Origin of the sequence: Methylobacterium sp. Leaf112 (genome assembly GCF_001423295.1) — a bacterium.
GTDB lineage: Bacteria > Pseudomonadota > Alphaproteobacteria > Rhizobiales > Beijerinckiaceae > Methylobacterium.
On the sequence record NZ_LMNG01000023.1, the window covers coordinates 283,904 to 393,679 of the forward strand.

107 protein-coding genes, 1 tRNA gene, 1 pseudogene and 2 riboswitches are annotated in these 109,776 nt (G+C 67.8%); of the genes and pseudogenes, 54 read left to right on the forward strand and 55 right to left on the reverse strand.

All coding sequences use genetic code 11. The features are described from left to right. Positions 1-264: 264 nt before the first annotated feature. The 11 genes from ASF52_RS11705 (at position 265) to ASF52_RS11755 (ending at position 10,879) form a co-directional block, all read left to right on the forward strand. Entirely contained in the window at positions 265-1,098 is an 834-nt protein-coding gene (locus tag ASF52_RS11705; protein ID WP_244473796.1) for a DUF3108 domain-containing protein, read from the forward strand. Between the two features lie 8 nt (positions 1,099-1,106). Continuing rightward, positions 1,107-1,478 carry a hypothetical protein gene (locus ASF52_RS11710; RefSeq protein ID WP_082515290.1) on the forward strand — a complete coding sequence of 124 codons (372 nt, stop codon included), beginning with the start codon at positions 1,107-1,109 and terminating at the stop codon, positions 1,476-1,478. 68 nt (positions 1,479-1,546) lie between these two features. Beyond that, on the forward strand, positions 1,547-4,957 hold the full coding sequence (locus ASF52_RS11715) for a helicase-related protein (protein ID WP_056171958.1): 3,411 nt from the start codon (positions 1,547-1,549) through the stop codon (positions 4,955-4,957). Between the two features lie 15 nt (positions 4,958-4,972). Continuing rightward, a complete protein-coding gene (locus ASF52_RS11720) occupies positions 4,973-5,278 on the forward strand; it encodes an RNA-binding S4 domain-containing protein (RefSeq protein ID WP_056171960.1) in 306 nt (101 codons plus the stop codon). Positions 5,279-5,492: 214 nt separating this feature from the next. Next, positions 5,493-5,831 (forward strand): ferredoxin FdxA, encoded by a 339-nt coding sequence (gene fdxA, locus ASF52_RS11725; protein WP_056171963.1) that lies wholly within the window; start codon positions 5,493-5,495, stop codon positions 5,829-5,831. A 550-nt stretch (positions 5,832-6,381) separates the two neighbouring features. Further along, positions 6,382-6,975, forward strand: coding sequence for a CarD family transcriptional regulator (locus ASF52_RS11730; RefSeq protein ID WP_056171965.1), 594 nt, complete (start codon positions 6,382-6,384; stop codon positions 6,973-6,975). Between the two features lie 238 nt (positions 6,976-7,213). After that, complete coding sequence (locus ASF52_RS11735; RefSeq protein WP_056171967.1) at positions 7,214-8,086, forward strand: RNA polymerase factor sigma-32; 873 nt, start codon at positions 7,214-7,216, stop codon at positions 8,084-8,086. Positions 8,087-8,326: 240 nt separating this feature from the next. Beyond that, positions 8,327-8,524: a hypothetical protein gene (locus tag ASF52_RS11740; protein WP_156368810.1), complete on the forward strand. Its 198-nt coding sequence runs from the start codon at positions 8,327-8,329 to the stop codon at positions 8,522-8,524. After that, a complete protein-coding gene (locus ASF52_RS11745; RefSeq protein ID WP_056171971.1) occupies positions 8,521-9,294 on the forward strand; it encodes a 4'-phosphopantetheinyl transferase family protein in 774 nt (257 codons plus the stop codon). The genes ASF52_RS11740 and ASF52_RS11745 overlap by 4 nt, the downstream gene beginning before the upstream one ends. A 102-nt stretch (positions 9,295-9,396) precedes the next feature. After that, a tRNA-Pro gene (locus ASF52_RS11750) sits at positions 9,397-9,473 on the forward strand. A 125-nt stretch (positions 9,474-9,598) separates the two neighbouring features. Continuing rightward, positions 9,599-10,879: a HEPN domain-containing protein gene (locus ASF52_RS11755; RefSeq protein WP_056171973.1), complete on the forward strand. Its 1,281-nt coding sequence runs from the start codon at positions 9,599-9,601 to the stop codon at positions 10,877-10,879. Here ASF52_RS11755 and ASF52_RS11760 read toward each other — a convergent pair. Continuing rightward, a complete protein-coding gene (locus tag ASF52_RS11760) occupies positions 10,876-12,348 on the reverse strand; it encodes a hypothetical protein (RefSeq protein ID WP_056171975.1) in 1,473 nt (490 codons plus the stop codon). The genes ASF52_RS11755 and ASF52_RS11760 overlap by 4 nt on opposite strands. A 545-nt stretch (positions 12,349-12,893) precedes the next feature. Here ASF52_RS11760 and ASF52_RS11765 point away from each other — a divergent pair. Both ASF52_RS11765 and ASF52_RS11770 read left to right on the forward strand, forming a co-directional pair. Continuing rightward, complete coding sequence (locus tag ASF52_RS11765) at positions 12,894-13,472, forward strand: metallophosphoesterase (RefSeq protein WP_056171977.1); 579 nt, start codon at positions 12,894-12,896, stop codon at positions 13,470-13,472. A 122-nt stretch (positions 13,473-13,594) separates the two neighbouring features. Next, complete coding sequence (locus ASF52_RS11770) at positions 13,595-14,152, forward strand: hypothetical protein (RefSeq protein WP_156630102.1); 558 nt, start codon at positions 13,595-13,597, stop codon at positions 14,150-14,152. Here ASF52_RS11770 and ASF52_RS11775 read toward each other — a convergent pair. The 8 genes from ASF52_RS11775 to ASF52_RS11810 form a co-directional block, all read right to left on the reverse strand. Further along, positions 14,149-14,562 carry a hypothetical protein gene (locus ASF52_RS11775; RefSeq protein WP_056171983.1) on the reverse strand — a complete coding sequence of 138 codons (414 nt, stop codon included), beginning with the start codon at positions 14,560-14,562 and terminating at the stop codon, positions 14,149-14,151. The genes ASF52_RS11770 and ASF52_RS11775 overlap by 4 nt on opposite strands. Positions 14,563-14,564: 2 nt before the next feature. After that, positions 14,565-14,876 (reverse strand): hypothetical protein, encoded by a 312-nt coding sequence (locus ASF52_RS11780; protein WP_056171985.1) that lies wholly within the window; start codon positions 14,874-14,876, stop codon positions 14,565-14,567. Next, the gene (locus tag ASF52_RS11785) at positions 14,873-15,439 is read right to left on the reverse strand and encodes a hypothetical protein (RefSeq protein ID WP_056171987.1); all 567 of its coding nucleotides are present in this window, start codon (positions 15,437-15,439) and stop codon (positions 14,873-14,875) included. The genes ASF52_RS11780 and ASF52_RS11785 overlap by 4 nt, the downstream gene beginning before the upstream one ends. A 94-nt stretch (positions 15,440-15,533) precedes the next feature. Further along, a complete protein-coding gene (locus ASF52_RS11790) occupies positions 15,534-17,675 on the reverse strand; it encodes a ParB/RepB/Spo0J family partition protein (protein ID WP_056171989.1) in 2,142 nt (713 codons plus the stop codon). 83 nt (positions 17,676-17,758) lie between these two features. Further along, positions 17,759-18,679: a hypothetical protein gene (locus ASF52_RS11795; RefSeq protein WP_056171991.1), complete on the reverse strand. Its 921-nt coding sequence runs from the start codon at positions 18,677-18,679 to the stop codon at positions 17,759-17,761. An 11-nt stretch (positions 18,680-18,690) separates the two neighbouring features. Further along, the gene (locus ASF52_RS11800; RefSeq protein WP_056171993.1) at positions 18,691-19,008 is read right to left on the reverse strand and encodes a hypothetical protein; all 318 of its coding nucleotides are present in this window, start codon (positions 19,006-19,008) and stop codon (positions 18,691-18,693) included. Continuing rightward, positions 19,005-19,580 carry a GcrA family cell cycle regulator gene (locus ASF52_RS11805; RefSeq protein ID WP_056171995.1) on the reverse strand — a complete coding sequence of 192 codons (576 nt, stop codon included), beginning with the start codon at positions 19,578-19,580 and terminating at the stop codon, positions 19,005-19,007. Before ASF52_RS11805 ends, ASF52_RS11800 begins: the two co-directional genes overlap by 4 nt. Next, positions 19,577-19,795, reverse strand: coding sequence for a hypothetical protein (locus ASF52_RS11810; protein WP_056171997.1), 219 nt, complete (start codon positions 19,793-19,795; stop codon positions 19,577-19,579). The genes ASF52_RS11805 and ASF52_RS11810 overlap by 4 nt, the downstream gene beginning before the upstream one ends. 379 nt (positions 19,796-20,174) lie before the next feature. Between ASF52_RS11810 and ASF52_RS11815 the strand changes: the two genes are divergently transcribed. The 5 genes from ASF52_RS11815 (at position 20,175) to ASF52_RS11835 (ending at position 23,840) form a co-directional block, all read left to right on the forward strand. Then, positions 20,175-20,711 carry a hypothetical protein gene (locus ASF52_RS11815; protein ID WP_056171999.1) on the forward strand — a complete coding sequence of 179 codons (537 nt, stop codon included), beginning with the start codon at positions 20,175-20,177 and terminating at the stop codon, positions 20,709-20,711. Positions 20,712-20,829: 118 nt separating this feature from the next. Beyond that, positions 20,830-21,054 carry a hypothetical protein gene (locus ASF52_RS11820; RefSeq protein WP_056172001.1) on the forward strand — a complete coding sequence of 75 codons (225 nt, stop codon included), beginning with the start codon at positions 20,830-20,832 and terminating at the stop codon, positions 21,052-21,054. Beyond that, complete coding sequence (locus ASF52_RS11825; RefSeq protein ID WP_056172003.1) at positions 21,051-21,893, forward strand: phage portal protein; 843 nt, start codon at positions 21,051-21,053, stop codon at positions 21,891-21,893. The genes ASF52_RS11820 and ASF52_RS11825 overlap by 4 nt, the downstream gene beginning before the upstream one ends. Then, complete coding sequence (locus tag ASF52_RS11830; protein WP_056172005.1) at positions 21,842-22,450, forward strand: hypothetical protein; 609 nt, start codon at positions 21,842-21,844, stop codon at positions 22,448-22,450. Before ASF52_RS11825 ends, ASF52_RS11830 begins: the two co-directional genes overlap by 52 nt. Before the next feature lie 25 nt (positions 22,451-22,475). After that, positions 22,476-23,840 (forward strand): hypothetical protein, encoded by a 1,365-nt coding sequence (locus ASF52_RS11835; protein WP_056172007.1) that lies wholly within the window; start codon positions 22,476-22,478, stop codon positions 23,838-23,840. Here ASF52_RS11835 and ASF52_RS11840 read toward each other — a convergent pair. Next, positions 23,837-24,454, reverse strand: coding sequence for a hypothetical protein (locus ASF52_RS11840; RefSeq protein WP_056172009.1), 618 nt, complete (start codon positions 24,452-24,454; stop codon positions 23,837-23,839). The genes ASF52_RS11835 and ASF52_RS11840 overlap by 4 nt on opposite strands. 176 nt (positions 24,455-24,630) lie before the next feature. Here ASF52_RS11840 and ASF52_RS11845 point away from each other — a divergent pair, with 176 nt between their 5' ends. Both ASF52_RS11845 and ASF52_RS11850 read left to right on the forward strand, forming a co-directional pair. Beyond that, a complete protein-coding gene (locus ASF52_RS11845) occupies positions 24,631-25,032 on the forward strand; it encodes a hypothetical protein (RefSeq protein ID WP_056172012.1) in 402 nt (133 codons plus the stop codon). Positions 25,033-25,197: 165 nt separating this feature from the next. Further along, complete coding sequence (locus ASF52_RS11850) at positions 25,198-25,563, forward strand: hypothetical protein (RefSeq protein WP_156630106.1); 366 nt, start codon at positions 25,198-25,200, stop codon at positions 25,561-25,563. Here the strand turns inward: ASF52_RS11850 and ASF52_RS11855 are convergent. The 6 genes from ASF52_RS11855 to ASF52_RS11880 all read right to left on the reverse strand — a co-directional run bounded on the left by ASF52_RS11855 (position 25,536) and on the right by ASF52_RS11880 (position 32,291). Beyond that, on the reverse strand, positions 25,536-26,063 hold the full coding sequence (locus ASF52_RS11855) for a hypothetical protein (RefSeq protein ID WP_156630108.1): 528 nt from the start codon (positions 26,061-26,063) through the stop codon (positions 25,536-25,538). The genes ASF52_RS11850 and ASF52_RS11855 overlap by 28 nt on opposite strands. Before the next feature lie 5 nt (positions 26,064-26,068). Beyond that, positions 26,069-28,300: a phage terminase large subunit family protein gene (locus ASF52_RS11860; RefSeq protein ID WP_056172018.1), complete on the reverse strand. Its 2,232-nt coding sequence runs from the start codon at positions 28,298-28,300 to the stop codon at positions 26,069-26,071. Further along, complete coding sequence (locus tag ASF52_RS22965) at positions 28,297-28,842, reverse strand: hypothetical protein (protein ID WP_056172019.1); 546 nt, start codon at positions 28,840-28,842, stop codon at positions 28,297-28,299. The genes ASF52_RS11860 and ASF52_RS22965 overlap by 4 nt, the downstream gene beginning before the upstream one ends. Before the next feature lie 2 nt (positions 28,843-28,844). Beyond that, on the reverse strand, positions 28,845-29,582 hold the full coding sequence (locus ASF52_RS11870) for a ParB/Srx family N-terminal domain-containing protein (protein ID WP_056172022.1): 738 nt from the start codon (positions 29,580-29,582) through the stop codon (positions 28,845-28,847). Positions 29,583-29,801: 219 nt separating this feature from the next. Then, the gene (locus ASF52_RS11875) at positions 29,802-29,999 is read right to left on the reverse strand and encodes a hypothetical protein (protein ID WP_056172024.1); all 198 of its coding nucleotides are present in this window, start codon (positions 29,997-29,999) and stop codon (positions 29,802-29,804) included. 270 nt (positions 30,000-30,269) lie between these two features. Then, positions 30,270-32,291: a hypothetical protein gene (locus ASF52_RS11880; RefSeq protein WP_156630110.1), complete on the reverse strand. Its 2,022-nt coding sequence runs from the start codon at positions 32,289-32,291 to the stop codon at positions 30,270-30,272. Positions 32,292-32,544: 253 nt separating this feature from the next. Between ASF52_RS11880 and ASF52_RS11885 the strand changes: the two genes are divergently transcribed. The 10 genes from ASF52_RS11885 to ASF52_RS22640 all read left to right on the forward strand — a co-directional run bounded on the left by ASF52_RS11885 (position 32,545) and on the right by ASF52_RS22640 (position 36,903). Then, positions 32,545-33,366: a hypothetical protein gene (locus ASF52_RS11885; RefSeq protein WP_056172027.1), complete on the forward strand. Its 822-nt coding sequence runs from the start codon at positions 32,545-32,547 to the stop codon at positions 33,364-33,366. Between the two features lie 165 nt (positions 33,367-33,531). Beyond that, positions 33,532-33,921, forward strand: coding sequence for a hypothetical protein (locus tag ASF52_RS11890; RefSeq protein ID WP_056172029.1), 390 nt, complete (start codon positions 33,532-33,534; stop codon positions 33,919-33,921). A 148-nt stretch (positions 33,922-34,069) separates the two neighbouring features. Continuing rightward, positions 34,070-34,312 carry a DUF7940 domain-containing protein gene (locus tag ASF52_RS11895; protein WP_156630112.1) on the forward strand — a complete coding sequence of 81 codons (243 nt, stop codon included), beginning with the start codon at positions 34,070-34,072 and terminating at the stop codon, positions 34,310-34,312. Next, a complete protein-coding gene (locus ASF52_RS11900; protein ID WP_244473781.1) occupies positions 34,309-34,914 on the forward strand; it encodes a lysozyme in 606 nt (201 codons plus the stop codon). The genes ASF52_RS11895 and ASF52_RS11900 overlap by 4 nt, the downstream gene beginning before the upstream one ends. 3 nt (positions 34,915-34,917) lie before the next feature. Beyond that, positions 34,918-35,064, forward strand: coding sequence for a hypothetical protein (locus tag ASF52_RS22635; RefSeq protein WP_156630114.1), 147 nt, complete (start codon positions 34,918-34,920; stop codon positions 35,062-35,064). Continuing rightward, entirely contained in the window at positions 35,064-35,609 is a 546-nt protein-coding gene (locus ASF52_RS11905; RefSeq protein ID WP_056172032.1) for a hypothetical protein, read from the forward strand. The genes ASF52_RS22635 and ASF52_RS11905 overlap by 1 nt, the downstream gene beginning before the upstream one ends. Then, positions 35,606-35,890: a hypothetical protein gene (locus ASF52_RS11910; RefSeq protein ID WP_056172034.1), complete on the forward strand. Its 285-nt coding sequence runs from the start codon at positions 35,606-35,608 to the stop codon at positions 35,888-35,890. Before ASF52_RS11905 ends, ASF52_RS11910 begins: the two co-directional genes overlap by 4 nt. Further along, positions 35,887-36,369, forward strand: a complete 483-nt coding sequence (locus ASF52_RS11915; RefSeq protein ID WP_056172036.1) for a hypothetical protein — start codon at positions 35,887-35,889, stop codon at positions 36,367-36,369. The genes ASF52_RS11910 and ASF52_RS11915 overlap by 4 nt, the downstream gene beginning before the upstream one ends. Next, positions 36,366-36,710 carry a hypothetical protein gene (locus tag ASF52_RS11920; protein WP_056172038.1) on the forward strand — a complete coding sequence of 115 codons (345 nt, stop codon included), beginning with the start codon at positions 36,366-36,368 and terminating at the stop codon, positions 36,708-36,710. Before ASF52_RS11915 ends, ASF52_RS11920 begins: the two co-directional genes overlap by 4 nt. 40 nt (positions 36,711-36,750) lie before the next feature. Beyond that, the gene (locus ASF52_RS22640) at positions 36,751-36,903 is read left to right on the forward strand and encodes a hypothetical protein (RefSeq protein ID WP_156630116.1); all 153 of its coding nucleotides are present in this window, start codon (positions 36,751-36,753) and stop codon (positions 36,901-36,903) included. A gap of 221 nt (positions 36,904-37,124) precedes the next feature. On the opposite strand, the gene ASF52_RS11925 is transcribed toward ASF52_RS22640, so the two are convergent. After that, positions 37,125-37,370, reverse strand: coding sequence for a helix-turn-helix transcriptional regulator (locus ASF52_RS11925; RefSeq protein ID WP_056172039.1), 246 nt, complete (start codon positions 37,368-37,370; stop codon positions 37,125-37,127). Between the two features lie 166 nt (positions 37,371-37,536). Here ASF52_RS11925 and ASF52_RS11930 point away from each other — a divergent pair, with 166 nt between their 5' ends. Together ASF52_RS11930 and ASF52_RS11935 are read left to right on the forward strand one after the other, a co-directional pair. Then, on the forward strand, positions 37,537-38,187 hold the full coding sequence (locus tag ASF52_RS11930; protein ID WP_156630118.1) for a hypothetical protein: 651 nt from the start codon (positions 37,537-37,539) through the stop codon (positions 38,185-38,187). Next, on the forward strand, positions 38,187-39,008 hold the full coding sequence (locus ASF52_RS11935; RefSeq protein ID WP_056172043.1) for a phage regulatory protein/antirepressor Ant: 822 nt from the start codon (positions 38,187-38,189) through the stop codon (positions 39,006-39,008). The genes ASF52_RS11930 and ASF52_RS11935 overlap by 1 nt, the downstream gene beginning before the upstream one ends. Positions 39,009-39,141: 133 nt before the next feature. Here the strand turns inward: ASF52_RS11935 and ASF52_RS11940 are convergent, their stop codons facing one another. The 5 genes from ASF52_RS11940 to ASF52_RS11960 are packed head-to-tail and all read right to left on the reverse strand — an operon-like array spanning position 39,142 to position 42,495. After that, on the reverse strand, positions 39,142-39,549 hold the full coding sequence (locus ASF52_RS11940; RefSeq protein WP_056172045.1) for a hypothetical protein: 408 nt from the start codon (positions 39,547-39,549) through the stop codon (positions 39,142-39,144). A 52-nt stretch (positions 39,550-39,601) separates the two neighbouring features. Beyond that, complete coding sequence (locus tag ASF52_RS11945; RefSeq protein WP_056172047.1) at positions 39,602-39,991, reverse strand: hypothetical protein; 390 nt, start codon at positions 39,989-39,991, stop codon at positions 39,602-39,604. Next, on the reverse strand, positions 39,991-40,644 hold the full coding sequence (locus ASF52_RS11950) for a hypothetical protein (protein ID WP_056172051.1): 654 nt from the start codon (positions 40,642-40,644) through the stop codon (positions 39,991-39,993). The genes ASF52_RS11945 and ASF52_RS11950 overlap by 1 nt, the downstream gene beginning before the upstream one ends. Further along, positions 40,641-40,880 carry a hypothetical protein gene (locus ASF52_RS11955; protein WP_056172053.1) on the reverse strand — a complete coding sequence of 80 codons (240 nt, stop codon included), beginning with the start codon at positions 40,878-40,880 and terminating at the stop codon, positions 40,641-40,643. Before ASF52_RS11955 ends, ASF52_RS11950 begins: the two co-directional genes overlap by 4 nt. Before the next feature lie 10 nt (positions 40,881-40,890). Next, the gene (locus ASF52_RS11960) at positions 40,891-42,495 is read right to left on the reverse strand and encodes an AAA family ATPase (protein ID WP_056172055.1); all 1,605 of its coding nucleotides are present in this window, start codon (positions 42,493-42,495) and stop codon (positions 40,891-40,893) included. A gap of 339 nt (positions 42,496-42,834) precedes the next feature. Between ASF52_RS11960 and ASF52_RS11965 the strand changes: the two genes are divergently transcribed. Beyond that, positions 42,835-43,470, forward strand: a complete 636-nt coding sequence (locus tag ASF52_RS11965) for an SDR family NAD(P)-dependent oxidoreductase (RefSeq protein WP_082515293.1) — start codon at positions 42,835-42,837, stop codon at positions 43,468-43,470. A gap of 243 nt (positions 43,471-43,713) precedes the next feature. Here ASF52_RS11965 and ASF52_RS11970 read toward each other — a convergent pair whose 3' ends face one another. The 9 genes from ASF52_RS11970 to ASF52_RS12010 form a co-directional block, all read right to left on the reverse strand. Next, entirely contained in the window at positions 43,714-44,805 is a 1,092-nt protein-coding gene (locus tag ASF52_RS11970) for a HoxN/HupN/NixA family nickel/cobalt transporter (protein ID WP_244473783.1), read from the reverse strand. A gap of 157 nt (positions 44,806-44,962) precedes the next feature. Then, the gene (locus tag ASF52_RS11975) at positions 44,963-45,295 is read right to left on the reverse strand and encodes a nitrile hydratase accessory protein (RefSeq protein ID WP_056172056.1); all 333 of its coding nucleotides are present in this window, start codon (positions 45,293-45,295) and stop codon (positions 44,963-44,965) included. A 10-nt stretch (positions 45,296-45,305) separates the two neighbouring features. Beyond that, positions 45,306-45,929 (reverse strand): nitrile hydratase subunit alpha, encoded by a 624-nt coding sequence (nthA, locus tag ASF52_RS11980; RefSeq protein WP_056172058.1) that lies wholly within the window; start codon positions 45,927-45,929, stop codon positions 45,306-45,308. A 128-nt stretch (positions 45,930-46,057) separates the two neighbouring features. Continuing rightward, complete coding sequence (gene nthB, locus ASF52_RS11985) at positions 46,058-46,792, reverse strand: nitrile hydratase subunit beta (protein ID WP_056172059.1); 735 nt, start codon at positions 46,790-46,792, stop codon at positions 46,058-46,060. An 11-nt stretch (positions 46,793-46,803) separates the two neighbouring features. Further along, positions 46,804-47,313, reverse strand: coding sequence for a DUF1097 domain-containing protein (locus tag ASF52_RS11990; protein ID WP_056172061.1), 510 nt, complete (start codon positions 47,311-47,313; stop codon positions 46,804-46,806). Positions 47,314-47,350: 37 nt separating this feature from the next. Continuing rightward, complete coding sequence (locus ASF52_RS11995; RefSeq protein WP_056172063.1) at positions 47,351-48,361, reverse strand: CobW family GTP-binding protein; 1,011 nt, start codon at positions 48,359-48,361, stop codon at positions 47,351-47,353. A gap of 151 nt (positions 48,362-48,512) precedes the next feature. Next, the gene (locus tag ASF52_RS12000; RefSeq protein ID WP_156630120.1) at positions 48,513-49,541 is read right to left on the reverse strand and encodes a GlxA family transcriptional regulator; all 1,029 of its coding nucleotides are present in this window, start codon (positions 49,539-49,541) and stop codon (positions 48,513-48,515) included. A gap of 116 nt (positions 49,542-49,657) precedes the next feature. Then, positions 49,658-51,295 (reverse strand): MFS transporter, encoded by a 1,638-nt coding sequence (locus ASF52_RS12005; RefSeq protein WP_082515294.1) that lies wholly within the window; start codon positions 51,293-51,295, stop codon positions 49,658-49,660. Positions 51,296-51,362: 67 nt separating this feature from the next. Beyond that, a complete protein-coding gene (locus tag ASF52_RS12010) occupies positions 51,363-52,151 on the reverse strand; it encodes an alpha/beta fold hydrolase (RefSeq protein WP_056172066.1) in 789 nt (262 codons plus the stop codon). A 248-nt stretch (positions 52,152-52,399) separates the two neighbouring features. On the opposite strand from ASF52_RS12010, the gene ASF52_RS12015 reads away from it, so the two are divergent. Then, positions 52,400-53,713 carry a sigma-54 interaction domain-containing protein gene (locus ASF52_RS12015; protein WP_244473784.1) on the forward strand — a complete coding sequence of 438 codons (1,314 nt, stop codon included), beginning with the start codon at positions 52,400-52,402 and terminating at the stop codon, positions 53,711-53,713. Positions 53,714-54,135: 422 nt separating this feature from the next. On the opposite strand, the gene ASF52_RS12020 is transcribed toward ASF52_RS12015, so the two are convergent. From ASF52_RS12020 to ASF52_RS12040, 6 genes are all read right to left on the reverse strand, one after another. Continuing rightward, on the reverse strand, positions 54,136-56,637 hold the full coding sequence (locus ASF52_RS12020) for a CheR family methyltransferase (RefSeq protein ID WP_056172069.1): 2,502 nt from the start codon (positions 56,635-56,637) through the stop codon (positions 54,136-54,138). Beyond that, positions 56,634-56,978: a hypothetical protein gene (locus ASF52_RS12025; RefSeq protein ID WP_244473785.1), complete on the reverse strand. Its 345-nt coding sequence runs from the start codon at positions 56,976-56,978 to the stop codon at positions 56,634-56,636. The genes ASF52_RS12020 and ASF52_RS12025 overlap by 4 nt, the downstream gene beginning before the upstream one ends. A 33-nt stretch (positions 56,979-57,011) precedes the next feature. After that, positions 57,012-57,155, reverse strand: a complete 144-nt coding sequence (locus ASF52_RS22645; protein ID WP_156630122.1) for a hypothetical protein — start codon at positions 57,153-57,155, stop codon at positions 57,012-57,014. Between the two features lie 731 nt (positions 57,156-57,886). Beyond that, entirely contained in the window at positions 57,887-58,744 is an 858-nt protein-coding gene (locus tag ASF52_RS12030) for an EamA family transporter (protein WP_244473786.1), read from the reverse strand. Positions 58,745-58,860: 116 nt separating this feature from the next. After that, positions 58,861-59,676, reverse strand: a complete 816-nt coding sequence (locus ASF52_RS12035; protein WP_056172072.1) for a DeoR/GlpR family DNA-binding transcription regulator — start codon at positions 59,674-59,676, stop codon at positions 58,861-58,863. Then, positions 59,673-60,554 carry a LysR substrate-binding domain-containing protein gene (locus tag ASF52_RS12040; RefSeq protein WP_056172074.1) on the reverse strand — a complete coding sequence of 294 codons (882 nt, stop codon included), beginning with the start codon at positions 60,552-60,554 and terminating at the stop codon, positions 59,673-59,675. The genes ASF52_RS12035 and ASF52_RS12040 overlap by 4 nt, the downstream gene beginning before the upstream one ends. Before the next feature lie 139 nt (positions 60,555-60,693). Between ASF52_RS12040 and ASF52_RS12045 the strand changes: the two genes are divergently transcribed. The 8 genes from ASF52_RS12045 (at position 60,694) to ASF52_RS12080 (ending at position 70,955) form a co-directional block, all read left to right on the forward strand. Further along, complete coding sequence (locus tag ASF52_RS12045; RefSeq protein ID WP_056172075.1) at positions 60,694-61,803, forward strand: 2-aminoethylphosphonate--pyruvate transaminase; 1,110 nt, start codon at positions 60,694-60,696, stop codon at positions 61,801-61,803. A gap of 20 nt (positions 61,804-61,823) precedes the next feature. Continuing rightward, the gene (gene phnX, locus ASF52_RS12050; protein ID WP_056172077.1) at positions 61,824-62,651 is read left to right on the forward strand and encodes a phosphonoacetaldehyde hydrolase; all 828 of its coding nucleotides are present in this window, start codon (positions 61,824-61,826) and stop codon (positions 62,649-62,651) included. Between the two features lie 246 nt (positions 62,652-62,897). Further along, positions 62,898-63,929, forward strand: a complete 1,032-nt coding sequence (locus ASF52_RS12055) for a putative 2-aminoethylphosphonate ABC transporter substrate-binding protein (protein ID WP_082515295.1) — start codon at positions 62,898-62,900, stop codon at positions 63,927-63,929. Between the two features lie 41 nt (positions 63,930-63,970). Continuing rightward, a complete protein-coding gene (locus ASF52_RS12060) occupies positions 63,971-65,068 on the forward strand; it encodes a putative 2-aminoethylphosphonate ABC transporter ATP-binding protein (protein WP_056172079.1) in 1,098 nt (365 codons plus the stop codon). A gap of 8 nt (positions 65,069-65,076) precedes the next feature. Beyond that, the gene (locus tag ASF52_RS12065; protein WP_056172081.1) at positions 65,077-66,801 is read left to right on the forward strand and encodes a putative 2-aminoethylphosphonate ABC transporter permease subunit; all 1,725 of its coding nucleotides are present in this window, start codon (positions 65,077-65,079) and stop codon (positions 66,799-66,801) included. Further along, positions 66,798-68,504, forward strand: a complete 1,707-nt coding sequence (locus tag ASF52_RS12070) for a Na/Pi cotransporter family protein (RefSeq protein WP_082515296.1) — start codon at positions 66,798-66,800, stop codon at positions 68,502-68,504. Before ASF52_RS12065 ends, ASF52_RS12070 begins: the two co-directional genes overlap by 4 nt. Beyond that, positions 68,504-69,685 (forward strand): alanine racemase, encoded by a 1,182-nt coding sequence (alr, locus tag ASF52_RS12075; protein ID WP_082515297.1) that lies wholly within the window; start codon positions 68,504-68,506, stop codon positions 69,683-69,685. The genes ASF52_RS12070 and alr overlap by 1 nt, the downstream gene beginning before the upstream one ends. Before the next feature lie 13 nt (positions 69,686-69,698). Then, positions 69,699-70,955, forward strand: a complete 1,257-nt coding sequence (locus ASF52_RS12080) for a D-amino acid dehydrogenase (protein ID WP_056172083.1) — start codon at positions 69,699-69,701, stop codon at positions 70,953-70,955. A 294-nt stretch (positions 70,956-71,249) separates the two neighbouring features. Here the strand turns inward: ASF52_RS12080 and ASF52_RS12085 are convergent, their stop codons facing one another. Together ASF52_RS12085 and ASF52_RS12090 are read right to left on the reverse strand one after the other, a co-directional pair. Continuing rightward, positions 71,250-75,113: a CHASE domain-containing protein gene (locus ASF52_RS12085; RefSeq protein WP_056172085.1), complete on the reverse strand. Its 3,864-nt coding sequence runs from the start codon at positions 75,111-75,113 to the stop codon at positions 71,250-71,252. A gap of 116 nt (positions 75,114-75,229) precedes the next feature. Beyond that, positions 75,230-76,099 carry a response regulator gene (locus tag ASF52_RS12090; protein WP_056172087.1) on the reverse strand — a complete coding sequence of 290 codons (870 nt, stop codon included), beginning with the start codon at positions 76,097-76,099 and terminating at the stop codon, positions 75,230-75,232. Positions 76,100-76,296: 197 nt separating this feature from the next. On the opposite strand from ASF52_RS12090, the gene ASF52_RS12095 reads away from it, so the two are divergent. From ASF52_RS12095 to ASF52_RS12115, 5 genes are all read left to right on the forward strand, one after another. Further along, positions 76,297-77,007, forward strand: coding sequence for a response regulator (locus ASF52_RS12095; RefSeq protein WP_443136675.1), 711 nt, complete (start codon positions 76,297-76,299; stop codon positions 77,005-77,007). 128 nt (positions 77,008-77,135) lie between these two features. After that, on the forward strand, positions 77,136-77,534 hold the full coding sequence (locus ASF52_RS12100) for a hypothetical protein (protein ID WP_156630124.1): 399 nt from the start codon (positions 77,136-77,138) through the stop codon (positions 77,532-77,534). 32 nt (positions 77,535-77,566) lie between these two features. After that, positions 77,567-79,573 carry a GAF domain-containing protein gene (locus tag ASF52_RS12105; RefSeq protein ID WP_056172091.1) on the forward strand — a complete coding sequence of 669 codons (2,007 nt, stop codon included), beginning with the start codon at positions 77,567-77,569 and terminating at the stop codon, positions 79,571-79,573. 533 nt (positions 79,574-80,106) lie between these two features. Beyond that, complete coding sequence (locus ASF52_RS12110; RefSeq protein ID WP_056172094.1) at positions 80,107-82,299, forward strand: TonB-dependent siderophore receptor; 2,193 nt, start codon at positions 80,107-80,109, stop codon at positions 82,297-82,299. A gap of 97 nt (positions 82,300-82,396) precedes the next feature. Then, positions 82,397-83,329 (forward strand): alpha/beta hydrolase, encoded by a 933-nt coding sequence (locus ASF52_RS12115; RefSeq protein WP_082515299.1) that lies wholly within the window; start codon positions 82,397-82,399, stop codon positions 83,327-83,329. 366 nt (positions 83,330-83,695) lie between these two features. On the opposite strand, the gene ASF52_RS12120 is transcribed toward ASF52_RS12115, so the two are convergent. The 11 genes from ASF52_RS12120 to ASF52_RS12170 all read right to left on the reverse strand — a co-directional run bounded on the left by ASF52_RS12120 (position 83,696) and on the right by ASF52_RS12170 (position 96,070). Beyond that, entirely contained in the window at positions 83,696-84,877 is a 1,182-nt protein-coding gene (locus ASF52_RS12120; RefSeq protein WP_056172095.1) for a DUF1624 domain-containing protein, read from the reverse strand. Beyond that, on the reverse strand, positions 84,877-86,985 hold the full coding sequence (locus ASF52_RS12125) for a TonB-dependent siderophore receptor (RefSeq protein ID WP_244473787.1): 2,109 nt from the start codon (positions 86,983-86,985) through the stop codon (positions 84,877-84,879). Before ASF52_RS12125 ends, ASF52_RS12120 begins: the two co-directional genes overlap by 1 nt. 110 nt (positions 86,986-87,095) lie before the next feature. Beyond that, positions 87,096-87,294, reverse strand: a riboswitch (cobalamin riboswitch). A 96-nt stretch (positions 87,295-87,390) separates the two neighbouring features. Further along, positions 87,391-87,885, reverse strand: coding sequence for an AAA family ATPase (locus tag ASF52_RS12130; protein ID WP_056172097.1), 495 nt, complete (start codon positions 87,883-87,885; stop codon positions 87,391-87,393). A gap of 50 nt (positions 87,886-87,935) precedes the next feature. Then, positions 87,936-88,898: a DUF6925 family protein gene (locus tag ASF52_RS12135; protein ID WP_056172099.1), complete on the reverse strand. Its 963-nt coding sequence runs from the start codon at positions 88,896-88,898 to the stop codon at positions 87,936-87,938. After that, entirely contained in the window at positions 88,873-89,691 is an 819-nt protein-coding gene (locus ASF52_RS12140; RefSeq protein WP_056172100.1) for an ABC transporter ATP-binding protein, read from the reverse strand. The genes ASF52_RS12135 and ASF52_RS12140 overlap by 26 nt, the downstream gene beginning before the upstream one ends. Then, positions 89,688-90,722 carry a FecCD family ABC transporter permease gene (locus ASF52_RS12145; protein ID WP_056172102.1) on the reverse strand — a complete coding sequence of 345 codons (1,035 nt, stop codon included), beginning with the start codon at positions 90,720-90,722 and terminating at the stop codon, positions 89,688-89,690. Before ASF52_RS12145 ends, ASF52_RS12140 begins: the two co-directional genes overlap by 4 nt. Beyond that, positions 90,719-91,504 (reverse strand): ABC transporter substrate-binding protein, encoded by a 786-nt coding sequence (locus tag ASF52_RS12150; RefSeq protein ID WP_056172104.1) that lies wholly within the window; start codon positions 91,502-91,504, stop codon positions 90,719-90,721. The genes ASF52_RS12145 and ASF52_RS12150 overlap by 4 nt, the downstream gene beginning before the upstream one ends. 83 nt (positions 91,505-91,587) lie before the next feature. After that, positions 91,588-93,567 carry a TonB-dependent receptor plug domain-containing protein gene (locus ASF52_RS12155; protein WP_056172106.1) on the reverse strand — a complete coding sequence of 660 codons (1,980 nt, stop codon included), beginning with the start codon at positions 93,565-93,567 and terminating at the stop codon, positions 91,588-91,590. A 121-nt stretch (positions 93,568-93,688) separates the two neighbouring features. Continuing rightward, positions 93,689-93,902: riboswitch (cobalamin riboswitch) on the reverse strand. A gap of 245 nt (positions 93,903-94,147) precedes the next feature. Then, the gene (locus ASF52_RS12160) at positions 94,148-94,624 is read right to left on the reverse strand and encodes a BLUF domain-containing protein (protein ID WP_056172109.1); all 477 of its coding nucleotides are present in this window, start codon (positions 94,622-94,624) and stop codon (positions 94,148-94,150) included. A gap of 130 nt (positions 94,625-94,754) precedes the next feature. Beyond that, positions 94,755-95,177 (reverse strand): BLUF domain-containing protein, encoded by a 423-nt coding sequence (locus tag ASF52_RS12165; RefSeq protein WP_056172111.1) that lies wholly within the window; start codon positions 95,175-95,177, stop codon positions 94,755-94,757. A gap of 101 nt (positions 95,178-95,278) precedes the next feature. Beyond that, positions 95,279-96,070: a cobalamin B12-binding domain-containing protein gene (locus tag ASF52_RS12170; protein WP_244473788.1), complete on the reverse strand. Its 792-nt coding sequence runs from the start codon at positions 96,068-96,070 to the stop codon at positions 95,279-95,281. A 763-nt stretch (positions 96,071-96,833) separates the two neighbouring features. On the opposite strand from ASF52_RS12170, the gene ASF52_RS12175 reads away from it, so the two are divergent. From ASF52_RS12175 to ASF52_RS12190, 4 genes are all read left to right on the forward strand, one after another. Continuing rightward, positions 96,834-97,856 (forward strand): zinc-binding alcohol dehydrogenase family protein, encoded by a 1,023-nt coding sequence (locus tag ASF52_RS12175; protein ID WP_056172114.1) that lies wholly within the window; start codon positions 96,834-96,836, stop codon positions 97,854-97,856. Positions 97,857-98,411: 555 nt separating this feature from the next. Further along, complete coding sequence (locus ASF52_RS12180) at positions 98,412-98,849, forward strand: hypothetical protein (protein WP_056172117.1); 438 nt, start codon at positions 98,412-98,414, stop codon at positions 98,847-98,849. Between the two features lie 200 nt (positions 98,850-99,049). Then, complete coding sequence (locus ASF52_RS12185; protein WP_156630125.1) at positions 99,050-99,571, forward strand: hypothetical protein; 522 nt, start codon at positions 99,050-99,052, stop codon at positions 99,569-99,571. A 2-nt stretch (positions 99,572-99,573) separates the two neighbouring features. Beyond that, positions 99,574-100,014, forward strand: a complete 441-nt coding sequence (locus tag ASF52_RS12190) for a DUF421 domain-containing protein (protein WP_056172121.1) — start codon at positions 99,574-99,576, stop codon at positions 100,012-100,014. A 169-nt stretch (positions 100,015-100,183) separates the two neighbouring features. Here the strand turns inward: ASF52_RS12190 and ASF52_RS12195 are convergent, their stop codons facing one another. Both ASF52_RS12195 and ASF52_RS12200 read right to left on the reverse strand, forming a co-directional pair. Next, a complete protein-coding gene (locus ASF52_RS12195) occupies positions 100,184-100,654 on the reverse strand; it encodes a hypothetical protein (protein ID WP_056172124.1) in 471 nt (156 codons plus the stop codon). Between the two features lie 184 nt (positions 100,655-100,838). Continuing rightward, positions 100,839-101,561, reverse strand: a complete 723-nt coding sequence (locus tag ASF52_RS12200) for a type 1 glutamine amidotransferase (protein ID WP_244473789.1) — start codon at positions 101,559-101,561, stop codon at positions 100,839-100,841. A 331-nt stretch (positions 101,562-101,892) separates the two neighbouring features. Between ASF52_RS12200 and ASF52_RS12205 the strand changes: the two genes are divergently transcribed. Both ASF52_RS12205 and ASF52_RS12210 read left to right on the forward strand, forming a co-directional pair. After that, complete coding sequence (locus tag ASF52_RS12205; protein WP_056172128.1) at positions 101,893-102,855, forward strand: TIGR03885 family FMN-dependent LLM class oxidoreductase; 963 nt, start codon at positions 101,893-101,895, stop codon at positions 102,853-102,855. Positions 102,856-102,894: 39 nt separating this feature from the next. After that, the gene (locus ASF52_RS12210; RefSeq protein WP_274533792.1) at positions 102,895-104,697 is read left to right on the forward strand and encodes a glycoside hydrolase family 15 protein; all 1,803 of its coding nucleotides are present in this window, start codon (positions 102,895-102,897) and stop codon (positions 104,695-104,697) included. Between the two features lie 138 nt (positions 104,698-104,835). On the opposite strand, the gene ASF52_RS12215 is transcribed toward ASF52_RS12210, so the two are convergent. The 3 genes from ASF52_RS12215 to ASF52_RS12225 form a co-directional block, all read right to left on the reverse strand. After that, positions 104,836-105,210, reverse strand: a complete 375-nt coding sequence (locus ASF52_RS12215) for a response regulator (RefSeq protein ID WP_056172133.1) — start codon at positions 105,208-105,210, stop codon at positions 104,836-104,838. 64 nt (positions 105,211-105,274) lie between these two features. Beyond that, positions 105,275-108,463 (reverse strand): PAS domain S-box protein, encoded by a 3,189-nt coding sequence (locus tag ASF52_RS12220; protein ID WP_162241026.1) that lies wholly within the window; start codon positions 108,461-108,463, stop codon positions 105,275-105,277. Positions 108,464-108,599: 136 nt separating this feature from the next. Beyond that, positions 108,600-108,797, reverse strand: coding sequence for a type II toxin-antitoxin system ParD family antitoxin (locus tag ASF52_RS12225; protein WP_056172137.1), 198 nt, complete (start codon positions 108,795-108,797; stop codon positions 108,600-108,602). A 267-nt stretch (positions 108,798-109,064) separates the two neighbouring features. On the opposite strand from ASF52_RS12225, the pseudogene ASF52_RS22070 reads away from it, so the two are divergent. Further along, a pseudogene (locus ASF52_RS22070) lies at positions 109,065-109,776 on the forward strand (IS3 family transposase); the annotation flags it as partial.

Genomic DNA, 109,776 nt, shown 5'->3' on the forward strand with positions numbered 1-109,776 from the left:
GCCCGGTGGAGCGGCGTTCTCATTGAAGGCGCGAGCCTATAGGGGAAGGGTGCCCCAGGCGTCAAGGCATCGCGGCCTTTTTCAGCCTCGGCACGGTCAAGCTGGCACGGGTCCAACGATGTGTTAACCATGGGAGCGGACGATGCGGGACTACGGACCCGGCCGCGTCTCGACCGGGCATCCTCGCAGCACCCCGAGTTCCCAGCCATGTGCGCCCAGCGTTTCCCCAGCGCCAGCCTTTCCCTCGCGGTTCTCGCCGCCCTCATGGTCGCGACGGCGCCGGTTCAGGCGCGCCCCAAGGCGTCCGCCGCCACCCCCGCCAACGTCACCGTCGATTACGGCATCGCGCTCGCCGGCATCCCCATCGGCACCGCCCAGGTGACGGGGGCCTTCGAGAGCACGCGCTACCGCATGGACGTGTCGGCCCGGCTCACGGGCCTCGTCGGCGCGGTGACGGGCGGCATGGGCTCGGCCCGCGCCAGCGGCCTCATCGCCACCGGCCCGCAGCCGAGCGCCTTCGCCATCTCCACCAAGACCTCGAATTCGGGCATCGCCGTGCGGATGGCACTGGCGCGCGGCACCGTCACCCAGGCCGAAATCACCCCGCCGCTGGTCGACATGGGCGACCGCGTGCCGATCACGCCCGAGAACAAGCGCGGCGTCATCGATCCGGCGAGCGCCCTGATGATGCCCGCCGTGGCCCGGGGCGAGCTCATCGACCCGGCCAATTGCAACCGCACCCTGCCGGTCTTCGACGGCGCCACCCGCTTCGACGTGGTGCTGAGCTACGGCGAGACCCGCACGGTGGAGAAGCCGGGTTATTCGGGGCCGATCCTCGTCTGCAACGCCCGCTACCAGGCCATCGCGGGTCACCGGCCCGACCGGCCGGGGGTGAAGTTCATGGAGGACAACCGCGACATGTCCGTGTGGCTCGCGCCCGTGGAGGGCACCCGCGTGCTCCTGCCGATCCGCATCTCCGTGCGCACCACCATCGGCACCAACATCATCGAGGCGACGCGCTGGAACCGCAGCGGCGGCACGACGACGGCCGGGGCGCCCACGACCGGCACCCTCGCGAGCCTCGGCGAGCAGCGCTGACCCTGCGGATGCGACGCTTCCGTCCCGTCCTCGCCCTCCTGCTCGCCGCCGGCCCCGCCGCGGCGGCCCCCTTGAACACCGACGATTCCGGGTGCGGCGGCGACGCCTATTCCTCGGCCGAGGTGGTGGAGGGGCGCCGCCCCCGGGGCAGGCCGCTCACGGCCATGCCCGACACCCTTTGCGCCGACCTCGCGGCGCCGCCGTCCCGGACCCGGATCGAGATCTACGGCTTGCCGGGCCTCGGCGGTGCGGGTCCGGGGGGATACGACCCGGGCGGCGGTTACGACGCGGGCCGACCTGGCCCCGATGGCCTTGGCGGAACCGGGGCCGGCGCCCCATATGAGCGTGGACCGCCACGTCGCCCACGCCGGGGCGACTGATCGGGCCTTTCCCGCGCGACACGTTCACCGTCGCCGGCCTGTCTCGCCGAAGGGACCGCCCCGCGCCCATGCTCCGCCCCTCCCTCCCCCCGCAGGCCCGCGCACGCGGCGTCACGGCGGTGCTCGGGCCGACCAACACCGGCAAGACCCACCTCGCCATCGAGCGGATGCTCGCCCACCCGACGGGTATGATCGGCCTGCCCCTGCGGCTGCTGGCGCGCGAGGTCTACCTGCGGGTGGTGGCCAAGGTCGGGGTCGACAAGGTCGCCCTCGTCACGGGTGAGGAAAAAATAAAACCCGACCGGCCGCGCTACTGGATCTCCACCATCGAGGCGATGCCGCGCGACCTCGACGTCGCCTACGTGGCCATCGACGAGATCCAGCTCGCCGCCGACATGGACCGGGGCCACGTCTTCACCGACCGCCTGCTGCACCAGCGCGGGCGCGAGGAGACCCTGCTGATCGGCTCCTCGACCATGCTGCCCCTGGTGCAGTCGCTGATCCCCGGCGTCCACACTACCACGCGGCCCCGGCTGTCGCAGCTGACCTTCGCGGGCGAGAAGAAGCTCGGGCGCCTGCCCCGGCGCACGGCCATCGTGGCGTTCTCGGCCGAGGAGGTCTACGCCATCGCCGAACTGATCCGGCGCCAGCGCGGCGGCGCGGCGGTGGTGCTCGGCGCCCTGTCGCCCCGCACCCGCAACGCCCAGGTCGAGCTCTACCAGTCCGGCGAGGTCGATTATCTCATCGCCACCGACGCGGTGGGCATGGGCCTCAACCTCGACGTCGACCACGTCGCCTTCGCGGCGAACTGGAAGTACGACGGCACCCGCTTCCGCAAGCTGACGCCCCCCGAGATGGGGCAGATCGCGGGGCGGGCCGGGCGCCACCTCTCGGACGGGACCTTCGGCTCCACGGGGCGCTGCGCCCCCTTCGAGCCCGAGATGATCGAGGCCCTGGAGACCCACGATTTCGAGCCCCTGCGGGTGCTGCAATGGCGCAACCCGGACCTCGACTTCTCCTCCCTCAAGGCCCTGCAGGCGAGCCTCGACGAGCACCCGCGCGAACGCGGCCTCACCCGTGCTCCCATGGGCGAGGACCAGTCGGCGCTGGAAATCCTCATGCGCGAGGACGACATCCGCGACATGGCCTCCACACCCGCCACGGTGAAGCGGCTGTGGGACGTGTGCGGCGTGCCGGACTACCGCAAGGTCCATCCCCAGACCCATGCCGACCTCGTCGCCCAGCTGTTCCGCTTCCTCATGCGAGGCATGGCCGGGCGCATTCCCAACGACTGGTTCGCCAAGCACGTGGCGATGATCGACCGCACCGACGGCGACATCGACGCGCTCTCCCAGCGCATCGCGCAGGGGCGGACCTGGACCTTCGTGGCGAACCGGCCGGATTGGCTCATCGATCCGGTGCATTGGCAGGGCGAGACGCGTCGGGTAGAGGACAGGCTGTCCGACGCCCTGCACGAACGCCTTGCAAGTCGTTTCGTCGACCGGCGTACCAGCGTCCTGATGCGGCGCTTGAGAGAGAATACGATGTTGGAAGCTGAGATCACCGCCGGCGGGGACGTTACCGTCGAGGGACAGCATGTCGGCCATCTGCATGGCTTCCAGTTCGTCCCGGACCCCGGCGCGGAGGGGCATGAGGCCAAGACCCTGCGCAGCGCGGCCGAGAAGGCGCTCGCCGGCGAGATCGAGGCCCGCGCCGAGCGGTTCTCGGCCGCCGCCGACGCGTCCCTGGTGCTGAGCCACGACGGCGTCGTGCGCTGGACCGGCGACCCGGTGGCCAAGCTGACGCCCGGCGACAAGCTGTTCGAGCCGCACGTGCGCCTGCTGGCCGACGAGCAGCTCACGGGCCCCGCCCGCGACAAGGTCGAGGGCCGGCTGACCGCCTGGCTCAAGGCCCACGTGGTGCGGCTCCTCGGGCCGCTCATGGAGATCGAGACGGCGGCCGACCTCACGGGCCTCGCCAAGGGCATCGGCTATCAGGTGGTCGAGTCGCTGGGCGTCCTGGAACGGTCCAAGGTGATGCACGAGATGCGCACCCTGGATCAGGAGGGCCGCGGGGCGCTCCGCCGCCACGGCGTGCGCTTCGGCGCCTATCACATCTTCCTGCCGGCCCTATTGAAGCCGGCGCCTCGGACCCTGGCGGCCCAGCTCTGGGCCCTCAAGAACGGCGGCCTCGACCAGCGCGGCCTCGACGAGATCGCGCATCTTGCGAGCTCCGGCCGCACCTCGATCAAGGTCGACCCCGAGATCGCCAAGGGCCTCTACCGCGCCGCCGGCTTCCGGGTGTGCGGCGAGCGCGCCGTGCGCGTCGACATCCTCGAGCGCCTCGCCGATCTCATCCGCCCGGCCATCGCCTACCGCCCCGGCACCACGCCGGGCGAGGCGCCAGCCGGCACCGCCGACGGCGACGCCTTCGTGGCCACCGTGGGCATGACCTCGCTGGTCGGCTGCTCGGGCGAGGATTTCGCCTCGATCCTGAAGTCGCTCGGCTACGCCCCGGAGACCCGTCCGGGCCCGGCCATCACCGTGCCGCTGCTGCCCGCGGCCTCGACCCAGCCCGTACAGGTGAGCGTGCCGGCCGATGACACGGCCGACGCGACGACCGGGGACGGCGCCGCGAACGACGATGCCCCCACTGCAGAGGGTGAAGCCGCTCAGGCGGCCGAGGGCCACGACGGCGCCACGGCCGTGGATGCCGCCATCGAGCCCGGCGCGACGGCCGACGCCGTGGCGACGCCCCTGATCGAGAACCCCATCGAAGCCACCGCACCGGAGCCGGCGACGGTTTCGGAAGAAGCGACCACGGAAGAAGCGACCACGCCCGAGACGACTTCGGTAGAAACGACTTCGGCAGACACGACTTCGGACGAGACTGCCGAGACAATTGAGCCGGCCCCCGAGCCCGTGGCCGAGGCCGCCAGCCTCGCCGACGCGGCCGAGCACCCCACCGAGGCCGTGTCGGCCGACGGCGCTGAGGGCGAGGACGCAACGAGCGAAGGCGCCGAGGACGAGGCCGCTGCGGCGGAGATCGTCACCGTCGAGGTCTGGCGGCTTCAGCGCCAGCAGCGTAGCGCCCCGCGTCAGAACCGCCCGCGTGGTGGTGGTCGCGACCGCGACGGGGCGGCCAACCGCGCCCCCGGCGAAGGTCGGCCGGATCAGCGCCGTCAGGCCGGTGCCGGTGCGTCCGACGGTCAGGGACGCCCTCGTGGTGGTGCCCCCGGCGGCGAGCGTCCGGAGGGCGGACGCCGCGAGGGTGGACGGCCCGAGAACGGTCGTCCCCAGCGCCGCGAGCGCTTCGAGCCGGGCCGGACCCGTCCCGACCGGCGCGACGAACCCCGTGCGGCGCCGCGCGACGAGCCGCGGCCGCAGCGCCGCGAGCGGGCCCCGGACCCGGATTCGCCCTTCGCCAAGCTGGCCGCCCTCAAGGCCCAGCTCGAGGCGGGCGAGGGCAACAAGCGTTGAGGCGCCCGTGACTCGATGAAGCCGGGGCGCCAGCGTCTCGACAAATGGCTGTGGTTCGCGCGCTTCGCGCGGACCCGCACCCTCGCGGCGGGCCTTGTCGAGGCGGGATACGTCCGGGTGAACGGACGTCGGGCCGACGCGGCGGCCACCGCCATCGCGGTGGGCGACGTCGTCACCGTGGCGGCGGCCCACACCACCGCCCTGGTGCGGGTGCTCGACCTCGGCGAACGCCGCGGAGGTGCGCCGGAAGCCCAGACGCTCTATGCCGATCTCAACACGGCCTCCCTGGATACGACCGCCGTCGACACGCCGCCGGGCTGAACACCCCGTGTCCCCCGTACGACACCGGTGCCGTCGACTGCGCAGGGCCGGGTTGCCGCGCTTGTCAGCCCTTCGGCCAGGGTCTAGAGCCTGCCCCATCAGGCGGAGCGGGTACCCGCACCAGCCAAAGCGTCAACGGATTTGCAAGGCCATCGGGTCGGCGGGGTTTCCCCATCGCGGTCCGGGCCGGCGCGGATCGAGGACTGAAGGCCCCATGACCTACGTCGTCACCGACAATTGCATCAAGTGCAAGTACATGGACTGCGTCGAGGTGTGTCCGGTGGACTGCTTCTACGAAGGCGACAACATGCTCGTCATCCATCCCGACGAATGCATCGATTGCGGCGTGTGCGAGCCGGAATGCCCCGCCGAGGCGATCAAGCCCGACACGGAGCCGAGCCTCGAGACCTGGCTGAAGGTCAACGCCGACTACGCCAAGACCTGGCCGAACATCACCCAGAAGAAGGACGCCCCCGCCGACGCCAAGGAGTGGGACGGGGTCGCCGGCAAGTTCGAGGCGCACTTCTCGGCGAGCCCCGGCAAGGGAGACTGACGCGCATCGAGGGCGAACGACGCGCGTCGAGGGCGAACGAGAACCGGCTTCGACCGCCTGCCGCGCCCATGGCGCCGGGTGGATCGTCGCGCCCGGGAGACCGCGCCGGATGCCGGGTCGAACCGTCCGTTGCGTGCCGCTCCCGATGCCGCTCGCGCGTCCCGGCCTGCGTCAAAGCGATGCGATCGCCGGGGATTCGCGTTGGACGCCGGGTGAGCCTGTGCCGGCAATCCTTTGATTCGGCGGCACGATTGTGCTATGCCTATGGCCTGCCGTCGTTCGTGCCCGACGTGCTGCCTCCGGCCCTCGACAGATGGCTCTCTCGCAAGCTTGAGAAAACGAGGTCGCATGCGATCGACCGCTGGAGGCGCGTGGCGCCTTCGGCGGACGGTCTTTCGTTGCGCTGTGTCGGCTAGCCCGGGAATCCGTGGGTCCGGCCTCTTTCGAGGATCGGCTTCCGGCCAAGGGGCTGAGGCCGGGTGACCCACCCCGGGAGTTACGGTTCGGCGCGGCGATCGATTCCGCGCGATGTTCTGGAGGCGCTTCTCGCATGACCACAGCCAAGAAGACGACGGCAACGGGCCGGCAAGGCTTCAAGACCGGCGAAGCGGTCGTGTATCCGGCGCATGGTGTCGGCCGCATCACCGCCATCGAGGAGCAGGAGATCGCCGGGTACAAGCTCGAGCTGTTCGTCGTCTCGTTCGAGAAGGACAAGATGGTCCTGCGCGTGCCCACCGCGAAGGCCAACAGCGTCGGCATGCGCAAGCTCGCTGAGCCCGAGCTCGTCAAGAAGGCCCTCGACGTGCTCACCGGCCGCGCCCGGATCAAGCGCACCATGTGGTCGCGCCGGGCCCAGGAATACGAGGCCAAGATCAATTCGGGCGATCTGCTCTCGGTGACCGAGGTGGTGCGCGATCTGTTCCGCTCCGAGGCCCAGCCCGAGCAATCCTACAGCGAGCGTCAGCTCTACGAGGCCGCCCTCGATCGCATCGTGCGCGAGATTTCCTCGGTGAACCGCATCACCGAGACCGAGGCCCTCAAGCTCATCGAGCAAAGCCTGGCTAAGTCGCCGCGCCGCGCCAAGGGCGAGGCGGAAGCCGAGGGTGAGGCCGAGACCGACGAGATCCAGGAAGAGGCGGCCTGAGCCGCATCCGCGCCATCTGAATCGACACGAAGATCCGGGCCCGGCGCAGCAGCGCCGGGCTTTTTCGTACCGACCCCGGCTGCCCCTGCGCGGATCTGTATTCACCAAAGCGCGATGCGGGAACAATCGCCGCGACGCCTCCGTTGTCAGTCGCCACGCAAAGACTGTGTGTTCGCCCCCGACTGGGACGTTCCGATCTTGCGGCAGAAGCGAACGTTTCAACGAGGCGGAGGCGGGGATGGCGGACATCGCTGGGATACGGCGTCAGTTCATACGCACGGCGATGGAAGCGCCTTTCCTTGCCCGGGACGAAGAACGCGGCCTTGCCGTCCGCTGGAAGGACAAGCGCGACGAGCGCGCCCTGCACGGCCTGATCGAGGCCCACATGCGCCTCGTCATCGCCATCGCGGGCCGCTTTCGCCACTACGGCCTGCCGATGGCGGATCTGGTCCAGGAAGGCCATGTCGGTCTAATGGAGGCCGCCGCGCGGTTCGAGCCGGAGCGGGAAGTGAGGTTCTCGACCTACGCCACGTGGTGGATCCGCGCTTCGATCCAGGATTACATCCTGCGCAACTGGTCCATCGTTCGCGGTGGCACGAGTTCGGCCCAGAAGGCCCTGTTCTTCAATTTGCGGCGCCTCCGTGCCCGCCTCATGCAATCCACCGAGGAGCATGTCGGCGACGAGATCCACCGCCGCATCGCCACCGCCATCGGCGTCTCCCGCGAGGATGTTGCCCTCATGGACGCGCGCCTGTCGGGGCCAGACATGTCCCTCAACGCCCCCGTCGGCGAGGAGAGCGAGGCCTCGTCCGAGCGGATGGATTTCCTCGTGGACGGCGCGGCCCTGCCCGACGAGACGGTTTCGGCCCAAGTCGACGGCGAGCGTCGCCTGACCTGGCTCAACGAAGCCCTGGCCGTGCTGTCGGAGCGCGAACTGCGCATCCTCAAGGAGCGCCGTCTCGCCGAGGATCAGGCGACGTTGGAAGCCCTCGGCCTGCGCCTCGGGATCTCGAAGGAGCGCGTGCGCCAGATCGAGAACCGGGCCCTGGAGAAGTTGCGCCGGGCCCTCGCCGAGCGGTTCCCGCAGACGGCGGGCAACGTCTACGCCTGACGGCTCTCGAGCTCTCGTAGGCACGAGGCATATCGGTTGGATCTGGGCGTCGCGTCGGGTCGGATATCCGAGTCGGCGCCGTTTCCGTTTCTGAATGTGACACCCACGCAACAGCGTGAGGTTCGGTACAATTTTATCGATCCGGCATCTTTCGCTACCCGCGGCGGTCGCGTTACGCTCGGGCACGGAAGTGTGATCGAGCCGATGAACGACCGAGACCCCCTCCCCTGGAAATCGATCATGGTTCTGCCGACCCTGATCGCCCTCTCGGCCTCGGCGGTGCTGCTGGTCTCGCTTCACCACCGCCTGTCGGTCCAGGCCGCGATCGGCCTGTTCGTGGGCGCCCTCGCCGTGGTGGAGATCGGGTATCTGCTGATCCTCGTCGCCGTGAGCCGTCGCGACACGCCACGACGACTTCCCGTCTCGCGCGGGCGGTGACGGGTCCTCCCGGAAGCGCATTCCCGGTCTCGGATTGGTCAGTCCGTGAGCCCGGTTGGCCCGGGGGCGCCATCGTCTGGCATGCAGGCCTTCGCCTCGACGCCGCACGCCGCGCCGCCTGCCTCGCCCTCCTCGACCGCGACGAGACGCTCCGCGCCGACCGGTTCCTGCAGGCCCGCGACCGGGATCGCTTCATCGCGAGCCACGCGGCCCTGCGCCTCCTCCTGGCCGGCGCCCTGGAGGCGGAGGCGCGAACCCTGTCCTTCTCGGTCTCCGCGTTCGGACGGCCGAGCCTCGCCGGTGCGCAGGCCGGACGCCTCGACGTCAACCTGTCCCATTCGGGCGAGCACGCCCTCGTGGCCCTTTCGCCCACGGGGCGGATCGGGGTCGACATCGAGGTGCCGCGGCCGATGCCCGATGCCCTGCGGATCGCCCGCGCCCATTTCCATCCCCGCGAGGTCGCCGCCCTCGAAGCCCACGGATCCGACGGGGAGGCCGCGTTCTATGCCTGCTGGACGGCCAAGGAAGCCTTCGTGAAGGCGGTGGGGGCGGGCCTGTCGCGGCCACTGAACAGGTTCGCCGTCGCGGTCCCACCCGCCCCTGCGGCCCTGCTGGAGGTCGACGATGCGGATGGGCCGGCCTCCGCCTGGACCCTGGCCGCCCTCGCGCCGGCACCGGGCACGGTCGGCGCCGTGGCCCTCGCGATTCCCCGGGCGGCGATCGCCCTGGCGGCCCTGTCGCCCGACTGGGCCGACCGGATCGGCACCTGACCGTCGGCACATCGAAGAAAGCGCGCGGCCGGGCAACGATCCGCTTGCAGGCCGCCGTCGGCCTCGCTATAGGTCCGCTCGTCGGCGCAGCGCGCCGGCCTTCGGAGTGTAGCGCAGTCTGGTAGCGCACCACGTTCGGGACGTGGGGGTCGCAGGTTCAAATCCTGCCACTCCGACCAGTTTCCCCTAGGGGAGCGGTCTTCCCGGCTCAGAGAGCAACGGCCCGGCCACAGGTTCGGCCACAGGTTGGTGCAAGAACTGTTCAATCGGTCCTTCGAAACTCTGCCCGATCGACAGGCCGAACGTGCCCCTGAACCTCCATCCAAAATGCGTCACCCGGCTCGAAGAGCTGCTCACCGACGCGGTCGGGAAGCTCGAAGTCGCCTACGGTGTCATGCTCGGCTGGCAGAGCCTTGATGTCCTCTTGCCGCTTAACGACGTCGTCCCGGCGTTGGACAAGCTCCCCGTCCCGCTGAAGACCATGATCGACGAGCGTCCCGTTTCGGACTTCGCGGCCGATCGGATCGGGCGTCAGCTGTCCGTCGTGGGCACATACCGCGAGATGGGTGTCCCCGTGCCGGAGCCTCTCATCGGGCTCGCCTCCTTCGCCGATCCTGGCGCCATAGCGCGGCAGGTCGTCACGGACTTCGCATCCCTCCCGTGGGAATACCTCTTCAGCCTAAGGCTCCCACGCTCGATCGGCTCGGTCATGGCGACCGTGATCGATGAGACTGGGCGCATGGAGATCGGCGCCGGGGTTGCGCTCGTTCGTTCGAGTGACGTGCTGAAGGAGCAGTTCCCGCTGCCCCACCAGTCCTCGATGCTCATGGCGCTGACCTACGGAAGCGCTTGGGAGGAGGAAGGCGTCTACCTCCAGGTCCCGGTTTCAGGGTACGCCGACAAGTACGGCAGGACCGGCACGGTTATGCGCGCCGTTGAGACGCTGCAGACCTTCCTTGGGCTAGGCATGGCCCTGCGCATCTTCCAGTACCGGCCATCCTCTCAGATGCCTTTCGGGCCACCCCGCAGCTCCTACCACGTCCACCGGCGGGTAGACGGTGCATGGCACCACGACACCACCGTCGACCTTGAGGCGACGGTGGTGATGGGCTTGGAAGGGTTTCAATGCGTCGATGTCGGCCATCAGGTCGGGTACGGGATATTCGTCCGCCATGTTCGCGACCTAATGGCGACCTGTTTCTCCAATCCCAACGAGGCCAGCCGCATCATGCGCGCGGCCCAATGGCTGGCAGGTAGCTATACGAGCCGCAACGAGACGCTGTCGTTCGTGCAGGCCATGGTCGCGATGGAGATCCTCCTCGGGGACAAGAAGACCACCGATATGGTCGGAATCGGCGAGCTGCTGAGCAACAGGTGCGCCTACCTCATCGGGGATAGCCAGGCAGACCGGGAGGCCGTCCTCGCCGATTTCAGGGGGCTCTACTCCGTCCGGTCCGAGATCGTGCACAGCGGCAAGAGCCGCCTCACCTATTCGGAGCAGATCAAATTCCACCGACTGCTGAGCATCTGCCAACGCTCCATCAAGGCGGAGATCGATCTCCTGAAAAAAAACCAGCCGCGCTAGGCCGCCCGCTTCCGCGCCCTCCCGCCGAGGGCAGCGCGCGCCCCTTCCATGTGGGCCGGCGAATGGTGCCCGTACCGCCGCTCGATCATCTCGACCGTCATGCCGACGTAGCCGGCGAGTTCCCAGATATCCACGCCGGCCTGCATGCCCCAGGTCACGGCCGTGTGCCGGAGCGAGTGCCGCACGACGTCGTCGCCGAAGCCGAGGTCGTGGCACAGGTTGGCGAAGGACCGCTTCGTCGATCCGACCGGCTTCCCGTTCCACTCGATGACGTAGGTCTGGCCGAGGACGTGGTGCCAGCGCCAGAGGTGGGCAACGAGGCTGTCCGGCATCCGGACGGTCGGCGCCTTCTTGTTCTCCTTCTCCCGCGTGCCGAGCGCCTTGCGGTGAAAGATGGCCACCCGCTTCACCACCGGGACCTGGATCCGGCGCTCGTACTCGGCGCCGTCGACCACGACCTTCTCGATCCGGTCCTCGACGGACTTCTCGGTCTTCAGCTCCATCCACGGCTTGCCGACCTCCTTGATGAAGCTCGCGTTGCAGACGGGTCCCGACCTCGTGCCGGTGCGCAGGCCGACCAGAACGAATCGCGCCAGGTGGCGACCGACGAGCCGGCCGACGACCCTCTCGCCCTTGCGAGGGCCCGAGTGGACGGTCTGGACCTCGCGCTTGCGCCAGGCTCCGAACAGGATCCGGGCGGCCTCGGCGGTCGTCAGCCAGCGGTCCCGCTCCTCGCCCTTGGCCGGCAGGGTGACCCTGACGGCATCGCGAGTGAGGCCGTCGTCGACCGCGTCGTTGATGGCGGCGCGCAGGTCCTCAAGCTCCCGCCGGGCCCCGCCCTCGGAGACGACCCGCGCCTTCGTCGGCTTGGAGTGCCCACGGCGCAGCGGCTTGCCGTCGCCCGCGCGCGGCTCGCCGTCGCGGCCGAGACCCGCTCGGGCATGGGCCTTCCACGGCGTTCCGACGCGCGAGGTCACGTACTCGGCGCAGGTGGCGCTATCGACCTCGTCGAGCGTGCGGGTTCCCCACCAATCGAGCAGCGTCCCGATCCGCTGCGCCAGCTCATGGTGTCTGGACACGCCGCCCTTCACCTCGCCGGTCGTGGGATCGACCCGTCCCTTCTTCGCGGTCAGGTACCGATCGAGGACCTCGGCGATGAGGACCTCGTTGGCCGGGCGATTCTTACGGGGGCCGCCGGCCTCGTCCGGGGCGATGACGTGCAGGCCCGCCTTGTATTCGTCTAGGATTTCGAGCGCGCGGCGTTCCTCGTCCGTGCCAGAACTGCATCCAGTTGAGCGGATCTGCTTACCGCGGTGTACGATCCACCAGCGGCCGGACCTGTCGATCCCGTCGGCGTCGACGCGTCCGGGGCGCCACCAGATGTACGGGTTGCCGCGGCCGGTCTTGCCGAGGGACTTGGGCTTGCTTGCTCGCGGCTTGCGGGGCTTGGCCCCGATCCCTGGTGGCATCGTTCTCTCCATTCGCGCAGCTGGCGCCGCGTCACCTCGATGAGCCGTCCCCTGCGGTGGTGCCGGAGCTCCCCCCGGCGGATCGCCCCCCTGAGGTCGTCCACCGAGAACGTCGGGAACCGCATCATCCCGGCCCGCAGCTCCGGCGACCACGTCGCGGTTTCGAGGCCCAGCGGCTCGTCGTCGCCGGCGATCTCGGCGAGCGTCATCCGGCCCTCGCTCGCGTCGCGGGCGACGTCGGTGGACACCAAAATTTCGTACGTCGGCTTCGCGCTCATCCGGAGACGCTGACGCATTCTGTGGCCGCTTCCAATAGCGCCGGAGGTCGACGGTTAACGCGTCCGGGCCCGGCGGTCGCGGAGTCCGACTGCGCACCGCCCAGGCTTTCCTCAACCAAGATCCCGGGATCCTGTTGTCCCGGGACCCGAGCCCTGGCACTCTCGGGCTCTCAGGAGATCGACCCGTGAAATCGTTGCGCGCCCCCGTCCGCCCGTCCCGCTGACCCCCGGAGAGCCGCCGCGCGCGCCTCCGTTTTGGAGGCACCCATGGCCGTCACCTACCTGACCTCAGACACCCATTTTGGCCATGCCGGCATGATGTCCCCGCGGATGTCCGCCCGCCGGAATTTCCCGTCGATCGAGGCGCACGACGAGCACCTCATCGCCTCCTGGAACAACCGCGTCCGCCCCGAGGATCGCGTCCTCCACCTCGGGGATTTCGCCTACGGCTGCTCGATGAAGCACGCCGAATCCGTCTTCGCGCGCCTCAGGGGAAGGAAGACGCTGATCCGTGGAAACCACGAGCAGCGCGGCGAGCGGCTGCCCTGGGATGCGATCTACGACGTCCTGGCGATCTCGATCCAAGACACGGGCATGCTGAAGCCCGTCGACCTGTGGCTCTCCCATTATTGCCATCTGTCATGGCCGGATTCGCGCCGGGGCCGGATCCACCTCTATGGCCACAGCCACGGGGCGATCGCCCCGACGGCGCGGTCCTGCGACGTCGGAGTGGACCCCTGGGGCTTCCGCCCGGTGACGATCCCCGAGGTCATGGAGCTCCTCGGCGACATCGCGGCCCGGGAGCAGGGGGCGGTCGTCGCGGCCGAGCTCGCCGAGGCCGCATAGCCTCATTAGGAAACTGGCCCTGGAAACCCGTTTCCACCAACTAGGCGAACAGGTTGACCTGTTAGGAAACTCCCCGAGGCCGCGTAGACGGCCCGGTAAGGGAGGCCTGCTACGCGTGGGGGATGGCCAAGCCCAGAGAACGCATCATCCGAGCTCTACCCTACTACGGTCCCGGCCCGCTCACGGGCTCGAAGGAACTGCGGTCTCGGACGGTTTGGGTGGAGAAGCTTCCGGACGGGATCCCGGAGCTGGCGCATCATCCGGTGTTCCAGCTGGCTCCGCTGGGCGACGTCCGGCCCGCGATGCTGAAGCAGGAACGGCGCATCCTGAAGGCTGTCTACCTCAAGGAGGATGGCATTGCCGACGCCCTGATATGGACCGCAAGATACTGGCATCGGGACGAGACCTATAAGCTCGCCGTGACCGACGACGCCCTGTTCGATCCCTATTTCCACGCCGTCCGAGCTGCGGAAAACCGGTTCACGCCATACACCCATTGGATCGGAATGACCCGGGATCGGGTGTGGCGGTCGGGAGGCGGTGAGCGGGACCATGAGATCCTCGCCCAGTACCTCCACTTGGTCGATCGCCTCGATCGACATGGAACCCCCCTGCCGCCCGAGCCGCAGGGGCCGATCCCCGACGAGGACGAGGAAGCCCTCTCCAGGCTCGCGCTCTAGTAGGCCCCGTAGTACCGATTGATCTCGATGTGATGGGATCCCAGCGCGAGCTGGGCGATCTCAATGGCTTCCGGATTGCCGTAAACGACCGCTTCCAGCGCTTGGCGGTGCAGCCAGTTCTCCGTCGCGAAGGCAACGGACTGCTCGTACTCGACCACCTGCTCGATACCGCCGAGCAGGGCCCGGACGGCCGCCTGGTCGAACGATGGTCGGTCCGCGGCGTCCGTCCAGCAGATGACGCGGTACCCCAACGATCGCTCCGTGCCCTCCTCATAGAACCCGTCGCGGAAGCTTCCCCGCACCAGGCGGACGGGCTCGCCCTCATTCCCCTCGTACACGTAGGCCCAGGCGGCCTTCACGTCGCTCAGGCCTTTGAAGCCGACGTGCCAGGACGTCTCGTTCGTGGTCATGGTCACTCCCCCTTGATGCGGGCTGCGAGGGCCCGGGCGCGCTTGGCGTCCGCGGCGAGATCGTCGGCCCGCTCGGCGAGGAGCTTGGCGAGGACCGGGCCGACCCATTCGGGGATAGGGCGGGACTGGTCCTTCTGGAGCTTCCCCTTCTCGGGATCGGGTTCGAGCGACCACCGGTAAGGGAGCCGGGGATCGACGGTGTCCCGGGGCCCGTCGGGGTGATATTGCCCCAAGACTTTGGCCAGGGGGCGCTTCCACTCAGGACCCATCAACAGCAGGCCCGCCTCGATGAGGCTCTTGCGGTCGAGGCTCACAGTGAGTTCGCCAGCTGGGCGACGCGGGCGCGCGCCTTGGCCAGGCCCTGACGCTCGCCGTGGTCGAACGCCAGGTCGTGCGTCCGGATCAGCAGAAGCACGGTGTCCCTCCCGAGGCCGCGCGGGATGACGAGGAGCGCATCCTCGCCGTCGGCGTCGTAGATGCACAGGTCGTTGCCGTAGTACCCGGGCCGGATCTCTCGGCCGCCGCCGAGGTCGCCGATGGTGGCGATCTCCAGCATGTCGGCATGGATGACGTGGGAATCCCTCATCCGCTCACGGGCGGAGAACAGGGAGCCGGAGAGGTTCAGGGTCGGGTTGGCGACCTGACGCTCGTAGAGCTCGATCCAGGCGATGGTGTTCCGGTAGGCCATGACGGCGGCGGTCTTGAGCTGGGCGTTGTCCTGCAGCGCCTCGATGTCCGGGGCGACCGCGGGGACCCGGCAGTCGGCCCGCATCTCGTCGAGGATCCGCATCACGCCGTCGTCGTCGAGGCGGTCGGTCTCCATCACGGAGCCGAAGGGCGTCGCGGCGAACGGGCCGATCGAGGCATAGGCGTTCATGGGTGTAGTCCTTCGCGTAGGGCGGCGTACCGGCCCGGGGATGCGTGGGAATGGTGGAGGCCGGGGGTCGGACCCGGCCGGGTCGAGCGGTGGGTCAGGCGGCCTCAGACAGGGCGGTCTCGGCGCCGGGGCCGGCGTATCCCGGCCACCTGATTTCGCGGGGGATCCACCCCGTCGGGACGACCGTGTCCATGGCGATGGCGACGATCTCGCCCTTCTTCAGCTTGCGGGCGTGCGCCGCTGCGTCGGCCCCGCATGCCTCCTCAATCGCCGCGAGCGTCACGGTCTTGGGAGCCGACCCGAAGAAGCCGGCGGCGTCGAACCGGTCGACGAGGCGTGCCGACAGCACGTCCGCCTTGACGCCCCCGGCGAGGGCCTGGATTGACGGGTTGTCCGCAGGGCAGCGCGCCGAGCTCCGAAGGTCGACGCCGCGGGCGAGAACTCGACCGAGCGCCGTCAGGATGTCGGCATCCGGCATCGTGAGGTATCGGGCGAACAGGACGTCGAACGTCTCGCCATCTCCCGCACTCGCCTTGTCGGCACCGAGCCCTTCGAGGCGTAGGCGGATGGGGGCGCCCCATTTGCTGCCGCACGTGGCGCCGGCGAGCAGCCCGGCAAGAGCGACCCGGGGCGCCGTCTCGAAAGAATCCTGCACCGCCTCGGTCAGCTGGATGGAGAGCCGCTCGACCAGGGCGGCCGACAGGGCCTTCCCCTCGGGCTCCTCCGTCCCACCGGCCGCGGCGGCCGAGGCCTTGGCCGCCTTCACGTCCTCCGGGCGCAGGACGAACTCGCGGACGCTGATCGTGCCGTCGTAATTCCACGAAACCACGCATCCGGACCGGGCTCGATCGTCGGGGCCGGGCTGCGTGAGGAGGGAGGCCTCGATCGCGTGTGCCTCGGCGATCGCGGCCTGGATGGCCGCATCCTCGACCGAGTCGTCGTCGTCGTGTGCCTCCAGGAACGCCTCGATCTCCCGGAGCCGGGCTGCCTCGGCCTCGGTCGGCTCGCGTCGGGACGAGCGCAGGGTCGACCACATGTACCGAGCCTCGGACGGAAGGTCGTCCTCGGTCTCGGCCCATGCCCAACCGTCGGCCCGGAGCTCATCCCGACGGGCGACCAAGCGCTCGTCGGAAAGGCGCTTGAGAAGGGCCGGATCGCTCACGGCCGTCTGGTCGCCGAACAGGTCCTTCACGACATGGCCGCCGGCTGCCTTGAAGGCATCGAGGCCTACGCGCTTCAGCATGGTCGCCGTCGAGTGTCCGGCGCCGAGTTCATCGCGAACCTGGTAAGCGTGGATGGAACCGCGTTTGGAAAGCTTGTCGAACGCTAGCTCCTGAACTTCGACCGAGGGGGCCAACGTGAACGCCTTCACGTCGTCGATGTTGAGCTTGCCGGCTCTCCAGGCATCGAGGATGCACGGGGCGACCGAGCCCAGCGCCAACAGCTTCTTCACGTGAGGGAGCGAGACGCCGAACCGGGTGGCGATCTCCTTCGGCTTGAGGCCGGTCTGCTCCATCTCGGCGTATGCCGCGACTTGGTCGGCCTCGTGCATCGGCGCCTGGTTGATGTTGGCGGCGAGCCCGGCCTCGCGGGCGGTCGCGGCGTCGCGCACGACGACGTCGATCTCGTGGTCCTCGGCGATCGTTCCGGCCGCGGCGAGGCGCAGCAACGCGGCCAGCCGGCGATTGCCGTCGGCGACGTAGCGCAGGTCACCCGACGCCACGACGACGAGCGGCTGGAGCAGGCCGACCGAGGCGATCGAAGCCGCCAGCTCATCGAGGCCGTCCTCTCGACCAGAGACGCGCACGTTGCAGACGCCCGCAGGCGCGCCCTCGTCGTGGCCGTGGCGCAGCTTGTTGAGGGGCGTAAGGGGGAAGCTGTTCTTGACCAGGCCGGGGATCGCCTTCGCCACTGCGCGGTCGATGGAGGCGTTCGCCTGCTGCTGCTGGGCGGGGGTGGGCACCATGGTCGGCTTCGAGGCGGCCTGCTCGGAGGGCTCGTCGTCCAGGTTGTGCGAGTGGACATCCTCGATGAAGCTCGCGAGGCGCCGGCGCACGTCGGCGAAGTCGCTGGCGTAGTGGGCGAACCCGCTGTCGGAGACCTCCCACTGCCCGCGCACGCGGTTCACCGAGATGGCGTTGTCCGGGTATGCGGCCTCGATGGCGCGCATCAGGAGGCTGACGTTCGGGGCGCGCTCGATGCGCGAGACGGCGGCGTTGAGTTCGGATTTCGTCATGGCGAGGTGACCCTTCGTTGAGAGCGGCAATGCCTGCTCATGTGTGTAGATTGACACACATGGCTAACGATTGTCAAGCTTGGTCAGACGAGCCCTGCAAGGGCGTCCGCGTCCTCGGCCGGAATTTCGGCGTGTATCTCGGCGGGGGTGGCGATGGCCCTGGCGACGTAATCGCCGGGCAACATGGCGGGGGCGACCGGCGACAATGGCCCAAGGTCGAGGGCACGGATGCCGCCGGGGCCACCCCCTCGCGTGACGGGCGGATTCTCTACGAGACCCCGCAGGATTATGGAGGTGTTCGAGAGATCCTTCCGCCATTTCTTCAGCTCACGCCTGCTCATCGCATGACGGTGATGGGCGTCTGAGATCATGGGCGCGACTGCGGATACGGTGCGGTCGTGACAGATCTCCGGGAGCCGGTCCCTGATTAGATAAAGCGTGCCCGCCACGATATCCGGCCCGTCCCGCACCATGCATCTGACGATGTGCTGGATCTCGTCGTCGGCCTTGCGCCGAGCTTTGAGGTCGAGCGTCGCGTGGAGCCGGGACATCCGCTGCTCCGCCGCGTACTGCGCGGCCTGCATTTCTGGCGGAAGGCCGCGGATCCGGATCGTCTGGAACCCCCTCCTGGGATCGAGGATGAAGCTGGGCTCAGTCCGGACGCGACGCCACTGGGGCGGTCCGTCAGATCCGGGTACCTCCGTGACCAGCTGGAGCTTCTTGCTCCAGTGCAGGAGGCTGGCGGTGCCCTCCCAATGGGCGAGTATCACGGTGCCCTCTGGGATCGCATCCCAGCCTTCGCCCAAACCCCTGTTGCGCATCAGGTGCGCCCACCGGGGCACGAGCTCCTCAGCACCCAGTACGTCATCCTCCTCGAAGATCGTTTGGATGTCGTTGTCGACGAAATACTGCCAGCGAGGGCCATGGCCGCGGGAAGGGTACCTCGGCACGGCGAGGGACGCATCGAAGGCGGCTTGCATGGCGGCATGGGACACATCGGGCATTGAAATCTCGTTCAGGACTGGGGGACGGGACGGGCCGACGGCATCACTCGCGGCGGGGGCAGGCCCTGGCGCGGGCCGGCCCAGGCGATGGGCTCCTCGGGCAGGGCAGGCGCCGGAGCCGCGTTGGCCGCGACGATGGCTTCGTAGGTCCCGATCGCGACGCGCATCGCCGCCGCGACGATGCGGTCGGCCTCGGCGATCTCGTCGCGCAGCGGGATCGAGGGACGGGCAGCGAGGGCGTCCCGGACGGCGATCCGGGATGCGATGAGCCTCTCGCGCAGGAAGGGCCCGCGCAGGGTGTCGAGGTCGGAGGGGACGGCGCCGGTCACGCGGCCCTCCTGTGCGGCACGAACCCGACGGAGAACGAATCGGGGATCTTCCTCCGGTAGACCGTCGTGCAGAGACGGGCATGGGCGGGGCACCGGGAGGACCCAAGCTCCGTCGAGTGGCCGCAGCAACTCGCGTCGATCCGAGGGTCGTTGGCGATAAACTTACACTCGCCATAGCGCAGGTCCTCGATCGCCACGCGCCGGGATTCCGGGAGATGAGACGGCCGCGGTGCGGGCGGGACCGGCGCGACGGCCTTCGGCACCGGTGCCGGCGCCGGGACTGGTTTCGGCTTCGGCTTCACGGCCGGATCGCGCTTCGGCCGCGTCTTCCCCTTCGTGCCCGAGGGCAGCATCTTGGGGAGCGCCGGGCCCCTGAACGACAAACCGAGCCGGTGCATTTTGGCGATGACGGCCTTGCGGCTGATGGCCAGGCCGAACCTGGCGTTCAGGGCCTCGGCGACGTCAGCCGCGGAGGGCGTCGTCGGCCACAAGGACACGGCCATCTCGACCGCCTCCGGGCTCCAGTGGCCCTTCGGCAGGACGCCGGGCGCGAGGGGGATCTTCCTCGTCACGCGACGCCCTCCTGCACGGGGGCCTCGGCGTAGACGTGCTCAAGGCGGACGAGACCGAGGGGGCGGAGGACCGCCGCCCCGGGCGTCCTGCGTCCCTTGACGACGTCCCCGAGGTAACTCGGGGAGATCCGATTGGCCCGGCCCCAGGCGGTGGCGCCGCCCGCCTCCTCCATCCGCGCCTTGAGGCGCTCGCGCACTTGCTCGGTCGTCAGCATCTCATCCTCCTGCGATGTGCAAGAGATGCTGCGAATTGGCGAGTACGCTAGATGCGCGGATGCGCTTTTTTGGGATAGATGCTTGTCAACCCCAAAGATCACGCTCGGTTAATGGTGTGGAAGTGCAATCTGAACTTTGTTCAAGTTGGAGTGTGTAACGACTTTCCCGAGCCATTCCCTGGGAGAAACGTGCAGCGACCCATTCCCATGGGCGTGCCCAGGGATGCGCCCCGATTTTCACAGGATTTCGCTTGTGCGGCGGACCGACGCACCCCCCCGAATCCAGCGGGAATCCAGCCTCGGGGAATCGAGGATGCGCTGGTGGGATGCGTCCTGTGGCCGGACATTGGATCCCGGGACACATAACGGGAGACACGATATGGACAGGGCAGCCAAGGCAGCGCAGGCGCTCGCGCGCATGCTGGACGCCTTCTATCGAGCGCTGGTGGCGCTGATCATGGGGCTGCTCGGCCTCGTCGGGATCTCGCCCAAGGCAACCGGCGGCGGCCTCGCCCGCGCCGTCGCCGAGCAGGTGAGCGACGTGGTCGAGGAGCCCCGCGCGGAGCTCGGCGAGGCGGTCAAGGAGAGGACCCTGCAGATGCGCGGGATGGCGCCCTCGGAGACGCTGATCCCCCTGCCTGCGGCCGTCGAGGATTGGCTCATGGGGCTGTCCCCAGCGGACCTAGCCACTTTGACGACGATGCCCTCGTCGATGGTGGAGCAGCACGTGACGAGCGGAGCGAACGGGCAATTGCGCAGTCTCGGCTTCGTTCTACCGACGGCGCCGGCGCCCGCCCGCCCGGTCGCCGACACGCCGTCGCGCACGGCGGCTGTCGCGGTGGAGGCCGCTCACCATTTCGATATCGAGCACCTCATCGAGCAGCTCGTTCCAGCTCCGACGCTGCGGCCTCGATAAGGGAGATAGCGCGCGCGTACGCGAGGGCCGCCGTCGATCGGCGGCCCTCCGCATGTGTTGGCCGATGCACGGGCGGGACGGACGGTGAGGGCTAACCCTCCCCCGGATCCCGCTGCACATGACTGCCTCCGAGCTCCAGGAACACCGCGACGAGCTCGCCCCGCTCAAGGACGCCCGGGCCCGCCGCCTCGGTAGCAAGGGCCTGGTGAAGTCGGCCGGCAGCGGCGGCGAGAACGTCACCCGGGAGTTCGGATCCTTCGCGGATCTGAAGGGGAGGATCGCCGAGCTTGAGGCGCTGATTCGATTTGGAGAGGGTCGCTACGGCGCCCTGCATCTCCGGTGAGGAACGGCGTCCAGACCCTGCCTGCGCTCGTCCGCGCCGACGGCATGACCCCCCTCACGCGCGAGGCGGCCTACGGCGACAGCCGCTGGCCGGGCGCGTCCCGTGGCCGGGCCCATCGCGACTGGCGCGTCTCGGCCGGATCCGCCGACGCCGACAACAACGGCGAGATCGACATCTCGGCGTTCCGCGGCCGTGACCTGGAGCGGTCGGAAGGCGTCATCTACGGGGCGATCCAGACGCAGATCCAGTCGATCGTCGGCGCGGGCCTGCAGGCGGTCCCGACGCCCGACTGGGTGACGCTCGGCAAGAGCAAGAAGTGGGCGGACGCCTGGAGCCGGATCGTCCGGAACAAGTTCCGGAATTGGTCCAACACGAGCGACTGCGACGCGTCGCGCACCGAGTCGCTGGGTTTCCTGGCGGGCGAGCTGCTGACCTCGACCATGATCAGCGGGAGCGGCGTCGCCGTCCCGTACTACCTGCCCGACAACGGCCTGACCCGCTACGGGACCTGCTTCCGCGTCGTCGAGGCCGACCGCGTCTGCAACCCGAATTTCGGAGCGGACACCGACACGCTGCGCCGCGGCATCCACATCGATCCCGAGACCGGCGCGCCCCTCGGCTACTGGCTCTGCTCAAGGCATCCCGGCGACGCGCTCGGGCTGCTCGCCAGCGGCGTTAAGCGCGAGTGGACCTACGTGAAGGCCTTCACGTCGTGGGGCCGGCGCAGGCTGATCCACGTCTATCCCCGCCGCCGCCCCGAACAGTCGCCCGCATCGTTCAGGACACCATGGAGGGCGTCGAGCGCGACGCCGGCGCCCCGCCCCAGATCCCGGACCTGAAGGACGGCATCGCGCCGCCCGTGTTCGGGACCGACGAGGGCGGCGGCAGCAGCCGGCTGGACAGCGGCTCGATCTCGACCGTCCCGGACGCGCTCGACACCGGCCCCGCCATGCGGGGACAGCCCAACGCGTTCGCCTGGCGGCCCATCACGCAGGCCGAGATGCTGGCCTACCGCGAGAGCTACAGCGACCTCGGCACGATCGCGGCCAACGGGCTCGCGACCCTCGACCCGAACGAATCGACCAATTTCGTCATCCGGGCCGCCGGCGCCATGAGCATCGCCATCGGGCCCGCGGCCGTCCCGCCCAACCTCGACCCGTCGGCGCCGACGCCGCAGTTCCTGCTCGGGCTGAAGGTCTGGGTCTACCGGCCGAAGGGCTCGGTGGTAACCTGGTCGAGCGTGAAGTGGAGCAAGACCGTCACCGATCCCGCCGGCGACGGATCCAAGCCCAGCCTGCTCGCGGCCGCGGCGGCCGACGGCTGGGACAGCTACACGTTGGTCGTGTTTCCCTTCGCGACGTTCGGCTACCTCGCCGGCCCCGCCTATCCCGCCTGAGGTCCCATGCTGCTGCGCCGCCCTGATGCTCAACCCGATCGCCTCCGCGGCCGCGGTTCGCGTTGCCGGGCAGTACGTGACGGCGGCCCAGACCCTCTACACCGTGACCTGGGACAAGGCCCTCGCGCGGCTGACCTTCCGCCAGGTCGCCGGCGGCCTGAACACAGCGGTGTCCAGCGGATCCCAGACCGTGTCGATCACGGGGGGCAAGCTCGGGGTGTTCGACGTCGGGAGCACCGGCCTGGCGGAGAAGCCGTCGGCGACCTACCCGATCCCGACCACGCCGTCCGGCTACTCCGTGCTCGGCCGCAACGCCAACGGCGACAGCCTGGTGACCCGCACGGTCAACAACGTGCCCGAGTACCACATCCGAAATTTCATCACGTCGGCGGTCGGGCCTCCCCTGCTCGCTACCGTGCTCGCACCGTCGGACAAGGCGTTCAACACCGGCGACGGCTGGCTCGTGCCGATCCCGCAGGCCAACGGGACCAAGGCCGGGCAGAACACCTGGAACTACCAGCCGACGAACCAGGGCGGGCCCGGCGTCGGCTACAACCGCCTCATCGTGAACTACGCCGCCGATTCGACCGGGGCCACGCCGCTGGGTAGGATCGGCGCCAACGCGATCGTCGACCTGCCCTTCAGCGGCGTGCCCCGCACGCTGTCCCGGGCCAACACGGTCTTCGCCTGGTCCGTCAACCTCGGGGCCGCGGGTCTGGCCTTCTGCCGGGCGGGCTTCCTCTACATCCCGGCGCAGGTCACGGTCGACGAGATCGACATCGTGGCCACGACGGAGCCCGGGGCCTTCTCGGGCACGACCAAGGCGACGGTCTCGAAGTCGACTTCCACCTGGTACGGACTGATTCGCGCGGACCTGACCGGGGCGAACTTCATCCCGCTCTCGCGATCCTACAACCAGCGGCTCGCCGTGCCGTGCGCGAACTTCGGCGGCGGCGTCTACGTGGCCGTCGGCGTTGCGCCTTGGACGACGTCGAGCGACACGACGGTGGGTCAGGCCAAGCTGCAGGCTGAGGCGATCACCGGGAACGTCGCGGCCATGTTCCGGAAGCGGAACGACATCACCGGCGACACGGCCTACCTCAAGACCGTGTCGGTGCCCGAGGGCGAGGTCATCCGCGACGCGCTCGCGCCCACGAGCCTGCCCCCGAACCTGCTCGGGATCCCGCACCTCAACGCCCTGGTGGCCTGGGGCGACCCGCAGGGCGGGCGCCAGTACATCGACTTCAACCGCGTGCAGATCAGCTTCGACGGCGGGGTGACGTGGACGACCGCCACGCTCTTCACGAACGCCTTCGCGGGGTCCACGCCGGTCCAGAACAATCCGGACATGGGCGACTTCCGCACGGCCGTCCCGCTGTTCCTCGTCTAGAGCCTGCCGCGGTACGTGACCGCCGCCCCGAAGGCGCCGAGCAGGGCCGCGGCCGCCGCCTGGGTGACGATGTCGAGGAAGGGGAAACGGGCCTCGTAGTGGATCTCGTGGACGATCAGCGCGAGGATCTCCATGTGGCCGCCCCGGTCCCGGATCAGGGCCGGCGGCTCGCCCTCCTTCAGGGTCACCCAAGCGACATCCGGATCCATCATCGCCTGCGAGATGTAGCCGTCGGGCATGTTGCCGTAGGCATCGAGCGTCGCGTCTGCCCCCGGCACGATCGGGCCCTCGGACGTCGTCGCGACGTCGCCGGGCCCGCGGTCGCCGCCGTAGACCTGGTACTGAAGGTACTCGGCCTGATCCCGCTGGATCCGGACGAGGGCTCCCGCCTTGGGGCCCGTGGCGCCGACGACCGCGGGCAGGACCTGAACGCCCTGCAGCGTGAAGGGATTGGGCCTGTCGAGATACTTGGGCATCGCCTCGACGACGGCCGCCTTCGCCGCGTTGGCCGCGACGTTGATGGCGTCCACGAAGGCGGGGGCGACCTTCTGGTCGACGTAGGCCCGCGCCTTGCCCCGGAACGTCGCGGTATCGACCTGAATGCTCGTCTTCATGCCCGGAGCGTCCCCCGGGGCCGTGCATCGGCCAACACAGGCCAGGCCGACGGCGGCGCGACGTCGTGCCGAATTGTGCGCACCCGGTAAGGCACAACGCCGGGGCCGTGACGCACCTCGGAAAACCCGTGACCCGTCATGCGGTTTCTTGCTTGGGGCGATGGCACAATGCCTCCATGAACATTCCGCACCCCACCTCGCCCCCCGCCGCCGGCCCCAAGGCCCGCTACATCCGATCCTCCGGGCCCGCGCGCGCAGCGCGTGTCCGCCGCGAGAACGCCGAGAGGCAGCGGCTCCTGCGCGACCGGCGCCGGGAGAACGGCGCGCCCGATCCGAACGCCCTCGATCGCTCGATCGTTGACGCCCTCCGCAGCATCCTGCTGCGCTGCCCGGACAGCCTGTCTATGCCCGTCGACCCGGCGCTCATCCTCAGCCTGACGCGGGAGCATCTGCTCATCCGCTCGATCAAGGCGCGCGAGCTCGATCCGGACGCGCCGCTGCTCGACGGCGAGGCCGTGTCCGATGCCTTGCGCAGGCGGTTGCTGGAGAAGCCGAAGCGCCCCGTCGCGACCCGCTGAGCGTGTTACGGCATAACTTGAGAACGGCGTTGCAGTCCATAACTGTAACGGGGGGACGCCAGAAGGGTGTCCGAAAGTATAGACATCCACGCGCTGCGTTAACCCGAGGCCAGGGATAACCCCGGTTTCAGGCCGGGATCGGGCCGGGGAATTCTTGACGGCAGGGTGAGCCCAGGCGCCTTCTATGAGGGTGAGATCGCCCCGCTGGAGGAAGCCCTGATGAGCCACGCCGCCCACGTCCACCAACTCGTCGAGGGCATCGGCTTCCAGGTCGCCGGCTCTCTCGTCGGTGCCGCACGCCAGCATGCCGCCGTCCGCGAGAACCGCCGGCTCTCGGACCTGGAGGCCGTCGAGCGTCTGGTCGCCGAGCTGGACCGGGCCCGCCGGATCGCGGCGCAGGCTCAGGCCGAGACCCGCCGGCTCCGGACGGAGATCGCCGCTCACGCCAACGAGACGGTGGCCCAGCGCCACCGGGCCGAGCGCGCCGAGACCGCGTGCGTGCGCTACGCCAAGGCCCTCGGGATCGTCTGAGGCCCGAGCTCGCGAAAACCCGTTCGGTCGCCGACGGCGCCGAGATCGTCCCGCCTGAACTCGAACGCCGCGGCCGCCGCGGCGTCGAGCGTTCCCCCGAGCCCGAGCAGGGCATCGCCCCAGGCCAGCATCAAAAGGTTCGGCGAGGCCTGCGGCACGGCCCGGCGCATCGCCGCGCAGGCCTCCGCCGGATCGCGCCCGGACCATGCGGCCGCGACCAGCGCCAGGGCCGGGGACCGGGACAGACCGGCCGTGCACTGAACCAGGATCCGGTGCGGGCGGACATCGTCGAGCAGGTCGAGCAGCGCCGCCAGGTGGGCCCGCCCCGGGGCGTCGGCCCATGCCCCGTCCTCGGTGTCCCGGCAGGGTAGGAGCAGGTGCGGCCGGTCGAAATAGCCGCCGACGGGATGGCGCGGGGAGAAGGCCGAGACGATCGCCTGAGGTCCCCAATCGAGGACGGCGGACGGCAGCGCCTCGATGCTGCAGGTCGCGATCCGCATGCCCGTCACTCGTCGTGGGCGCGCGACCGGCCCATCCCGGACTTCCTCATGATCCCGCGGAAGTCGACCTTCTGCGAGGCCTTGCCGGCCACGCCCACCTCGGCCGGGCGCTCGACGGCGCCCTCCATCGCCATACTGGTGCGCAGGCCCTTGGGCAGGGCGACGGCGCTGGACCGCCCGGCCGGGGCGGCATCCTCCCGGACCGCGACGACGCCGGGGACGAGGATCGCCTCGGCGGCCGCGGGCGGGACGTAGCTGGCGGGGCGCACGATGTTCGACACGAGATCCTCCTCGGTGACGGGACGCAGGTCACCCTTGGCGAGCCGCCGGGTCCGGAGCTTTGTCATCTCCAGCTTGAGCTCGTCGGCATGGGCCTGCAGCGCGGCCTCCTCGCGGACGAAGTCGGCCTCGGACCAATGCGACCACCCGACCATCTCGGCCATGGCGCGCGCATAGTTGGCGCAGTCCAGCGCCTCGCCTCGGCCGCCCTTGACCGTCTGCCAGACGGCGACGGCCTTGTTCGTCCGCTTGTTCTTGTGGGTCGTGTACTCCTCCGAGACGAGCTGCTCGCACCAGTCGAGGGTGACGTCGTTGGGAAGGCTCACGTAGCCGGGCGCCATCTCCTCGCCCTCGCGCGGGGCGGGCAGCGCCAGGTAGTTGTAGAGCTCCAGCTTCAGCATGCCGACGCCGAGCACCCACGTGATGAAGCCGCCGTCACGGGTCCACCGGCCGTCGTCGGTCTTCTCGCGCCAGAACGACTGCTGCAGGATCAGCGCGTCTACCTTGGGGCTGCCGCGGATCGCGACGATGAACTCGGGATCCTGCTTGCGGACCCAGGGGATCACCACCTCGGGCCACTTGCCGCGGTCGGCCGCGGACCGGCGGAGCTGGAGTACCGCGCCGAGGGGATGGACGTAGCGCCGCTGCAGGAAGGTCTCGGCCTGGTCCCACGTCTCCGGGTCGCTCTTCGAACCACGGATTCGCACGTGCTCGACGAGGTGGCGGCGCCCCTTCCGGCCGTAGCCCCATACGCCGATTTCGATGTGGTCCTGCCCGACGTCGATGCCGGCGCACAGGAACAGCACCCATGGCGGGATCTCCCGCATGGCGTAGGGCGAGGCACTGGCCCGCTGGTAGAGCAGCTCGTGGTCCGGACGGTCCGTCGTATCCTGCCAGGGCAGGCCCCACGTCTGGTTCCAGAGGGTCTTGGACGCCTCGTAGTTCCCCTCGGCCGCCTCGACGTCCCGGGCGATGTCGGCCCAGCTCTCCCACCCCTCGGGCGAGTACAGGGCCGGCAGGTAGTAGCTCCGCGGCGTGCCGGGCTTGGCGTCCTTGACCTTGGGGATCCACTCGCCGGCGGCCAGCATCTCGGTCTTGGTGATGGCCTCCTCGATCGGCAGGCCGCACTTCACGTTCTCGCAGACCATGTGCGCGGTCTCGGGACGCCCCTTCTCGAACCGGAACAGCTCCTTGTTGAACACGGTCATGTGCCCGCACCCGTGGGGGCACGGCATGCGGTACTCGCGCTGGTCGCCCGAGAGGTAGAGCGGCGCGATGACGGACCGGCTCTGCATCGCGGGGGTGCAGTTGGCGAACACCTTGGCCCGGCGGCCGAAGGTCTTGATGCGCCGGATGACGATCTTCGTGGCGTTGCCCTGCCCCTCCAGGTCCGGCTCGAACTCGTCCGGCTCCTCGAACACCACGACCTTCGCGGGCATGGACTTGAGAGGGTTCACGGCGCCGGCGCCGACCAGGCGCAGGATGCCGCCGGGGAAGACCTTGAGCAGGATCGTGTTGCCGCCGGCCGCGCCCTTATTCGAGGGGAGCTTCTCCTTGGTCGCCTCGCAGTTCTGGATCAGCGGTTCGAGGCGCTGCTTCGAGTACAGCTCGGCCGCGCCCACGGTCGGGCAGACGACGAGGCAGGGCCCGCCGCCGACGGCTATCATGTAGAGGAGGAAGGCGAGCCCGGCCTGGCTGGCGCCGATCTGGGATCCCTTCATCAGGATGGTGGTGACCACCGGCGACGACGGGCTGAGGTTGGTCAGGATCTCGCGCAGGTAGGGGGTGCGCGAGATGTCGTACCGGCCGGCCTCGGCCGCCATCTCGGACGTCAGCACCACGTTCCGGTTGGCCCACTCCCAGACCAGTTCGGCCGGGTCGAGGCCCATGCCCTTGAACCAGGCGTCGAGGATGTCCTGCGACCCGGGGAAGCGCTCCAGCTTGGCCACGGCGGTCATCCGAAGATTTCCGTCTTGATGGTGTCGAGGTGCTGCTCGACGTGCTTGCGCTGGTATTTGTCCAGGACCTCGTAGACCTTGAAGGCGTCGTCGAGGCCGAGCTCGGCGGCGATCTGGGCGTAGAACTTGTCGGTGAACTGGAGGGACCCGTCCCGGAAGCTGCGGGCGAGCGTCTGCACCAGGCCGGTGGTCGACAGCTTGCCGATCGAGGCCCCCTCGTCCTTCTCGCGCTTGATCTTCTCCCGGCGGTACTTCTCCACCAGGTGGGCGGTCTTCACCTTGTTGATGTCCGCCGTCGGGCCCATCGACACCGGCGAGGGATCTGCGGGGGCCCCCCCCACGGCGGCCGGCGCCGGGGCCGAGGGGCGGTCCCGCTGCATGGCCGGGTCGGTGTTGCTGGCGTAGAGGGCCTTGGCCTTCTCCACGTCGAACGATCCGTCGGGCAGCACGGCGCCGGCCAGCCGGGTGGCCTTGGCCTTCCGGACGGCTCCCTCGCTCATGCCGAGGATCTTGCCGAGCTGCCTGCCCGAGACGCCTGCCATGGTCAGTCAGCCTTCGCCCGGGCCTTCTGGGCCTTGGCGTCCACCCGCTTGAACTCGATGCCCAGCGAGGCGGCCCGGGCCTTGAAGGTCATGCCCCCGCCGGCCAGCGCGGCCTCGCCCTTATTCTGGCGTTCCCACGAGAGGATCAGCGCATCGGCCGCGCGCATGTCGTTAAGGCTGGCGCCGGCTACGACGAACCGATGGGGGCCGAGCATCCACTCGTTGCCCGCCCGGCATACGGCCGGCTCATCCGTCATGGCGATTTGGCGCTCCGGCTCCGGCTCGGGCGGCGGAGCCAGGACCTCGGCGAACTCCTTCAGCTCCAGCTCGGTGAAGCCGATGTCGGTGATGTCGAACTCGAACTCGCCCGCGGCTATCCCCGCCTCGACCACCTGCATCTGCTCGGCGAGTACGGTCGTGTCCCATCCGCTCTTCAGGGCGATGGCGTTGTCGGCCAGCACCAGGGCCGCGCGCCGGGCGGGGGTGAGGCCCGGGATCCGGATGCAGGGCACCTTATCCATGCCGGCGCGCTGGGCCGCCAGGAGACGTCCGTGGCCGGCGATGAGGACGTCGCGCTCGTCGATGAGCAGCGGGTTGGTGAAGCCGAACTCGGCGATGTTGGCGGCGAGCATCGCCACCTGCGCCTCGTCGTGCGTACGCGCGTTCCCATCGTAGGTACGCAGGGTGCGTACCGGGACGATCTCGATCGCTGCGTACCTCAGGGGATCGTCGGTGCGCACCCGCTAACTCCTTCCAACATCAGCGGTACGCGGTCCGGTGCGTACCGTGCGTACCCAAATAAAATCCTTGTGGCTGGCCACCCCTCGCGCCCAGGGAACGCTCCTGGAACACACCCCCCCTAGGAAGGACCCGCGACCGGGGGGGTACCCCCGGGTCCCCACCCCAGGGATCTCCCTCGCGACCCTCCGGCGGGCGATGGGAGGCACCACGGGATGGCCTCAGGCCTGGCGTGAGACGGGCGAGCGGACGAGACGGCCACGGCCCTCGATGCGGGCGTCGGCCTGCCTCAGAGCGTCTCCCAGACTGTGTCTGGAACCGTCCCGCGTACCGGTCTCGCGGACCTGTCGGATGGCCTCGGCGACGGCGGACAGGCCGGTCATGGCGATGCGGGTCTGGATGTCGGGTGGGTTGCGCATGGTCTGCCCTGAACGAGGAGGCGCAGGGCCGACGCTTGGACCGACCCTGCGCAAGTTCGGGCCGAAGGTTGCGACCAATGCCCGTACACGGACGGTCAGGGGATGGCGTGCATCGGCCAACACATGCGCAGGGTCAGGCAGGCCCTGAAACGACGGAGGCCCCCCAGGATCTCTCCTGAGGGGCCTGCCACGTGTGGTGCACGTACCGCGTCCATCCAACGGTAGCGGTAAGATAGCTCGACCCTATGAAGGGAACAAGGCGGGAACCGCTCAGAAACCCTGCGATGCCCTGCGATACTCGTCGGCGGCCTGGGCACGGTCCACGGCGACCGCACGACCACGCTGAGGGGTCCTGCCCGTGGAGCGCCTTGCCCCGGTCTGGTAGGCCACGGAACGGGCCTGTCGAGCTGCCTTGGCGGCGAGGTGGTAATCCTCCGGGACGTCCACGTCCTGCCCGTCGAAGGACAGCGCCGAGACCGTCTTGAGGTACAAGTCGCGGATGACCCAGAACCCCGTCGAGGGTCCGGTGCGGTACTCGGTGGAGATGGAGGAGAGCCTGCGGATCCGAGGCCGATCGTACAGCACCGGCGCCGTGGCCTGGATGGCGACCTCCTCGACCGCCTCAGCGGGAGCCGCCGGGAGGGAGGGAACCCCGGCCGAGGCCGGGGCGGGGGCAGAGCCCCCGATAGAGCGTCCCGAAAAGCGACCGACCGTTTCGACGTCCTCGGACCCGACGGGAGCGACCTCGGCAACGGCCTCGACGGGAACAGCGCCAGACGCATCCCGAAACGCGTCCCGCACCGCTTCCTTGCACCATGTCGCGCCCATGCCGAACAGGGCCTGCAGCGTCGCGGTGGTCTCGGTCTTGGACCTGCCCTCGGCCAGCATGGCGAGGCCCTGGCGGCCTGCCTCGGCCTTCGTCTCCGCCCGGGCGTCACGGGGTACAGCGCCGTCCTTGACCCGCTTCTGAGCCGACCGCTGCGTCGACGTTAGGGCGAGCGTGCCGGACGGCCTGACGCTCTGCATCCCGGCCTCGGCGCAGAACTCGTCCGTGAGGCCCAGCAGCTCGGCCATCGTGCTCCCGCGATGGTGGAACAGCGGCGACCATGACGTCCCGCCGTGGTCCGCGGTCTCGCCGGACAGGTGGCGATCGTGGCGCCGCCCGAGGCTCGCGAGGCTCGACCGTACGTCGTCGACGCGCAGGCCCGCTAGGGGAGCCAGGGCGGACGCCCAATCCGCGACGGTGCCGCCCTTGGCGTGGGCCATGGCATTGGCGGTCAGGAACGCCCAAAGGTGCCTCTTGCCCTTGGGGACGTATCCCACATGCTCGCGATACCGGAGGAGGTCGGCCAGCCTACGATCCCAGACGCCGGCCTTGGGGCTGTAGGACCAACCCGCCTTGCGGGGCTTGGCGGGCTTGACGTCCTCGATCGGGGACGTGGCGGCCTTCTCGGCCATGCGCGCCTTGAAGGCGTCGTTCGTCAGCGGAAGGACCGCATCGGCCAGCAGGTCGACGCGGCACCGCTGGATGTTCTCGGAGAACTCGGGCCAGATCCTACGGCAGAGAAGGCCGCTCTCGGGGTTCACCGAACCCCACAGGCGCAGGATCCTCGCCGAATCCTTCGTCTGCTGATCGAGGCCCGCATCGCGGAAAAGGCGCCACATCGGGGCTAGACGGGCTTCCTGAAGGTCGCGGTCCGGATCCGAGCGCTTCCTGGCCGGGACCGAGCCGTCGTCGTTTAGGCTCGGCCCGTAGAGCTCCTTGAGGATACGGGCGACCTTTGGGGCGGCGCGGCCCGGCAGGCTCTCGCAGACCCATACGGCATGCAGTCCCCGGCCGGATGCCGTCCAATATGAAGCGGCGGGTAGGCCCGCCTCGGCGATCGCCTTCGCCAGGATCGCCATGAGGGCCTCAGGCGCCATCCCGCGGTAGGGCAGCGGGTTGCCGCGGGCATCGTCGGCGTAGGGGTCGAAATCGAGCCAGGCATGCCCGACGCTCGCGAGCAGCTTGCCCGTCTTGCGGCGCATGAACCGGTTCATGCTGACGAACTGCTTGCCGGCGAGCTCGAACCCCTTGAGGGGCTGTCCGGCGCGGTGCGAGGTCTCGCGGTAAGTGCCGCCGTTCTTGCTCGCCAGGGTGATGCAGCCATCGGAACCGCGCGGGTGCAGCGTCGCGATGTGCCTCGCCATCTCGACCAAATTCTCAACGGCGGCGCGGCCGTGCACCGCCACGTGAGCGGCGATGGCGCGGTTCCACCAGTCGGGAATGAAGGGAGTTCGGGGGCTAGGCATTTACCGTTCGCGGAAGGACGACGCGCAGGCACCACACTGCGCAGGAATGAAGGTAGCGAACGCCCATGCACGGAACAAGGGATCGGCGATGCCGATCTTGACCCCCTAGGGAACGGCCTTCGCGGATGCCCCCGAACCGGCCTGTGGATAGGCCGCCAGGGGTCGTGGACACGCGTTTTCGAACGAATCGGCAGCACGGTGACCGGTCCCCCTACGACGGCCTACAATGGCGTTTCGGCCGGCGATATGAGGCATGGTTATGGGTGAGGCGAAACGCCGGAAGTCACGGTCCGACGATGCTGCATTGGGGTGGCCGGAGAACCTGAGGAAGCTCCATGCAGCTGAGGAAGATCTGCGCCTGCGCGGCCTGGGGATGGTCAAGGGTGACGAGGACCTAACGCGACAGATCCGTCTCATCGAGACGGTCATGGATTTCCTTCAACGATACCTCAACACTCATGAGACCACGGATCCCGACGAGATCACGGTTCAGCACCTAGGAGTCCGGGTTTTCAACGCGGCCGCCGCCGCTCTCAAGCTGGCGCTGGGCGGCTACGGGCAGGTGAGCGCAGGCATCTTGCGCGACATCCTGGAGACGACGTTCCTGGTCGACAGCTTCAGGACCGATCGGTCCCGGATCGCGGAATGGAGGAACATCACTGAGGACAAGCGAGGGCAGGCCTTCGGCGCGGATGCAGTCCGTAGATATTTGGACGTTCGAGACAAATACACCGAGCGTCGCCGGAGGCAGGCCTACATGGATCTTTGTCGGATGGGGACCCATCCCACCGTACAAGGGTTCGCTCTCCTTCGCGCAGGGGACACCGGGACGCCGCCGGGCCCGTTCTTGGCATCGAACATCCTTGCGGCCACGATCAACGAACTGGCCAAGCTGATGGTTGAGGTCGGAGAGACGTTCGAAGCATTCCTCCCGAACGACGGCCCCAGCGCGATAGAGGCGAAGACGCTTCTGATGGAGGAGACCGGCCGCTGGTTGGAGCGCTACTACGGCGTCCCCTACGACGAGGGACCTGTCCGTGAGGTCCGAGGTCTACTCACGAAGCTCCGGGCATAGTCTTAGGGCAGTTCCGCCCGGCAACGATTTTCTTCCGCTTTTTGGGAACCGAACCCAACAATTCGCGTTATGCGGCGCTGGCCCCCCCTTGGATCTGGCCAAATCACTGGCATTTTGGATACGACCACGCGCGCGCGGTCGATTCGGTCCAGGGGCCACCTCCACATGTTCAGCGTCTCCTCCTTCGCCGAGGACGTCCTCTACGGCTCGGACAAGCCGGGCATCGTCCTCCGCAAGCGGGCCGTGGCCACGCACTGCGCGGACAGCTACCTCTCCGACAAGGGGATCCTGCTCGACATGTGCCGGGCCCGCATTTGCCGTCTCGGCATGCGGTCGAGGGACATCCACCAGTCGATCCCCGGCTGGCGCGCCGGGGAGCATTGGCGCCTCCTCGACGGCGAGTACGACGTCGATATCTCCCTGAAGCGCGCCTACCAGATCGCCGAGGCCATCGGGCTCAGGAAGGTCGCCTTCGGGTTCGAGGATCCGGACCTCGTCCAGTCCGCCGCTGCATCCAAGGGAACGCCCCCCGCCGTCACCGCCAGGGCCGCCTGACGCCTCGCATGTGTTGGCCGATGCACGCGCGGACGTTCCCCTAGGGGCACGCTGCTCCCGGGCCCCGGCGACGTCTCTCCCGTCCCCCGCCCCGCCAGGACGTCCCGACCGGTCCACCCGGGGGCAGCCCCATCCAGGGGTGCCCGCCGTGAATTTCCGCCTCGTCGAGAACATCGAATGTGTGCTCAAGCACGCGTGGTCGGTGCGCTTCCTCGCCCTCGCCACCGTGCTCGATGCGGCACAGGCGAGCGTCTCCTACTTCGCCGGATCCGAGCTCGTCTCCGCGCCCACGCTGGCCCTCGCCAACATGGCGCTGACCATGTCCGCGTTCGCCGCCCGCTGCGTCGCTCAAGAGAAGGTGTCCGGTACCGGCACGGGAGGTGAGGCATGAACCTCGCAAACCTGTTCCGCGCGTTCCGGCGCCCCGCCGCGGCCGTCATCATCGCCACGGCCCATCCCGTCGTCATGCCGGCCGCCGCCGCGCCGATCCCGGTGCAGGCTGCCCTCGACGTGAAGCGTTCCGCCGCCCCCAAGGGCAAGGGCCGGTTCATCGCCGGCACCGCCTTCGCGCTCCTGTGCTGCACGACCATCACCGGCTTCGAGGGCATGCGGACGACCGCATACCGCGATTCGATCGGGGTCCCGACGGTCTGCATCGGCGAGACCAAGGGCGTCCGCATGGGGCAGCGGTTCAGCGTCGCCGAATGCCAGGCGATGCTCGTGAAGCGCCTCGGCGAGGATTACGCGCCCGCCATCGAGCGCTGCGTCACCCGCCCCATGGGCGACGACTTCTACGTCGCGGCCCTCTCCCTTTCCTACAACATCGGCACCGGCGGCTTCTGTCGGAGCTCGATCGTCCGCCTCTACAACGCCGGCGACCGCAGGGCCTCCTGCAACGCCTTCCTCCTCTACGACAAGGCCGGCGGCCGCGTCCTGACCGGGCTCGTCAAGCGGCGTCAGGCCGAACGCGCCCTTTGCCTGAAGGGTGTCTGAGCCATGAGCACGACCGCCATCCTCGTCATCGCCGTCCTCGTCTACTTCGCCTTCGACACCGTCGTCGGGGCCGTGGCGAGCGTCGCCATCGCCCGCGCCAAGGCGAAGGGCTGCACCTGCCAGCCCAACAGCTGGAGGATGGGTCTCTGATGTTCGAGCTGCTCCTCTCCCTCGTCAGCACCCCGTTCGGCATCGGCGGCATCGTCGCCGTCGCCGCGGCGGTGGCGGCCTTCCTCCTGCTCCCCGTGCACGGGATCCGCGTCGCGGCCGCCCTTGCCGTGGTGGCCGTGACCCTCGCCGGAGCCGGCTACCTCGATCGGCTCCGGACCGACCTGGCGACGTCCGAGGCGAAGGTCGAGACGCTGCAGGCACGGCTCGACAAGGCGGTTGCCGACGCCGCGCAGCTCGCATCGACGGCGCAGGCCAACGCCGAGACAGCCAAGAACCTGGCGGCCGACATCGATCGCCAAGCGCAGGCCTACGAGGCCGACGCGGTCCAGGCGCGGTCCGATGCCGACCAGATCTCCGTCGCGCGCCAGGCGGCCGAGATCGCTGCCCGGGCATGCCGGTCGGACGTCTATCGGGCCCTGAACGCCGGCCCCCTTGAGGCGACGTCCGAGGACGCCGAGCTCGCCCCCTCGATGAAGGCAACCCTCGATGCCCTGAGGGCCCCTGCCAAGCGGAGGTCGCGATGAACGCCCGGACCCTAGCCTGGGGCCTCGTCCTGCTCGGCTTCGCGATGATGCTGTGCGGATGCCAGACCGTCGAGCCGACCACGGTCTACGTCGACCGCGTCGTCGAGGTCCGCCCGACGGTCGCGCCGTCCCTGCTCCGCTGCACGGCGGAGCCCGCTCCGCCCGGGCCCGGTGCCCGGCAGCGGGACCTTCCCCCGTACCTGCTCGACCTGGTCTCCGCCGGTCGGGATTGCAGGCGCAAGCTCGGTACCGTGGCGGACATCGTGAGGTCCAAGCCATGAGGTCGATCCGCGGCATCCCGACCGTTTTCACCCCGTCCCGGGCCCTGGAGTGGCACTGCGCCGGGACGGACCTGCTCGTCGCCATCGTGCTCGCGCTGCCCGGGCGCACGTTCAGCACCGGGGCCATCTGGGACCGGTTCGCGAGCATCATGCCCGAGAGCGAATGGGCCCTAGTCATCGGCTCGATCGCCCTCGTTCGAATCGCGGCCCTTACGATCAACGGGCATTGGCGCCGGACGCCTTTGCTCCGCGCTCTCACGGCCATGATGGGAGCCACGCTGCACGCCTACCTGGCTCTGCTGTTCTACGTGCCCTCGGTCAACGCGTTCGGCGTGGGTGCGGCCTTCTCGGCCGCCCTCGCGGTCTCGGACATTCGATCCGCCTATTGTGCCGGCCGGGACATCGTCGTCGCCGGACGGGTCTGGGACATGATGCGGGCGGCACCCCCGGCGCCGCTGCCGGAGGGTTTCGCGCCGTGAACAGCATCCTCGCGACGGCCGGATCCTACCTTACCGCCGCAGAGCCATGGAAGGCCGTGATCGCCTCCGTGCTCGGCTTCCTCGCAGCGGGCCTGAGCATCGTCGGCGGCATCGTCAAACAGCGTCGATCGTCGGACACGACCGTGCCTGACCAGGCGCCTTCGCCGCGACCAACCACGTTCCGTCTTCATGCCGACGATCGCGAGCTCATCGACAACGCCAGGGAAGCCGCGGCCGACCTGACGCGGGCCATCAAGCACCTGACCGGCGCGACGGAGGACGACACGCTGGCGACCGAGGGCAACACCGCCGCCCTCAAGCGTCGCGGGGGACGGCCATGAGGGCCGTCTTCTCCCCCGGCCTCGATCCCCCGGTGTCGCGATGAGCGTCGGCGAGCGGCAGTACCTGCTGACGCTGGCGGCCCTCCTTCGCGAGGGGCTGCTCGCCGATCCCGTCCCGGCCTACGCGCCGACGGCGCACCCGAGGGGCATGCCCTTTGGATGGCGCATGGTGTGGGGCCGCATCCATGCCTGAAGGACAGACCAAGCGATCCTATCGCCAGGAGGACTGGGAAGCCCGGCTCCGGCCGATCCCGAGGCCCGAACAGGTTCTCGCGCTGCTGGCCAGCCACGGCGCGGCGGCCTGCATCGAGCGGTGGGGGACCTACCCGTCGCACCTCATTCGCCGGGCCAAGCGGCCGCGCCGGGGGACGGGGTCTGCTCAAAAGTGAGCAGACCCCTCGGTCTAAGAAATTCTTAGGGCGTCGGATCCCGTTCCGGTCGGCGATACGTGATCTGCACCTCGCCTTCCGGCAGCATCATGAAGCGCAGGCCGGCGCCCATCAGCGCGCCCATGATGTTGTGCAGCGCCTTCGTTGTTCCCTCGCCCTTCTCGACGGCGATCAGCGTACGCACCGAGATGCCGGACGTCTTGGCTGCCTCTTCCTGGGTCCAGCCTAGGAGGGCACGCGCGGCGCGCAGTTCTGTCGGGTTCGGGTACATGCAGACATTCTGCCCCTAGAGACAGAAAAAATCCACCCCCGCATCGACAGGACTTGCAGAATATCTGAACTTAGGTGTACAGTTTCTGTAACCCCAGGATCCCCTAGGGGGCTACCGCGAGCGTTGGCCCGCCCGCGGTAGCGTCAAGCACAGAGGTAGACACTCCATGCCCGACCCGAAGCACACCGTTAGCACGATCGCCTTGTTGGCGCAGCACCCGAGGGACATCGATCCCCAGGCCCTGCGCGACAATCTTTTCCAGTCCGCCATCGCCATCTCGGAGATGGCCCGCTACGAGGCGGCGCTCGCCGACGCGGACGTCAACTTGGCCCTCGCCGGCCTCGCCGAGCACGACACCCGGCGCGACGCCATGCTGCCGCTGTTCCCCGCGGTCCGCGCGGCCGTCGAGGCCCAGCTGACCGCTCGCATGATCGAGGCCGGCCGCCGGCGCGAGAGCATCCGGCTCAGCCTGACCGAGACCATCGTGTTCGACACTGCACCCCGGAACGTCCCGGCTGCGCGGGCCGAGGTGGAGCGGTGCGACCGGTTCGCCCAGGATCCGGGGCGGTACCTGCCCGGCGCCGAGGCCTGCCTTCTGCCCGTCGTGGCATCGGGCGTCATCGAGGGATTCGTGACGATCGGCCGGGATCGCCGTCTCCCCTGGATCTTGTCCCCGTGCGGCGTCGGGCCCTCGGCCGTCGAGGACGCGGCGGAGTTCTACGGCCGCCACCGGCACGAGGCCGTCATCGTCGTCGGCTCCCACCTCCACGACGGCGTCACCCTGCCGGCCGGCGTCGTGTTCGTGGAGGTCAGGTAATGAACGCCGTCACCCGCATCCCGCCCGTCCCGGTCATCCAGCTGCACGACGGCGTGCCGATGGCGGACAGCCGAGACGTCGCCCGATACTACAGGCGCGAGCACAAGAGCGTCCTGCGCTCGATCCGGGAGGCGCCCTGCAGCGCCGACTTCAGGGAGCGCAATTTCGCACCCTGCTTTATCAAGGGCTTAGACGGGAAGGACTTCACCGACCACGTCCTGATGACCAAGAGCGGTTTCGCGTTCGTCGTCCTCGCCTTCACCGGTGACGCGGCCGCGGCCTTCCGCGAGGATTACATCAACGCCTACGACCGCATGGAGGCGGCGCTCCGGCAGGGGCAGGTCGCCGTCGATCCCATGGTCGCGCTGCAGGACCCGCGGAACGTGCTCAAGCTGCTCGGGACCTACGCCGAGCGGAACATCGCGCTGGAGGCCGAGGTGGCCGAGAAGAGCCACGCCCTCGTTGTGACGAAGGCGACCGTCGCCGAGCAGCGGCCCCACGTGGAGGCGCTCCGCCGCATCGCCGGCCTCGACGGGACGTTCTGCATCTCCGACGCCGCCAAGGAGCTCGGGATCCGGCCGAGCGTCCTGTTCACGCACATGCGGGACCGGACGCAGAAGACGCGCTGGCTCTTCATCCGCAACGGGACGACCCGGGAGACGGCCATGCAGGAGCGCCTCGACGAAGGGACGCTCGTCCTTAAGGTGGATGTCGTGCGGGGCCGGGACGGCGAGGAGCGGGCCGTCCACCAAGTCCGCGTCACCGCCAAGGGGCTCGCCAAGCTGGCGCTGACGTTCGCCCCGCGGTTCCCGGGCGTCTAGCTCCCCTAGAATCCCACCGCCAACCAGGCCCCCGGCACCGAGTCGGGGGCCTTTTTCGTGGCCGGATTTCTGGCGCAAGTAATCGATACCAAACGCCGATTGGCTTCCCGCCAGAGCGGGTAAGCCGTTGATTTCAGGGGATCCGCGGACCGGGCGCGGCCTCGTCCTCGGGATCGGGATCAAATGCGATGACGGGACGGCCCCGGCCGCGGCGACCGCTCAGGATCTTGTCGAGCCGCTCCTGCGCCTTCGGGCGCGCGCCGCCGAGGATGTACAATGTGTTCTGGGTGAGGGCCCATCCATCGCCGCTTTGGACGATCGGCGTGGTCGTGATGAACACGTCGCCTTGGACAGGGTGGCCCCAGCAGAGCCCGTGGAGCCCGTCGCCCCGGGCCTCGAAATCGTCGAGGAAGGGGGCCTTGTCGATCATGTCGGCGGTCGGCGTCCACGGGGCATCGATCCGCTCCAGGGCCTCGCGGACGGCGTCCCGGCGGGCCTCGACGGCGGCGGTCTCGGTGGGGGTCAGGTCTCTCAGGCGCATGAAGGGTGTCCTTTCAATGGACATCCTTCCTGAGGGGGATGCCAAGCACAAATCAGAGCAGCCGGACGGCCCGAGGGCAGCCCGGCACGTTGCTCTCCCATGCGCCTCCGCTGTCGCCGAGCCGGAGCTCGAACCGGCGATCGGGAAGCTGCACGAGGTCCTCGCCGCCCTCGACGCGCCCCTTCACGATGTCGCCGTCGACCGTCGCGCGCCCCCAGACCGAGGTCCGCGAATCCGCAGACCCGTCGGGCCAGGAGACGCGGCACTCCAAGCGGAACCGGATGCCGCCGGGGAGGCGGCGGACGTAGAGCGTGCCGTCCACGGCGGCGAGCCCGTCGACGTCGTCATGGACGGCGACGGACCAGATGCGGTCCGTGGGGATGGAGCCGGCGAGGCAGGGGCCCGCCCCGGCGAGGGCGGCGGCGAGGATGAGGGCGCGCATCACGGCTTCTTCCTCCGGTTCGAATTGCAGTCGTCGCAGAGGATGCGAACCCATCCTCCCTTCCGGTATGCCCCGGGGGCGCCGCATGCCTCGCAGACGACCGAGGAGAGGAAGCTGGCGGCGTCGAGGATCGCGGCGATTTCATCGCCCGTCTCCTCCGGCAGCCCGTCCACGTACCACCTCAATTCGGCAAACTTGGACTTCACCTGCGCCGACACGACGCCAGCGAGCGCGTCGTGCCCGGCGAGGGTCTCAGCCGTCGCCCGAACCAGTTCGAGCCAGGGGACGTCGACCTGGAGCGCGCCCGCCGGGAACAGGCCGGGGAAGCTCCGCTCCAGGTCCTCGGACACGCGATCGCACATCGTCGGCACCAGCCCGCTCGGCAGGGCGTATCGAGCGGATCTGACCGCGACGTAGCGCTCGGCGATCTCCACGGCGAGCGCGGCGCCCTCCGGCGTATCCCGGCGCCGGGTTCGCGCATCGGTATCGGCTGGCAGCGCGGGCGTGCGCTTGACCGTCGCTTCGAGCTCGACGCGGTCCGCATGCTGGGGCCGCACCGGCATCGGATCGATGGCGATCGTCGCCTCGGGCCCGAACAGCCTGGCAAGGTATTCGTGTAGCTCGCGCGCGGCGCGGCGTTCTCGGGACGTCATGACGGGCTCCATGTGCGGGGATGGGCGGGCGGCAGGAGGGAGACGGACGCGAGGAATGCCGCGGCCGATCGGGCCTCGCGCAGGGCGAGCGCCGGGTCGCGATCGCCGTCCTCGGCGAGACGCAGCAGGGCGGACGCGTAGGCGAAGACGCCTCGGCCGAGGGACGGCTCGACGACGCCGTCGGTGACCCGGCCCTCGATGTCGTCGCGGAGGTCGCGGAGCTTGGAGACCGACATGACGGCCCCCTCAGTGCGCGAGGCGCGGGCTGGACCGCAGCGCCACGATCCGCTCGACGGCACGCCTCAGTGGACGGATGGAGCCTCCCCGCCATGCCCCGGCCAGCGCATCGATCTCGGCGCCGTCGAGGTCGGGGATCCACCGCGCGTCGGCGACGTCGGCGCGGAGATCGTCGAGGATGCCGCGAACGAGGACGGGAAGGTCCCGGCGACGTGGCGTGCCGACATCGACCACGACGAAGCGGTCGAGAAGGGGCCCGCGCAGCGATTCGGTGCCGTTGGCGGTCGCGACGAGCGAGATCCCGCTGAGATCCACGGCCGTTTCCAGCCCAATGTCCCAGTAGGCCCGGCGCGTCGAAGGCTCGGCAAGCCCGAGAAGGACCTCCCTAAGGCTGCCGTTGTGCCCTCCGGTAGCGCTGGCCTTGTCAATCTCGTCGAGGACGACGATGCCGTTCCCGCTCCCGCTGGTGATGCACAGCTGGGCCATCACGGACGGCCGCGCCGTACTCCATTGGGCCGCCGTCCCGCCGAAGGAGGAATCCGACGCCGAGGCGCAGGCGTAAATGATCGATGGCACGCCCAGCTCCGAGACGAGGTCCCGCGCAAGGCTGGTCTTGCCCCCACCGGGCGGCCCGACGAGCAGGATGTTCGGCATTGCGGCGTAAGGCCGGCCCATCATCAGGCCGACGATCCGGGAGACGGCCGCCTCCGCCCAAGGCGTGCGCTCGACCAGCCGCTGCCCGAGGTCCTGCAGGTCCGGCATCGGGACGCACGGGAGCCGGCGGCCGGAGATGGTCCCGGCCTGCCCCTTGGCCTTCTTGCCGTCCGGACCGGCCGGCAGCACGAGGATCGAGGGAGCGGGTTCGGACTGCCCGGGCAGGTCGGCGAGCCACGACATGTCCATCCCGGCGGCCTTCGGCGTCTGACGCTCGGGCGACATCGGCTCCGGCGCGACGATCGTCATGGCCAGCATCTCAAGCAGCGTCTTGGCCGAGACACGCTGGGCCCGGCGCTCCATGATGAACCGCGCATCGACGTCGCTCTCGGTCTCGGCGATCGCCCCTGGCTCGCGCGCGATCCGGCTCGCGAGGGACATCAGCGTGACGCCGATTTCGCGTACGGGACAGGGATCGCTCCCCGCGACGGTGGCGTAGGAGTGGAGCGTCTCCACGCAGAGCGCGACGGCCCGAGCGGTCGCGCCCGGGTCCCCCATCTCGGCGAGGTAGAGCGTCGCGCGGTCCGCGATCTCCCTTAGGGTGTCGAGCAGGTCGAACGAGGTGTGCGGCGGCCTGCAACCGGCGTCCGCATGGCGCAGCGCCAGCGTCTCCAGCGCGAGGGCGGTACCGATCTCAGGGTTGGCCCTGAACGCGGCGAGGGCCTGCAGCACGTCCCCGGGCAGCTCCGGGGACAGCCGCTCACCGACGGCGGTCGACCAGGCGGCGATGTCGCGGTCGACGTTGCCGTAGGCCCACGGGAAGCCGACGAGGATGTCCTCGATGCTCGGGATCTGGGAAGGGGCGCGGCCGTAGAGGTCCGTCCGCAGCCGCTCCTCGGAATCGGCATACGTCGCGATGCGCGCGGCGCGGCGCGCCCAGCGTGTGGGATCGTCGGTCATGGGGGATCTCGCAGGATAGGAAACGGGACGCAGGCGGGCGCCGAGCAGGGCTCAGGCGGCGGCGGTCATCCGTTTCTGTATCGAGCGGGTCATCGAGGTCTTCCTTAGCGACGGAATCAATAGAATCCCATCGGCGGCCCTTCGCAACCGAAGGCTGACTTCTTGGTGAAGTTTTCCCTGGCCTTCGTGGCCACCCACCGAATCAGTCGTTGCGCGATTTTCTCGTCAGCGTCCAGTGGAATTCCTCGCGTTATGGCAGACTGGCCTGCCCCCATTCGGTGGCCCAGGTTTGAAGTTAGTGCATCGTCGGTCGGGTGACGATGGCAGGGCGAGGGGACGATTGCCGCGGCGGCGGCCAGGGTCGGCGAAGCCGGACCGGTGGGTCTCGTCATCGTCGCCACCGGCCTTCTTCACAGGGCGGACGTCTCGCCCGAGAAGACGGTCAGGGCGCTCGACCCCGCTGCGATAGCCACCGTCTTCGCGATCAACGCGATCGGCCCTGCGCTCGTCGCCAAGCATTTCGTGCCCCTGCTGGCGCGACGGGAGCGATGCGTATTCGCGGCCCTGTCGGCGCGGGTCGGATCGATCGATGACAACCGACTCGGCGGCTGGTATACCTACCGTGCCTCAAAGTCGGCGCTGAACCAGATTCTGCGAACACTCGCGATCGAGGTCGCCCGCAGCCGACCGGAGGCGATTGTTTTAGGCCTACATCCCGGCACGGTCGCCTCCGGCTTGTCGCGGCTCTTCCGGCCGGACCCGACGGCCGACGGCGTCTTCTCGCCCGAGGAGAGCGCAAAGCATCTCCTACGCGTACTGAACGGTCTGGGCGCGGACGACACCGGCGGCGTCTTCGCTTGGGACGGCTCGCCGGATCCCCGCCTGAATGCGGTCTCGGCCCGAACGGATGCCCGGGACGACGCCATGCGATCGTTCGAAGTCGGGATCGCGCCATCAGCGGACCTTCAGGTTTAACCACGCGAATGCCCGCAGGGGCCCGATAGCTGTCATTGAGATGGAATGGTCGCTCCGGCGGCCACAACATCCTCGTCGCGGGCCACACACTAACTTCAAACCTGGGCCACCGGATGGGGGCAGGCCAGTACCCTCTGTAACATCGAGCCGCTTGTTGCAGGCCTTCCTGGAACTTGCCGGGGGTCTAGAGCAGTCCGCTGGCAATGGGTACGATCCACCAAATCCAGACGGATAGGTCCCATTCTAGACCGGGGATCGCCCCCGACCGTCCGCAAGCCACTCGGTCGAGGCGGGTTCGACACGGTTCGACCGACTCCGGCGATGCAAGAGCCAGGAGACCGACCAGGCGAGGACGAAGGCGCCGATGATCCCGAAGCCGAGCGTATCATAATGGTGTGACAGGCTTCCAAGCCAGGTACCAATCTCGCTGCGTAAGCCGAACCGGTCGGCGACAAGATCCAGAGCCTCGTAAGTCCCGATGCCCAGGGCGAACACGACGGACAGTAGGGTGACGGTCATGTTATAGACCAATTTTCGCTGGGGCTGCACGAATGCCCAATTGTAGGCGCTGAGCATCAACACGCCATCGGTGGCATCGATCAGCGTCATGCCGGCGGTGAAGAGGGCCGCGAACACCAGGACGAGCCATAGGTCCGCCCCGCTTCCGGCCTGTGCTGCCGCGAGGCCGAACAGGCTGACTTCCGTGGCGGTCTCGAAGCCGAGCGCGAACAGCAGGCCCAAGGGGTACATCTGCCAGGGGCGCGCTATCAGCCGGAACAGGGGACGCAGGATCCTGGTCAGGACGCCATGGTGGTGCGCCATGGGTTCGGTATCCCGCTGTGCGTCACTCCCACCGCGGCGTAGGCGCAGGAAGGAGCGACAGACCCCAGCGAGGACGACGCAATTGACGAGGCCGATGAGGATCAGGAACGTCGCGGACACGCCCGTTCCGACCAGGCTTCCGAGCTCCCTGTATCGCCCCGGAACGTCGAGCATACTGGTCGTGGCCAGTGCGACGAACGCGGCCGCGACGACGACGACGGTGGAATGACCGAGCGCGAACCAGAGACCGACCGCGACCGGTCGCTGGCCCGACTGCATCAGCTTGCGCGTGACGTTGTCGATGGCCGCGATGTGGTCCGGATCGACCGCGTGCCGCAGCCCCAGGACGTAGGCCAGCAGCGCTGTCGAGAGCAGGGCTGCGTTGCCCGCGAAGAGGTCGTACGCCCATGCCCAGGCCGCGACGTTGGCGGAAACCAGGAATAGGTACAGCACGCCAATCCGCCGTAGTACCGAGCTAGGCAGGTCAGGGCCTAGGGGAAGTGTGGACGTCAAGTGCTCGCTCCGGTTGGCCAAACGCGCCCCGGCTCGCCGCGGCCACTCATCGAGGCACTTCCCGCCCCCCGGAACGTACCGGCGGTTCTCGTAGGGCTGTGCGTTCCCTATCGGCGCGGGCATCGCGTCCGACGAGGCGCCCCCCCCGAATCGCACATCAGTCCATGACCCGCCCGGCGGGATCGGCCGTCGCGAGACCGGGCAGGACCTGTGACCGCATCACTCGCTCCAGGGCGTCCAGCCAGCACTCATAGTAGTCCCACTCCGGGTCGTCACGGGCGTGGGACGCCTCCCACGCGGTGATCTCGGCGATCAGGGCCTGCCTGAACTCCTCCCATTCGAAGTGACCGTCCCGGGCGAGCGCGACGGCGAGGCCGAACGCCTGCCGCTCCCAAGACTGATGGAAGCAGAGGCTGCCATTGGCCTTGGGGGGCGCATCGGCCTGCCCCATCATGCTGGCGAGGGCGAAGTGCTCGAAGCTCGTCTGCATGGCAGCCGCCTCACGCGGCCTTCGGCAAGGCGATGGCCACGCCCATCATCGTCTCCGGGGTGACGAGGGCCGCGAGCTCGTCCTCGCTCATTCCCTGGGTGCCGTCCGGCCGCTCCGGCACGACGAACCAGCGGATCTGGGCCGAGCTGTCCCAGGTCCGGATTTCCTTCGATGGCTCGACCTCAAGCCCGAACTCCCTGAGCACCGACCGTGGCTCGCGTGCCGCGCGGGCACGGAAGGACGGGTCCTTGTACCAGTAGGGCGGGAGGCCCAGGACCGGCCATGGATAACAGGAACAAAGCGTGCAGATGATGAGGTTGTGGACGTCCGGCGTGTTCGCGACGGCGCGCATGTGCTCGCCCTCGGCCCCTGCCGCTCCGGTCGGAAGCCCGAGTTGCGTGACGGCCGCCATGGTGTCGGTCACGAGCAGCGCCTTAAAGGCGTCGTCGACCCAGGCCCGGGCTACGAGCTTGGCGCCATTGAAGGGGCCCATCTCGGTGGCGAAGGTCTGCATCACCTTGTCCACGGTCTGGTCCGTGATGACGCCTTTCTCGATCAGCAGGGCTTCCAGGGCCCGCACGCGCGCCGCATTGCGCTTCTCGCGGTCCTGCGGATAGGCGAAACGATCTGTCATGGGATTCCTGCCTTCTCGATGCCGGTTCGACGCCGCCGACGGAGGACCGGGGGGCCAAGTCCTATGCTTAGTCGCCGGGCGGACACGTGGATGGACCTCGACGAGGAGGCCCGTCGGAGGGGTCGGATCTATGCGGCGGCCTGCTGCTCAAGCGGTCGCAGGTAGGCGTCGAACAGGTCGGCGTAGATGAGGAAGCCCGGCTCGGCGTTGCCCGGCCACAGGTGCTGCGGATCGAACTTGATGCAGTAGACCGGCATGGCAGGGCCGATGCCGTCCGGACCAGTCGAGCACAGGTAGCTGAACGCGTCGTCGTAGACGGTCTCGACGACGCCGACCTTGTTGCGCAGGTAGCCCGGCAGGCGGGTGTGCTCCACAGTCGGCGGATCGCCGATGAGGACGGTGTCCCCCACCGCGAAACGTGGCTTGTCCGCCCATTCATGCCAGGGCGAGTCCCCGTCGATGAGGTACTTGTGGATGCGGTCGTCGACTTCCGGCGTGCCGCCGGTCGATAGGAGCTTCCCCGGATCGGCGAGGTACTCGTCCGTGCGGGCGTCGAGCTCGGCCTGCGTGATGTAGCCGTTGGCGACGAAGTAGCCAGATATCCCGCCGAGCCATTTTTCGTAGTAGCGGTACTTGAAGTAGTCGAACGGGTTCATCGCCTCCGCACCCTTGCGCAGGTCCGCCCAGGTCCACACCGTCCGGAAGGTGCTCGACGTCTGCGGCAGTTTGATCTGGGTGCTGAGCGCCATCATCGCTGTGTGGATGCCGAAGATGCGCTCCTCCCAGGGCTCGACGAAGACGCGCAGTTCCGGTGCGACGGGGTCGAGGCCTTCGAGGCCGCCGAGGGTATGCTGAAGTTTCATGTGACCTCCGTTTAGCGAACAGTCGCGGTGGCGGTGGAACGTTGGGTCAGCGCCTGCGCCAGCATCTCGGAGACGATGCCGAAGAGGGCCCCCACCAGCATCGAGAACCCGGCCACGAGGGTAGGATGGGTGATCCCTCCATCAACAACGCCGTGACCCGTCGCCTGCGTCGTGCCAACGAGGCAGGCGAAGCCGAAGACGATGGCCGGCGGATAGCCGAGGAACCCGGCCGACGCGGCGAGGATCATGAGGCCGCTGCCGACGCCCACCGAGACGGCCGCGACCACGGGCGAACCCGGTGCGAACGAGATCACGAGCAAGCATAGGCTCGCGATGACGATGCCGATCCAGTTCGACGCGACAGACTTGACCAGCCCGGAAACGCCGCCGCCGCAGGCGAAGAACGAGGCCCACCCGATGAAGGTGACCCAGACGGGGATCGGGAGGGCGGTGGCCGTAAGGTAGGTGTCGAGGCCTCCGAGGACGGCGATGCTGGTGGCGAGGGCAAGCGTGGGGGGCATCCGGGTCACTCCTGTCTGGATGAGGCGGGACGTGTCTTCAGGCGGCGGCCCGCCTCGCCATGCAGGCGCGTACCTCGGTCTCGATTGCGGTGCGGTCGAGGTTGCGCCCGATGAAGACGATCTCGCCACGGCGCATCTCGCCCTGGCGCCACGGGCGCCCGGGGCGGCCGTCCAACGTCATGTGGACGCCGTGGAAGACGTATCGGCGTGCCTCGCCCCGCACGGGCACGATGCCCTTGATCCGGAAGATGTCGGACCCCTTGGCCTGGACGAAACCGTTGAGCCACTTGAAGAAGGTCGAGGGGTCCAGGTCGTCCTCGACCGCCAGCGCCACACTCGTGATGGCGTCGTCGTGCTCGTGCTCAAGGTCGGACAGGAGCTCCGGCTCGATGGCGAGGGCGTTCTTGAGGTCGAAGGCGCGGATGCCCAGCACCTCGGTGGCCGGGACCGTCCCCTCGCGGACGCGCAGGATGCGCGCGAGGGGATTGAGGCGACGCAGGTCCCGCTCGCGGAGCGCGAGGGTCTCGTCGTCGACGAGATCGGTCTTGTTCAGGATCAGGAGGTCGGCGAAGGCGATCTGCTCGCCCGCGATGTTCTCGCCGCCGGCCGCCTCCGCCTCCTCGCCCATGGCGAGCCAGATGGGATTATGAAGGGCGTCGACGACCGTGACGAGCGCGTCCAGTTCCGTGCTCGCCCGGAGCCGCTCGTCGAGGATGAAGCTCTGGATGACGGGCGCCGGATCGGCGAGGCCCGTCGTCTCGATCAGGATGCGTCGCACTCGCTGGGGCCGCGTCAGGAGACGCTCGATGGTCGAGACAAGATCCGCCCGCACCGTGCAACAGATGCAGCCGTTGTTGATCTCGATGACGTCCTCGTCGACGCCCACGACGAGTTGGCCGTCGATGCCGACCGCCCCGAACTCGTTGACGATGACGGCGGTCCCCTCCGCCCCGTCCTGGGCCAGCAATTGGTTCAGGAGCGTGGTCTTGCCGGAGCCGAGGAAGCCCGTGAGGACCGTGACCGGGACTTTGCCGTTGGTCTCCGACATCGGACGTACTCCTCGTAAGTCGTGCTTTTTCGAAAGGAAGGCTAGGACTGGAAAAGGTCGGTGACCAGCTTGGCGATGCAGCAATTTCCGCCAAACGGGATGCAGATCTCGACATGTCCGCCGACGTGCTTCTGGCGTGGACATATGCTGCCTACCGAATACGCAAGTCGGCCTGGTCGGACTTGGCCTCGACGTTCCGCGCGGGGCCTTGGAAACGCTGGCGATAGTCACCCGGGGCGATCCCAAGGTGGCGCAGGAAAGCGCGGCGAAGGGTGTCGGTCGATCCGAATCCGCATCGGTGAGCGACCTGTTGGATGCTCGTCGTCCCGATTTCGAGGAGGCTGCGGGCGGCCTCGACACGCGCCGCCTCGACGTACCGGGCCGGGGTCGTATGCAGTTCCTCCCGGAAGAGGCGCATCAGGCTTCTCTCGCTCATGGCTGCCCGATGGGCGAGACGCGCCAGGGAGAGATCCTCGGGCAGGTTGGCGAGGACGAAATCCGATATCCCGCCGAGTTGGGATTGCTCGGTGAGTTGGGCGCGGAGGTGCACGCTGAACTGCGATTGCCCGCCCGGCCGGCGCAGGAATACGACGAGGGCCCGGGCGACGGCGAGCGAGACGCCGGATCCACAATCCTGCTCGATGAGGGCGAGCGCGAGGTCGATGCCCGCGGTGACGCCGGCCGAGCTGTAGACGTGCTCGTCCCGCACGAAGATCCGGTCGGGTTCGACATGGACCCCCGGGTAGCGTGCCGCCAACGCGCCTGCGTATTGCCAGTGCGTGGTCGCGCGCCGGCCTTCCAGGAGGCCGGCCGCGGCCAGGATGAAGGCCCCGTTGCAGATGGAGGCGATCCGGCGCGTCGTCGGCGCCTTTTCCAGCAGCCAATCCCTAAGGGCGAGGTCCTGCGTCTCGTCCTGGACGTCGGGGCTGCCCACGACGAGAAGAGTGTCGAAAGTCTCGCCCGCCTCGCCGATGAGCCGGTCCGGAAGGATGCGGAGCCCTGACGATGCGCGGATCGGGCCCGGGGCGGTGCCGAGCAGGGAGACCGCGTAGCTGACCCCTGCATCAGGGATCCGGCCGACCTGCGAGAACGTATCCACCGGACCGACGATGTCTAGGGACTGGGACCCGCCCGGGGCGACGATGCCGACGCTGATCACGCGACGTTCGAGTTCTTGCATCGCGTCTGCGGTCCCGGGACAGGGGCGGTTCAATGGTGTCGGCCGGGGAAGCCGATGGCGAGGCGACCGGACGCGTGACCCCGCCGCACGGAAACCGGGCGGCGGGGGATGGTCTGTCAGAGACGCGCAGTATTAGTCTCGCGCAGCAACAGGGCCCCGACGACCGCGGTGACGGCGGCGATGACCACCGTATACCAGAGGCCCGCGAAGACATCGCCGGCGCTCACCACCATCGAGGCGGCGATGAGCGGGGCGAAACCGCCGATCCAGCCATTGCCGAACTGCAGCGCGACCGACACACCGCTGTAGCGGATATGGGTCGGGAAGAGTTCGACCAGCATGGCCCCGAGAGGGCCGTAGACCATGGTCGCCAGGAAGACGAGGACGAACAGCAGCGCCACCATCATCGGGGCGTTGACCTGGGCCGGATCCGCCTTGAGCGGCAACCCAGCCTCGACGAGGGCGGCCTTCAGGACCGGCTCGTCGAAGCCATCGAACGTGCGTTCGCCGAATTGCACGGTGAAACGGTCACCCGACGTGACGGTATACGGCACGGCATAGGCGGTCAGGAACGACTTGGCTTTCGAGCAGGGCGTGGTTTTCGCAGGGGAGAACAGCTGCGTCACGACCGATTGCTCGGCGATGCATTCGGGCCCCCGTAGCGCCACCGTATGGCTTGCCCGGAACGTCGCGAGGCGAGGATTGCCGTAGGTCATCAGGCCGTTGAAGATCGGGATGAACAGGATCGCCGACAGGGCGCAGCCGGCGACGATGATCCACTTGCGGCCGATGACGTCGGACAGCCAGCCGAAGACAACGAAGAACGGGGTTGCCAGGACGAGCGCGACCGTCAGGTAGATGTACGCGGTGCTCGCATCGAGCCGCAGCGTGTTGGTCATGAAATACAGGCTGTAGAAGTGGCCGGTGTACCAGATCACGGCCTGGCCCGCGACGGCACCGAAGATCGCGACGAGTACGATACGCAGGTTGCGCCTCTTGCCGAGGACTTCCTTGATCGGGTTCTTGGAGGTCTTGCCCTCCGACTGCATCTGCTTGAAGACCGGGGATTCATGCAGCTTGAGCCGGATGTAGAGCGAGAGCAGCAGCAGGCCGAGGGACCCGACGAACGGGATGCGCCAGCCCCAGGAGGCGAAGGCTTCGGGCGACATAGCGTTGCGGCACACGAGGATGGCGAGGAGCGAGAGCAGGAGGCCGCCGGTCGCGGTGATCTGGATCCAGCTCGTGAGGAACCCGCGACGTCCGGGTGAGGCGTGTTCCGCCACGTAGGTGACGGCGCCGCCGAACTCGCCGCCGACCGCCAAGCCCTGCAGCAGGCGGAGAGAAACCAGGATGACGGGGGCCCACCACCCGATCTGCGCGAAGGTCGGCAACAGGCCGACGACGGCCGTCGCCAGGCCCATGATCAGCATGGTGATGAGGAAGGTGCGCTTGCGGCCGACGACGTCGCCGAGGCGGCCGAACACGAGGGCGCCGAACGGCCGGAGAACGAACCCGGCCCCGAAGGTAGCCAGCGACGCCAGGAAGGCCGCGGTCTCATTGCCGGGCGGGAAGAAGAGCACCCCGAAGAAGGCGGCGAGGCTTCCGTAGATGAAGAAGTCGTACCATTCGAACACGGTGCCGAGGGCGGCGGCCAGCACGACGCGGCGGGTGCCGGCCGGATCGTGGATGCCGGGGGCCGGTGGGTGGAGTGCGGAGCCTTGGCCGCCGATTGGTGTGATGGCACTGGTCGACATCGGTATCCCCTCGTCGTTCGGGTTTCAGGCGTTGGATGAAGCGCGCATTCCCGGGTCGGCCCCGAGGTCAGCGGGACGCGTGGCGGGCCAGGAACTCGCCGAGGACCGCGTTGAAGGCGTCCGGCTGCTCGATCATCGGGAAGTGCGCGGCATCGGCGACCACGGAGAGCACGCTCCCCCGAATGCCGTCGGCGAGCGCGCGGGACTGGGCCGGCGGCGTGATGGCATCCTCGGCACCGACAACCACGAGAGTCGGGACCTTGATCGCAGAAAGCTCAGACCGGCTGTCGCTGTCATTGAGGGACCGTATGGCCGCGCGCGCGACATGGTCGGGGGTCTGGACGACCTCGTTCTTCGCCCATTCCACGAGCGAGGCGGAGGCGCAGGCGGCGAAGGACCTCTCGATGACGTTCTGGCTCGCCTTGGCGACGCCGACGTTGGCGATGGCGGCAAGGACGTTCTCGACCTTCACGTCGGGTCCGAGGCCGTGCGGCGTCGCGCCGACCAGCACGAGGGTGGTGACGCGGTCTGGGTTCCTTAGGGTGAAGCGCTGGGCAATCGTTCCGCCCATGGACAGTCCGACCAGGACGCACGATCCGATGTCGAGGGCATCCAGGACCCGTTCGACGTCCGCCACGAACGCGTCGATGGTGTAGTGCCGGTCAACCGGATGCGGGGAGACGCCATGGCCCGGCAGGTTGATGCGGACGACCCGCCGATCCTGCGAGAACGGCGCGACCTGCTCCTTCCAGAACTCGGCGGTGGTCGTGAAACCATGCACGAAGACGATCACGGGTCCCTGACCCGTGATCTCTACGACGCTATCCCCAATCAGTCGCTGCTCGATCTTCGTCACGCCGATGCTCCGGAGGGTTGCTTGACCCCTGGACACAGCGCAACTCGGAAGCCAGACTGGCGGTGCTCGTATCGAATATTCTAAGTGACTGTTTTTTCCGGGCTAGTTGCCTAGTTTTCATGCTCAGCGCTGCATTGACGAGGACGGAGAAGGGCACGAAGGTCGCATCATTGAGACCCCCGTCGCAGAATTGAGACGTCATGTCCTCACTGCTCGCTTGGCCCGCGGCTGGAACGGACGACGCGCAGATGCTGCGCCTCCTGTTGGACCACGTCTCGGATTGCCTCGTCGCCGTCGACGGCGCCGGGTTGATCGTCCTGATCAACCGCTCCTACTGCGCCCTGCTCGGTGGCGGCGAGGAGGAATTCCTTGGCAAGCACATCACCGAGGTCATCGGGTCCCAGACGCGCCTCCATCTCGTCGCCCAGGGCGACAAGCCGATGTCGCCCTTTCCCCTGGAGGTCCGCGGCCACAAGCTGCTGGCCCGGCAGGTACCGGTCCTGAAGGACGGGAGGCCGGTCGGGGCCATCGGCGTCGCCCTGTTCTCCAGCCCCTCGGCGCTCCGCCGTGCATACCAGCGCTTCGAGAGCGCCGTCGCGGTCCCGGCGCCCATGGCGGCCTGGCGGACGAAGTTCGATCTCAGTGACATCGTCGGCGACGATCCTGCGCTGGAGGAATGCAGGTCACGGCTGAGATCGGCCGCCAATACGGACTTCCCGGTCCTGATCGACGGCGAGACGGGAACCGGCAAGGAGCTCGCCGCCCATGCCCTTCACGCCGCGTCGTCCCGATCTGGCGGACCATTCGTCGCCGTCAACTGCGCTTCCATCCCGGCGGAGCTCATCGACTCCGAGCTGTTCGGGTACGAGGGTGGCGCGTTCACCGGCGCGGCGAGCGCGGGCAAGGTCGGGAAGATCGAGCTCGCGTCCGGCGGCACGCTGTTCCTCGATGAGATCGGCGACATGCCGCTTCGCCTCCAAGGCAGCCTGCTCAGGGTGCTGCAGACCGGGGAGATAGTCCGGGTAGGCGGAACCAGGCCGATCCCGGTGGACTTCAGGCTAGCATGCGCCACTCACCGGACGCTTGAGGACCGCCTGGCCGCGGGCGACTTTCGTAGCGACCTGTTCTATCGCATCGCTGTCCTCCGGGTCCGGATGCCCGCCTTGCGTGAACGCGACGACTTCACGATGCTCCTGGGCGCGTTGCTCGGCAGGATCCGCGAGACGAGCGGAGCTCCTGACAGGGAACTCACGGGCCAGCAATTGCACCGCTTGAAATCGCATCGATGGCCCGGAAACGTGCGCGAGCTCGAAAGCGTGCTGACCCGATATCTGGTGATGGGCGAGATCGAAATCAGCGTGATTCCCGGCGTCGGTCCCGTGGGCGAGCAGGCGCCGACTGGCAACCTGAAGGCGCTTACGGACCGCCAGCGCGCGCAGATGGCCGAGGAAGCATTTACCGGGGCCGGTGGCGATGTCGACGATGCCGCCCGGCGGCTTGGCATCAGCCGGTCCCAATTCTACCGCATACGGTCCAAGGGACGCCGTACGGACCCAGACTGACATGCGGAGAGCACAGTCGAGGACACAGCTTCGGGTCATTCATGGGAGCGGCGACGTCCGCTCCCATACACCGCAATCCCAAAGCGGACTGCACGAAATCCACCCGACCCGGTCATACAGCGGACCGTCAGGACCCGACCCATCCCGGCCTTACCAAGAGCAATTGGCGCATGCCAAAAGCAGTCATTGGTCGCCAGGATCACAGTTTCGGCTCGGGGCGGTAATCGGATCTTGGCCTACTACCAAAAAGCTGACGTTCCATTTTCGGGTTATGCCGGCGACGCTCGCTGCTCTCTTATGGGTGGGGCCAAGCTCTACGAAGCCGTGTCGACGTTCGCTGCTCGTGAGCATGCAACCGTACCCGCGTCACGCCCGCGCAATCGGACCACCAAGGTCCTGAGCGCGGTGCTCAAACCCGTCGGTCATACCTGCTCCAGTAGATTCGTGAAGTTGGCGACGATCCCGGGTGTCCGGCTGCTCTTTCGGGACGAGGCCATTAACCGGACATGGTAGCGGGCGCCGTCTGCGCTCTCGATCGTCCGCTCCGAGGGCCGGCTCGTCGCCAGCACCGTCGGGATCTCGTCCGACAGCCACGTCAGGGGGATCGGCGCCGAGAAGTTACTCAAGGGCCGACCAACGTCGCCCGGCTGCAGGCCGAAGATCTGTGCCGCGGCGGCGGTGAACATGCGGATGTGGAGATCCGGCGTTAGCAGCACGCTAGCGACGTTCATGCCCTCGAACAGCGTGGACTGGTCGTCGCTCATCTGGTCGACGGCCTCGATTTTGGACGTCAGCTCGGCATTCACCGTATGCAGCTCCTCGTTCAGAGACTGCGTCTCCTCCTTCGATGCCTCCAGCTCCTCGTTGGCGGCCTGCATCTCCTCGTTGACGGAGTACAGCTCCTCATTCGAGGATTTGAGCTCCTCAAGGGAGGTCTCGTACTCCTCGATCACCGCCTGGAGCCGTTCGCGCGTCACGCTCAGTTCGCGTTCCAGGCCCTGGAGTGCCGTGTCCCGTTCGTTCGCCTCCAGGGCCTTCTGCCGCTCCTTTACGACAGGCACAGCAGCTTCGTTGAACACGACCAGGAAAAGCGGCTCGCCTGCGCCGGGCGCGTTCAGTGGCTTGACGACCAGGGAGATCGACTGGAGACGGCCATCCGGCAGCTCGACGCCGATGCTGTCGCGTACGACCCGGGTGTTGCCCTCGATCGCCTCGCGCAGAGCCGTTCGGAGATCCAGCCGCAAGCCCTTGCGCGCCATCGCGGCCAGTTCCCGGGTCGGCTGGCCCGGCACGACCTCCAAATGATCGCCGATCCGCGACGAGTAGTGTACGGCTTCGCCCGTCCGCGTCACGACGGCATGGGGCGGCGTGAACTCGGACAGCATCAGCGTCTCGACCGTGTGTCGCAGGGCCGTGTGCGTTGTGGCGTTGCGCCGGTGCGACTGGCCGGTACCTGCGAAGATTGGGGTGTCCAGCCCAGACATCGACGGCAACCGGGCTGGCGGGATCGCGTCGCGAGCCTGGAAGATGCGATTCCGCTTGTCGATCGTCTCGAACAGATCCTCGAAGCGCGTCACGTTCTCGGACATCCCGATGAACAGGTAGCCGCGCGGGCATAGAGCGTAGTGCAGCACCGGCATCAGCTGCTGCTGGGCTTCGACGCCGAGATAAATCATCAGGTTGCGGCAGGAGACGAGATCGAGGCGCGAGAACGGCGGGTCGCGCAGTACGCTGTGCGGGGCGAAGGTGCAGAGGTCACGCACGGCCTTGGCGACCGTTGCGCTGTCACCCTCGACGACGAAGTGCTGCGCGATCCGCTCGGGCGAGACGGCAGATAGGTAGGCCGTCGGGTAGCGGCTGGTCCGGGCCACCGTGAGCGCGCGCTCGTCGATGTCGGTGGCGAAGATCTGCACGCGCGGCGGCTCATCCAGGGTGAGCATGTGCTCGCGCAGGAGGATGGCCAGGGAGTAAACCTCCTCGCCGGTCGAGCAGGCCGGCACCCAGATCCGCACGACATCGTTCGCCGCGCGCTCGTCGAACAGCTTTGGGATTACGTGGGTGGCCAGAGCCTCGAAGGCGGCGGCGTCGCGGAAGAAGTTCGTCACACCGATCAGCAGATCCCGAAACAGCATTCCAACCTCGGCCGGATTGGAACGCAGCAGCTTTAAGTAGCTGTCCGGCCCGGCAGCGCCGACGACGATGATGCGCCGCTGCAGGCGACGTACAAAGGTGCTAGGCTTGTACCCCGAGAAGTCATGGCCGACCTGCGAGCGGAGTATGGCGAAGATCTCGTTGAGTAGCTCAGCGTCAAGCTCCCCCGCGACCGCCTCGGCCTGCGCATCCGGCACGGCGGCGATGTGCGCGGCGATCCGGTCGCCCATCCGTACAGCCGTCTCGCCGAAATCGATGAAGCCGGTGCGCAGCGAGCTGAGCGGCATGTCGGCGGTCTCGGGGCCGTCGCCATCCGCGGTCTGGGCCAAGGTCAGGCCACCTCGCTCCTTGATCACCTTGATGCCGATAGCGCCGTCTCCGTCGCCGCCGGACAGGATCACGCCGACCGCACGATCTCCCTGGTCGAGAGCCAAGGCAGTCAGGAATATGTCGATCGGCTTGGTCTCTCGGCCCTCCCCGAGCGGCGTCAACGTCAGCCGACCGTCCACGATGCCCATGACGAAACCGGCCGGCATGACGTAGACGCGGCCAGGTCGGACCGACACACCATCGGTAGCAGGCTCGACCTCCAGATGCGTGAACCCGGCAAGCACGTCCGGTAGCAGGCTCTTATGCTCCCGGTTGAGATGCGTGACGACGATGAAGGCCGCCTCCAGCGTTGCCGGCAGCCCACGGAAGAAGCCCCGCATCGCCTCGATGCCGCCCGCGGACGCACCGATGCCGACGATCGGGAAGTGGTCCTTGTTTATCACTGCGTCCTGAGCCTTCGGATCAATGCCGCGCCATTCGTCGACCTCAGCTTCATGCGTTCTCGCCCAATGTCGAAGATGGCCGCGCGGATCAGCCGTCGTTCGTGGCTTCCTGCACGACGTAGGCGAGGCAGCGGGCTCGTGCCTCGGGGCTTCTTCAGCCGCACGAACAAACGCATCAGCGCCATCACTTCGGAGAGTTGATCCAGCCCCGCCAGGGCGGTTTCTGTGTCCGGTGCCTCATCCGGGTAGGCTGTCTGAAAGGTCGCGACAGGAACACCCAGAGACTGGGCGATGCGGTCTAGCATAACGAGGTAGTCGCCCTTCGGATCGTCACCGTTCATCGTGGCTTTCCGCTGATCCCTGCGCCGCGTCGATCAATGCATGGCGATCCCGGCCGCCCGCGGTCCCATCTCGCAAACGATGCGATGCCCGACATGATGGAGCACGCGAGCGAGGAGCAGGCGGGTCTGGGTGTCGGACTCGTCTTCCGCGGCCTCGTAGGCTTCGATGAGAGACATCACCAACTTATTAGAGGGGCCGGGGTCGCCGCTGTCGCGGGATGCTTGCGGCCCTACGGCGGTTTGCTCACGCGAGCGCCGGACCAGTTCGCGCGAGGTCTGGAGCGTCCGCCGTGTCTCTTCGGCCGCCGCGCGCAATTCACGGGCAACCTCAAGGCAGCGACCTGCGTGTACGCGGTCCATCAAGAGCGCTCCAATTTCCGATACAAGCCCACACGTAGATCACTTTGGTGCGATCGCGAGAAAGTGCACCTAATTCCTAAGATTTGCAATCCGGAGACCGATTTCGACGGCGGTTGGGAGGAGCATACGTCGGCACCTGATGCACGTCGCGCATTCTGTTATTTTCGTATAAATTGGGAAACCTTATCAGGCAAACTCAATCACTATGAATTTATCCACCAAGGTGCAGGGAGGTGAGCCCTCCGAACTTTTGTGAGGGAGGCGCAAACGGGCGCAACGATGGCCAGCGCTTTCAGCAAATCGCGCTTGAAAGCGGACCAGCTTCAATCCACCCGACCCGGTCGTAGAGCAGACCAGCCGGACTCGACCCGAATTGGTCATTCATCGCTCGCTTTCGAACACCCGGAAGCGGACGTTCAACGTCAGAGAGGATGCGGCCATCGATGCCGTCTTGATTGAACGTCAGAGTGCCGGGATCCATCGGTCTGTTGCGCAGGAGCATGTGGACGCTCAAATTGAGAAGTTGCACGTGGGACTGGGCACGTCGGCTAGGCCAGCCGCATCGCCACAACACCGGCCATAATGACGATGACAGCGGCAGTTCGCGACATCAGGAGAGGCTCTTTCAGGACAACGACCGAGATCAGCATCGCGAACAAGACACTTGTCTCGCGCGTTGCCGCGACCAGGGGAATGGGCGCGACCGTCATCGCCCAGATCGCGATCCAGTAGGAACCAAGCGCCAGCCCGCCGCCGCCGAGTCCAGGTAGCGCGAGGCCCCTTACGGAGCCCAGGATGCCGCGCCCGCGGGTCCAGAGGACGAAGACCGGCAGCGGAATGGCGTCGATCACGAAGAGCGCCGCCGCATACGCGTGGGGGTCTCCCGCCGCCCGCGCGCCGAGCCCGTCGACCAACGTATAGCCGGAGATCAGAGCTCCGGTGAGCAGCGCGTAGCCTAGGGCTGTCCGGCTCAGGCCTTGCCCGCCCGCCTTCGCAAACGCCATCAGGGCGACGCCGGCGCAGAGGATCGCAATGCCGAGTGCGGCGAGCGGCGCCAGCGCCTCCTGCAGCAACAGGAGCGAGGCGCAGGCCGTCAACAGCGGAGCGCTCCCCCGAGCGATCGGATAGACTTGTCCCATATCCGCGTGCCGGTAGGCCTCTGCCAGGGCGATGTAGTAGCCGAGATGCAGCAGGATCGAGCCCGCCAGCCAGGGCCAGGAGGCAGCGGACGGCCAACCGAACCAGAACGATGCCGGGAGCGCGAACAGCCCGGCTGAGGCTGAAATCAGCGCCATGGTAAGGATCGGCTCAAGGCGAAGCTTCGCAACTGCGTTCCAGCCCGCATGCATGAATGCGGCAGCGAGCACGGCACTGAAAACGGGCAGGCTCATGCCAGTGGTGGTCATGGGGTTTCGCGTCCTGAGCAGGGTCGTTGCGCGACCCACGATCGGGCGGACCGCTTCGCACTCGTTCCTAAGGCGGACATGCCGCGAAAGAAATCAAAAAGCCACAAGAAACCACATTATTGGGCGACGATCAGCGTGAGTCCGCGCTGCGAAAGAGCATCCCTCATGGGCAGCGGGGGCTCCGCATCGACAATGAGCCCGGTCCCTAGCGGGATCGGCGCGAGGCGGAGCGGAGTCAGGCGGCCGAACTTGGTGCTATCCGCCACGACATAGCCGCGCTCAGCCGCTGCCAGCATTCTAACCCGCAGCTCGGTGGGGAGTGGTGCAAAGTCGGTGATCTCGCCGTCCGGCGAAATGCCGCCGGCTCCCACGAAGGCAACGTCGGCGCGAAAGCGCATCAGCGCCGCCAGGGCGTCGGTGCCGAACGCCGCCTCGTCGGCGCCCTCGATCTCGCCACCGAGGAAGTGAACCCTCACGCCGGCGACGCGGCACAGGAGCAGCCCGATAGGCAGGCTGTTGGTGCAGACGGTCAGGCCCTTCGGCGCGGGACGCGCGAAAAGCGGATCGCGGCCAGCGAGGGCGTTGGCCACCGCCAGGGTGGTGGCGCCCGAATCGAGCACCACCACCATGCCGTCCTCGACGAGCCCTGCCGCAACCCGTCCGATCGCCGCCTTGCCCGTTGGGTTATCGCGCTCTCGGATGGCCAGGACGGGCTCGTCCGAGCGTCGCGTGGCGCCGCCATGGACGATGGCGAGCTGGCCCCGCTCGGCCAGGGCCTTCAGGTCACGCCGGATCGTCTCCCGCGAGACGCCGAAGCGGTCCGCCATTCCCTCAACGCTGACGCTGCCGTCCCGGCCGAGTCGCGCGAGTATCTCGTCCTGGCGGGAGGCCGCGAGGGTACGGGTTTCGGGGGTCGAGCGCTTCGGGCTCATCGCCGCGACCCTTCCGAACCTGTCTCCGTCGCCAACCCGAACACCGCACGGATCAGGCGCAGGTTCTTCCGCCGCGCCAGGCAGGCGATCGCGTGGCGGTTGATAAGATCGGGACCGTTGATCGGGATCGCGGCGATCCGGACGTCCTCGCCGCATTCCAGGGACGAGACGATGCCAATCCCGATTCCGGCGGCGGCGGCCTCGATCACAGCCTCACGACTGTCGAGTTCCATCAGCACGGTGGGCGCGATGCGGGCGTTCCGGCAGGCCCGGTCGAAGGTTCGCCGGGTCACGGAGGTGGGCTCGCGCAGGACCATGGCGGCCCCGTCAAGTTCGGCCGTTTGCAACGCCGCGCGATGCGCAAGGGGGTGGGACCTCGGGACGACGGCACAAATGCGCGAGACGGCGATTTCCGAGAGGTGGAGGTCAGGATGCGCTTCGGCCTCCGTGAGGACGGCGACACTCGCACGCTCCGACAGCAATGCTTCGCGCGTATCGGCGGCGTTACCTAGGATCAGCCCGACGACGATGCCGGGATGGCGCGCCCGGAGCCGCGCAAGGAGCGGCATCACGATGTGGGGCGAATCCACCGCGATCTCGATCCTCCCCGAGACGAGCGTCCGATTGGCCTCCAGCAGATCCTCGGCCTGCTCCACAAGCCCGAAGAGCGGGCCGGTGATCTCAGCGAGAGCCTGCCCCTGCGGCGTCAATTCCGCGGCCCGCGCCGTGCGCCGGAACAGCACTAGGTCGTAGCGCTCCTCCAGCGCCTTTATGTGCCCGGTTACCGCAGGCTGGCTGATGCAGAGGCGCTGCGCCGCGCGTGTGAAGCTGCCTTCCCGCGAAACGGCGTCGAAGGCGCGAAGCTGAAATAGGTTCATTGCAATCTATCAGCAGGACTTATGGCGAGCATCACGAGAAACGATTTGATCTGATGAGTTGCCCGAACGCAAGATCGAACCGTCCTCGAAGCACCCAAGCTGCTTCGGGCCATCCCACGGCAGATCGGGCAGGATCACCATGACAGCCGCCGCTCCCATTCTCCTCACGCCCGGCCCATTGACGACCTCGGAGCGCACCCGCGCGGCGATGATGACGGATTGGGGCTCCTGGGACGGAAGCTTCAATGCTCTCACGGCAAACGTCTGCGAGCGCCTCGTTGCCATCGCCAACGGCACCGGAAGCCATGTCTGCGTGCCACTCCAGGGTAGCGGCACCTTCGCCGTGGAGGCCGCGATCGGCACCCTCGTCCCGCGGTCCGGCAAGGTGCTGGTCCTCGTCAACGGGGCCTACGGCAAACGTCTCGCGAAGATATGCGAGGCCCTAGGACGCGATCACACGGTCTACGAGACGGCCGACGACGTCCCCACCACGCCCGAGGCCGTCGACGGCCTGCTCGCCGCCGATCCCGCCATCAGCCATGTCGGGCTGATCCATTGCGAGACCAGCACCGGCATCCTCAACCCGTTGCCCGAGATCGCCGCTGTGGTCGCGCGCCACGGTCGCGGCCTGATCGTCGATGCGATGAGTTCCTTCGGCGCACTTCCGATAGACGCGGCCGCGGTACCGTTCGAGGCGCTGATCGCCGCCTCGGGCAAGTGCCTCGAAGGCGTGCCCGGGATGGGCTTCGTGATCGCGCGGGCGGATGTCCTGGCCAGGGCCGAGGGCAACTCTCCGTCGCTGGCGCTGAACCTCAGTGACCAGCACCTCTACATGCAGCGCACCGGGCAATGGCGCTTCACCCCGCCGACCCACGTCGTCGCGGCTCTCCACGAGGCGCTGCTGCAATACGATGAGGAGGGTGGTCTGCCGGCCCGTCACGCCAAGTACGCCCGCAACTGCGAGGTACTGATCCGCGGCATGGAACGGCTTGGCCTAAAGTCCTTCCTGCCTTCGGAGATCCAGGCTCCGATCATCGTGACCTTCCACGCGCCGAGCGACCCGAAGTACCGCTTCGCCGAATTCTACGCCGCCGTGCGTGACCGGGGCTTTATTCTCTATCCCGGCAAGCTCACCCAGCTGGAGACGTTTCGTGTCGGCTGCATCGGCCACGTCGAATCCGCCGACATGGAGCGCGCGGTCGAGGCCGTCGCCGAGGTGTTTGCAGAGCTGAACGTCACGACCCTCTGATCGCACAGGAAAGCATAGCCATGTCCTACGCTCACCCGAAGAAACTCCAGGCCGCGATCCTCGACTGGGCCGGGACCGTCGTCGATTTCGGCTCCTTCGCACCGACACAGATCTTCGTTGAGGCTTTCGCGGAGTTCGGCGTTGCCGTGAGCCTGCCCGAGGCAAGGGGCCCGATGGGCATGGGCAAATGGGATCACATCCGCACGCTTCTGAACCAACCCGAGATCGCCGCGCGCTACGCGGCTGCCTGCGGACGCGAAGCAACCAATGCTGACGTCACCGCGATCTACGAGCGTTTCATGCCTCTGCAGATCGAGAAGATCGCCGAGCATTCCGCTGTGATTCCCGGTGCACTGGACGCCATCGCCGACCTGCGGGCCAACGGGCTCAAGATCGGCTCCTGCTCCGGATACCCCGCCTGCGTCATGGAGCGGGTGGTCGCTCTCGCCGCTATAAACGGCTACGTCGCGGACCATGTAGTCGCCACGGACGAGGTCCCGAACGGGCGCCCCTATCCAGCACAGGCGCTGGCCAACGTGATCGCACTCGGCATCGACGATGTCGCCGCCTGCGTGAAAGTAGACGATACAGTTCCGGGCATCCTCGAAGGCCGCAAGGCCGGCATGTGGACCGTGGCGCTCACCTGCTCCGGCAACGCGCTGGGGCTCACTCATGACGCGTTCCGTGCACTCCCCGCCGACCGCCTCGCGTCCGAGCGGGCACGTATCGGCGCCCTGTTCGCCGACTCGAGGCCCCACTTTCTGATCGACACCATCGCCGACCTGCCGGGCGTCGTGAACGACATCAACGGATTGCTGGCGGCCGGACGCATGCCGCAGGCCTGCTGAGAAACGACCTGGTTTCGATCGGGCGTGATTTCGCGCGCCCGACTAAAATATTTCGTCGTTGTTCCGCGGCTATTGCCAGCGGCAGATGTCGGCTGATCTTATGTATGTAAGTCACGTTTGGTGGTGGCTTATAATCAGGCAGGCAATGCATAAAGGCTGGACTTGATCGACCAGAGTTTTCGTCTTTCTACTGTCATAGATCGGGCGTTAGAGACGTCGGAACGACAAGACTCCGGAGCATCATCCATGAAAGTCCTCGGCCTCCTCGCCCTGACCCTCGCCCTGACATCGTCGCTGACGGTTCCAGCCAAAGTATCGGCAGCTGAGCGCACCAAGCTTACGATCTACACCGCCCTGGAAAACGACCAGCTCGGCCCGTTCAAGGCGGGCATCGAGCGGGCGGTGCCCGAGGTCGAGGTGGTCTGGGTCCGGGATTCGACGGGCGTCATCACCGCCCGGTTCCTCGCCGAGAAGGACAATCCTCGCGCCGACATGGTGATGGGGCTCGCCGCCTCCAGCCTCCTGATGTTCGAGAAGCAGGGCCTGCTCGCTACCTACGAGCCGAAGGGGGCAGACGCCCTCAAGCCCGCCTTTCGCGACTCCATCCGCCCCTACAGCTGGACAGGCACCGACGCCTCGATTGGCGTGATCTGTTTCAACACCGCGGAAGCCGAGAAGGATGGCGCGAAGACCCCTGCGCGATGGGCCGACCTCCTGGTGCCATCCCTCAAGGGCAAGGTGGTGATGCCACACCCCGCCTCCTCGGGCACCGGTTACCTGCTGGTCGCCGGTTGGCTCCAGGGCATGGGCGAAGAGGCGGGCTGGGCTTTCATGGACAAGCTCCATGAGAACATCGCCGCCTACCTGCATTCAGGTTCGGCGCCCTGTGTCCAGGCAGCACGCGGCGAGCGCACCGCCGGCCTGTCGTTGGACATGCGCGGCGCCGCGGAGAAGTCGAAGGGGGCGCCACTTGCCGTGGTCGTTCCCGCCGACGGCACGGGCTGGGACGAGGAGGCCTACGCCATCGTCGGCACCACCAAGCACCTGGAACTCGCCCGCAAGGTTGCCGACTGGGGTGCGACCAAGGCTGCCAACGAACTCTACGCCAAGAGTTACGCGGTCGTTGCCTATCCCGGCGTCGCCAACGTACCCGCGAACTACCCCGCCAATGCCGAGGCTGCGATGATCAAAAACGATCTCGGCTGGATGGCCGACAACCGCGAGCGGGTGCTCGCCGAATGGTCGCGCCGCTACGAGGCCAAAGCCGCCAAGAAGTAGGGCTCGTCCGAACGAGAACACGAGAGATCGAGGGTACTGCCATGACACTTCGCGACGCGACGCCGTTTCTCAGGGTTTCGGGATTGTCGAAGCGCTACGGTGCTTTCATCGCCCTCGACAGGATCGACTTGGAGATCGCGCGGGGAGAGTTCGTCTGCTTCCTCGGCCCTTCCGGCTGCGGCAAGACGACCTTGCTGCGTATGATCGCCGGGCTTGACCGGCAGGATGAGGGACGCATCGAGATCGGTAGCCGCGATGTCTCGTCGGCCCCGCCCTCGGAGCGCGACTTCGGCATCGTGTTCCAATCGTATGCGCTCTTCCCGAACCTGACGGTAGCGGCCAACGTCGCCTACGGCCTCGTCAACACGCGGATGCCGAAAGCACGGATCGCCGCGCGGGTCGCCGAGCTCTTGTCCCTCGTTGGCCTGCCCGAACAGGGAGCCAAGTATCCGGTCCATCTCTCGGGTGGCCAGCAGCAGCGGGTGGCACTTGCCCGGGCACTGGCCACCTCCCCCTCCCTGCTCCTCCTCGACGAGCCGCTCTCGGCGCTCGACGCCAAGGTCCGCACGCGGCTCCGCGACGAGATCCGGCAGCTGCAGAAACGCCTCGGCATCACGACCATCATGGTCACCCACGACCAGGAGGAGGCGCTCGCCATGGCGGATCGGGTCGTGGTGATGAACCGCGGCGCGATCGAGCAGGTCGGCACACCCGAGGACATCTACCGTCAACCCGCCTCGGCGTTCGTGGCCGACTTCATCGGCGCTATGACCTTCCTCAACGCAACCGTCGGAAGCGCCCGCGAGATCCGGGTCGGGAGCGTCGACCTCGTCTGCGAGGACGGGCGTGGCTTCATTCCCGGCAGTCCCGTGCGCCTCGGCTTCCGCCCAGAGGAGATCCGTGTCGGCAACGTCGTCCCCACCGACGTCAACGCCATCGAGGTGCGGGTGCGCAGCCTCGAGTTCCTGGGCTCGTTCTACCGCGCCCGCCTGGAGCCCAGCCGCGACCTCGGCGGAACGCTGGTCGCCGACCTCTCGGCCAACCTGCATGGCGACCTCGCCCTCAGCGAGGGCCAATACCTCTACGTTTCCCTGCCGCCGACGGCCCTCCGGGCCTTCCCGGCGACCACGCACGCGTGAGGCCGGCCATGTCCGACGCCACCCTCGCCTTGCCCCGGTCGGAGGCCGTGCCGGCAAAGCGCCGTGCCGTTTCCGAAAGCACGGTCGGTATCGCGTTCATCGCGGGCCTGTGCCTGGTTCTCGTGCTCGTCATCGCCCTGCCGCTCGGCGCACTGCTGATCAAGAGCCTGGAGGCCCCGGACGGCGGGATGGCGGGCCTGTCCAACTTCCGCACCTATTTCGCCACGCCGACGCTGGTCGATGCGCTTCTCAACAGCATCACCGTGGCCGGCAGCGTCGTCGCGATCGTGGTGCCGCTGGCCTTCGGCTACGCCTATGCACTCACCCGCACGGCGATGCGGTTCAAGGGGCTGCTGCTCGCGCTCGCCCTGCTGCCGCTGTTCGCGCCCTCCCTGCTGTCGGGCATCGCGCTCACCTACATCCTCGGCAACCAGGGTTTCCTGCGTGGAATCCTGTTCGGCCGAACCGTCTACGGGCCGATCGGCATCACCATCGCGGAATGCCTCTACGCGTTCCCGCACGCGGTGATCATCCTCGTCACCGCGCTCGGGCTCTCTGACGGGCGCCTCTACGAGGCCGCCTCCGCCATGGGGACGAGCCGCCTGCGCACCTTCCTCACCGTGACCCTGCCCGGCGCCCGCTACGGCCTCGTCAGCGCCGCCTTCGTGGTCTTCACCCTCGTCGTCACCGATTTCGGTATCCCGAAGGTGATCGGCGGCCAGTACGCGGTGCTCGCCACCGACGCCTACCGGCAAGTCGTCGGCCAGCAGAACTTCCCGATGGGGGCCGTCGTCGGCCTCCTGATGCTGGTGCCTGCCGTGCTGGCCTTCGTCGTCGACCGGCTGATCCAGCGCCGGCAATCGTCCCTGCTCTCGGCCCGCTCGGTGCCCTACGAGCCTAAAGTCCGTCCGGCCCGCGATCGGCTCGTGCTCGCCTACGCGGTGTTCGTGGCCGGGGTGATCGTGGGGACCTACGGCGTCGCGGTCTGGGCCTCCTTCATCCGCTACTGGCCCTACAACCTCGGGCTGACGCTGGACCATTACGACTTCGCGGCGGCCGACGCCGACGGCTGGTCGCCGTACTGGAATTCCCTGGTCATGGCGCTCTCGGTCGCCGCCATCGGCACGGTGGTCGTGTTCTGCGGCGCCTACCTCATCGAGAAGCTGAAGCTGTTTCCCGCCGGCCGCGCCTTCGCGCAGCTCCTGGCGATGCTGCCCCTTGCCGTCCCCGGCCTCGTGCTGGGCCTCGGCTACGTGTTCTTTTTCAACGCGCCCTGGAACCCGCTGAACGTCCTCTACGGAACCCTGGCGCTGCTCGTGATCAACACGCTCGCGCATTACTACACCGTGGCCCACGTGACGGCGACGACGGCACTGAAGCAGATTGACCCGGAATTCGAAGCCGTGTCGGCTTCCCTGAAGGTGCCGTTCTGGCAGACGTTCCGGCGCGTCAGCCTGCCGATCTGCGTGCCGACGGTGCTGGAACTGGCCGTCTACCTGTTCGTCAACGCGATGACGACGGTCTCGGCGGTGATCTTCCTCTACGGGCCGAGCACCAAGCTCGCGGCCATCGCCATCGTCCACATGGACGAGGCCGGCACGACGGCCGCCGCCGCCGCCATGGCGAGCGTGATCATGGCGACGGCCCTCGCGGCGCGCCTCCTCCTCGCCCTGGTCCATCGCTTCGTCCTCGTTCGGGCGCAGGCGTGGCGGCGCCGCGAGGTCATGACATGACCGGAACGGTGCTGCTCCTCGATCTCGCGGGCTGGGTCGCGCTCCTGCTCTGGGGCATCCACATGATCCGCACCGGGGTGCAGCGCGCCTTCGGCGGTGATCTCCAGCGCGTGCTGGGCGCAAGTCTGAATCACCCGGTCAAGGCGATGCTCGCCGGCCTCGGCGTGACGATGCTGCTTCAGAGCAGCACCGCGACGGGGCTGATGGCGACCGCCTTCGCGGCCGGGGGGCTGGTGGAGCTGATGCCGGCCCTGGCGGTGATGCTCGGCGCCAACGTCGGGACGGCGCTCATCGTCAAGGCCCTGTCGTTCGACGTCGCGATGGTGGCGCCCGTGCTCGTCCTCGTCGGGGCGGTCGCCTTTCGCCGGGCATCGGGCGCGAAGGGCAAGGCGATCGGGCGGATCGCCATCGGCCTCGGCCTCGTCCTGCTGGGCCTGATGCGGATGGTGGAGACGCTCGCGCCCTACGGCGAAGCGCCCGCGATGCGGGCGATCCTCGGCATCGTCGCGGCCGATCCGGTCATCACCGTGCTCATCGCCGCGCTGTTCGCATGGGTGGCCCATTCCAGCGTCGCGGTGATCCTGCTGGTCGCCGCGCTCGCAGGGCAGGGCATGGTCCCGCCCGAGACCGCTCTCGCCCTGGTGCTGGGGGCCAACCTCGGCAGCGCCCTCAATCCGATGCTGGCGACCCGCGAGCCCGCCGGCCGCCGGGTGGCGCTCGGGAACCTCCTGGTGCGATTGGCCGGCTGCCTCGTCGCGCTGCCGCTGCTCGGCGGGATCACGCCCCTGGTCGAGGCCATGACGGGAGATCCGCGCGTCGCCGTGGCGAATTTCCACCTCGCGTTCAATGGGATCCTCGCGCTCGCCGCCCTGCCGCTGCTTGGGCCGCTTGCCAGACTGCTCCGCCGGCTGCTGCCGGAGATGGAGGCGGCGCCCGGCACAGTGCGCGGACTGTCGCTGGTTGCGGACCACGCCGAAATGCCCTCGATGGCGCTTGGCGACGCCTCCCGCCACGCGCTACGCATGGCCGACATCCTCGAGGGCATGCTGCGCGACGCCATTCGCCTGCTGCGGGGTGATGGTCTCGCCGTCGAGCGGATGCGGGCCGCCGAGCGCGAGATTGAGGGCCTCGGCGCCGAGTTGCAGCGCTACCTCGCCCGGCTCGATGCCGACACCCTGAACGAAGCCGAGGAGCGCAGGCTCGCGGGCCTGATGAGCTTTACCATTCAGATCGGGCATGCCGGCGACGTCCTGGCGCGCAACGTCGCGACGCAAATCGGCAGACGGCGCAAACTCGGCGCGGCGTCCGCCGATTCCCTCGACCTCGCCGGCCTGCTCGACCGGCTGTCGGTCAACCTGCGCAACGCGGCCTCGCTGCTCGTCACCGAGGACGACCGCGCGGCGCGTCGCCTGGCGGCGGAGAAGCGGGCCTTCCGGGCGATGGAAGAGGCTCATGTCGTCGCCCATATCGCGTGGCTTCGCGAGGAACCGGCCAGGGACGATGCGGCCTGGACCGTCGGTCTCGATCTGCTGCGCGATCTCAAACGGATCAACGACCATCTGGTCGCCGCCGCCGCTTATCCGATCCTGCGCAACAGCGGCGAACTTCTCGACAGCCGATTGCGCGTGGCCGTGGCGGCCGGAGCCACCCCGCGCCTGCCCGCGCTGACGCCTCCGCCGGCCCCGATCGGAGGTGTGCCGTGATGGATGGCGCGGTCGATCTGTCGCCGCGCCGCCTGGACATCCTCGTGGACGAGACCGGCGACGAGGATTCGGACAGCGCCTGGTCCGAGGCGACCTGCGGCGGCCGCCTCACCATCGATCTGGGCGCGATCGTGCGCAATTACCGAGCGTTGACCCCGCGCGCCTCGGGGGCGCGGGTTGCGGCGGTCGTCAAGGCCGACGCCTACGGGCTCGGTGCCGGACGGGTCGCTCCGATGCTTGCGGCGGCAGGATGCGACACCTTCTTCGTCGCGCAGGTGCAGGAGGGCATCGCTCTCCGGCGCGACCTCCCGATGAGCCGCATTCTCGTCCTGAACGGTGCCGCGCCGGGTGCCGAGGCGGCCTGCCTCGTCCATCGCCTGGAACCGGTGCTGAACGGCTGGAGCGCGTTCGAGGCGTGGTCGCGCGCGACGCGCATCGCCGGGTTTCGTGGGCCTTGCGCGATCCAGTTCGACACCGGCATGGCGCGCTTCGGCTTCGGCTTCGCCCTCGCCGACGCCGGGCGTCTTGCCGCCCGGATCGCGCGGACGGACCACATGACGGTCGGGCTCGTCATGAGCCATCTCGCCTGCGCCGACACCCCGGAAGATCCGACCAACCCGGCACAGCGTGATGCGATGACGGCGTTGCGGCCGATCTTTCCGGCGGCGGCGTTCAGCCTCGCGGCGTCGTCGGGGATCTTTCTGGGACAAAGCTACCATCTCGACCTCGTTCGGCCGGGGGCCGCCCTCTACGGCGTGGCTCCGGTCCCCGGCGAGGCGAATCCCATGTGCCCGGTCGTGCGGCTGGAGAGCCAGGTCGTGCAGGTGCGCACCGTACCGGGGGGCGCCGGCATCGGCTATGGCCACGCCGCCCGCGCACCCGGCCCGATGCGCCTCGCCACTCTGGCGGTGGGCTACGCCGACGGTCTTCCGCGCAGCCTCTCCGGGCGCGGTTCCGCATGGCTTGACGGCCTGAGGCTGCCGGTGGTCGGACGCGTCTCGATGGACAGCATCGTCGTGGATGTGAGCCGGGCCCCCGAAGGCGCCGTCGCTCATGGTGACTTCCTCGACCTGATCGGACCGGCCAACGGGATTGACGGCGTGGGGAGGGAGGCGGGCACCATCGGCTACGAGGTGCTCACCAGCCTCGGGCGCCGCTACGTCCGCCGGTATCTGGCTTGAGGAGGCTTGACCGATGCGTATCCTAGTTCTCGGCAGCGGCGTCGTCGGCGTCACATCCGCCTACTACCTCGCCAAGGCCGGTCACGCAGTGACGGTCCTCGACCGGCAGGCTGGGTCCGGGATGGAGACGAGCTTTGCCAATGCGGGGCAGGTCTCGCCCGGGTACGCCGCACCCTGGGCGGCGCCGGGCATCCCGGTCAAGGCGATGAAATGGCTGCTCATGCGCCACCGGCCCCTCGTGCTCTGGCCCTCGTTCGAGCCGCGCCTCTACGGCTGGCTGGCACGCATGCTCGCCAACTGCACGGAGGAGGCCTACGCGCGCAACAAGGGCCGCATGGTCCGGTTGGCGGAGTACAGCCGCGACGTGCTGCGCGACCTGCGCCACGACACGGGAATCGCCTATGATCACCGTGAGCGCGGTACGCTGCAGGTCTTCCGGACGCCAAAGCAACTCGACCATGTCGGGGACGACACCCGTGTGCTCGACGCCTACGGTGTGAAATACGCCGTCCTCGATCGGGCCGGATGTGTCGCTGCGGAGCCTGCCCTCGGAGCCGTTTGCGAGAAGATCGTCGGCGGCCTGAGATTGCCGGGGGACGAGACCGGCGACGCGCATCTCTTCACCAAGGAACTCGCCGCACTCTGCGAGAGGCTCGGCGTCGTCTTCCGCTACGGTGTGAACATCGACGGCCTGGAGGTGGACGGTGACCGCGTCGTCGCCGTCAGGGCCGGCACGGACCGCTTTCGGGCGGACGCCTACGTCGCTGCGATGGGAAGCTACACGCCCGCCTTGTTGCGACCCCACGGCGTCCGCCTTCCTGTCTATCCCGTGAAGGGCTACTCGCTGACGCTCCCCGTGATCGCCCCGGACGCCGCGCCGGTCTCGACGGTGATGGACGAGACCTTCAAGGTGGGGATCACCCGGCTCGGCGAGCGGATCAGGGTCGGCGGTACCGCGGAGCTCGCGAGTTTCAGCCAGACCTTGCGGGGACCGCGCCGGGCCACCCTTGAACGAAGCGTCGGCGACCTGTTCCCACGCGGCGGCAAACTGTCGGAGGCGTCGTTCTGGACAGGGCTGCGGCCGATGACGCCAGACGGGACCCCGATCGTCGGTGCGACGAACCTTGCGAACCTGTTCACGAATACCGGGCACGGCACGCTCGGCTGGACGATGGCCTGCGGCTCCGCCCGATTGCTCGCGGATCTCATCTCGGGCCGTGCACCGGACATAGACCATCGTGATCTGGCGCAAGCACGTTATGCGGCTTAAGCGATGTGGGCGCGAATCCGTCGTGCGTCGCAACCCGAACGAACGTCTGATTTATTGAATTTGCTGCCCGAAAGCAGACCGCCAATAATCCACCTATCCCGCTCGTAGAGCGGACAGACGGGTCCCGACCCAACCGGGCCACTCATCGCGTTTCACCGCCTGCCTGTAAGCGGACCTTGTTCTGAAGCCCGCTGTCTGTGTAGGACCTTCGGGCCGTATTCCGGCACGCCGCGCGGTTCCGGCAGCGGGCTCCGATCTGCCTGCGGGGGAATGGGCCAGTGACGGGTCCGGGGATCACCCAGGCACACCGAGATCGCGCACGAGTTGCTCGGCCATGCCCATGGCGTCGTCCGACAGCAGGCGGACACGTTCCAAGAGGAACGCGAACGCCTCGGGTCCCTCGCGCCGGAGTTGCTCCTCGTCGCAGTTCTCAAGGGCGTGGCAGGCACGCGCCAGGTCCATGAACCCCAGCATTCCCGTCGCCGACGCCATGGAATGGGCGCGATGGCGCAGCCACGACCTGGCGTCGGGCTCTGCGGCATCCCCATGGAAACTTGTCCCGAGTTCGCCGACGAGCAGCCCCAGGATCTCCCCCAGCCGAGTGGGCTTCAGGTCTCGCCCCGCCTGATCGTAGATCGAGCGGTCGAACGCCGACGATGCCCGCCGGTCGACCGGTGCGACCGCCGCAGAGGCGCCAGCGCCTAGCCAGCGCTCGATGACGTCGAACAACTCCCGGCGTTGGAAGGGCTTCCCGACGTGGTCGTCCATGCCTGCCTCGCGGAATGCGCGGACCTGCGTGGGCAGGACGTTCGCCGTCATCGCGATGATCGGGACCGTCGCCGTCGGCACCTTCGAATGCCGGATCGCACGCGTCGCCGACATCCCGTCCATGCCCGGCATCTGCACGTCCATCAGCACCAAGTCGAAGCCGCCGGCGGCAACGGCCGCGACCGCCGCCGCGCCGTCGCCCGCGATCTCGACCTCATGGCCCTCGCCTGTGAGGACGGCCTTGGCGAGCTCCAGGTTGATGGGGGAGTCGTCCACGAGGAGCAGGCGGCCCTTCCTCCGGACGACGGTCGCCGCCGGGCTAACGGCATGGCCGGCGGGCGCCTCGGCGAGCGGGAGCTCCACGAGGAACCAGAAGGTCGACCCACGGCCCGCGTCCGAGGCGACGCCGATCTCGCCGCCCATCAACCCAACGAGGCTCTTGCTGATCGCGAGGCCGAGGCCCGTGCCGCCGTAGTCCCGGCTAATCGAGCCGTCGACCTGGCTGAAGCGTCGGAACAGGCGCTCGCGCTTCTCCTCGGTGATGCCGATGCCGGTGTCCGTCACGCGCAGGCGCAACCGGCGGCCCGTCAGGCCGTCCCCCTCCGACTTCACGTCGAGGGTCACCGAACCTGTCTTGGTGAACTTGACCGCGTTGTTGAGCAGGTTGAGCAGGACTTGGCGGAGGCGGCCCTCGTCGCCCATCACCCATTCCGGAAGGTCGCGAGAGAGGTTCGTTCCGAGTCGTAGGCCCTTCGCCTCCGCCTGCCCGCGCACGATGGATGTGCAGGCGTCGAGGAGGGGGAGCAGCGCGAAGGGACGTGGCGAAAGCTCGACCGCGCCGGCCTCGACCTTTGAGAAATCGAGGATGTCGTTGACGACGGCGAGGAGCGCGGCCCCCGAAGAACGCACCAAGTCGGCATGGCGATGCAGGTCGGGATCGAGCCGGTTCGAGGCCAGCATCAGGTCGGTGAAGCCGATGATCGCGTTCAGGGGCGTCCGGATCTCGTGGCTCATCGAGGCCAGGAAGTCCGTCTTGGCCTCGTTCGCCCGCTCCGCTTCCGCCCGCGCGGCTTCGGCCTGGGCCTTGGCCTCGCCCAGCGCGATCTCTGCCCGCTTCCGGGCCGTGACATCGAGGGTGAGGCCAAGGACCTTGGACGTCCTGCCGTCGGTGTCGACCTCGACCCGGCCGATGGCGGAGACCCAGCGCAGGCCGCCGTCCGGCAGCGGGATGCGGAACTCGGTCGTGTAGCTGCCACCGGTCTCGACCGCCGCGCCTAGGTCGGCGAGGACATGCCCGACGTCCGCCGGGTGGGCCAGCGGGCGCCACTCGCGCTCCACGTCGATCTCGGTCTCGGCGTCCGCCAGGCCGTGCTGGCGCGCGCATTCCGCCGACATGAGGACCCGGCCGGTCACGACGTCGTAGCTCCAGGTGCCGGCCTTGGCGGCCTTCATCTCGGCTTCGTGCCGGCGCCGCTCGGACAGGTCCATCGCGATGCCGAGGTAGCCGAGGTCCCGGCCGTCGGCGGCCCTCAGCAGGCTGACGTTGAGGAGCACCGGATGCCGCTTGCCGGCCTTGGTGACGTAGGTCCACTCCGCGGTCTCCGACAGACCTTTCCGGGCGCGGGCGACGAACACCTCGAAGCCCGGCTCGATCCGCTCGCCGAGTTCGTTCGACAGTTGGGCCGCGCGGGCGGCGACCTCCCGCGGGTCGTGGAACACGCCTGGCGTCGACGCACCGACGACCTCGCTTGCGGCATAGCCGAGCATTCGCTCGGCCGCCGGGTTGAACAGGCTGATGACGCCGTCGAGACCCGTCGCGATGACCGCGTAGCCGGCATGCCGGAGGATCGCGTCCTGCCACGCCGAGGCGGCCCTGAGCTGCGCGGTCCGCTCGGCGACCTGGCGTTCGAGCGAGGCATTCAGCGAATGGATCTCCTCCTCAGCGGCGAGTTGGGCGCCGATGTCCCGGATGACCGTGGCGACCCCGACCGTCTCGCCGCGCTGGGACCGGATCGGAGAGACCGTGACGAGGACCGGCACCGCACCACCGTCGCGGCGGAGCCGCAGTGTGGACAGCGGCGGGACGGGCTCGCCGAGGCGCACCCGTGCAAGGGTCTCGCGCTCCTCTGCCTGCAGGTGCGCCGGCACTACGAGGTCGCCGGCTTGGCGTCCGATGGCCTCGGCGGCCGCGAAGCCGAAGAGCCGTTCCGCCGCCGGGTTCCAGTCCGTCACGATGCCGTCCAGTGTCTTGCCGACGATGGCGTCCTCGGCGTTCTCGACGATGGCCGCGAGGCGGCTTCGCTCGACCCCGGCCAGCACCTCCCGGCGGCGCCCAGCCAGGCGGAGATAGGCGATGCCCGACAGCATCAGCATCGCGGCCAGTACGGCGCTGCCGAAAAGGATGGGCGGGGCCAGATTCAGACTCGATACGAACCGGGGACGCGCGCTGACCTCAAGGTCCCAGGATCTCCCGAACACCGGGATGGACTTGCGTCGGACCAACGCGGGGTCGGAGACGGATTTGGCTTCGTCCATTCCGAAGAAGCGCACCGTTGCGTCGGGTGCCGCGTCGGAGATGGCCACGGAGAGTTCGGTCGGATCGAGGTCCAGACCCGTGAGGACCTCGTCGATGACCAGCGGCGCGTAGGCCCAACCGAAGGTGCGGGCGCGCCGTTCGGCGGCCGTCCCGCCCGGCAGGTCGACCCGGGAGACGGGCAGGTAGAGCAGGAAACCCCGCTCGCGCATGCCGCTGGCCTGCACCAGGGTGATGGGTGCCGTCAGTGTCGCCCGACCTGTCTCCATCGCCGCGAGCGCGGCGCCGCGGCGATGGTCCTCGGAGGCGACGTCGAGGCCGACGGCTTCCCGGTTGCGCTCGACCGGCTCCACGTACTGGATCACGTAGCGCTCGCCCATGTGCGGCGTGATCTGGCGCAGCTTGAACTCGGGTGCGCCGTCCAGGCGTGCCTTGGCGACGAACGAGCTCTCCTCCGCCGGTCCGACGCGCCGGATGAAACCGAATCCCCGGGCCCCGGGAAATTCCAGGTCGAGATCGCGGGTCAGGCTGTAGTCCCGGAAGCGGTCCCGCGTGATCCCGCTCCCGCCGCCGGCCACGACTGCACCCCGGGCGCCGCGGAGAGCATATTCGTACTTTGCCATGCGTTCGGAGACCGCCGAGGCCACACGGACGGTGGCGGCGTCGAGACGCTCCGCGGTCACCCTGGCATTGCGGGCCTGTAGCAAGGTCGCGGTGGCGAGGGCCATGAGGAGGCCGAGGACCACCAGCACCGTGGCGGCGACGCTTGGCGCCGGAGCTGTAGCCCGAAGGCCGGCGTACGAGGTGTCATCCGTCGCACGCGCCTCGCCTGTCTTCCGCCCTGCGGACACGGTCATGGCCGGCAATCCCCGTTCCCGCGGTCTACGCCGGACGCCCCCGGATACCGTGTTCGTGCGTACCATGTCCTGGTCCCGATCCAGGCGGGTCGTTCCGAGCGACATGGCGGGACCCCTCAGGCCCGTTGCCAAGACAGGGACTGCAGGCCCTTCCGACCGAAGCGCGCGTCTTCCGTGACCTCGCGTCCGATCCAGGGAGGAAGGTCGAGTTCCGTCGTGCCGTGGCGCATCCTCACCCCCGCGATGACGATGCCTGCAAGGCGTCCTCGGTAGACGTCCACCTCCCACGTGGCGCCGGCATGCTGGACGGCGTGGCGGATCATGGAGCGCGGGACGCAGGCCGTGCCGGAGACGAGCAGCACCTCGGCCTGTGCAACCGGGATGCCGTATTCGAACTCGGTGTGGCTCAGGCCGTCGCGTGGTCCGGCGACCGTCAGCCATGCACACCCACCGTCCCGCCGAACGAAGACCTCGGTCCCTTGATGCTCACCCAGCATGCCGTCGGTGACTTCGCGCCAGCCCGTCGCATGCCCCATCCAGCCGTCGTTGGCGACGAGGAACCGACGCGCTGTCCGGCTGCGCAGCGACCATGTCTCCGCCATCAGCCGGGCCGCCGCGGCGCTCATCACGCCGTGGAGTAGGTCTCCGAGTTCCCCAACCCGGTAGGGCTTCGGCAGGAAGCGCGCGCCCGGCACCATCGATTGCACACGGACCGGTCTCGCCGACATGTAGATGACGGGGATGTAGGGACGCTGCGCCCGTGCCTCGACCGCTAGGAACAGCCCGTCGATGGAGCCCGGCATGTGCACGTCCGTGACGAGCGCATCGGCACGTTCGCCCATGGCGAGGTATTCGAGCGCTGAGAGGCCGTTCCCATGTGCCATGGCGATGTACCCCGCCCTGGTGACCTCGGCGACGACGACTCCGCGGGCGACCGGATCGTCCTCCGCGACGATGACGACCGGCGGTCTTGCAGGCTGGGCCATGGGGGGTCTCCGGCTCGATACGCGACGCCACGCCAGAAAACCTTGGATCCGACGCGTAAGGCCAACCTACGGGGTCCTCGGAGCATGGCCATTAGTCCGCTAGAGCTGATATCCAGGCAGGCATAGGCTTCATGGCCTAGGTTGGCGGGCGCCATGTCCCGTGTTGGACGACCCCTTGCGCGGCGAGGATGAGAGGAATGATGCCTTCCCTCGGCCAAGCCGTCATAGCCGACGACGACCCCTTCTTCCGGATGGCGCTGGCCGCCGTCCTGACGACGCAGCTCGGCTTCGAGTCGGTCCACGAGACGGGCTCCCTCGACGAGGCCCTTGAGGCGCTCGCCGAGAAGCCGACGGTCCGGTTCGCCCTGTTCGACCTGGCGATGCCCGGGATGGCCGGGGCCGAGAGCCTATCGGCGGTGCGGGAATGCCATCCCGAGGTCCTGACCGTGGTCGTCTCCGGGTCGACGCGGCGCGAGGACGTGTTCATGGCCCTGCGCGCGGGCGTCCACGGCTTCGTCCCCAAGGGACCGACCGTCGAGGCGCTGATCCAGGCCCTGCGCATGGTGCTCGACGGCTACGTCTACGTACCCGCCTTCGTCACGCGGATCGAGACCGGCGACTGTAAGGCGATGGGTCAGGGCGCCGCCCCTCCGCCCTCGTGGCGGATGGAAGCGGCGAGGCCTGACGCGACGGCCAACCTCACCCCACGCCAACGCCAGGTCCTCGACCTCATCGTCGCTGGGCAGTCCAACAAGGAGATCGCCCGTTCGCTCTCCCTCGGCGAGGGCACGGTGAAGATCCACGTGGCGACCCTGCTCAGGGTGCTCGGCGTACCGAACCGTTCGGCGGCGGCGGCATGGGGCGGCGCCAACCTCGTCCGGCAGCGGCCGGCCGCAGCCGGACGATAGGCCGCCAGGCCTATCGGGCCGACCATGTGGACGAGGTGACGGCCCCGGGGGCCCATGCGCTGATGGATGCCAGCCGTCCCCCGACGATCCGATCCGGTGACGCGACCGGCGAGACCAGGAAGAAACCCATGGCAGCCGAGCCCGACGACCTCGATGCGGCGACGTTCGCCCATGTCACGGCCCTGCTTGGTGCCGGCCGGGCCCGCGAGCTCATCCTCATCCTCGGCACCCTGGTGGTCGAGTTGCACGGGGCCGGCGATGCGTTTCTCGCCTGTCCGGACGGCCTGGCCTCCATCCATCGCTTGAAGTCCGAGGCGGGCCTGATGGGCTTCGCGCGGCTGGGGCGGGCTTGCGAGGCCATCGATGGCGCAGCCCCCGGCGCTGCCTTGGCGGCGGACGCCATGCCGTCCCTGCGGATGGCGCTCGCGTCGGCTTTGCCGATCGTCGCGCGGCTGTCCGACCCCGATCAGGGACGGCCCGCAAACGACGCGGCGCCGCGTCGGGCCGCGCCGGCTTTCGGGGGATGACCCTGTGCAGTGACGGCGAGGACGGGGACGGGATGGCCCGGAGCGGCGGCGACCCGCCCGGGGTCTCCGCCGACGAGGCCGAACGGCTCTCGGTACTGTCGGAGTACCGTATCCTCGACACGCCGCACGAGGAGGCGTTCGATGCCATCGTGCGGCTGGCAACCGACCTTTGCGGGGCGCCAGTCGGGATGATCACCCTGGTCGCGTCCGACCGCCAATGGTTCAAGGCGCGCATCGGCTTCGACGATCCCGGGACCCCGCTGAGCCATTCAATATGCCTGCACGCCCTTCCCGAGCGGACCCTGCTGGTCATCCCGGACCTGACGCTGGATGACCGCACCCTGTCGAACCCCGCCGTCACAGGAGCCGCGGCCATGCGCTTCTATGCCGGCGCACCCCTGAGGACGGCTTCGGGGCACGCCCTCGGCACCCTCTGCGTGATCGACCATGCGCCTCGCGGGGACGGGCTCACCACGCGCCAGGCCGACAGCCTCCGCGTCCTGGCCGGGCAGGTCATGACCCTGTTCGAGGCCCGCCGGGCCCTGATCGCCCAGGAAGAGGCCGCGGAAGGCCTGCGCGCCGGCGCGGCCTTTCTCAAGGGCATCCTCGCCGCGACGCCGGACTGCATCAAGGTGCTCGACCTCGAAGGCCGTCTGACGTTCATGAACGATCCGGGACTGCTCGCAAGGGACATCGACCGTTTCGAGCCGGTCGAGGGGAAGCCGTGGAGCGGTTTCTGGGACGGTCCCGAGGCGGCGATGGCCGAGGAGGCGGTCGCTGCGGCCCAATCGGGTGGTGCGGGGCGCTTCGAGGGCTGGTTGGCCACGGACGGAGGCGTTCGGAAGTTCTGGGATGTCCGCGTCACCCCCATCATGGGGCTCGACGACAGGCCCGAACGCCTGCTGGTCGTGTCGCGCGATCAGACTGAAACGCACGCAGACGCGATGCGCCAGTCTGCGTTGGCCACGCTCGGCGGACGCCTCAGGGAGATGACGAAAGCGTCCGAGGTCGCAGCCTGCATCGCCGAGACCGCCGGCCGGACGCTCGGCCTCTCGCAGGCCGCCTACGGGGCGGTCGACCCGGCGGACGGCACCATTGCCTTCGAACAGGACTGGACGCGCCAGGGACCGTGCGGCGATCCGGGCCGGCATTCCCCTGCGCACCACGGCACCGACGACGACGGCCTGCGGCGCGGATCGACCGTATCCATCGCGGACGTCCGGGAGGACATCCGCACGGCATCGCAAGCGGACGACCTCGCCGATCAGGGGATCGGGGCGATCCTGAACGTGCCGGTGATGGGGAGCGGGCGCCTCGTGGGGGTCCTCTGCATGCACGAGGCGGCGCCGCGCGCCTGGACGGACCGCGAGACGACCTTCGCGAAGGCCATCGCGGAACAGGCCGGTGCCTCCCTCGCCAGGATCTCGGCGGACGAGCAGCAGCAGCTCCGCACCCGCGAAGTCAGCCACCGTTTCAAGAACCTACTCGCAATGGTCCAGGCCATCGCCACCCAGACCATGCGGTCCGCCGGCGACGTCCGCGCGGCGAGCAACATCCTCGCGGGACGTCTCGCCGCGCTGGGGCAGGCCCAAGACCTCCTGCTGGGGGGTGAGTTGGGCAGCAGCCCCATCCACGACGTGGTGAGGAATGCGCTGCACGTTCACGTGGACGCCGCGACCCGATCCACCCTGTCCGGCCCCGAGATGCGGATCGGGGGTAAGGTCGCCCTGTCGCTGTCGCTGATGCTCCACGAACTAGCGACCAACGCGGCCAAGTACGGTGCGTTCTCGACGCTCAATGGGGGTGTGGCCGTCGCCTGGCTGATCGTCGAGGGAGGCGACGAACCGCGCGTGCGCCTAACCTGGGTTGAGCATGGCGGCCCGCCGGTGGTCGCGCCGACCCGCAAGGGGTTCGGGAGCCGGCTGATCGAGCGCGGGCTCGCAGGGCAGGTCGGCGGCAGAGTCGAGCTGTCGTTCCACCCGACCGGACTCACCTTCCTTATCGAAGCCCCGCTTGCCGCCTTCGAGGCGGAAGGCTGATCGCTGACTATCATTCTCTGCCTCGCCGATGAGGTCGAATTTCGGCCAATGAGCTTTGACGTCAACATTTATGTCCGCTTATGGACACCACCGTAACTGGAAGCAGCCAGATCGCTTGCCACCCAATGTGGCCGTAGAGCGGCCCGACAGATCCTGTTCCAACGTCCTCTCGGTTAATACCTGCGTTGCTCGATATCTGCTGTTCGCGGATCGAGCAGTCTCGAACCCACCAACGCATAAGCGACCTTATGGAGTAGATCCAAGCGTCTACCGCCTACCCCAAACCAATGTCATGAATATTTTTGAAGTGACAGGAAGTATCAAACGGAGGTTCACATAACAAACGTGAAAAATTGCGGCGTGTGACGCCGTGGTGGGCAGTTCAACGTCTTTCCGAGGCATCAGATTGGAATGACTTCAGATTTTAAGTGCTCTAAGTGTGTGTTTTATAACACGTTTTTGCCTTGCTGTATTGTCTTGAAGCGGTCATGAATTCAGTGCCGCGCCGCCTGAGGCGCCGACCAGTGTGCGTCATGCTCAATCGCTCCTCACGCCTTGCTCTGCTCCTCGCCACGACTGCCCTGACCGGAGGCGCAGTGGCTCAGGAGCGAAGCGTTCAGCTCGACCAGCTCTCCGTGGAGGGTACGGCCCCCGGGCCGGCGATCGGCAGCGGAGCCAATCTCAGCGGGGGCGATGGTGGAACGGCGGCGACCAGTGGCGGCGGGGGCGGTCCCTCCGGGATCACCGGCTACACCGCCCGCGTCAGCCCCACGGCGACCAAAACCAACACACCGCTGCTCGAAACGCCCCAATCGGTCACTATCCTCACCCGTGAGGCGCTCAACGATCGCAACGTCCAGACGCTGAACGAGGCCATCGGCTACGTGGCCGGCGTGTCGTCGAACGTCTTTGGCTTCGATCCACGCTTCGACTCGTTCTTCGTGCGCGGCTTCAGCCTGACCTATGACGGCATCTTCCGGGACGGCCTGCGCCAAGTCGCGTCGGGCCTGACGGTGCCGCGCATCGAGCCCTACGGCATCGAGGCGGCGACGATCCTGCGCGGACCGGCCTCCGGCCTCTACGGGCTCGGCTCGCCCGGCGGCATCCTCGACGTCACCACGAAGCGACCGGTCTTCACGCCCTTCGGCGAGGTGCAGCTGCAGGTCGGCAACTTCGATCGCTACCAGGGCAATTTCGACATCGGCGGCCCGGTCGAGGGCACGGGCGGCACGCTCGCGTACCGCGTCACCGGAATCCGGCGGCAATCCGACAGCTTCATCCCCGGGGGCTCGGACGACCGGAGCTACATCGCGCCGGCCTTCACCTGGAAGCCGTCAGCTGATACCACGTTCACGTTCCTGAGTGAGTACCAGGAAACTAAACTCCCGGGCAGTACAGCGTTCTTCAATCAGAACCTGCGCCCCACAAGCCTCTATTCGGGCGATCCGGCCTTCAACGCCTTCAGGCAACAGCAGGGTCGCGTCGGCTACGCGTTCGAGCACCGTTTCGACGCAGATCTCGTCTTCCGGCAGAACTTCCGCTTCTACGACATCAGCAACGACTATCGCTACGCATCGATCGCCGCCCTTAGCCCCGACGGACTGAGCGCGAGCCGTTCAACCGGATACTCGCGGCAGTTCCTCAGCCAAATCACCCTCGACAACCAAGTCGAGGCGCATGTCACCACCGGGCCGGTCCAACATACGCTGCTGGCGGGCATCGACTACGCGCATTCCGACTTTAACTACCGCTTCGGCTTCGGCGCCGCCCCCGACCTCAACATCATCACGCGCAACTATGGCCAGCAGCCGATTCTCGTGCCGCCGCTGGGCTCACGCACCGCGCAGAGCCAGGATCAAGTCGGGCTGTACCTGCAGGAGCAGGCCAAGTTCGATCGCTTCGTGCTCACCCTGACCGGACGCTACGACTGGGTGTCGCAGAGCACAAACACCGCCGGCGCCACCGCCATCCAGCAGAACGACCAGGCCTTCACCGGCCGCGTCGGTCTCAACTATCTCCTGGCGCCTGGCCTGGTTCCCTATGCGAGCTACGCGACCACCTTCGCGCCACAGCCGGGCGTCGATGCCGCCGGGCGGGCCTTCCGGCCGGCGACGGGCGACCAGATCGAGGCCGGCGTCAAATACCTGATCCCGGGCACGAACATCCAGGCGGGGTTCGCCGGCTTCGACATCGTTCAGAGCAGTGTGCTGCGCACGGACCCGAACAACATCGCCTTCCAGGTGGCGACGGGCGCCGTCGAGTCCCGCGGCTTCGAGATGGAGGCCATCGCCAACTTCGCGCCCGGCACCAACCTGACCCTCGCCTACACCCATCTCAATCTGCGGTACCTTAGCCAGACCTCGTTCGGAGGACAGTCCCTGGACGGCAACGCGCTCTCCGGTATTCCGGGAGACACCTTCACGAGCTTCCTCAGCTACCTGTTCCCGCCGGGCTCGGCTCTGCGCGGCCTGACCCTTGGCGGTGGCATCCGCTTCAATACCAACAGCTTTGCCAACGACGAGAACACGGTTCGCAACCCGACCGTGACGCTGTTCGACGCCCTCGTCGCCTACGACTTCGCCGCCCTCGATCCCAAATACAAGGGCTTCCGCGCCCAGGTGAACGCCAACAACGTCTTCGACCGCGACTACTTCACTTGCCAGGCGGGCTTCTGCTATCGGGGCGCACCCGCAACCGTCATCGGCAGCCTGATCTACCGGTGGTAAGCGAGGACGACCCCATGGTCATGGCCGGTAACGCTCGGGAGACGGACAAGGCCTGCATAGGCCGTTCCCTGTGAGCGCTCTTGTCTCTCGCCGCACCATGGCAGGCCTCCTGGCGGCCGGTCTGGCCGGCGTCGGGCCGATGCCGGGCAGGCGGTCCGCACTGGCCGCCAGTCCGGACCAGCCGGCCCGACTCGCCGGCGCAGTGGGGTTTGATCTCGGCGGCGGGGAAGATCATCCGCCGTGGCGGATCACGCTCTACGTCCCGCCCGGCGAGGCGCCGGCCGCCGGGTGGCCCGTCCTCTACCTTCTGGACGGCAACGCGGTGACGGCCACCGCCATCGACATCGAGCGGGTTCAGGCCCCGTATCCGGAGGCCACCGGGATCAGCTCACGGTTCGCCATCGTGGGCATCGGATATCCCGGAGAGGAGGCCTATGACGGTCCGCGCCGCTCCTGGGACTACACGCCGCCGCCCGGACGGTCATACCCGCCCCATAAGCCCGGCGGGCCGGCGATCCGGACCGGTGGTGCCGATGCCTTCCTCCAGTTCATCGTGACGGAGCTCCGGCCCGCGATCGAGCTGCGGTGCCGAGTTAACCCGGCGCGTCAGGCTCTGTTCGGCCATTCCTTCGGTGGGCTTTTTACTCTCTACGCGCTCGCCCACAGGCCCGATGCGTTCTCGCACTGGATCGCCGCGAGCCCGTCCATCCATTGGGAGGATCGCATCCTGCTGGCAAGTCTCCCACGCCTCGAACGCGAACCGCCCTCCCGTGCCCGCGTGCTCCTCTCGGCGGGAGCCTACGAGGAGACGCTGGCGCCTTTCCAGGACCATGCCCCGGACCGCGAGGCGCGCCTGAGCCATCTGACCGCGGCAAGGATGATCGAGCTGGCCCGCACCATGGCGAAGCGGCTCAACCGGATCCCAGGCGTTGAAAGCGAGTTCCGGTTGATTGCTGGACGAACTCACATGACTCTCCTGCCCGAAGCTCTCAATGACGCCATCGAATTTTTCATGAAAAAATTGGCATAATATCGATATGTACGTATGATCCGATCAATAAATCTAGAGTTTATACTAAATAATTAAGACTGAATATCTTGTAGATACAGATATAATGAGTATTATGTGCCCCTACGTTTAAACTTCCCACTTCCCCTCACCGTTTATTGATTCTGACAACAAAAGGAGTAGACAGATCCCAAAGCAAATTGGTCGTTCGCTAAAAGCTTCGTTGATGCTTGAAAGCGGTCGTTCGTATAAAGGCGGCTGGGACCCGCGCATTCCTGTGCAACCAATCAAAGACCATGCGGGTGCTGAGGAATAAATTAGGCGGGTTATCATAAAGCAATTTGTCGAAGAAGAACCGAGACGACCGCCCCCGGCTGCGCTTTGGAACTATAGATACTTGAGCCAGGCGATCTCTTGACGTGCCGCCTTGAAGCGCGAGAACCACGCCGTCGGCCAGTACAAGGGTACGACCAGCCCGACGTACCAGGCCAGCACCCAGCCGTAGTTCGCGACGCCGAACACCGTGCCCTGCGTCGGGCCCCAGATGGCGGCGGCACCGTGATACAGGAGCCGCAGGATCGTCAGGTGGAGCAGGTAAAAAAACAGGGGCGCACCGCCGAACACCGCTAGGGCCGCGACGACTGGGGCGTCGCGCATTCGTTCAAGGGCGACGAGGAACAGTGCCCCGATCGCGAGCGTCAGCAGCAGGAACAGCAGCGAGGGGGGATACTTCGTCAGCGCGAGGAAGCTCATCGCGGTCCGAAGCGCATCGCCCTCGACCACGAACCAGGGCTTGTCGCCATACCCGTTCGCCAGCCGCAGCACCACGAAGGCGACGAGCATCCCGCAGCCGAGGGCCAGGAACCGGCGCTCGCGGGTGCGCGTGGCGACTTCGGGCAGAAACCACGGGCCGACCGCGTAGCCGAGCACGATCACGCCAATCCATGGGAGCACGGGATAGGTCGTCTTGGCGACCAGCCCCAACGGCAGGGCGATGACGTCACGCTGGTGCAGCATCGCCCAGGCCGCGAAGAACGGTTGGTCGGGCCGGAGGTGGATCGGGTCGAGGAGGTTGTGTCCGCAGACGATCAGCAATCCGACCGCGAGGAGGACCGGGCGTGGCAGACCGATCAGCACCGCCAGGACGACCATGCAGACGCCGATGCACCAGATCACCTGCAGCCAGAGCGTTGGAATGGCCACGCCCCAGTACAGTTCCGACAGGTAGATAACCTCCAGTGCCATTAGAACAAGGCCACGCTTCAGCAGGTAGGCTCGCGTCTCCGACAGCGTGTGCCTCGTGCCGAACAGGAAGGCTGCCACGCCGGTCAGCGAGATGAAGATGGGCGCGCACAGGCTGACGACGAGGCGGGCCAGGGCCACGGCTGTCAGGGTGGTCCGGGCGTCGACCGGGTCGGCCACGGGAACGTGGAGGAACCAGGTCTCGCGCAGGTGGTCGAGGAGCATCAGCACCATCACCAGCCCTCGCAGGGCATCGATCGAGGCGATGCGGCTGGACACGGCCGGTGCGCAGGCCGACGCCTCAGGTTTTCCCGGACGCTCGCCCATCAGAACCGCGCCGTCATGCTGACGGTGACCCGCCGCGGCTCGCCGACGCCGACCCAGAAGGTGTTGTAGGAGCGCTCGTAGTAGGTCTCGTCGAAAATGTTGTCGACGTTCAGGCCGAAGCGCAGATTCTCGTAGCGGTAGTAGGCCAGCGCGTCTGTCAGGATGTAACCGGGCAGCCGGAAGCTCTCGACTCCGCTGTCGCCGAGTCGCGAGCCGACGGCCCGGAACCCACCGCCGATCCCAAAACCCTTCCAGTCGCCGGCCTGGACCTCGTAGATGCCGAGCAGGGAACCGCTGTGGCGCGGGATGTTGAGGAGGGGTGACCCGGGACGCAGCACCTCGTCGCGGGTGACGGCCGCGTCGATGAAGGCGTAGCCGCCGATGACCCTGAACTCAGGCGTGACCTGTCCGACCAGGCTTACGTCGAAGCCCTGGCTGCGCACGGCCCCGGCGGCGATCTGGAAGAAGAAGTCCGCCGGATCGGTGGTGAGCACGTTCTCCTTCTCGATGTGGAAGGCGGCGCCCGTCACGCTGAGGCCGTCGAACAGGTCGAGCTTGGCCCCGACCTCGTAGGCGAACCCGGTCTCGGGAGCGAAGGGCCGCGTCGCGCTGTCGAAGCCGGTATTGGGGCGGAACGAGGCGGCGACGTTGCCGTAGAGCGCCAGGAACGACAGCGGCTGGTAGACGAGGCCGGCCCGCGGCGAGAACCCGGTGCGGTCCTGCTCGGTGCGCTCGCCCGCGACCTTGTCCCGGAAGGTCTGGTTGTAGAAGTCGGTTCGGTTGCCGACGAGCAGCTTCCATTCCGGGCTGAGCGCGATCTGGTCCTGGAGGTAGACGGCTGTGTTGCCGACGTTCTCGCTGGCGCCGTAGCGGCGCGTGAACGGAGGCTTGGCCTGCCCGTAGACGGGGTTGAACAGGTCGATGGCGAAGGGGTCGAGGCGCGGGGTCGAGCGCTGCAGGTTCTCGGTACTGTTGTAGCGCTCGTGCTCCAGGCCGAGCAGCAGGGTATGGGCGATGGGCCCGGTTTCGAAGCGCCCGACGAGTTCGGCCTGCCCGATGGCGACGCCCCAGGTGAAGTCGTGCCGGCGGAACTCGCGCAAGAGCGTACGCCCGTCGTCGAGGATCCCGGTCGCGCCGGTCTGCAGGCCGGTGAGGCTGCCGGTGTTGAGGTGGGTGGCGACACGCAGTTGCCAGTCGGTGTTGAAGGCGTGCTCCAGACGGACCTGCAACAGAGCGCTCTCGGACACGGAATCGTCGCCCGGCTCGCCGAAGAAGCGTGAGCGCGGGACGAGGCCGAGGCGATTGTTCACCGCGACGGTGCCTCGGTCGAAGGTCTGGCGGTTGCGCACGTACTGCGCCTCGAAGATGATTTTGGTGTCGGGCGTCACCTGCCAGCTCACCACGGGCGCCAGGAGCACTCGGTCGCCGTCGACGAAATCGCGAAAGCTGTCCTGGCGGGCGAGCGCGCCGTTGAAGCGGTAGAGCACGCGGCCGTCCTCGCTCAGCGCCCCGCCGGCATCGACCGTGGTGCGGGCGGTGCCGAAGCTTCCGAACAGTGTGCCCATCTCGACGAAGGGTCGCGCTACGGGCTGCTTGGTGAGGATATTCACGGTCCCGCCCGGATCGCTGCGGCCATAGAGGGCGCCGGCCGGGCCCTTCAGGACCTCGATGGACTGGACGTTCTGGGTGTCGGGGGCGCCGTTGTAGCCGCGGGCGATGTTGAACCCATTCTGGAAGATATCCTGGGTTGCGAAGCCTCGCACCGAGTACAGGGCGAGGTTCTGGGCGCCGAAGTCGTTCTGCTTGCCGACGCCGGGCACGTAGTCGAGGGCGCGCTCGACCCGGGTCGCGGCGGTGTCGACCAGGACCTCCCGGGGCACAACGTCGACCTGCTGCGGCAGGTCGCGGCGCGGCGTCACCGTCTTGGTGCCGCTGTAGAGCTCCGGCACCCGGTAGGTCGGCGTGGCGGTGAGGGTCCCCTCGACCGACAGCGCATCGAGCACCACGGCGGTCTCCCTGGCGGGCGCCCCCTGGGCGGCCACGGCGGTGGGGATCGCGCAGGACAGGGCCAGCACGGACATCAGCGGGATGGACGGTGAACGGTACACGTTGATGGGCCTCGGGCGACGGCAGTGGCACGTCACCGCGAACGAGGCCGAACCACGCGCAGCGCGCATGCTTCCGCACCCGCCGGGGCACCCCGCCCAGCGTGTCTCGCGTGTGACCACGACTGACGGCAGGTCTCCTGGCTCGCGGGTCATCGCCCTTCACCGTCTTCCCGAGCGAGGCCGCTCAGTGACGTCGGTGGCGAAGGGCTCGCCGCTTACAGTTGCGGGGGCAGCCGCGGCGTTGGGGCTACCCCCGCACCGCGTTCCCTTTTGATCCTCCGGGGAGGAACCGTCACGGCCGAGCTAACATGCCGACGCCCATGCCCGTCAACGGACCAAGTGCAATGCACGAGGGGTTATGCCCTGCCGGCAACACTTGGGAACACGGATCGCACGCTGCGTCCGTCAGGTCAGGACCTCGACCTGCTGCGGCGGCAAGCTACGCCACCAAGCGTCCGGGGATTGGAAAACCTCGTAGGTGAACCGGAGGACCTCATCCGGCTGGCGATGCGACGGGTCCACGCGACCACGCTCCGCGTTGCGGGCTTTCAGGACCTCCCACGGCACGTCGAACACTTTCCACTCCACGGTGAGCCCGTGTCGGGCGACGATCCCGAGCTCGCGCTCGAACACGGGTCTGGTGAGATGTGTGTCCGCCATCACCACGCTGAAGCCGTTCGTCAGGGCGGCATCCAGGGCCGCTTCCTTGACCCGGTGCAGGAGGTCCCGGGCCGCATCGTCATGTGAGCCCTGCCTGAGTTCCCAGTAGACCTGCCGGTGCGGCGGCCAGAGCGTCTGACGGAAGTCGTCGAGGGTGAGGTGGACCCAGCCGTCGAGCGGATCGAAGCGGCGGGCGTAGGTCGTCTTACCCGCACCCGGGCAGCCGATCAGGCCAATCACCCTCTGGGGTGCCCCCGGACGATTCCTGCCGGGCACCGTCCGGGTCACGGTCAGGCCGTCGCCTCCGCATCCTCGTCGTCGCTCGCCGAGCCCTCGATGATCTCGTCGCGCAGGTAACGAGCCTGGGCCTCAGCGACGCGGCGTGCGCCCTGGGCGTGGCGGGTCGATACCGTGCCGCCGGGCGCCTCGGGCCCGCCGCGCTTGATCGCCACGAGTTCCGGATCACCCCAACGGTCGAGCATCTCCTGGAACGCTTCGTAGCGGCCGGCGTCGAAGGCGATGCGGTCGCCCATCATGTCCTTGTAGGGATGGGCCGGGTGCAGGCCGGCGCAGGGGACCCAGCCCGCCGGGATTGGCGTCGTGGCGGCATGGGTCCGACCGCTGCGCAGGAGCTTGGGCAGCACGTGCGTATGCGGTCCTTCAGGACTGGTACCGCCGGGACCAGGGATCGGGGCATAGACCTCGACGCGCCCGACCCGCGCCAGGAACACCCGGTGCGGGCTCATGGCGACGAGATGCGGCCCGATGGGGTTTGCGTGGTCGAATAGCGGCATGCCGACGCCGGCCCGCAGCCGCTCGACGGCCTCCGGATCGCGTACCCGCACGCAGGCATCCACGGCGAGAAGGCCGAGGCCGAGGTCGAACAGGATGCCGTCGCGATCCTCGACCCGGGCGGCGTTCCGGTCGGGCCCGAGCTCCGTCACCACGGTCCTGCGGTTCATCGCGCAGGTCGCCTCCGGCAAGCAAAGCGCGATGGCGTGGTTCCAGCCGGACGAAACGGCCGTCTCGTAGGCGACGGGCCGCAGGTCGGAGCTCGGGGTCAGGGCGATGGCCCCGCGCGCTGTCGCAAGTCCCAGGCGCTCGTCCGGCAGCGCCACGACGGGTTCGTCGGGATCGCGCATGAACTCGGCGATGGCACCGAAGCTGCCCAGGCTCCAGGCCGTGGTCGGATCGGCCAGTGCACCGCGCAGAAGGGCGACGGTGGCATTAGGGCTGTTTGGGGAAGGTTGCATCGATCTCCTCCGTGAGAGGCCCCGAACGGTTCCAGGGCAGGATGTAGGCGGTTCCGTCCGGTCCAGCTCCACGGCAAACCGTGACGCCGAAGACGTCCGAAAGTAGCCGGTCGGTCAACGCAACGTCCGGGTGTCCATCGGCGGCGACACGTCCCTCGCCAAGGACCACGATCCGGTCGCAGAACCGGGCCGCGAGGGAGAGGTCGTGCAGGACGGCGACGACGCCGGTGCCGGCCAGGGCCACGCTCCGCAACAGCGTCATGGCGTCGAGCTGGTGGGCCGGGTCGAGTGCGGTGATCGGTTCATCGGCCAAAAGCCACTCCGCTTCGACGGCGAGCGCCCGCGCCAGCAGCACGCGCATCCGCTCGCCCGAGGACAGGGTCGGTTCGGTCCGCTCGGCGAAGCGCGCGACGTCGGTCCGTGTCATCGCTCGGTTTATGGCGGCGTGATCGGCGCCATCGAGGCCACCGAACGCGCGTCGATGCGGTAGCCGCCCGAGAGCGACGAGGTCTTGCACCTGCATCGGCCAACCGGCCCCCGCGCCATGGAAAAGGACCGCGATGCGCTTGGCGCGCGCGTCGCGGGAGATGCCCTTGAGCGGCATACCGTCGAGATCCACACGGCCCTTGGTCGGGGCGACCAAGCCCGCGAGGGTGCGCAGGAGGCTGGTCTTGCCAGCGCCGTTCGGACCAACCAAACCGACGAGGGTCCCGCGTTCCAGGGACAGGGTGATATCCGAGAGGATGGCACGCCCGCCGAGGCAAACATCGAGAGCTGCGGTCGCGAGGCTCATGCGCCACGACCCCGTTCGCGCAGGAGGAGCACGATCAGAAACGGTGCCCCAACGAGCGCAGTCACCACACCGAGCTTTAGTTCCGGGCGCGTCGCCAGGAGACGAACGCCCAAGTCCGCGGCAAGGACCAGCGCGGCCCCGGCGAGGCCACTCGGCCACAGGCTGGCGCCGGGACGCGCACCGACCAGTGGTCGCACGAGGTGGGGCACCACGAGGCCGACGAAGCCGATGGCGCCGCTGACGGCGACGCCGCTGCCCACGGCCAGCGCTGCGCCGGTGACGAGGCGTAGGCGAACCGAGACCAGATGGAAGCCGAGGCTCGAAGCTGTGTCCTCGCCCAGCGTCAGGGCATCCAGCGCGCGGCCGGTGGACAGCATCAGGCCCCAGCCGACCGCCATCAACGGCAGGCATAGCCAGACATGGTCCATGCTGCGGTCCGCGAGCGACCCCATCAGCCAGAACACGATCTCCAGGGCCGCGTAGGGGTTGGGCGACAGGTTGAGCGCCAGCGCCGTCATGGCGCCGGCGAGGCTCGACAGCGCGACGCCGGCGAGGATCAATCCCAGGGTGGTGCCGCCTCTGGCGGCGACGAGGTTCAAGGCGAGCGCCGCCACGGCGGCGCCGGCGATCCCGCCGAGCGGGAGGGCTAGGCTGAGGGAGGCCGCGAACCCGCCGTAGAACACAACCACGGCCCCGAGGGCCGCAGCCGAGGAGATGCCGAGGATGCCGGGATCGGCAAGCGGGTTGCGCAGGTAGCCCTGCATCGCCGCCCCGGTGAGCCCGAGGCTGAAGCCGACGAGGCCCCCGAGGAGGGCACGGGGCAGGCGCAACTCCCAGAGGACGAGGGCAGGCAGTGTCGCGCGTCCTGCGAGGAGGTCGCCGGCCGCCGCCGTTACGTCGAATGGGGCGTACCCGACCGCGATGGACGCCAGCGTCAAAACGAGAACCAACAGGCCAAGGAGCCCGACGATGCCGCGTGGTCCGACGACCGCGCGTTCGATCCGGGTAGAAGGTGGAATGGGTGCGTTCATGGCACTGCCCGTTCGCGTGCGGCGGCGGCGAGTAAGGCCACGACCTCGGCGACCTGCGGACCTGGACAGGTCCAGAGCCGGTTCGGAATCGAGACGGTACGCCCCTGCCGGCGCAGCGCGTCGAGGACGGGATGATGCAGCAGGGCATCGGCCAGCGACGGCGCGCCGGGCTCCCCCTCGTCGAGGACGATGAGGTCGGCGTCGGCCAAGGCCGCCGCTTCCAGCGGGACCTGCCCGAACCGGTCGCGACCGAGTTCGGCGGCGACGTTGACGAGGCCGGCGGCGCGGATGATCGCATCGCCAAGGCTGCCGGGTGCCACCGTGAAGGCGTTCGGACGCATGACCAGAGCCCGCAAGGGCTTGGGCGCCGGCACCACCTCGGCCAGTCGCGCGTCGAGAGCCGCGACCATCGCCTCGCCGCGCGCCGGGTGCCCGAGGGCCGCGGCGACGGTCCGGATCTGGGCTCGCACCCCCTCGAAGTCGTTGGGTACGCCGAGTTTGAGGAGGGGGAAGCCGACGCGCTTGAGCAGGCCCACCGTGGTCCGTGTCGTGAAGGCACCGGCGACGACGAGGTCGGGCCAGAGGGCGACGATCTCCTCCGACAGGCCGCGTGTCACTGCGATGCCCATGGCCTCCCGCGCGACGGTCGAGCCGCGTGGGTCATGGGCGAGGTAGGTCACGGCGGCGACCTGATCGCGGTCGGCAAGCCGAAGTACGAGCTCGTCCGCGCAGAGGTTCATCGAGACGACATGCCGGGGTCCCCCGGATGCCGGGGCGGCCATCCCAGCGGCAATCGACCAGATTTGGCTGACCGCCAGCATCACCGTCAGGACCGCGAAGCCTGACCGTCGTGCCATCGGCGGTCTCAAAACGCGGTCAGGCGGACGCCGCCATACACGGCGAGGCCTGCCCCGAGGAAGCCGGTGGGGTTCTCGTAGCGGCGGTCGAACAGGTTATCGACCCGCCCAAACACGCTCACCGTCTCGCTGACGTCGTAGTTCACCGCGAGGTTGACCAGGGTAAAGCCCGGGTTCTTGAGCCGGGCCACCGAGAAGTCGCGGTTGCCGTCGACGAAGTGGCCGAGCACGATCACGGTCCCGCTGACGGTCAGGCCCGGGAGGGGTGTCCAGAAGGCCGTCGCGCTGCCCTTGTGGCGGGGCCGTCGCAGGAGCTCCTGGTTGGTGATCTCGTTCTTGGTCACCGTGTTGGTGTAGTCGACCCGGCCCGTAAGGGTATCGGAGAACCGGACAGCGACGAAGGCTTCCGCCCCGTACGATTCGGCCCGGCCGACGTTCTCGTTCGAGGTGAACGTCGCGTTCGAGGTGATGAGGTTTTTGAAGTCGTTGGCGTAGTAAGTCGCGCCGACGAGGACGCGGTCCCCCAGGGGCTGCTCGATGCCGGCGTCGTAGCCGAGGCTCTCCTCCGACCTGAGGTTCGGGTTGGCGAAGAAGTTCGAGGCCGGGAAGCTCTGGAACAGCTGGCTCAGGGTCGGCGCCTTGAAGCCGGTGCCGACGCTGCCTTTGATCCGGGTCTCGGTGGAGGGCAGTATGTAGCTCGGCGCGACGCGGAAGGTGGTGGCCGGCCCGAAGGCGTCGTTCTCGTCGTGGCGGATGTTGGCGATGAGCGAGGCCCGCTCGAAGGGCGTCAGTTGCACCTCCCCGTAGCCGGCCGTATTGCCGTTCCTCGCCCGCAGGTTACCAGCCCCGAACGGGCTCGGGTCGATGGTCGACAGGCTCTCGTCATCGCGCTGCGCCCCGAACAGGAGCAGATTGCCGGGCGAGAGCTGGTAGTCCCCGCGGTACTCGTAGCGCGTGCGCTCGCCCAGGCCCGTTGTCGCGTCCGGCGTGGCAAGGGGGTCTAGGGGGCCCTGCTGTCTGTTGAACAGGTTCGAGTAGTTGATGGCGAAGAGGTTGTGGAAGCCGGCGAACGGCGTCCATTCGGCCTCGTTGCGGGTGAAGACCTGCTGCAGGTCGGCGGCACTCCGGAACGCCGCCGGGAAGGCCGGGAAGGTGCTGAAGTCGGTGCCGGTGAACAGGAGGCGGGAATTGATGAAGCGCGTCACCGAGTTGATGCGGAAGGTGTCGGTGAACTGGTAGCCGAACTTCGCCGAGACGGTCTCGTTGTCATAAAAATTCGGATGGATCGCCCGGCCGAGCGGGACGAGGTTCGGCGGCGTCACCGGCGTCGCGGCCGCACGGAAGTGCTGGATCGAAACCGAATAGTCGAAGCCGTCCTCCGACCCGCTGATCCTGCCGCTTTGGTTGAAGGTACCGAACGAGCCGCCCTCGATCCGCGCGGTGGCCCTGGCCGGTCCCTCGCCACGCTTCGTCGTGAAGGAGATCGCGCCTCCGATGGCGTCGCTGCCGTAGAGGCCGCTCTGGGGACCCCTGAGCACCTCGATGCGGGAGAGGTCGTCGGTCAGGAGTTGCCCGAAGTCGAAGGAGCCGTTCGGGTTCGACGGGTCGGTCGCGTCGATGCCGTCGATGAGCACCTTCACGTGGTTCGAGTTCGAGCCGCGAATGAACACCGAGGTCTGACCGCCCGGGCCGCCGGTCTGCACGACGTTGAGGCCCGGCACCTGCTGGAGGGCATCCGGGACGGTGCGGCGCTGCTGGGCCTCCAGCGTAGCGGCGGTGAGCACGGTGACGCTCGATCCCACCTGGTCGACCGGGGTCGGAACGCCGGTGGCGGAGACGGAAAGCTCGGAGAGCGTGACGGCCGCCTCGGCCCCGCGCGGGACATCGGCGAAGGGGGCGGCGGCCTGTTGCGCCAGCGCGGATACGGGAAGGGAGGCGCAGGCGAGCGCGAGCGTGCGCAGGCACGCGGTTCGGGAGGGGAAGGACACGGGACAAGCCTCGGGCGACGTCTGTGGCACGTCACCGCGAACGAGGCCTGGGCGCTTGCCTGTCGTGAGAACAGCCGAACGCCTCGACACCCATCAGGACACCCCGCCCAATGCGTTTCGCGTGTGACCACGACTGACGGCAGGTCTCCTGGCTCGCGGGTCACCGCCCTCTCATCGTCTTCCCAGGTGCCGAAGCACCCAGTGACGTGTTGATGATGGGCTCGCCGCTTACAGTTGCGGGGGCAGCCGCGGCTTCAGGGAGGCCCTTTCGGACCTCATCCTCACCGCGTTCCCTTTTGATCCTCCGGGGAGGAACCGTCGGGGACAAGGAGCGCGATCGAAGCGTCCGCCGTCAATGGCGCGCAAAGGCTTTCCGACGATGTGTGCCTGGAAGGGTACAGGTCAGCACTTACGAAGGTTTGCCTCGGTGCTATGCAGCGTCCGCTTTTCAAAAATTCCGGCTGAAAGCAGACCGTCGCAAAACCACCCGACGCGGTCGTAGAGCGGCCGGACGGGTCCCGACCCGACTTGGTCGTACGAATTGGCCTCGGGTCTGCTGGAAAGCGGACGTGGGTCCCGGTCAGCCCCGACCAAGCGGGTCGAGCGCGCCCGAATCCAGGTGTTCGAGAATACGCGTCAGCGCCACGCGATTGTTTTGATCGTCTGCGCTTTCGAGCGCATCCCGTAGCACCAGGCGGATATCTTCGGCTTCGACCTTCTCCATGTCCCAGTTCGGATAAAGACGTTCTCGCTCTTCCTCGCTCTGGCTCAGCGAAACGATGTCATAATGCCGCTTGTCACGATGCAGGATCGCGATCAGTTTCTGTATCTGGCCGGCTGGTCCTTCGATCCACTGGAAGAAGACGCCGCTGCCGAAAACCAGCACGCCGGTGATTCCGTGTGCAAGGTTGTTGCGCTGGGCCGCCTCGACGATGCGAGAGACTTCGGCATCGTCAACGCCTTCGGCGGCACGGCTACAGTAGACGAAATGATAGAGTGGAACGAGCGCATCTTCGTCAAAATTGACGCCGCGCGGGATGCCGTATTCGTCGAACATGGGTGATCTCGCTTCATCTATTCCGGGCAGACCAGGATGCGACTTGAACAGGGCCGGCGTCCGAATCCACCGAGCGGCATCGGTCCGATCCGCCGACCAGCCATTCATCCTTGTCCGATCCCCTAGCTGTTCATGAGGCGCACGATGCGTCGTCGCATTCAGGTTCAGCCGCGAGCCGCTCGAATATCCTGAGCGCTTGCAGAGAAGTCGCTTGATCGATCGCCCCTTTTGCGACTTCGGCTTGCGACCACATCCAAGATCGGGCCGGATCGTCACGCATGGCCCAGCGGGGGAACAATCGGTCCGCCACGGTGCAATAAGACAACCGCCTGATCTCCAAATGCCGGTCGTCCCTCAAGATCCGGGCATAGGTTGCCTCTAGCGCGCCCGCCGAGCCCTCCAACAACTGCATGTAGACATCTGCCCTGCAGATGAGGGCGCCGGTGATCCCATCGCGGGCGTTGCATCGGCGCGATTGCGACAGGATGCCATTGAGCGTCGCTTGATCGAAGCCAAACGGGCGTGAGGCATAGATGAGCTGAACGACGGACATTGCTGCTGGATCCTATCGGGCCGTCGGATCGGTGGAGGTATCGACATTCGGTCGGTCGAAGGCTCGAAGGATGAGAAATCGCTGCGGTGATTGCAGGTTTCTCAGGGCCTTTTCGAGCGCTTGGAGCTTACAGACGAGAGCAGTCTCTGTGCGAGCAGCACGGCGGTTGCGGCATCGACCGCCGAGGCATCGGCACCGACCCGTTCGACATATTCGGGATGTTCGAGGAAGACGGGTCCCCCGACCATGACGCCGATCGACGGGTTGAGTGACGCCCGTCTCACCGCCTGGATCGAGGCCGCGAGTTGATCGAGATGGCTCTCCCGGCTCAGCGTCAGGCCCACAATGCCGAACGGTTCAGAACCGACGAGATCGGCGATCTCCTTGGGGCTGGAGGCAAGGCCACTCGCCACATGCCAGCCGGCCTTGCGCATGAACTGCTCGACGATGGCCAAGCCGAAGGTGTGAAGTTCGCCGGGTGCTCCCATCAGAAGGATACGGCGCTCGCTATCGTAGGGCGCGATGCCTCCGTCCATGCGATACGCGGCCAGCAGGAACTGGAGTTGGGCGAGGCCGGCCGTGACCTCGATGAAGTCGCACAGGTCGTCGTCCCACATGCGTCCCAGCAAGGCCGCCGAAGGTGCCAGCAGGTCGAGGAACAGGTCGTCGACGCAATAGCCCTTGGCCGTCAGGGCTGAGAAAGCGTTCATGACGGCCGTGACGTCGTGCCCGAGGATCAGATCCGTGAAGCCCGCGACCGTTTCCGTATCCAGCTTCGGTGGAACGTCCGACCGGACCTGCCTTTCGCCGCGTTCAAGCAGCATCAGCCGGGGGATGATGTCTGTCTGGACGATGCGGCCGAGCGCCAGGGTCCGCTGCCGTGCCTCGTCCACGGATCTTCGTCGTGCATAGTCCTCCCGGACATACGCCGCTTCGGCGATCCCCGCCGAAATGAGACCCGCCCACTCCCGATGGGTCGACCCTGGATCCAGCATTGCCTCATCCCCATGGTCCGGGGTTCAAGTCCCCGTTTGTTATTGACCGTCGTCCGGCGAGTACGGAGAGCAACAGAGACGCAAATGCGGGCGTTGTAAAGGCGGCGGATTTCCGACCCCGCTCGGCCGATATCAGCGGTTCACGGCGGGCAGATCATACGACCCAACTCGCCGAGAGACAGGTCGTCGAACGTCCGTCTCTCGTCGCGTGCAGCCTGGAGGGGACCGACCGCTTCCCACCCGACCCGGTCGTAGAACGGACGGACGGATCTCGACCCAACTCGGTCGTTGAAACCGCCGTCAGCACAACCGCTAAGCGGCCATTCGTCGGCCACTCGGAGTGCTGACGCGCGGTTCACCGCCTGCGCTCCCACCGGCTTCGGCGCGGACGCGCGGGGTGGCCCGTCCAGGAGGCCCTGTCCTCATGTCAGCTTAGCTCTGCTGCAGATGAGGCGAGGGTGCATATCGACGTCTAGATTTGAGGTCGCTAAGTTGCCGATCTCGAAATTCGTTCGGGTCGACATTCCGCCACTGCCTCACTGTCTCAGCAGCACGGGCGTGATGCGCGCGTCACGTTGCTGCGCCAAAGGAAGCGGCACGCTATTAGACGGTCTGGGACGGCGGCCCGGGGCCGCCCGTCGCGACATCCCGGGAGACACCCATGCGCGCCGTCACCTACACCGAAGGTTCACCGATCGATGCGCCTGGAGCGCTCGTGGACACGACCTTCCCCGATCCCGTGACGGCCGGGCGCGATCTGCTCGTATGCGTGCAGGCTGTCTCGGTGAATCCGATCGACACCAAGGTGCGCCAGGGCGCCTACAAACAGGGCTGCGAGCCGAAGATTCTCGGCTGGGATGCGGCCGGAACCGTGGTCTCGGTCGGACCGGAGGCGCGCCTGTTCAAGCCCGGCGACGCGGTGTTCTACGCCGGTGCGCTCGACCGGCCGGGCAGCAACGCCACGTTCCAATGCGTGGACGAGCGCCTCGTCGGTGCCAAGCCGGCCACCCTCGATTTCGCCGCCGCTGCGGCGCTGCCGCTCACCGCGCTGACCGCCTGGGAGATGCTGTTCGACCGGCTCGACGTCGCCAAGCCCGTGCCGGGTGCCGCCCCCGCGATCCTGATCGTCGGCGGCGCCGGCGGCGTTGGCTCAATCGCCATCCAGCTCGCCCGGCAGCTTACGGACCTCACCGTGATCGCCACGGCTTCCCGCCCCGAGACGGCGCAATGGTGCCGGGACCTCGGCGCCCACCACGTGATCGACCATGCGAAGCCCCTCGCCACCGAGGTGAAGGCGCTCAGTCTTCCCGGGGCGCCCGGGTTCGTGTTCGCGACGACGCAGACCGGTGCGCATCTCCCGCAGATCATCGAGCTCCTCGCCCCGCAGGGACGCCTCGGCCCGATCGACGACCCCGAGACCCTGGACGTGATGCCCCTAAAGCCCAAGAGCCTGTCGCTGCACTGGGAGCTGATGTTCACCCGCTCGCTGTTCCAGACAGCCGATATGGAACGGCAGCACGCTATCCTGACCGAGATCGCCCGCCTGATCGATGCGGGACGGCTGCGCACGACGTTGACCGAGACCTTCGGTCCAATCGACGCCGCCAACCTGGCACGCGCCCACGCGCTCATCGAGAGCGGGAAGGCGAGGGGCAAGGTTGTCCTCGCTGGGTTCAGCGACTGAGCCGGCAAGCGAAGCGTCCCGGCTCGGAGCCGGGACACTTTCCGCATCAGCCCGCGATGCCTCCGCGTCGCGGCTTGGACTAACGCTATCTCGACGTCGGCTCTGATGCCGCAGCCGCTCGAAAGCGGACCTGCGGAAATCCACCCAACCCAGCCGTCAGCCTGTGTCTCAACAGCCTGGAAGCGGACCATCCGAGGGTCTGCGAGGGGGCGGATACGGACGGTAACAACCGTTAGGTTCCGACTACCAGCCCCTTCCGCTCCGACGTCCATCGGAAGGTACTTGAACTCGTACGCCACCCGACAGTGATGGTTGCTGGAGTCCCGCGAAGCGTCCCGAACACGTTCACGGTCGCGCGCGTCCACCACTTCGTGGACGCCTAACGGGGGCTGAACGGCGCGGTTCAGCATGGGTTCGACACGCGAACATAGAAAGCCGTCACCCCGACAAGGGAGCGATGCCCACCCCACCGGCATCGCCAGGAGCCTGCCCCATTCGGGCACGCCGAGCATCTCGCGGCCCGGGTCGGCAAACGACACCCCAGGAAGATCCCACATGAACGATACGCAGACCATCACCGGCACCGTCTGGGCCGTCTTCGGCCACCGCTTCGCCATCGAGGCCAAGGACGGACGCGTCCTCGCGGACCTTGGACCGAAGGCCGCCGAGCGCATCGCAATCGCCCCCGGCGACACGGTCACGATCACGGGCGAGCGCAAGCCCTCGGAGACCAAGGTGATGTCCATCACCCTCAAGGACGGCATCGTCCGCGAGATCGCGTGGCCGAAGCCTCACGAGGAAAAGGCGGGCCAGGCCCCGGCCGATCCTTCTGCGGCCCTCGCGGCGGTCAAGGCCGATGGCTACGCCGTCGAGGGTGAGCCGGCGCGCAAGCCGAAGCACTTCGAGATCGTCGGGGCGAAGGACGGCGTCCGCCACGAGATCCACGTCGAGCTCGACGGCAAGATCCGGAAGGCCAAGCCGCTCGCCGCCTGAGGGGCGACCTGGATCGCGGCCGGGCCTGGGCAGTCTTGCCCCGGGCTCGGCGTAGGGTGGATCGAGCCATCCGCTTCGTAGACTCCGAAAAGTCCGCGTTCGACGGGAGCCCAAGCCTTTCCCGTCGGTTGGGTCCCCTTACACGGCGGGTCCTGTCCTCCAGGGTCCAGCCGGCCTACCCATGCCCGAGGACGAACGTCTTGCAAGTGATCCATCCCGACCCGCCGATGCGCGAGGAGATTGCGCGCGGCTTCTACCCGGCGTTCGAGGGCAGGTGGCGCAGGGCCGAGGTGATCGGCCGATGGGTCATGGTCGCGTTCGTCGCCGCCAACGTTCTCGGGGCGTTCGGCCAGGGGCTGTTCAGCGAGCGCGAGGCCGCCAACGCCGATGCTTCGATCAAGCTGCGCTATGAGCCGGTCGTCCGGTTCGGAGCCCCCACCAGGGTCCAGTTCGACACCCGCGTCCCGCCGGGTGGCGACAAGGTTGCCGTGACCATGGCCAAGGGGCTGGCGGACCATTTCGGCCTTGAGAGCATCATCCCCCGCCCATCCGTCTGGGAGGCCGGCGCCGACAGCATCCGCATGGAATTCCCTGTGGTGAAGGGCCAGGAGCGGGTCACCATCCTGTTCGCGGGCTCGCCCGGTTTCCGCGGCGGGGTCGAACTCTGGGCACGCCTGGACGCGGGCGAGACCCTGTCCTGGTCGCAGTATTCGGTCCCGTAGCCATGAGCACCGTCTTCAAGGCCGCGGCGGCCTACCTCGTCGTCCTTTTCGTCATCCGCCTCATCGGGCGCCGAACGGCGAGCCAGCAGGCCCCCATCGACATGGTGGTCCTCTTTCTCTTCGGCGGCATGAGCGTCAGCGCCGTGCTCGGCGACGACAAATCGTTCGTGGGCGCGATGAGCGCGATCTTCACGGTGGGTCTGATGCACGTCGCCGTGTCGTGGCTGAAGCTGCGCTACGTCTGGTTCGAGCGCATCTGCGACGGCACGCCCATCGTGGTTTTTCGCGATGGCGACTGGGACGAAACCCAGATGCGCCGCCTGCGTATGCAGCAGGCCGACGTGCGCACCGCCGCCCGACAGCAGGGCCTCGAAGACATGGACCAGGTCGCGGTCGCCGTGGTCGAGCGCGACGGCAAGGTCTCGATCATCGAGAAGGAGTGACGCGCCCTACCGGGGCCTGCCCGTATCCGTACGTCGAACGCAATGCGCATGGCGCCGATGCCGTATCCGCGCGGTCGTACGTACCTTCGCCGAGCAGAACTTCGGATGGACCAGGCGAGCCAATATGCCATCGCCGGGAAAGCCTTGAGCCTTCCCGGCGATGCGGGGATTACGCGGCCCTGGACGTGACCTTGTCGTAGGTCCCCGTCGCAATCTGCTCTTCAAGTTGCGCCTTGAAGTCCGCGATCCCGAGGACCTGGACCGGATTGCCCGTGTCGTCGAGGAACTCGTAGAGCGCATCATCGATGTTGCGGTTGCTGAAGAAGACGATGGCGTCCTCGTCGCCGCCGCCTTCCAGATGCGGCTCGCCGTTCGCCACGCCCGAGACGTAGCTGCCCGTGGGGCGCGTCTCCTTGTGGGTGCCGTCCTGTCGGTAGAACCGAAGCTCGCCCTGCATCACGAGCGTCACGTAGGGGCTCTTGTGCCGGTGCAGCATCACGCGCTGGTTCGCGGCGAACTTGAAGACCACGTCGACGATGCGGTTCTCCTCGTCGACCTTGTAGACGAAGAAGGCGATGTGCGGCAGCCAGTCGAGCGTCCGCCAGGTGATGTTGCTCTCGTCGAACTTGGGGGTTGGCATCAGGTTTCCTCGGGGTTCGCAGTGTGACCCGTTCGGGGTCGGCGCACGGCTTTCCGCCGCGTCTCGTTTTCGAGGGCCTGCTCGAAGCCCCTTTCAATGAAACTAGGCGACCCCATCGTCGGTTCGACGATTCGGGCCTCACGAGTTCCTTGAATCCGCGCTGTCCTCGTTCGAGGACAGCCGGTCACCCGCCGCGTCGAGCGTTGCGCGTCGGGATGACGAGGGCCTCGATGAAGTTGACGATCTCGATCCGTCGGTTGCCCTCGTCGGTCACCTGATCGTCCAAGCCCAGCCGCCAGGCGAGGTCGCGCCGGTCGGGCTCGCGATGGATGGCCTCGACGAGGTCGGCCTGCTCCTCGACCTCGCGCCGGGTACGGGCCAGCCCGCTCTCGACCAGATCGTCCGCCTGCCGCCGGAGGGCTCCCGTCACCTCGTCGAGCCCGATCTCCGGGTGGTATTGGACGCCCCAGAACGTGCCGCCGTCGTGTCGGATCTCGGCGGCCTGGACGACGGTGGACCGGTTCAGCGCCAGCAGCGTGGCCCCGTCCGGCAGGGTCTCGACCTCATCGGTGTGGATGCTGGGCGCATCGTAGGCGACCGGGCGGCCCTTGAGCAGCGGATGAGACCGTCCAGCGTCCGTGGGCACGATCCGGCGGGCGAAGCCGGCCTCGGGACCGTTGCGGTTCTGCCGGACCGTGCCACCCGCGGCGACGGTCGCCATCTGCAGCCCGGCGCAGGAGCCGAAGGAAGGTGTTCCGGACGAGAACAGGGCATTCATGAATGCGAGGGAGCGCCTGACCTCCGGCGTGTCCTCGTAGAGAGATAGGGGCGAGCCCGAGAGGAAGACCGCATCGTATCCGCCCAGGCTCTCGCCCTCCGGGAAGGTACTGTCCGCGTCAGCGGGCATGACGCGATGGCAAACGGCCCCTGGCGCAAGGAGAGCTAGGATCTCGACGTAGGTCTCCCCAGACGAGCGCCCGACACTGTCTCGGCGCTTCTCACGGGCTGCCGTAGGCTCGCTTTCAGCGACGAGGAAACGAAGTCCTGATGTTGGTGCCTGCAAGGCCGTTGCGCTCCGGGGAGCCATTCCCCGGGGACCCGAACTGCTGGCAGAAAACGGCGTTCCGGGCCGGGCGGACCTGCCGCAGGTGATGAGGACGTGTCGAGTTGAAGCACTCAGATGCAGGAACGTCGGGTTCCAGCCGCCGTTCGCTTTTCGTTTGATCAGGACAACCAACTTGGCGCGCTTCGGCTATCACGCTTCCCACGAGCAATACGCGCCATCCACCCTTCTCTCACATGTCCAATCAGCCGAGCGTGCCGGCTTCGCCTGTGCGATGTCGTCTGAGCATTTCAAGCCATGGAGCAATGCCCAGGGCCACGCCGGTCATGCCTGGTCCTGGCTCGGCGCCGCGCTCGCGACCACGCGATTGCCGTTCGGCATCATCACGGCGCCGGGTTATCGCCACCACCCCGCTGTCCTCGCCCAGTCGGCCGCGACCCTGTCCGAAATGTTCCCGGAACGGCTGTGGCTGGCCCTCGGAAGCGGCCAGCGGTTGAACGAGGACATCACAGGCATGCCGTGGCCGGAGAAGGCCGAGCGCACCGCCCGCCTTAGTGAGTGCGCCGCGGTGATCAGGGCCCTGTTCGACGGCGAGACCGTGACGCACCGGGGCCGGGTCACGGTGGTGGATGCCAAACTGTATTCCCGCCCGGCCAAGGCACCCCTCCTGCTGGCCGGCGCCGTCACTACTGAGACGGCCCGTAAGGTCGCGACGTGGGCCGACGGTCTCGTCACCGTCGGCATAGAGCCGGGCAAGCTCCGTCCCGTCGTCGAGGCCTTTTGCGAGGGCGGGGGCGAAGGCAAGCCAGTCTTCCTCCAGACGAAGGTGTGCTGGGATACGGACGACGGACGGGCCCTCTCCGAGGCCCACGGGCAATGGGCCGCCAACATGCTGGAGGGCGACGCCAACTGGGACCTGCGCACGCCGGAGGACTTCGAGACCGCGTCGCGCTTCGTACGTCCCGAGGACGTTCACGGTTGTGTCCGGGTGTCCTCGGACCTCGGGCGTCAGGCAGCCTGGCTCGCCGACCTCGCGGAGATCGGCTTCGAGGAGATCATCGTTCATCAAGTTGGCCGCAACCAGGATGCCTTCATCGAGGCGTTCGGCGGCGGTGTCTTGCCCCAGCTTCGCGCCTAGTCGCCACGCACCCTTTCCCATCCTCGGAGCCATCGATTGTTGAAGCCGTTTCCCCGCACGGGCGGGCCTGTCGAACGCGAGGACGGATATCTCCCCCTCGAAGCCTATGCCGCCCTCGGTGAGGGCCGGTCCGTGGCCTTGTCCGGTGCCGACGGCTCAATCGATTGGTGGTGCTGCCCGAACCTCGATTCCCCACCGCTCTTCGACCGTCTGCTATCCCCACATGAGGGGGGCTACTTCTCTGTCACGCCCGATGCCCCATTCACCGCCGAGATCGGCTATCGCGACGGAAGCAACGTCCATGAGACCGTGTTCACCACGGCGACCGGAAGGGCGCGCCTGACCGAGAGCCTGAACAGCGGGCCGGCCGGGCGGTTGCCTTGGGCGGAACTGGCACGTCGCATCGAGGGGATCCAGGGGCGTGTCCGCTTCCGGATCGAGCTCGTGTTCGGAACTCGGGGCGACACGGCCGGACCATTCCTCTCGTCGAACGCAAGTGGCACTGCCTTTCACGTCGCCGACCTTATGGGGCTGTTCCGCTATAGCGAGGGCATCCGCATCGATGGCGAGGATGACCATGCGATCAAGGCCAGCGTCGAGGTGTCGGCGGGGCAGCGCGAGACGGTGGCCATCGTCGCCGGCGAGCACGAGCCACTCGTCGTCGCCCCAGTCGCGGACATCGACCGACGCATCGATGGCTCCTGCGATGCTTGGCGCAACTGGACCGAACGCCTTGGCTACGCGGGGCGGTACCCGGAACAGGTTGGACGCAGCGCCCTCGCCCTCAAGCTGCTGCTCTACTCCCCCACCGGCGCCATCGCCGCCGCGGCGACGACCTCGTTGCCGGAAGGTATCGGAGGTAAGAAGAACTACGATTACCGCTACGCCTGGGTTCGGGATGCCGGCTACGTCATCAAGGCGTTCCTCCGCCTAGGGGCCCATGCCGAGGCCAGCGCCGCGTTGACTTGGCTCGTCCGCCACTTGGAGGAGCACGGCGCCCAGGTCCTCTTCACCCTGAACGGGGAGATGGTCTCGGAGGAGGAGGAACTCGACCTTCCAGGGTACCGGAACTCCCGCCCGGTCCGAACGGGCAACGCAGCAACTGGCCAGCACCAGCACGGCATCTACGGCGACATCTTCGAGACGGCGGAGCGCTTCGTTGCCGGGGGTGGCATGCTCGACCTGCGCAGCGGTGCGTTGCTGGCGCGTCTTGCCGACGAATGCGCCGAGAAATGGAAGATGAAGGATGCTGGGATCTGGGAGCTTCCAGAGCAGCAGCACTACACCGGCTCCAAGATCAGTTGCTGGCAGGCCCTGGCCCGGGCCGTCGAGATGGCCGAGAAGGGCTATCTGCCAGGCACCTGCAAGGACCGTTGGGTCCGGGCCCGCGACCGCGTAGCGGACTGGATCGAGGAGCATTGCTGGTCGGAGGCGAAGCAGGCCTACGTGATGTATCCCGGCAGCGATAAGCTCGATGCCTCGATGACCCTTGCTGTCCGCTTCCGATATGGGAGCGCCGACCGATTGCGGGCGACCTGCGAAGCCATCGACCGGGAGCTCGGTCGGGGTCCCTATCACTACCGCTACTCGGGCGTGGATGCCGAGGAAGGTTGCTTCCTCGCATGCACCTTCTGGCTCTGCGAGGCGATGGCTCTTCTCGGGCAGAACGATCAGGCGTCAGAGAAATTCGAGGCGGTGGTCGCGGCATTGGACCGGAACTCCGGCACCTATGCGGAGATGGCCGATCCCCAAACAGGCGGGTTCCTTGGGAATTTGCCACAAGGATTGACCCACTTGGCCCTGATACAGGCGGCAGCGACCCTATCGGGACTGGACCTTTAGACCAACGGACCAAATACCGGCTGGCGAGACCTTAGGCGCTTAACCGCGGCGGGCCTCGCCATCCGACGATGATGGGTACGAGGTACTTTGCCATCGCCCCTGAGAGAGGATGACCAGACAGCGTGAGCTGGTCTATGATCAGACCGCGTGTTGTATAGCTTTGATGACGTCCGAGGCGTTATATGGCTTAGGCACGAACAACCCGTGGTCCGGAACCTCCTCGTCCGTGAACCGATGCCGTCCCGACGTCAGAACCAGCCGGATGTCCGGCCAATTCTCGTTGACCCGCTCGGCGAGGGTGACGCCACACATGGTTCCCGGCATATCGACGTCGGTAAACAATACGCCGATGTCGGATCTCCGATGCAGGATGTCCCAGGCCTCGTCGGCATGACGGGCCGCAACCACCGTGAAGCCCGCATCCTCAAGCATGTCCACGGCATTCGAGCGTACGAAGTCGTAGTCCTCAACCACGAGGACGACCGATGCTTCGAGGGGGCGCTTCGTCGGCATGGGCGTTCAACAGACAGGCAACGCTTCGGTTGCAATCCCTGGGCGGTAGCTTTTCCGTTACCGCCTACCGTCCAGTGTCCCTCACCCGGCGCCGCCGCGTCGTGACCTTGCGCAGGATGCGCGAGAGCTGCTCTACCGAATACGGCTTGTGAAGTAGGTCGAGGCCGTCAGTGCCGTTCTGCGCCAGGACGTGGCTGTAGCCTGACGCCAGGACCACCGGCAGGCCGACGTGCCGAAGCCCGATCTCCCGGGCCAGCTCGACGCCGTCCATGCCGGGCATGACCACGTCGGAGAACACGACGTCGAAACGGTCCGGCGCCTTCGCGAGCTCAGCCAGGGCCTGCCGTGCGTCCATCGCCCAGACCGTCTCGTAGCCGAGGTCGTGCAGCGTCTGGGTCGCGAAGTTGCCGACATCCCGGTTGTCCTCGACGAGAAGCACCCTGGTGCCGTGTCCGTCCATCAGGGGAGCCGGGTCCGCATCATCGACGACGGCCAGCGCATCCTTGACGGCGCGGGGCAGGTAGAGCGTGAAGGTCGTCCCCTCGCCGATGGCGCTCACGACACGGACCTCGCCGCCCGACTGCTTGGCGAAACCGATCACCTGGGACAGGCCGAGGCCGGTGCCGTGCCCCACCTCCTTGGTGGTGAAGAACGGCTCGAAGATCCTGTCGAGGATGCCGGCGTCGATGCCTGTGCCGGTGTCCGAGATCGACAGGGCGACGAAGCGCCCGACGACCCTGGCATGGCTCCGGTCGCCGGGAATCGCGGCGACGTTCCGGACCGAGATGGTCAGCTTCCCCTCGCCGTCCATCGCGTCGCGGGCGTTCACGGCCATGTTGACGATGGCGGTCTCGAACTGGCTCGGGTCCGCGTCGATGAGGCAGGCCTCGTCGGGCATGCGCGTCACGGTGCGGATGCGCGATCCCGTCAGGGTGCCGATCATCTCCTCGATGGTCTCGACGCTTCTGGCGGCGTCGAACACCGCGGGCTTGAGCGCCTGCCGCCGGGCGAACGCGAGCAGCTGTCCGGTCAGCTTGGCTGCCCGCGTCACCGTGTCGGAGATCGCACCGATGTATCGCTGACGCCGTTCCTCGGGGAGGTTCGGGCACTTCAGCAGGTCGGTCGACGACATGATGACGGTGAGCAGGTTGTTGAAATCGTGGGCGACCCCGCCGGTAAGCTGACCGACGGCCTCCATTTTCTGGGCCTGGCGAAGCGCGTCCTGGGCCCTGTCAAGCTCGGCTGTGGCGCGCACGCGCTCCGTGATGTCCTGGGCGTGGTGGAACGCGCCGAAGATCCGTCCGTCACCGTCCCTAAGCGGGGTGTACGAGACTTCCCAGTACGGCTTGACGATGCTCGGGTCGCCGAACTCCTCGACAACGGTAAACACTTCGCCGGCCAGGGCCCGCGCCATCAACGCCCGCATGACGGGCGCCTGGTCCTCCGTGAACAAGTCCGGGAAGACGTCCCCAAGATTGACGCGATAGCCGAAGATCCGATGGAATTCGTCGCTGTGCGCCTGGTTGAACGCGATGAGGCGGAAGTCGTGGTCGAAGGCGCAGATCGGTGCCCTGTCGGTTTCGACGATGGTGGCAAACAGGTCGCGTTCGGCAGTGCGCGCGGCGAGCGCCACCTCCCGTTCCTTCTCGACCGTGACGTCGCGCCCGGTGCAGTAGACCAGCCCGTCCTCGGGCACGCCGATCCACGAGATCCAACGGTAGGACCCGTCCTTGCGGCGGTAGCGGTTGGCGCATCCCACCGCTGGCTGGCCGTCCTCGATCCGTTCGAGGCCGACCCGGGTGCGCTCGACGTCATCGGGATGAAGGAGATCCCAGATCGGCGTCCGCGCGATCTCCACATCCGACCATCCCAACAAGGTCTGCCAGGCCGGGTTCGAGGTCACCAGGTAGCCGTGCCGGTCCAGGGCGCACATCAAGTCGGGGGTAAGCGTCCACGTCCGCCCTCGGGCCTGGGTGCGCTCGACGACCTGACGTTCCAGGTCGGCGTTGAGGGTACGCAGGTCGGCCTCGGCCTGCCTCAGCACAGTGACGTCGTGAAAGACGCCGATCATCCGCAGGTGCCCGCCCTCGTCCTGCAGGGGCTCGCTGGAACTCAGGATCGTGCGCGTGGTGCCGTCGGGCCTGGTGACGCGATAGTCGGCCACGACCTCTGTGCCGTCGACGGCCGCCGCCTCGGTGAGGGCATGGGCACGTTCGACGTCGACCTTCTCCAGGCGGGAGAACACCTCGTCCTGGTGCACCGGTCCCTCCGGCGCGAGCCCGAAGATCTCGCGGCTCCTGTCGTCCATCTCGACCGTGCCGCTGACCGTGTCCCACTCGAAGATGCCGAGGCGTGCGATGTTGACGGCCATCGATAGGCGGGCCTGACCCTGGCGAGTGGCCGTCAGGGCGGTTTCGAGACGTTCGTGCCCGGCGGAGAGCGCCTCCTGTGTCCGTGTCCGGCAGAAGGATGCGAAGATGCGGCCGGACACGTCGCGGACGAGGGACTCCTCCTCCTGGGTCCAGCGTGCTGGCAAGGCCCGCTCGACGTGGACGATGGCGGTGAGGCCGTCTTCGATCATCACCGGCACGCATAGGGTGGTCCGGTCCGGTTCGCCCTGACGATATGGGCCGGGAACCACGGTTGCGGCGTCGACCCGCACGCTACGACCAGCCTGAAGTGCGTCCATGACGCCAGGTCCAGGATCCGTAACGCAAGGGATACGGTCATCTCCGGCCGGCCACGTGCCGGCCGTCTCGAACTCACCGGTTGCAACATCGTACTTGGCGAAGCCGCATCGGTCCGCCCCAAGGTGCCGACCGAGCCTTTCGCATCCGTCAGCGATGAGGCGACCGGAGGTGTCGCTCCCACGCAGGGCGTCACTGAGTTCGAGGAGGAACCCGCTGCGTTGACGCGCACGAACCCTTTCGGTCGTTTCCGTCGTGAGGCAGAGGACGCCAGAGACGTCGGAGCCGTCGTGGACGGGTGAGAAGGAATACGACCACCATGTCGCCTCCTCGGTCCCGTGCCGTTCCATTGCGATGGGGTCGTCCACGAAACGCCCCGCCTCACCGGTGAAGGCGCGCTCCAGCGCCGCCCGGACGGCGCCCCAGGCATCGGGCCAGACCATGGGAAGCGGCCGGCCGAGCGCTCCGTCGAGGCGCGTGCCGAGGATCGGACGGTAGGCGTCGTTGAATAGGAACGTCCGCTCCGGTCCCCAGACGAGGTACATGCTCTCGGGTGAGTTCAGCATGTTGCTCAGGGTGACGCGGAACGCCGCCGGCCATCCATCAATCGGACCAAGGGACGTCGATGACCAATCGTGCGAGCGGATGGCATCGCCCATGGCTCCGCCGCCGACCGGGAAACTGGAAGCGTGTCGCATGGTGTCAGCGGGCCTTGCGGTCGGCGGCGAGGAGGCGGGCCTGCTCCTTGAGCAGGAAGTCCGGCTCGCATTGCTCCAGCATCCGGAGGGCCGCCCTCACCACCTCGCTGACGCTTCCGTAGCGACCGGAATTCACGCGCTCCCCGAGGAAGGCGTGCTGTTCGGGCGTGATGGAAACGGTGACGGTTTTACGGACGGCCATCGACCACAGATACCACGTTCACACATCTGCTTACAGCTTGGCATTGCGTTTACGGCAAAGCTTGCGTCACGTTCGCGAGAGGGCTTGCACCCCATCGGAGGTGACGTGACTGGCTGGCTTTGGACCGGGCTGATTGAGAGGATCAGCCAGGACCGAAGGAGCTGGACATGCGGCGAGGTCAGAAGACGGGTGCGGAGCATGTGACGTGACTGGCTGGCTTTGGACCGGGCTGATTGAGAGGATCAGCCAGGACCGAAGGAGCTGGACATGCGGCGAGGTCAGAAGACGGGTGCGGAGCAGGTGGTGCTGAAGCTTCGCCAGATCGAGGTTCAGACGGCGCAGGGCAAGAGTTTGGCCCTGGCCTGCAAGGAGGCCGAGATCTCCGAGCAGAGCTACTATCGCTGGCGCAAGGAGTACGGCGGCTTGCAGATCGACCAGGCGCGCCGGATGAAGGATCTGGAACGTGAGAACGCGCGATTGCGCCGGCTCGTGGCTGATTTGTCTTTGGAGAAGCAGGTGCTGGCGGACGTCGCCGCGGGAAACTTATAGCCCCGGAGCGACGCCGGCAGGCCGTCGACGGCATCAGGGAGAAGTATGGTCTCTCAGAACGCCATGCCTGCCGGATCGTTGGCCAGCACCGGGGCACGCAACGCTACATACCGACTGTGCCGGCTGACGAGGATGCGCTGACCCGCGCCATCATCGCCTTGGCGTCTGAATACGGACGCTATGGCTACCGCCGTGTCACCGCGCTGCTGCAGGCAGCGGGCTGGCAGGTGGGCAAGGACCGGGTTCAGCGGATCTGGCGTCGTGAGGGGCTCAAGGTCCCGCAAAAGCATCGGCCGCGAAGCCGGTTGTGGTTGAACGATGGCTCCTGCGTGCGGCTGCGGCCTCTCCATCGCAATCACGTCTGGAGCTTCGATTTCGTGCAGACACAGACCCACGACGGGCGGAGCCTGCGCATCCTGACGCTGATCGC

What these genes read in the sequence shown, in the direction of transcription:
- ASF52_RS11705 (WP_244473796.1), top strand. Translation starts at nt 265, where the DNA reads ATGGTCGCGACGGCGCCGGTTCAGGCGCGCCCCAAGGCGTCCGCCGCC.
- ASF52_RS11710 (WP_082515290.1), top strand. Translation starts at nt 1,107, where the DNA reads ATGCGACGCTTCCGTCCCGTCCTCGCCCTCCTGCTCGCCGCCGGCCCC.
- ASF52_RS11715 (WP_056171958.1), top strand. Translation starts at nt 1,547, where the DNA reads ATGCTCCGCCCCTCCCTCCCCCCGCAGGCCCGCGCACGCGGCGTCACG.
- ASF52_RS11720 (WP_056171960.1), top strand. Translation starts at nt 4,973, where the DNA reads ATGAAGCCGGGGCGCCAGCGTCTCGACAAATGGCTGTGGTTCGCGCGC.
- fdxA (WP_056171963.1), top strand. Translation starts at nt 5,493, where the DNA reads ATGACCTACGTCGTCACCGACAATTGCATCAAGTGCAAGTACATGGAC.
- ASF52_RS11730 (WP_056171965.1), top strand. Translation starts at nt 6,382, where the DNA reads ATGACCACAGCCAAGAAGACGACGGCAACGGGCCGGCAAGGCTTCAAG.
- ASF52_RS11735 (WP_056171967.1), top strand. Translation starts at nt 7,214, where the DNA reads ATGGCGGACATCGCTGGGATACGGCGTCAGTTCATACGCACGGCGATG.
- ASF52_RS11740 (WP_156368810.1), top strand. Translation starts at nt 8,327, where the DNA reads ATGGTTCTGCCGACCCTGATCGCCCTCTCGGCCTCGGCGGTGCTGCTG.
- ASF52_RS11760 (WP_056171975.1), bottom strand. Translation starts at nt 12,348, where the DNA reads ATGCCACCAGGGATCGGGGCCAAGCCCCGCAAGCCGCGAGCAAGCAAG.
- ASF52_RS11765 (WP_056171977.1), top strand. Translation starts at nt 12,894, where the DNA reads ATGGCCGTCACCTACCTGACCTCAGACACCCATTTTGGCCATGCCGGC.
- ASF52_RS11770 (WP_156630102.1), top strand. Translation starts at nt 13,595, where the DNA reads ATGGCCAAGCCCAGAGAACGCATCATCCGAGCTCTACCCTACTACGGT.
- ASF52_RS11775 (WP_056171983.1), bottom strand. Translation starts at nt 14,562, where the DNA reads ATGACCACGAACGAGACGTCCTGGCACGTCGGCTTCAAAGGCCTGAGC.
- ASF52_RS11785 (WP_056171987.1), bottom strand. Translation starts at nt 15,439, where the DNA reads ATGAACGCCTATGCCTCGATCGGCCCGTTCGCCGCGACGCCCTTCGGC.
- ASF52_RS11790 (WP_056171989.1), bottom strand. Translation starts at nt 17,675, where the DNA reads ATGACGAAATCCGAACTCAACGCCGCCGTCTCGCGCATCGAGCGCGCC.
- ASF52_RS11795 (WP_056171991.1), bottom strand. Translation starts at nt 18,679, where the DNA reads ATGCCCGATGTGTCCCATGCCGCCATGCAAGCCGCCTTCGATGCGTCC.
- ASF52_RS11810 (WP_056171997.1), bottom strand. Translation starts at nt 19,795, where the DNA reads ATGCTGACGACCGAGCAAGTGCGCGAGCGCCTCAAGGCGCGGATGGAG.
- ASF52_RS11815 (WP_056171999.1), top strand. Translation starts at nt 20,175, where the DNA reads ATGGACAGGGCAGCCAAGGCAGCGCAGGCGCTCGCGCGCATGCTGGAC.
- ASF52_RS11820 (WP_056172001.1), top strand. Translation starts at nt 20,830, where the DNA reads ATGACTGCCTCCGAGCTCCAGGAACACCGCGACGAGCTCGCCCCGCTC.
- ASF52_RS11830 (WP_056172005.1), top strand. Translation starts at nt 21,842, where the DNA reads ATGGAGGGCGTCGAGCGCGACGCCGGCGCCCCGCCCCAGATCCCGGAC.
- ASF52_RS11835 (WP_056172007.1), top strand. Translation starts at nt 22,476, where the DNA reads ATGCTCAACCCGATCGCCTCCGCGGCCGCGGTTCGCGTTGCCGGGCAG.
- ASF52_RS11840 (WP_056172009.1), bottom strand. Translation starts at nt 24,454, where the DNA reads ATGAAGACGAGCATTCAGGTCGATACCGCGACGTTCCGGGGCAAGGCG.
- ASF52_RS11845 (WP_056172012.1), top strand. Translation starts at nt 24,631, where the DNA reads ATGAACATTCCGCACCCCACCTCGCCCCCCGCCGCCGGCCCCAAGGCC.
- ASF52_RS11855 (WP_156630108.1), bottom strand. Translation starts at nt 26,063, where the DNA reads ATGCGGATCGCGACCTGCAGCATCGAGGCGCTGCCGTCCGCCGTCCTC.
- ASF52_RS11860 (WP_056172018.1), bottom strand. Translation starts at nt 28,300, where the DNA reads ATGACCGCCGTGGCCAAGCTGGAGCGCTTCCCCGGGTCGCAGGACATC.
- ASF52_RS22965 (WP_056172019.1), bottom strand. Translation starts at nt 28,842, where the DNA reads ATGGCAGGCGTCTCGGGCAGGCAGCTCGGCAAGATCCTCGGCATGAGC.
- ASF52_RS11875 (WP_056172024.1), bottom strand. Translation starts at nt 29,999, where the DNA reads ATGCGCAACCCACCCGACATCCAGACCCGCATCGCCATGACCGGCCTG.
- ASF52_RS11880 (WP_156630110.1), bottom strand. Translation starts at nt 32,291, where the DNA reads ATGCCTAGCCCCCGAACTCCCTTCATTCCCGACTGGTGGAACCGCGCC.
- ASF52_RS11885 (WP_056172027.1), top strand. Translation starts at nt 32,545, where the DNA reads ATGGTTATGGGTGAGGCGAAACGCCGGAAGTCACGGTCCGACGATGCT.
- ASF52_RS11890 (WP_056172029.1), top strand. Translation starts at nt 33,532, where the DNA reads ATGTTCAGCGTCTCCTCCTTCGCCGAGGACGTCCTCTACGGCTCGGAC.
- ASF52_RS11900 (WP_244473781.1), top strand. Translation starts at nt 34,309, where the DNA reads ATGAACCTCGCAAACCTGTTCCGCGCGTTCCGGCGCCCCGCCGCGGCC.
- ASF52_RS22635 (WP_156630114.1), top strand. Translation starts at nt 34,918, where the DNA reads ATGAGCACGACCGCCATCCTCGTCATCGCCGTCCTCGTCTACTTCGCC.
- ASF52_RS11905 (WP_056172032.1), top strand. Translation starts at nt 35,064, where the DNA reads ATGTTCGAGCTGCTCCTCTCCCTCGTCAGCACCCCGTTCGGCATCGGC.
- ASF52_RS11910 (WP_056172034.1), top strand. Translation starts at nt 35,606, where the DNA reads ATGAACGCCCGGACCCTAGCCTGGGGCCTCGTCCTGCTCGGCTTCGCG.
- ASF52_RS11915 (WP_056172036.1), top strand. Translation starts at nt 35,887, where the DNA reads ATGAGGTCGATCCGCGGCATCCCGACCGTTTTCACCCCGTCCCGGGCC.
- ASF52_RS22640 (WP_156630116.1), top strand. Translation starts at nt 36,751, where the DNA reads ATGAGCGTCGGCGAGCGGCAGTACCTGCTGACGCTGGCGGCCCTCCTT.
- ASF52_RS11925 (WP_056172039.1), bottom strand. Translation starts at nt 37,370, where the DNA reads ATGTACCCGAACCCGACAGAACTGCGCGCCGCGCGTGCCCTCCTAGGC.
- ASF52_RS11930 (WP_156630118.1), top strand. Translation starts at nt 37,537, where the DNA reads ATGCCCGACCCGAAGCACACCGTTAGCACGATCGCCTTGTTGGCGCAG.
- ASF52_RS11935 (WP_056172043.1), top strand. Translation starts at nt 38,187, where the DNA reads ATGAACGCCGTCACCCGCATCCCGCCCGTCCCGGTCATCCAGCTGCAC.
- ASF52_RS11940 (WP_056172045.1), bottom strand. Translation starts at nt 39,549, where the DNA reads ATGCGCCTGAGAGACCTGACCCCCACCGAGACCGCCGCCGTCGAGGCC.
- ASF52_RS11945 (WP_056172047.1), bottom strand. Translation starts at nt 39,991, where the DNA reads ATGCGCGCCCTCATCCTCGCCGCCGCCCTCGCCGGGGCGGGCCCCTGC.
- ASF52_RS11950 (WP_056172051.1), bottom strand. Translation starts at nt 40,644, where the DNA reads ATGACGTCCCGAGAACGCCGCGCCGCGCGCGAGCTACACGAATACCTT.
- ASF52_RS11955 (WP_056172053.1), bottom strand. Translation starts at nt 40,880, where the DNA reads ATGTCGGTCTCCAAGCTCCGCGACCTCCGCGACGACATCGAGGGCCGG.
- ASF52_RS11960 (WP_056172055.1), bottom strand. Translation starts at nt 42,495, where the DNA reads ATGACCGACGATCCCACACGCTGGGCGCGCCGCGCCGCGCGCATCGCG.
- ASF52_RS11975 (WP_056172056.1), bottom strand. Translation starts at nt 45,295, where the DNA reads ATGCAGACGAGCTTCGAGCACTTCGCCCTCGCCAGCATGATGGGGCAG.
- nthA (WP_056172058.1), bottom strand. Translation starts at nt 45,929, where the DNA reads ATGACAGATCGTTTCGCCTATCCGCAGGACCGCGAGAAGCGCAATGCG.
- nthB (WP_056172059.1), bottom strand. Translation starts at nt 46,792, where the DNA reads ATGAAACTTCAGCATACCCTCGGCGGCCTCGAAGGCCTCGACCCCGTC.
- ASF52_RS11990 (WP_056172061.1), bottom strand. Translation starts at nt 47,313, where the DNA reads ATGCCCCCCACGCTTGCCCTCGCCACCAGCATCGCCGTCCTCGGAGGC.
- ASF52_RS11995 (WP_056172063.1), bottom strand. Translation starts at nt 48,361, where the DNA reads ATGTCGGAGACCAACGGCAAAGTCCCGGTCACGGTCCTCACGGGCTTC.
- ASF52_RS12000 (WP_156630120.1), bottom strand. Translation starts at nt 49,541, where the DNA reads ATGCAAGAACTCGAACGTCGCGTGATCAGCGTCGGCATCGTCGCCCCG.
- ASF52_RS12005 (WP_082515294.1), bottom strand. Translation starts at nt 51,295, where the DNA reads ATGTCGACCAGTGCCATCACACCAATCGGCGGCCAAGGCTCCGCACTC.
- ASF52_RS12015 (WP_244473784.1), top strand. Translation starts at nt 52,400, where the DNA reads ATGCTGCGCCTCCTGTTGGACCACGTCTCGGATTGCCTCGTCGCCGTC.
- ASF52_RS12025 (WP_244473785.1), bottom strand. Translation starts at nt 56,978, where the DNA reads ATGAACGGTGACGATCCGAAGGGCGACTACCTCGTTATGCTAGACCGC.
- ASF52_RS22645 (WP_156630122.1), bottom strand. Translation starts at nt 57,155, where the DNA reads ATGTCTCTCATCGAAGCCTACGAGGCCGCGGAAGACGAGTCCGACACC.
- ASF52_RS12030 (WP_244473786.1), bottom strand. Translation starts at nt 58,744, where the DNA reads ATGACCACCACTGGCATGAGCCTGCCCGTTTTCAGTGCCGTGCTCGCT.
- ASF52_RS12035 (WP_056172072.1), bottom strand. Translation starts at nt 59,676, where the DNA reads ATGAGCCCGAAGCGCTCGACCCCCGAAACCCGTACCCTCGCGGCCTCC.
- ASF52_RS12040 (WP_056172074.1), bottom strand. Translation starts at nt 60,554, where the DNA reads ATGAACCTATTTCAGCTTCGCGCCTTCGACGCCGTTTCGCGGGAAGGC.
- ASF52_RS12045 (WP_056172075.1), top strand. Translation starts at nt 60,694, where the DNA reads ATGACAGCCGCCGCTCCCATTCTCCTCACGCCCGGCCCATTGACGACC.
- phnX (WP_056172077.1), top strand. Translation starts at nt 61,824, where the DNA reads ATGTCCTACGCTCACCCGAAGAAACTCCAGGCCGCGATCCTCGACTGG.
- ASF52_RS12055 (WP_082515295.1), top strand. Translation starts at nt 62,898, where the DNA reads ATGAAAGTCCTCGGCCTCCTCGCCCTGACCCTCGCCCTGACATCGTCG.
- ASF52_RS12060 (WP_056172079.1), top strand. Translation starts at nt 63,971, where the DNA reads ATGACACTTCGCGACGCGACGCCGTTTCTCAGGGTTTCGGGATTGTCG.
- ASF52_RS12065 (WP_056172081.1), top strand. Translation starts at nt 65,077, where the DNA reads ATGTCCGACGCCACCCTCGCCTTGCCCCGGTCGGAGGCCGTGCCGGCA.
- ASF52_RS12070 (WP_082515296.1), top strand. Translation starts at nt 66,798, where the DNA reads ATGACCGGAACGGTGCTGCTCCTCGATCTCGCGGGCTGGGTCGCGCTC.
- alr (WP_082515297.1), top strand. Translation starts at nt 68,504, where the DNA reads ATGGATGGCGCGGTCGATCTGTCGCCGCGCCGCCTGGACATCCTCGTG.
- ASF52_RS12080 (WP_056172083.1), top strand. Translation starts at nt 69,699, where the DNA reads ATGCGTATCCTAGTTCTCGGCAGCGGCGTCGTCGGCGTCACATCCGCC.
- ASF52_RS12085 (WP_056172085.1), bottom strand. Translation starts at nt 75,113, where the DNA reads ATGACCGTGTCCGCAGGGCGGAAGACAGGCGAGGCGCGTGCGACGGAT.
- ASF52_RS12090 (WP_056172087.1), bottom strand. Translation starts at nt 76,099, where the DNA reads ATGGCCCAGCCTGCAAGACCGCCGGTCGTCATCGTCGCGGAGGACGAT.
- ASF52_RS12095 (WP_443136675.1), top strand. Translation starts at nt 76,297, where the DNA reads ATGATGCCTTCCCTCGGCCAAGCCGTCATAGCCGACGACGACCCCTTC.
- ASF52_RS12100 (WP_156630124.1), top strand. Translation starts at nt 77,136, where the DNA reads ATGGCAGCCGAGCCCGACGACCTCGATGCGGCGACGTTCGCCCATGTC.
- ASF52_RS12105 (WP_056172091.1), top strand. Translation starts at nt 77,567, where the DNA reads ATGGCCCGGAGCGGCGGCGACCCGCCCGGGGTCTCCGCCGACGAGGCC.
- ASF52_RS12110 (WP_056172094.1), top strand. Translation starts at nt 80,107, where the DNA reads ATGCTCAATCGCTCCTCACGCCTTGCTCTGCTCCTCGCCACGACTGCC.
- ASF52_RS12115 (WP_082515299.1), top strand. Translation starts at nt 82,397, where the DNA reads ATGGCAGGCCTCCTGGCGGCCGGTCTGGCCGGCGTCGGGCCGATGCCG.
- ASF52_RS12120 (WP_056172095.1), bottom strand. Translation starts at nt 84,877, where the DNA reads ATGGGCGAGCGTCCGGGAAAACCTGAGGCGTCGGCCTGCGCACCGGCC.
- ASF52_RS12135 (WP_056172099.1), bottom strand. Translation starts at nt 88,898, where the DNA reads ATGCAACCTTCCCCAAACAGCCCTAATGCCACCGTCGCCCTTCTGCGC.
- ASF52_RS12140 (WP_056172100.1), bottom strand. Translation starts at nt 89,691, where the DNA reads ATGAGCCTCGCGACCGCAGCTCTCGATGTTTGCCTCGGCGGGCGTGCC.
- ASF52_RS12145 (WP_056172102.1), bottom strand. Translation starts at nt 90,722, where the DNA reads ATGAACGCACCCATTCCACCTTCTACCCGGATCGAACGCGCGGTCGTC.
- ASF52_RS12150 (WP_056172104.1), bottom strand. Translation starts at nt 91,504, where the DNA reads ATGGCCGCCCCGGCATCCGGGGGACCCCGGCATGTCGTCTCGATGAAC.
- ASF52_RS12160 (WP_056172109.1), bottom strand. Translation starts at nt 94,624, where the DNA reads ATGTTCGACGAATACGGCATCCCGCGCGGCGTCAATTTTGACGAAGAT.
- ASF52_RS12165 (WP_056172111.1), bottom strand. Translation starts at nt 95,177, where the DNA reads ATGTCCGTCGTTCAGCTCATCTATGCCTCACGCCCGTTTGGCTTCGAT.
- ASF52_RS12175 (WP_056172114.1), top strand. Translation starts at nt 96,834, where the DNA reads ATGCGCGCCGTCACCTACACCGAAGGTTCACCGATCGATGCGCCTGGA.
- ASF52_RS12180 (WP_056172117.1), top strand. Translation starts at nt 98,412, where the DNA reads ATGAACGATACGCAGACCATCACCGGCACCGTCTGGGCCGTCTTCGGC.
- ASF52_RS12190 (WP_056172121.1), top strand. Translation starts at nt 99,574, where the DNA reads ATGAGCACCGTCTTCAAGGCCGCGGCGGCCTACCTCGTCGTCCTTTTC.
- ASF52_RS12195 (WP_056172124.1), bottom strand. Translation starts at nt 100,654, where the DNA reads ATGCCAACCCCCAAGTTCGACGAGAGCAACATCACCTGGCGGACGCTC.
- ASF52_RS12200 (WP_244473789.1), bottom strand. Translation starts at nt 101,561, where the DNA reads ATGCCCGCTGACGCGGACAGTACCTTCCCGGAGGGCGAGAGCCTGGGC.
- ASF52_RS12215 (WP_056172133.1), bottom strand. Translation starts at nt 105,210, where the DNA reads ATGCCGACGAAGCGCCCCCTCGAAGCATCGGTCGTCCTCGTGGTTGAG.
- ASF52_RS12220 (WP_162241026.1), bottom strand. Translation starts at nt 108,463, where the DNA reads ATGCTGAACTCACCCGAGAGCATGTACCTCGTCTGGGGACCGGAGCGG.
- ASF52_RS12225 (WP_056172137.1), bottom strand. Translation starts at nt 108,797, where the DNA reads ATGGCCGTCCGTAAAACCGTCACCGTTTCCATCACGCCCGAACAGCAC.